92 protein-coding genes, 1 tRNA gene and 1 other RNA gene (1 of these 94 only partly in view) are annotated in these 115,343 nt (G+C 39.1%); 52 read left to right on the forward strand and 42 right to left on the reverse strand.

Features of this window, described 5'->3' with window-relative positions:
• From R2S10_RS02480 to R2S10_RS02505, 6 genes are all read right to left on the reverse strand, one after another.
• On the reverse strand, positions 1 to 805 hold the 5' portion of the coding sequence (locus R2S10_RS02480; protein ID WP_316838853.1) for a thioredoxin family protein. The gene continues 389 nt to the left of window position 1, outside the view; 805 of the gene's 1,194 nt are visible here — the first part of the coding sequence; the start codon lies at positions 803 to 805; the stop codon falls past the left edge of the window.
• Between the two features lie 12 nt (positions 806 to 817).
• Positions 818 to 2,338, reverse strand: a complete 1,521-nt coding sequence (locus tag R2S10_RS02485; protein WP_316838854.1) for a RagB/SusD family nutrient uptake outer membrane protein — start codon at positions 2,336 to 2,338, stop codon at positions 818 to 820.
• Between the two features lie 11 nt (positions 2,339 to 2,349).
• On the reverse strand, positions 2,350 to 5,739 hold the full coding sequence (locus R2S10_RS02490; RefSeq protein ID WP_316838855.1) for a SusC/RagA family TonB-linked outer membrane protein: 3,390 nt from the start codon (positions 5,737 to 5,739) through the stop codon (positions 2,350 to 2,352).
• Positions 5,740 to 5,916: 177 nt separating this feature from the next.
• On the reverse strand, positions 5,917 to 7,119 hold the full coding sequence (locus R2S10_RS02495) for a FecR family protein (protein WP_316838856.1): 1,203 nt from the start codon (positions 7,117 to 7,119) through the stop codon (positions 5,917 to 5,919).
• A gap of 81 nt (positions 7,120 to 7,200) precedes the next feature.
• On the reverse strand, positions 7,201 to 7,815 hold the full coding sequence (locus R2S10_RS02500; RefSeq protein WP_316838857.1) for an RNA polymerase sigma-70 factor: 615 nt from the start codon (positions 7,813 to 7,815) through the stop codon (positions 7,201 to 7,203).
• A gap of 224 nt (positions 7,816 to 8,039) precedes the next feature.
• A complete protein-coding gene (locus R2S10_RS02505) occupies positions 8,040 to 8,648 on the reverse strand; it encodes a hypothetical protein (protein ID WP_316838858.1) in 609 nt (202 codons plus the stop codon).
• A gap of 196 nt (positions 8,649 to 8,844) precedes the next feature.
• Between R2S10_RS02505 and R2S10_RS02510 the strand changes: the two genes are divergently transcribed.
• Positions 8,845 to 9,696, forward strand: coding sequence for a dienelactone hydrolase family protein (locus tag R2S10_RS02510; RefSeq protein WP_316838859.1), 852 nt, complete (start codon positions 8,845 to 8,847; stop codon positions 9,694 to 9,696).
• A 483-nt stretch (positions 9,697 to 10,179) separates the two neighbouring features.
• Entirely contained in the window at positions 10,180 to 10,488 is a 309-nt protein-coding gene (locus R2S10_RS02515) for an RNA recognition motif domain-containing protein (protein ID WP_062548794.1), read from the forward strand.
• Positions 10,489 to 10,564: 76 nt separating this feature from the next.
• On the opposite strand, the gene R2S10_RS02520 is transcribed toward R2S10_RS02515, so the two are convergent.
• Entirely contained in the window at positions 10,565 to 11,176 is a 612-nt protein-coding gene (locus tag R2S10_RS02520; protein ID WP_316838860.1) for a hypothetical protein, read from the reverse strand.
• Positions 11,177 to 11,303: 127 nt separating this feature from the next.
• On the opposite strand from R2S10_RS02520, the gene R2S10_RS02525 reads away from it, so the two are divergent.
• Positions 11,304 to 12,530, forward strand: a complete 1,227-nt coding sequence (locus R2S10_RS02525) for a sterol desaturase family protein (protein ID WP_316838861.1) — start codon at positions 11,304 to 11,306, stop codon at positions 12,528 to 12,530.
• Entirely contained in the window at positions 12,505 to 13,194 is a 690-nt protein-coding gene (locus R2S10_RS02530; RefSeq protein ID WP_316838862.1) for a lysoplasmalogenase, read from the forward strand. Before R2S10_RS02525 ends, R2S10_RS02530 begins: the two co-directional genes overlap by 26 nt.
• Before the next feature lie 100 nt (positions 13,195 to 13,294).
• Here the strand turns inward: R2S10_RS02530 and pbpC are convergent, their stop codons facing one another.
• The 4 genes from pbpC to topA all read right to left on the reverse strand — a co-directional run bounded on the left by pbpC (position 13,295) and on the right by topA (position 24,335).
• Positions 13,295 to 15,673 carry a penicillin-binding protein 1C gene (pbpC, locus tag R2S10_RS02535; RefSeq protein WP_316838863.1) on the reverse strand — a complete coding sequence of 793 codons (2,379 nt, stop codon included), beginning with the start codon at positions 15,671 to 15,673 and terminating at the stop codon, positions 13,295 to 13,297.
• A gap of 1 nt (position 15,674) precedes the next feature.
• Entirely contained in the window at positions 15,675 to 21,236 is a 5,562-nt protein-coding gene (locus tag R2S10_RS02540) for an alpha-2-macroglobulin family protein (protein WP_316838864.1), read from the reverse strand.
• Between the two features lie 83 nt (positions 21,237 to 21,319).
• The gene (locus R2S10_RS02545) at positions 21,320 to 21,724 is read right to left on the reverse strand and encodes a hypothetical protein (protein ID WP_316838865.1); all 405 of its coding nucleotides are present in this window, start codon (positions 21,722 to 21,724) and stop codon (positions 21,320 to 21,322) included.
• Between the two features lie 28 nt (positions 21,725 to 21,752).
• Positions 21,753 to 24,335 (reverse strand): type I DNA topoisomerase, encoded by a 2,583-nt coding sequence (gene topA, locus R2S10_RS02550; protein ID WP_316838866.1) that lies wholly within the window; start codon positions 24,333 to 24,335, stop codon positions 21,753 to 21,755.
• 302 nt (positions 24,336 to 24,637) lie between these two features.
• On the opposite strand from topA, the gene R2S10_RS02555 reads away from it, so the two are divergent.
• Entirely contained in the window at positions 24,638 to 25,150 is a 513-nt protein-coding gene (locus tag R2S10_RS02555) for a glutathione peroxidase (protein ID WP_316838867.1), read from the forward strand.
• Between the two features lie 71 nt (positions 25,151 to 25,221).
• Here R2S10_RS02555 and R2S10_RS02560 read toward each other — a convergent pair whose 3' ends face one another.
• Positions 25,222 to 25,566: a rhodanese-like domain-containing protein gene (locus R2S10_RS02560; RefSeq protein ID WP_316838868.1), complete on the reverse strand. Its 345-nt coding sequence runs from the start codon at positions 25,564 to 25,566 to the stop codon at positions 25,222 to 25,224.
• 142 nt (positions 25,567 to 25,708) lie between these two features.
• Positions 25,709 to 26,554, reverse strand: coding sequence for a DUF6266 family protein (locus R2S10_RS02565; protein WP_316838869.1), 846 nt, complete (start codon positions 26,552 to 26,554; stop codon positions 25,709 to 25,711).
• Between the two features lie 732 nt (positions 26,555 to 27,286).
• Here R2S10_RS02565 and R2S10_RS02570 point away from each other — a divergent pair.
• From R2S10_RS02570 to R2S10_RS02585, 4 genes are all read left to right on the forward strand, one after another.
• Entirely contained in the window at positions 27,287 to 27,547 is a 261-nt protein-coding gene (locus R2S10_RS02570; protein WP_316838870.1) for a hypothetical protein, read from the forward strand.
• A 55-nt stretch (positions 27,548 to 27,602) separates the two neighbouring features.
• The gene (locus R2S10_RS02575; protein ID WP_316838871.1) at positions 27,603 to 28,004 is read left to right on the forward strand and encodes a JAB domain-containing protein; all 402 of its coding nucleotides are present in this window, start codon (positions 27,603 to 27,605) and stop codon (positions 28,002 to 28,004) included.
• Between the two features lie 148 nt (positions 28,005 to 28,152).
• On the forward strand, positions 28,153 to 29,496 hold the full coding sequence (locus R2S10_RS02580) for an ATP-binding protein (protein WP_316838872.1): 1,344 nt from the start codon (positions 28,153 to 28,155) through the stop codon (positions 29,494 to 29,496).
• Positions 29,483 to 30,094, forward strand: a complete 612-nt coding sequence (locus R2S10_RS02585; RefSeq protein ID WP_316838873.1) for an RloB domain-containing protein — start codon at positions 29,483 to 29,485, stop codon at positions 30,092 to 30,094. Before R2S10_RS02580 ends, R2S10_RS02585 begins: the two co-directional genes overlap by 14 nt.
• A 311-nt stretch (positions 30,095 to 30,405) precedes the next feature.
• On the opposite strand, the gene R2S10_RS02590 is transcribed toward R2S10_RS02585, so the two are convergent.
• From R2S10_RS02590 to R2S10_RS02605, 4 genes are all read right to left on the reverse strand, one after another.
• Positions 30,406 to 31,941: a TROVE domain-containing protein gene (locus R2S10_RS02590; protein WP_316838874.1), complete on the reverse strand. Its 1,536-nt coding sequence runs from the start codon at positions 31,939 to 31,941 to the stop codon at positions 30,406 to 30,408.
• Between the two features lie 86 nt (positions 31,942 to 32,027).
• Entirely contained in the window at positions 32,028 to 33,476 is a 1,449-nt protein-coding gene (locus tag R2S10_RS02595; RefSeq protein WP_316838875.1) for an RtcB family protein, read from the reverse strand.
• Positions 33,477 to 33,687: 211 nt separating this feature from the next.
• Entirely contained in the window at positions 33,688 to 33,915 is a 228-nt protein-coding gene (locus tag R2S10_RS02600) for a hypothetical protein (RefSeq protein WP_316838876.1), read from the reverse strand.
• Positions 33,908 to 34,294: an RNA polymerase sigma factor gene (locus tag R2S10_RS02605; protein WP_316838877.1), complete on the reverse strand. Its 387-nt coding sequence runs from the start codon at positions 34,292 to 34,294 to the stop codon at positions 33,908 to 33,910. Before R2S10_RS02605 ends, R2S10_RS02600 begins: the two co-directional genes overlap by 8 nt.
• Positions 34,295 to 34,409: 115 nt before the next feature.
• Between R2S10_RS02605 and R2S10_RS02610 the strand changes: the two genes are divergently transcribed.
• Genes R2S10_RS02610 through R2S10_RS02620 form a run of 3 tightly spaced genes read left to right on the forward strand, consistent with a single transcriptional unit; the run spans position 34,410 to position 36,444 of the window.
• On the forward strand, positions 34,410 to 34,748 hold the full coding sequence (locus tag R2S10_RS02610) for a DUF6249 domain-containing protein (protein WP_316838878.1): 339 nt from the start codon (positions 34,410 to 34,412) through the stop codon (positions 34,746 to 34,748).
• Between the two features lie 52 nt (positions 34,749 to 34,800).
• Positions 34,801 to 36,033 (forward strand): serine hydrolase domain-containing protein, encoded by a 1,233-nt coding sequence (locus tag R2S10_RS02615; protein WP_316838879.1) that lies wholly within the window; start codon positions 34,801 to 34,803, stop codon positions 36,031 to 36,033.
• 18 nt (positions 36,034 to 36,051) lie between these two features.
• Positions 36,052 to 36,444: a DUF3471 domain-containing protein gene (locus R2S10_RS02620; RefSeq protein ID WP_316838880.1), complete on the forward strand. Its 393-nt coding sequence runs from the start codon at positions 36,052 to 36,054 to the stop codon at positions 36,442 to 36,444.
• 25 nt (positions 36,445 to 36,469) lie between these two features.
• Here R2S10_RS02620 and R2S10_RS02625 read toward each other — a convergent pair whose 3' ends face one another.
• Entirely contained in the window at positions 36,470 to 36,646 is a 177-nt protein-coding gene (locus R2S10_RS02625) for a hypothetical protein (protein WP_316838881.1), read from the reverse strand.
• Positions 36,647 to 36,802: 156 nt separating this feature from the next.
• Between R2S10_RS02625 and corA (R2S10_RS02630) the strand changes: the two genes are divergently transcribed.
• The 9 genes from corA (R2S10_RS02630) (at position 36,803) to R2S10_RS02670 (ending at position 48,385) form a co-directional block, all read left to right on the forward strand.
• Positions 36,803 to 37,693, forward strand: a complete 891-nt coding sequence (corA, locus tag R2S10_RS02630; protein ID WP_316838882.1) for a magnesium/cobalt transporter CorA — start codon at positions 36,803 to 36,805, stop codon at positions 37,691 to 37,693.
• Positions 37,694 to 38,169: 476 nt separating this feature from the next.
• Positions 38,170 to 39,582, forward strand: coding sequence for a LuxR C-terminal-related transcriptional regulator (locus R2S10_RS02635; protein ID WP_316838883.1), 1,413 nt, complete (start codon positions 38,170 to 38,172; stop codon positions 39,580 to 39,582).
• A gap of 89 nt (positions 39,583 to 39,671) precedes the next feature.
• Complete coding sequence (locus tag R2S10_RS02640; protein ID WP_316838884.1) at positions 39,672 to 40,220, forward strand: RNA polymerase sigma factor; 549 nt, start codon at positions 39,672 to 39,674, stop codon at positions 40,218 to 40,220.
• Between the two features lie 120 nt (positions 40,221 to 40,340).
• A complete protein-coding gene (locus R2S10_RS02645; RefSeq protein ID WP_316838885.1) occupies positions 40,341 to 41,375 on the forward strand; it encodes a FecR family protein in 1,035 nt (344 codons plus the stop codon).
• Positions 41,376 to 41,466: 91 nt separating this feature from the next.
• Positions 41,467 to 44,763: a TonB-dependent receptor gene (locus tag R2S10_RS02650; protein WP_316838886.1), complete on the forward strand. Its 3,297-nt coding sequence runs from the start codon at positions 41,467 to 41,469 to the stop codon at positions 44,761 to 44,763.
• A gap of 42 nt (positions 44,764 to 44,805) precedes the next feature.
• Complete coding sequence (locus R2S10_RS02655) at positions 44,806 to 46,134, forward strand: RagB/SusD family nutrient uptake outer membrane protein (protein ID WP_316838887.1); 1,329 nt, start codon at positions 44,806 to 44,808, stop codon at positions 46,132 to 46,134.
• 96 nt (positions 46,135 to 46,230) lie between these two features.
• Positions 46,231 to 47,487 (forward strand): YdcF family protein, encoded by a 1,257-nt coding sequence (locus R2S10_RS02660; RefSeq protein ID WP_316838888.1) that lies wholly within the window; start codon positions 46,231 to 46,233, stop codon positions 47,485 to 47,487.
• Between the two features lie 118 nt (positions 47,488 to 47,605).
• A complete protein-coding gene (locus R2S10_RS02665; protein ID WP_316838889.1) occupies positions 47,606 to 48,163 on the forward strand; it encodes a DUF6934 family protein in 558 nt (185 codons plus the stop codon).
• A gap of 27 nt (positions 48,164 to 48,190) precedes the next feature.
• The gene (locus tag R2S10_RS02670; RefSeq protein WP_316838890.1) at positions 48,191 to 48,385 is read left to right on the forward strand and encodes a hypothetical protein; all 195 of its coding nucleotides are present in this window, start codon (positions 48,191 to 48,193) and stop codon (positions 48,383 to 48,385) included.
• Between the two features lie 141 nt (positions 48,386 to 48,526).
• Here R2S10_RS02670 and R2S10_RS02675 read toward each other — a convergent pair whose 3' ends face one another.
• From R2S10_RS02675 to ribD, 3 genes are read right to left on the reverse strand one after another with little or no spacing between them, the layout of a single operon-like run.
• Positions 48,527 to 49,141, reverse strand: coding sequence for a YigZ family protein (locus tag R2S10_RS02675; protein WP_316838891.1), 615 nt, complete (start codon positions 49,139 to 49,141; stop codon positions 48,527 to 48,529).
• Positions 49,131 to 49,997 carry a DMT family transporter gene (locus tag R2S10_RS02680; protein ID WP_316838892.1) on the reverse strand — a complete coding sequence of 289 codons (867 nt, stop codon included), beginning with the start codon at positions 49,995 to 49,997 and terminating at the stop codon, positions 49,131 to 49,133. The genes R2S10_RS02675 and R2S10_RS02680 overlap by 11 nt, the downstream gene beginning before the upstream one ends.
• The gene (gene ribD, locus R2S10_RS02685) at positions 49,994 to 51,052 is read right to left on the reverse strand and encodes a bifunctional diaminohydroxyphosphoribosylaminopyrimidine deaminase/5-amino-6-(5-phosphoribosylamino)uracil reductase RibD (RefSeq protein ID WP_316838893.1); all 1,059 of its coding nucleotides are present in this window, start codon (positions 51,050 to 51,052) and stop codon (positions 49,994 to 49,996) included. The genes R2S10_RS02680 and ribD overlap by 4 nt, the downstream gene beginning before the upstream one ends.
• Before the next feature lie 48 nt (positions 51,053 to 51,100).
• Here ribD and prmC point away from each other — a divergent pair, with 48 nt between their 5' ends.
• The gene (gene prmC / locus R2S10_RS02690) at positions 51,101 to 51,952 is read left to right on the forward strand and encodes a peptide chain release factor N(5)-glutamine methyltransferase (RefSeq protein ID WP_316838894.1); all 852 of its coding nucleotides are present in this window, start codon (positions 51,101 to 51,103) and stop codon (positions 51,950 to 51,952) included.
• A gap of 59 nt (positions 51,953 to 52,011) precedes the next feature.
• Here the strand turns inward: prmC and xerD are convergent, their stop codons facing one another.
• The gene (xerD, locus tag R2S10_RS02695; RefSeq protein ID WP_316838895.1) at positions 52,012 to 52,911 is read right to left on the reverse strand and encodes a site-specific tyrosine recombinase XerD; all 900 of its coding nucleotides are present in this window, start codon (positions 52,909 to 52,911) and stop codon (positions 52,012 to 52,014) included.
• A gap of 44 nt (positions 52,912 to 52,955) precedes the next feature.
• Here xerD and aroQ point away from each other — a divergent pair, with 44 nt between their 5' ends.
• Both aroQ and R2S10_RS02705 read left to right on the forward strand, forming a co-directional pair.
• On the forward strand, positions 52,956 to 53,375 hold the full coding sequence (gene aroQ / locus R2S10_RS02700) for a type II 3-dehydroquinate dehydratase (RefSeq protein WP_316838896.1): 420 nt from the start codon (positions 52,956 to 52,958) through the stop codon (positions 53,373 to 53,375).
• A 5-nt stretch (positions 53,376 to 53,380) separates the two neighbouring features.
• Entirely contained in the window at positions 53,381 to 54,340 is a 960-nt protein-coding gene (locus tag R2S10_RS02705) for a M20/M25/M40 family metallo-hydrolase (RefSeq protein WP_316838898.1), read from the forward strand.
• Between the two features lie 91 nt (positions 54,341 to 54,431).
• On the opposite strand, the gene R2S10_RS02710 is transcribed toward R2S10_RS02705, so the two are convergent.
• Positions 54,432 to 55,457, reverse strand: a complete 1,026-nt coding sequence (locus tag R2S10_RS02710; RefSeq protein WP_316838899.1) for a glycosyltransferase family 2 protein — start codon at positions 55,455 to 55,457, stop codon at positions 54,432 to 54,434.
• On the reverse strand, positions 55,454 to 56,335 hold the full coding sequence (locus tag R2S10_RS02715; RefSeq protein WP_316838900.1) for a lysophospholipid acyltransferase family protein: 882 nt from the start codon (positions 56,333 to 56,335) through the stop codon (positions 55,454 to 55,456). Before R2S10_RS02715 ends, R2S10_RS02710 begins: the two co-directional genes overlap by 4 nt.
• A 38-nt stretch (positions 56,336 to 56,373) precedes the next feature.
• On the opposite strand from R2S10_RS02715, the gene R2S10_RS02720 reads away from it, so the two are divergent.
• From R2S10_RS02720 to mgtE, 3 genes are read left to right on the forward strand one after another with little or no spacing between them, the layout of a single operon-like run.
• A complete protein-coding gene (locus tag R2S10_RS02720; RefSeq protein ID WP_316838901.1) occupies positions 56,374 to 56,979 on the forward strand; it encodes a WbqC family protein in 606 nt (201 codons plus the stop codon).
• 1 nt (position 56,980) lies between these two features.
• Positions 56,981 to 58,099 (forward strand): magnesium/cobalt transporter CorA, encoded by a 1,119-nt coding sequence (gene corA, locus R2S10_RS02725; RefSeq protein ID WP_316838902.1) that lies wholly within the window; start codon positions 56,981 to 56,983, stop codon positions 58,097 to 58,099.
• Between the two features lie 27 nt (positions 58,100 to 58,126).
• On the forward strand, positions 58,127 to 59,476 hold the full coding sequence (mgtE, locus tag R2S10_RS02730; RefSeq protein ID WP_316838903.1) for a magnesium transporter: 1,350 nt from the start codon (positions 58,127 to 58,129) through the stop codon (positions 59,474 to 59,476).
• 78 nt (positions 59,477 to 59,554) lie between these two features.
• Here mgtE and R2S10_RS02735 read toward each other — a convergent pair whose 3' ends face one another.
• Genes R2S10_RS02735 through R2S10_RS02745 form a run of 3 tightly spaced genes read right to left on the reverse strand, consistent with a single transcriptional unit; the run spans position 59,555 to position 62,096 of the window.
• Complete coding sequence (locus R2S10_RS02735; RefSeq protein ID WP_316838904.1) at positions 59,555 to 60,934, reverse strand: MATE family efflux transporter; 1,380 nt, start codon at positions 60,932 to 60,934, stop codon at positions 59,555 to 59,557.
• 37 nt (positions 60,935 to 60,971) lie between these two features.
• A complete protein-coding gene (locus R2S10_RS02740; RefSeq protein ID WP_316838905.1) occupies positions 60,972 to 61,607 on the reverse strand; it encodes an ATP-binding protein in 636 nt (211 codons plus the stop codon).
• Positions 61,608 to 61,610: 3 nt separating this feature from the next.
• Entirely contained in the window at positions 61,611 to 62,096 is a 486-nt protein-coding gene (locus R2S10_RS02745) for a DUF4442 domain-containing protein (protein ID WP_316838906.1), read from the reverse strand.
• Positions 62,097 to 62,178: 82 nt separating this feature from the next.
• Between R2S10_RS02745 and R2S10_RS02750 the strand changes: the two genes are divergently transcribed.
• From R2S10_RS02750 to R2S10_RS02800, 11 genes are all read left to right on the forward strand, one after another.
• On the forward strand, positions 62,179 to 62,487 hold the full coding sequence (locus R2S10_RS02750; RefSeq protein WP_316838907.1) for a phosphoribosylpyrophosphate synthetase: 309 nt from the start codon (positions 62,179 to 62,181) through the stop codon (positions 62,485 to 62,487).
• Positions 62,488 to 62,593: 106 nt separating this feature from the next.
• Entirely contained in the window at positions 62,594 to 63,490 is an 897-nt protein-coding gene (gene hemF, locus R2S10_RS02755; protein ID WP_316838908.1) for an oxygen-dependent coproporphyrinogen oxidase, read from the forward strand.
• A gap of 131 nt (positions 63,491 to 63,621) precedes the next feature.
• A complete protein-coding gene (gyrA, locus tag R2S10_RS02760; RefSeq protein ID WP_316838909.1) occupies positions 63,622 to 66,231 on the forward strand; it encodes a DNA gyrase subunit A in 2,610 nt (869 codons plus the stop codon).
• Between the two features lie 24 nt (positions 66,232 to 66,255).
• A complete protein-coding gene (locus tag R2S10_RS02765; RefSeq protein ID WP_316838910.1) occupies positions 66,256 to 67,341 on the forward strand; it encodes a tetratricopeptide repeat protein in 1,086 nt (361 codons plus the stop codon).
• Between the two features lie 87 nt (positions 67,342 to 67,428).
• On the forward strand, positions 67,429 to 68,574 hold the full coding sequence (locus tag R2S10_RS02770; protein ID WP_316838911.1) for a tetratricopeptide repeat protein: 1,146 nt from the start codon (positions 67,429 to 67,431) through the stop codon (positions 68,572 to 68,574).
• 773 nt (positions 68,575 to 69,347) lie between these two features.
• Positions 69,348 to 71,378 carry an FUSC family protein gene (locus tag R2S10_RS02775; protein WP_316838912.1) on the forward strand — a complete coding sequence of 677 codons (2,031 nt, stop codon included), beginning with the start codon at positions 69,348 to 69,350 and terminating at the stop codon, positions 71,376 to 71,378.
• A gap of 51 nt (positions 71,379 to 71,429) precedes the next feature.
• Positions 71,430 to 71,840 (forward strand): organic hydroperoxide resistance protein, encoded by a 411-nt coding sequence (locus R2S10_RS02780; RefSeq protein ID WP_316838913.1) that lies wholly within the window; start codon positions 71,430 to 71,432, stop codon positions 71,838 to 71,840.
• Between the two features lie 291 nt (positions 71,841 to 72,131).
• Positions 72,132 to 73,073, forward strand: a complete 942-nt coding sequence (locus R2S10_RS02785; protein WP_316838914.1) for a sulfite exporter TauE/SafE family protein — start codon at positions 72,132 to 72,134, stop codon at positions 73,071 to 73,073.
• 235 nt (positions 73,074 to 73,308) lie between these two features.
• Positions 73,309 to 74,640 (forward strand): HAMP domain-containing sensor histidine kinase, encoded by a 1,332-nt coding sequence (locus tag R2S10_RS02790; RefSeq protein WP_316838915.1) that lies wholly within the window; start codon positions 73,309 to 73,311, stop codon positions 74,638 to 74,640.
• Positions 74,641 to 74,652: 12 nt separating this feature from the next.
• Positions 74,653 to 75,741 (forward strand): sensor histidine kinase, encoded by a 1,089-nt coding sequence (locus R2S10_RS02795; RefSeq protein WP_316838916.1) that lies wholly within the window; start codon positions 74,653 to 74,655, stop codon positions 75,739 to 75,741.
• Positions 75,742 to 75,743: 2 nt separating this feature from the next.
• Positions 75,744 to 76,832 (forward strand): histidine kinase, encoded by a 1,089-nt coding sequence (locus tag R2S10_RS02800; RefSeq protein ID WP_316838917.1) that lies wholly within the window; start codon positions 75,744 to 75,746, stop codon positions 76,830 to 76,832.
• A 140-nt stretch (positions 76,833 to 76,972) separates the two neighbouring features.
• On the opposite strand, the gene R2S10_RS02805 is transcribed toward R2S10_RS02800, so the two are convergent.
• Positions 76,973 to 77,608, reverse strand: coding sequence for a DsbA family oxidoreductase (locus tag R2S10_RS02805; RefSeq protein ID WP_316838918.1), 636 nt, complete (start codon positions 77,606 to 77,608; stop codon positions 76,973 to 76,975).
• A 1-nt stretch (position 77,609) separates the two neighbouring features.
• Entirely contained in the window at positions 77,610 to 78,647 is a 1,038-nt protein-coding gene (locus R2S10_RS02810; RefSeq protein WP_316838919.1) for an aldose epimerase family protein, read from the reverse strand.
• Between the two features lie 84 nt (positions 78,648 to 78,731).
• Between R2S10_RS02810 and R2S10_RS02815 the strand changes: the two genes are divergently transcribed.
• The 3 genes from R2S10_RS02815 to R2S10_RS02825 are packed head-to-tail and all read left to right on the forward strand — an operon-like array spanning position 78,732 to position 81,135.
• Positions 78,732 to 79,883, forward strand: coding sequence for a galactokinase (locus R2S10_RS02815; RefSeq protein ID WP_316838920.1), 1,152 nt, complete (start codon positions 78,732 to 78,734; stop codon positions 79,881 to 79,883).
• Between the two features lie 38 nt (positions 79,884 to 79,921).
• Positions 79,922 to 80,452 carry an RNA methyltransferase gene (locus tag R2S10_RS02820; RefSeq protein WP_316838921.1) on the forward strand — a complete coding sequence of 177 codons (531 nt, stop codon included), beginning with the start codon at positions 79,922 to 79,924 and terminating at the stop codon, positions 80,450 to 80,452.
• Between the two features lie 23 nt (positions 80,453 to 80,475).
• Positions 80,476 to 81,135 (forward strand): YdeI/OmpD-associated family protein, encoded by a 660-nt coding sequence (locus tag R2S10_RS02825; protein ID WP_316838922.1) that lies wholly within the window; start codon positions 80,476 to 80,478, stop codon positions 81,133 to 81,135.
• A gap of 81 nt (positions 81,136 to 81,216) precedes the next feature.
• On the opposite strand, the gene R2S10_RS02830 is transcribed toward R2S10_RS02825, so the two are convergent.
• Both R2S10_RS02830 and gltB read right to left on the reverse strand, forming a co-directional pair.
• Complete coding sequence (locus tag R2S10_RS02830; RefSeq protein WP_316838923.1) at positions 81,217 to 82,683, reverse strand: glutamate synthase subunit beta; 1,467 nt, start codon at positions 82,681 to 82,683, stop codon at positions 81,217 to 81,219.
• An 87-nt stretch (positions 82,684 to 82,770) separates the two neighbouring features.
• Positions 82,771 to 87,276 (reverse strand): glutamate synthase large subunit, encoded by a 4,506-nt coding sequence (gene gltB / locus R2S10_RS02835; protein ID WP_316838924.1) that lies wholly within the window; start codon positions 87,274 to 87,276, stop codon positions 82,771 to 82,773.
• Between the two features lie 378 nt (positions 87,277 to 87,654).
• Between gltB and ffs the strand changes: the two genes are divergently transcribed.
• Together ffs and fsa are read left to right on the forward strand one after the other, a co-directional pair.
• Positions 87,655 to 87,754: signal recognition particle sRNA small type (gene ffs, locus R2S10_RS02840), an RNA gene on the forward strand.
• Positions 87,755 to 87,852: 98 nt separating this feature from the next.
• Positions 87,853 to 88,512, forward strand: a complete 660-nt coding sequence (gene fsa / locus R2S10_RS02845; RefSeq protein ID WP_316838925.1) for a fructose-6-phosphate aldolase — start codon at positions 87,853 to 87,855, stop codon at positions 88,510 to 88,512.
• A 33-nt stretch (positions 88,513 to 88,545) separates the two neighbouring features.
• Here fsa and R2S10_RS02850 read toward each other — a convergent pair whose 3' ends face one another.
• Entirely contained in the window at positions 88,546 to 89,040 is a 495-nt protein-coding gene (locus R2S10_RS02850; RefSeq protein ID WP_316838926.1) for an HAD family hydrolase, read from the reverse strand.
• Positions 89,041 to 89,165: 125 nt separating this feature from the next.
• Here R2S10_RS02850 and R2S10_RS02855 point away from each other — a divergent pair, with 125 nt between their 5' ends.
• From R2S10_RS02855 to ltrA, 3 genes are all read left to right on the forward strand, one after another.
• Positions 89,166 to 89,999 (forward strand): alpha/beta hydrolase, encoded by an 834-nt coding sequence (locus R2S10_RS02855; protein WP_316838927.1) that lies wholly within the window; start codon positions 89,166 to 89,168, stop codon positions 89,997 to 89,999.
• Positions 90,000 to 90,268: 269 nt separating this feature from the next.
• A tRNA-Lys gene (locus R2S10_RS02860) sits at positions 90,269 to 90,341 on the forward strand.
• A 724-nt stretch (positions 90,342 to 91,065) separates the two neighbouring features.
• Positions 91,066 to 92,358: a group II intron reverse transcriptase/maturase gene (gene ltrA / locus R2S10_RS02865; RefSeq protein WP_316838928.1), complete on the forward strand. Its 1,293-nt coding sequence runs from the start codon at positions 91,066 to 91,068 to the stop codon at positions 92,356 to 92,358.
• Positions 92,359 to 92,664: 306 nt separating this feature from the next.
• On the opposite strand, the gene R2S10_RS02870 is transcribed toward ltrA, so the two are convergent.
• Positions 92,665 to 93,657: a hypothetical protein gene (locus tag R2S10_RS02870; protein WP_316838930.1), complete on the reverse strand. Its 993-nt coding sequence runs from the start codon at positions 93,655 to 93,657 to the stop codon at positions 92,665 to 92,667.
• 223 nt (positions 93,658 to 93,880) lie between these two features.
• On the opposite strand from R2S10_RS02870, the gene R2S10_RS02875 reads away from it, so the two are divergent.
• The 6 genes from R2S10_RS02875 (at position 93,881) to R2S10_RS02900 (ending at position 100,421) form a co-directional block, all read left to right on the forward strand.
• The gene (locus R2S10_RS02875) at positions 93,881 to 96,187 is read left to right on the forward strand and encodes an argonaute/piwi family protein (protein ID WP_316838931.1); all 2,307 of its coding nucleotides are present in this window, start codon (positions 93,881 to 93,883) and stop codon (positions 96,185 to 96,187) included.
• Positions 96,175 to 97,038, forward strand: coding sequence for a hypothetical protein (locus R2S10_RS02880; RefSeq protein WP_316838932.1), 864 nt, complete (start codon positions 96,175 to 96,177; stop codon positions 97,036 to 97,038). The genes R2S10_RS02875 and R2S10_RS02880 overlap by 13 nt, the downstream gene beginning before the upstream one ends.
• On the forward strand, positions 97,035 to 97,568 hold the full coding sequence (locus R2S10_RS02885) for a hypothetical protein (protein WP_316838933.1): 534 nt from the start codon (positions 97,035 to 97,037) through the stop codon (positions 97,566 to 97,568). Before R2S10_RS02880 ends, R2S10_RS02885 begins: the two co-directional genes overlap by 4 nt.
• Positions 97,569 to 97,679: 111 nt before the next feature.
• Positions 97,680 to 99,200, forward strand: a complete 1,521-nt coding sequence (locus R2S10_RS02890) for a hypothetical protein (protein WP_316838934.1) — start codon at positions 97,680 to 97,682, stop codon at positions 99,198 to 99,200.
• A gap of 106 nt (positions 99,201 to 99,306) precedes the next feature.
• Positions 99,307 to 100,260, forward strand: a complete 954-nt coding sequence (locus R2S10_RS02895) for a hypothetical protein (RefSeq protein ID WP_316838935.1) — start codon at positions 99,307 to 99,309, stop codon at positions 100,258 to 100,260.
• Between the two features lie 32 nt (positions 100,261 to 100,292).
• A complete protein-coding gene (locus tag R2S10_RS02900) occupies positions 100,293 to 100,421 on the forward strand; it encodes a hypothetical protein (protein WP_316838936.1) in 129 nt (42 codons plus the stop codon).
• Between the two features lie 189 nt (positions 100,422 to 100,610).
• On the opposite strand, the gene R2S10_RS02905 is transcribed toward R2S10_RS02900, so the two are convergent.
• The 9 genes from R2S10_RS02905 to R2S10_RS02945 form a co-directional block, all read right to left on the reverse strand.
• Positions 100,611 to 101,048 (reverse strand): GNAT family N-acetyltransferase, encoded by a 438-nt coding sequence (locus tag R2S10_RS02905; protein ID WP_316838937.1) that lies wholly within the window; start codon positions 101,046 to 101,048, stop codon positions 100,611 to 100,613.
• A gap of 23 nt (positions 101,049 to 101,071) precedes the next feature.
• Positions 101,072 to 103,759 carry an amino acid adenylation domain-containing protein gene (locus tag R2S10_RS02910; protein ID WP_316838938.1) on the reverse strand — a complete coding sequence of 896 codons (2,688 nt, stop codon included), beginning with the start codon at positions 103,757 to 103,759 and terminating at the stop codon, positions 101,072 to 101,074.
• 191 nt (positions 103,760 to 103,950) lie between these two features.
• Entirely contained in the window at positions 103,951 to 106,107 is a 2,157-nt protein-coding gene (locus R2S10_RS02915) for an alpha-N-acetylglucosaminidase (RefSeq protein ID WP_316838939.1), read from the reverse strand.
• Positions 106,091 to 107,236, reverse strand: a complete 1,146-nt coding sequence (locus R2S10_RS02920) for a family 20 glycosylhydrolase (RefSeq protein ID WP_316838940.1) — start codon at positions 107,234 to 107,236, stop codon at positions 106,091 to 106,093. Before R2S10_RS02920 ends, R2S10_RS02915 begins: the two co-directional genes overlap by 17 nt.
• A gap of 48 nt (positions 107,237 to 107,284) precedes the next feature.
• Complete coding sequence (locus R2S10_RS02925) at positions 107,285 to 108,187, reverse strand: DUF1735 domain-containing protein (protein WP_316838941.1); 903 nt, start codon at positions 108,185 to 108,187, stop codon at positions 107,285 to 107,287.
• Positions 108,188 to 108,202: 15 nt separating this feature from the next.
• Positions 108,203 to 109,852: a RagB/SusD family nutrient uptake outer membrane protein gene (locus R2S10_RS02930; RefSeq protein ID WP_316838942.1), complete on the reverse strand. Its 1,650-nt coding sequence runs from the start codon at positions 109,850 to 109,852 to the stop codon at positions 108,203 to 108,205.
• Between the two features lie 15 nt (positions 109,853 to 109,867).
• The gene (locus R2S10_RS02935) at positions 109,868 to 113,164 is read right to left on the reverse strand and encodes a TonB-dependent receptor (protein ID WP_316838943.1); all 3,297 of its coding nucleotides are present in this window, start codon (positions 113,162 to 113,164) and stop codon (positions 109,868 to 109,870) included.
• Positions 113,165 to 113,433: 269 nt separating this feature from the next.
• The gene (locus R2S10_RS02940) at positions 113,434 to 114,543 is read right to left on the reverse strand and encodes a FecR family protein (RefSeq protein WP_316838944.1); all 1,110 of its coding nucleotides are present in this window, start codon (positions 114,541 to 114,543) and stop codon (positions 113,434 to 113,436) included.
• 152 nt (positions 114,544 to 114,695) lie between these two features.
• Positions 114,696 to 115,259, reverse strand: a complete 564-nt coding sequence (locus R2S10_RS02945; RefSeq protein ID WP_316838945.1) for an RNA polymerase sigma factor — start codon at positions 115,257 to 115,259, stop codon at positions 114,696 to 114,698.
• Positions 115,260 to 115,343 lie beyond the last annotated feature (84 nt).

Here is a 115,343-nt window from a genome sequence, read left to right on the forward strand (position 1 = left end):
GCTTAGTTTGTATTTTTCTGATGGCCGCCATTATTTCTTTGGCTTCCTTAAGGTTGCTTTTTTTCTGAAATGCGCTCTTTACGCTAAACACGGAAGAGTTGAGCGTTCGGTCAAAATACATATCCACTTTATCAGCGCTATATTTCGTTGACAGCACTGTTTTATTCGCGTACAAATAAGCAAATGCCTGAGAAGAAGGATTGTGCAGGTATTTAATAGCAAGGTTCCAGTTATCCATCAGTGCTGATTTAGAAAGCCCATCAAAATATACTTTTGCTACAGCGCCCATCTTTTCCGCTTCATAAGCTTTTTCAAGCGCCTCCATATAAGCTATTGCTGTAGCCTCAGAATGATCACCATTGTTGAATTTTTTTGCCAGCCCATACGCGGTGCTTTCAGGTTTTAAAGCTTTAGCTGCCTCCGTCATAAAGTCGGTTGCCGGCATGCTGCCGACAATCTTATGCACTATTTCTCCATCCCCATTGATAAACAAATAGGTAGGGTAGGCAATGACTTCATATTTTGTTTTCAATGCCGGACCTTCGCCTTTTTCCATATCGTACTTCACGTTATGAAAGGTATTGTTAAACAGATCAGCCACGCTGTCTCTTGTAAACACATCTTTTGCCATCATTTTACATGGGCCACACCAGGAGGTGTAGGCATCAAAAAAGATGATCTTGTTTTCTTTTTTTGCTTCGGCCAACTCCGTCTTCCAATCTCTTTCCTTAAATAAAATCTCCCGGTTTTGTGCGGATGCAGAGAAGGTGGCCAGACAGCTCAGTCCGATTAATAATTTTCTCATGTTTTGTTGTTTCTAAAGTGGATTTTGTTCCAGATTGGGATTAAACTCAAGTTCGGGTTTCGGTAGAGGATACACCACACGCTTATCTAAAGCTTCAATAGTTAAAGCGCTGGTATTAAAGTAATCCGTATAATTTCTGGTCATGGCTAAACCATTCCTAAAATTGTCGTACGAAGAATGTCCTTCCCAGGCCAACTCCAGTCGACGTTCATTTAACACCGCTTGAAAAACAGTCATGTTTGCTGCTGCAAGACTTGTTGTGGTCCAAGCACCCGTTGAGATCGCTCTCGTTCTAACTAAGTTGAGGGCAATTAATGCATCTGTAGTATTCCCCAATTTGGCCAATGCTTCCGCTTTGTTTAGATACATCTCCGCAATGCGAAGGTATGGAGTGCCACTTCTGGTTTGTGAACTGAAGTCGAAGCCTCCTGGAGGCGCAATTTGCTGGTAGTTGAACTTGTTGATGGAGTTTCTGCTCTTATTCGTTCCTGTGATCCTGGAGTCGTTTTCTACAGTGATGAAGTTTTTTCTCAGGTCTGTTGGGTTTTGATTTAAGATCGCCATGTAATCAGGTGAGGCTGCATATTCACCTTGATAAGGAGTGCCAAATACATCTCTTAAGATTAAGAACTCATTGATTTTATTCGGACTCGCATCATCATGTCTGAAACTCAATATGCATTCTTTATTGTTTTTACTGTCAATCGCAAAAGAGTTACTGTACGCTGTACCCTGAAGTAAAGTGTATTTTTGCGAGGCAATTACTTTATCTGCATATTCAACCGCCTTGGTATTGTAGTCTGTATTTACTGCAGTAGCAGTACCACCCATGTAAAGGTATGCCCGGGACAATAATGCCCATGCCGTTTCTTTGCTGGCATAATTATTCGGTTTCACCTGAGTCATTAATACTGAAGCTTTTTCCAGATCGGCAATAATCTGCGCATAAACCTCTTTCACTGTGTTTCTTTTTGGCTGATAGCTTTTGTCAACCAACGAATTTAAAGACAGGGGAACGGCAAGTCCATCGCCATTGTTCTGATAATATGGACGTCCATATACTCTGGCCAGGTTAAAGTAAATCATCGCTCTCAGGAAGTAATTCTCTCCTTTAAGCTGATCAAAAGCTGCCCCTTGTCCATCCTGGATGGCATCAATAATTTTGTTTGCCCCAAAAATCACACGGTAAGACATTCTCCAGAAAGAGCTGGTTACCCCCTGACTAGGTGAGTTATTGAAGATATAGGCATCACTTCTAGCCTGAGGAAAAGCCTGGGTAACGGCCAGCATGTTATTTCCTTTTAACTCACTCAGGTTATACCAGTTTAAATCGTAAGGCGTATCACCAGTGGCTCCAGTAACGAGCAGTGCATAATTGCCGTTTGTTGCGGTCGTTAAGCCTTCAATGCTGGTTAGAAGTTCCTGATCAGACCTGTCATTATAAGGCCTGATATTTTCGTCAATTGCTTTTTTACAGCCAAATAATACAATTGCTGCAAAACATATATATGCGGATAGTATGTACTTTTTCATGCGCTGCTTTATTAGAATGATAATTGTAAACCCAATAGATATTTCCTGCTGGCGCCATAGCCTGCGCTCAATCCGTAGGTGTTGATGTCGCCGGCGCTTCCGCCTTCAGGATCAACTCCATAGAATGATTTTTTGGTGAAGATGAAGAGGTTGTCACCACTAATAAAAATGCTTGCGCGGTTTAGCTTAGCCTTGCTGATCAGCTGAGTAGGGAGGCTGTAGCTTAACCTTACGTTGCGTACTCTAATGTGACTGGCATCTTCCCAGAATCTGGAGGTTGACTGGTCAGCTCCATCTAATCGACCGCGATAAATCTTCGGTTCTGTAGCAATATCACCAGGTTTTTCCCATACCACTTGTCCTGTGGATGGTTTAATCTGGTTGTTTTTAAGCACGTTGTTACCTTCAGTAGAAAAATAGGTGCTTCTTGCAGCATTGTACACCACATAATCTGCTGCAAAGTTCAATAGGATAGAGAGTTCAAATCCACGGTAGCCAAATGTATTTAACATCCCTCCATAGTATTTTGGAACGGTATTACCAACACGTTGGTAATTCACAGCCAAAGCATCTCCGGTTAGGCCAGCCGTAACTGCATCATAAGTATTAACAATTTTTCTGACGTAAGCATTCGTCGCCGGATCAAACTCTAAACGTTCAAACTGAGGCGCGCCAGTTTCTGGGTCTACACCAAGCCATTTATAAGCATGTGCGGTATTGATGTCTTCACCTACTTTAATCGGACCTGCATAGCCATAACTCAAAGTACTGCTTTCCAGTTTAGTGATTTTGTTTTTGTTAAAGGTCAGGTTGAAACCAGTTTCCCAGGTAAATGGACCAGTAAGGTTTTTGCTCGAAAGCACAAGCTCCATACCACGGTTTACCATAGCTCCAATGTTCTGATACTGGCTTGGAACACCTAACAAAGCCGAGGTTGCTGCTTTTTGAAGCAGATCGGTATTGTTCTTTCTGTAAAAATCTGCAGATATGGAAATCCTGTTAAACAGGCTCAGGTCTATACCCAGGTTGCCAATGTAAGCACGTTCCCAGGTAATCTGTCTGTTGCCCAGTTGGTTGATGATGGCAGCAGGGTCGCCACCATATTGGAAACCAAAGTTGTAAAAGCTTTCCGTCAGGAAGTCCTCACCAGCGATTTTTCCGGTGGTTCCATAACTGGCACGTAATTTTAAATTGGTCAGGTATTTATTACCTTTCAAAAATTGCTCATTTGAGGCTAACCAGGCACCACTTACCGAATAAAAGTGACCAGCTCTGTTCTCTATACCAAAATTTGTAGAGTAGTCCATCCGGTAGGAGGCGTTGACAAAATACTTCTCATCATAATTGTAATTTCCTTCAGAAAATAGGGAATAGGCAGCTCTGGAAAATTTCTCTCCTCTAAAGGATTTACCAGAAAAAGTGTTCCATGGTTCAGCAGCAGCTGTTAGAACTTTAATTCCACTAGGTATGTTTTTTACCGCGACTGCACTGTATTCTGAATTGCTTCTGTTGTACTCAAATCCTGCCAGTCCGGATACCGAATGCAAAGCGAATTGCTTACGGGCGGAGATGAGGTTGGAGGTCACGAAGGAGTTTGAACTCGTTTTAGTCTGCGTCATTCTTCCTTTATCCGTAAGGCCGGTTAAGGAAGCACGGTCCTCATAATTCTCGTTATTTAAGAATGTGGTATTGTAGGAGTTGTTAGAGGATAGAGTTAACCAATCAAACACCTTGTATTTTGCAGAGAATACGCTAAGTAATTGTTGGGTTTTAGCTATACTGCTGTTATAAGGTAGGTCGTAAACAGGATTTTGATAAGTGTTGTTCAAAGCGTCCACACCTAATATTTTTTTAGGGCTGCCGTCTGCATTATTTAAGCTAAACCATGGCAACAGGTAAAGGGCATTGCTTCCGCTGATCGGACTCTTGTTTCCTCTGTCAAATATGGTGCTGATATTAGCGTTCACACTCAGTTTGTTAGTGAGGTTATGATCTAGGTTTAACTTAAAACTGTTTCTTAACAAATCATTCCCTTTTAAAGCACCTTGTTCATCGTAACGGTTGGCACCAAAATAATAGCGGGTTTTATCTGTTCCTCCAGACAAGTTCATGTCTATTGTTTTGTTTAGCGCATCACGGTAAAGCTGGTTGGTCCAATCTGTATTGGTACTCAGGACAGATGCCGCAGGCAGGTATTTGGCCAGGTAAGCTTCCTGTGTCAAACCTTCGTTTTTAAGCGCAAAGGAATTCAACAACATTTTATGCTGATAATCGTATAACTCCTGTGAGTTCATGAATTCAATTTTGCCTGCATAACGCTGACTTACGCCAAAACTACTGTTGATGTTGAGCTTTGATACGCCTGCAACACCTTTTTTAGTCGTGATCACCATTACGCCCTGACTGGCGCGAGAGCCATAAATAGCGGTAGATGCCGCATCTTTCAATAGGGTAACGCTTTCGATATCTGTAGTAGAAACAATATCGCCAGGGTAGGCCACATCAGGATAAATGATCCCATCTACTACAATTAAAGGATTGAAATTATTGGATACACGTAGGAGGGTAATAGGTGAGGTAATTGGCAGGGTACCTTGTCCACGTACCACAAACGAGCCTTTGCTATTTGGGTCGCCAGAAGGCTCTGTGATGTACATTCCGGCAACTTTCCCTTTCAGTTGTGAGATCAGGCTGTTGCTGGTTACACCTTCCAGCTGTTTAGCGCTGAAAGTTTGTATTGAACCTGTAATTTCACTGGCCTTTTTTGTGCTGTAACCAAGTACTACCGCTTCTTGTAATTGGGTCATAGCAGGGTTTAAAACCACGTTTATTTCTGGATTATCTCCATCGGTAATTACTTTTTGAATGCGAACGCTTTCATAGCCTACTGAACTGAAAACAATGCGGTAGCTGCCCGGAGTAAGGTTCAGTGTGAAGTTACCATTGCCGTCGGTAATGGTAACTGTGTTTGTTCCGTCCACTCTGACAGAAATACCTGGGAGTGGGCTCTTGCCGTCGGTGACTTTCCCGCGTACCGGTTTTCTGGCATCAGTGCCGTCTTTCCTGTCCGCAGCTTGTGCCTTTGCTTTGATAACAACGGTATTGTTGACAATTACAAATTCTAAAGGTTGGTTAACAAGCGTCTCCTTTAATGCCTGTTCAATACTGGCATTCTTTAAGGATAAATTAATCTTTGAAGGATTTTTCCTTAGCAGGTCTATATTGTAAAAAAGCGAATAGCCACTTTGTTTCGCTATTTTTTTAACTACGCTTTCAATGCTCGCATTTTTTTCGGTTAAATTAATAGTCTGGCTAAATGCAACTGCACTGGCCTGTAAACTGATGACAAGTAAGCATATAATTAATTTCATGACTCTAATCGTGTCTAGAATTTTATTCATATTTTTGGTCGGTTTAGTTGTACTACATCCTTGTTCCTTATTTAAGGAATTAAATATGTTGCACAATTTGGGTTGATAATGTTGGTCTGTTAGATTGATTTCTTTTTTTAACCCTGAAACTTTTACCGGAGGTGTATCGAGCACTTCCGGTATTTTTCTGGATTAAAATCATTTCGGTTATGATTTTACGATAAGCGTTCTCCCTTCTATTTTAAAGTTAATCCCATTGGTTTCTAGTATTTTTAATATTTCCGTCAGGCTCAGGCTTCGTGGAACTTTAAGAAGGAAAAGTGTTTCCCGTTGCTTGCCTTCAAATACAACATCTATGTCGTACCAGCGGGAAAGCTGTTTCATAATGTTCACTATGTTCTCTTCATTGAATTGAAAGAATCCATTTTTCCAGGCAATAGCCTCATCGAGGTCTACCGTTTTGGTGATGATCTGATTGTCTTTTAATAGCGATTGTTGTCCGGGGCTTAAGATTTGTGAGCCGGTATTTGCAAATCTCCCTTGCTTTAAGCCAGGGTCTTTAGCTAATGATACGCGAACAGATCCTTCCAAAAGCGTAGTTTTTGTTTCCTTATCATCGCCATAAGCACTGATGTTGAAATGAGTGCCTAAGACTGCAACTTCCTGGCTGCTCGTTTTCACGATAAAAGGAACTCTTTTTGATTTTAAACCATCTTTTACTGTTCTTTTTGCCACCTCAAAATAAGCCTCTCCAGACAATTCTACTTTGCGCTCATGGTTATCAAAAGCTGCAGGATATTTCAATGAGGATGCTGCATTTAACCATACTCTGGTGCCATCCGGAAGGTCTACCTGGTAATGCCCTCCGCGTGGGGTGCTGATGGAATTAAATCCTGTAACAGGTTTATTGGTTGCTGATAATTGATAGATCAGTTTCCCCTCAGCGGTTTTGGTAATGGCTATTCCCGACTGCTTTGCAATTTCTCCTGTTGTCGCATTATCCAGATTGATTGTTGATCCGTTGGAGAGGGTAAGGGTTGCTTTATTTCCTGCCGGAGAGATCGACTTCGAATAAGTGTCTTTCTGCTGTTTTAGGACTGATCGATTATTGAAAAAATAAAGTCCTGCTGAAAGTAGGATCAGTACCGCTGCAGCAACAGAAGCATACTTGTACCAGGAAAGTTTTTTGACTACCTGATTTTCAGGCTTTGTCAGGATCTGATTTAACATGACCTCAGCCTTTTCCTTACTCAGGTCATCGGCAACTTCAATTGTATTCCAGGTACCATCCAGCAAATCATTGATATCCTGATCCTCCTCAGAAATCAAAGAGAAAAATTCTTCCCTTTCCTCCGCGGTACAGGTTTCGTCAATAAATTGTTGGTATAAGAATTTTAGCCTTGCATTCATAGGGATCTATGTTTGTACTTCCTTTCTTATATAGACCCATGAGAAAGGAGCAAGGAGTAGTGACCAGGAAAAAAAAGTTAATTAATGTTTTTCGGCTAGTAAAGTCAAGAGGATAACGACTATAGCAATGTCGGTATGTGTGCTTACATAGTTGCGAAGAAAGCGCAAAGCATGTTGCATATGCGTTTTTACAGTAAGCTTAGAGATATTCAGTCTTTCGGCCACCTCTTCATATTTTAGTCCTTCCTGGTGACAAAGGCTGTAAACTAACTTCTGTTGAGCGGGTAATTTCTCAATAGCCTGATTCAGAATCTTTTCAGAGTCTTTGAAGATAATGTATTCTTCCGTTTCATTATGGTCTTCCTGATAGTCGTAGGCCATCAATCTGCTGGCTTTGATTTCCAGTGCCATTCTTCGTAAAACTTTTAAGGTGTGATTTCTGGTGAGGACACGGAGGTAAGCATCAAGGTTTGCAATCTCTGAAAGTTGAGCTTCCAGATTCCATATTTTTACAAATACTTCCTGTGCAATTTCTTCGGCAAGGGTAGCCGACTTTACTATTTTTAAAGCATAACTGTAAATTTTAGGACTATAGCGATGGAAAATAAGGCTGAAGGCCTTAGTATCTCCTGTTGAAGCTAATTGTAAAAGTTCTTTATCCTCATTAAAATCACTGTTGTGCCCTAATTGCTTCATTTTTTACCACAGAATGTTATTCTGTATATGTTCCCCAGGGTAAAATTAAGAATTACAAAGCTGATTGTTAAATAATTGTTTTGAAATTGTTATTTTTTTTTTGACGAATTATATCAAAATATTGAAAGGCCTGCCACCTTCGAATAATTCTTAAAAATCCTATCTAATAAAAAAGCGATCGCGTAAAAGATGATTTTTTACACGATCGCTTCGAATGGCACTAGTTAACCTTCTCTTTTTATATAGGTTTTATTACCGTTTTTGTTGATATAATATTTACCACCTCTAGGGCCTGTTAGAATCTCTTCTCCGTTTGGTCCTTTCAAACTTCTGTCTATTGTAGGTTTGTAATCTTTTACTGCTGCCGCAGGTTTCGCTGCACTTGCTTTTGTTGCAGCTTTAGTAGCCGCCGCTGTTGGTGCTGCAGTCGCTGCTGCTGTTCCTTTGTAACGCTTGTCAGGCGTACCATCTTTTTTAAGTCCAGGAGTGTTCGTTGGTACTGTTTTTACTGCCGCTTCTTTTTTAGTAACTGCTGCCGCTTTTGTTTCTGCTGCAGTTGTTTTGGCGGCTGCCGAATAACGCTTATCTGGTGTGCCATCCTTTTTCAATTTAGTCCCTGCAGCTGCTGCTGTAGCGGCCTCTGCTTTTGCTGCTTTCTTAGCTGCCGCAGCTTCCTTCTTAGCCGCTGCCGCTTCTTTTTTCGCATCAGTAGTCGTTTTGCTGACTTCTTTTTTAGCTTTTTGTTTAGCAGCAGTAGCAGGCACTGCAGTCTGAGCCATACTTAAACTCACAAAGAAGCTGAGCATGGTTAATAGTGAAAGTACTTTTTTCATGGTTTCTTTTTTTGATACGAGGTTAATAATCAAGATTGATCTACAGAGAGATACAAACATTAAACCAATTTAATAATTTTCTGACAATTTTCTTAGTGTCAGTAGGATAAGGCCTTTTTTAGCTATAGAATAGCGTTTTTTAACCAGGAAAATTCTTATATTGGAATCAGTTTCACTGTTTAAAAGAATTCTCATAATGGATCAAAGAATTATCAACCTTTACGATCAATACACGCATAGCAATATCAATAGGAAAGAGTTCCTCAAAAAACTGGCGCTTTTAACAGGGAGTACCGCCTTGGCATTAACCGTTCTTCCTTTGCTGGAAAACAATTATGCTGCTGCTGCTCCTGTAAATGAGGAGGAATTAAGCACCGAAAACATTACCTATAAAGGTGCTAAAGGAGATATGAAGGGCTTTTTGGCAAAACCAAAAGGAAAAAAGAACCTAGGAGCTGTGTTGGTTATTCATGAAAACCGTGGTCTTAACCCACATACCATTGCGGTCACTAAAAGAGTCGCTGCTGAAGGTTTTTTAGCACTAGGTGTAGACGGATTGTCTCCTTTTGGGGGCACCCCTGCAGATGAAGATAAAGCCAGAGAGCTGATTGGACAGTTAAATCCGGAAGATACCCTGCAAAATTACCTCAGCGGACTGGATTACTTAAGAAGGCATCCTGATGGAAATGGAAAAGTAGGTTGTGTAGGTTTTTGCTGGGGCGGAGGTATGGCCAATAAACTGGCTGTAAATGATCCTACGTTGCAGGCTGCCGTTGCTTATTATGGTGCGCAGGCAAAAACAGCAGATGTACCTTTGATTAAAGCAGACCTGATGCTCCATTACGCTGGTCTTGATGAAAGAATCAATGCGGGCATTCCTGAATTTGAAGCGGCATTGAAAGAAAACCACATCCCTTATCAGCTTTACATCTATGAAGGCGTAAATCATGCCTTTAACAATGACACCTCTCCTACACGATACAATGAGGCTGCAGCAAAGCTGGCATGGGAGCGAACAATAGGATTATTTAAAAAAGATTTAAGCTAAATTAACGTCCGGATTTAATGCTCAGAACTGCATTTAAATCCGGGCCTTTTCTGACGTAAATCTTCTCTTTTTACCTAGAAATCTCGATGTAAATAGCCACATAATGGTAGAAAACAGCTAAAATTAAGCGAAAACAAGCAATTCAATTGCCTCAAAATTCCAGGTCGTGGAAAAGAAATCAACTACAATTTAACCCATAAGATGAGCTAAAGTACTTGCTATTCAAAAAATCTTCTAATTTTTTTATACTTCATGCTAAAGCCTGTTCCTTACACATAATGAGTGGGTTGTCTTTTTGATAATCTCCATTTCTGTGTCATGAAGATAGAAAAAGTGTTTATTTCATTAAAATACAGCAGGCCTTTAAAACAAAAAATCCGCCTTGATTGTTTGAAAAGTAATTAGATAATTATACTTATAACTGACACTAGCATTGGAATTTAAGCTAAAAATGCTTAACTTTGTGCAAATTTTTAAACATTAATGAAGATATTTATTACAGGCCTTCCGTTAGAAGTAGGGGAAGATGAATTAACAGCCGTTTTTGGTGATTTCGGTCAAGTAAAATCACTTAGGATTATCAAAGATCGCGAAACTGGTCAGAGTCGTGGGTTTGGTTTTGTGGAAATGCCAGTAGAAGAAGAGGCAAAAGAAGCAATCAAACGCATGAACGGTGGCGATTATAACGGTAATCGAATTAAAGTTGCTGAAGCTCAAGAGAAACCAGGTACTGGTGGCGCTGGAGGCGGTGGTGGCTTTAAACGCAATAACCGTACAGAGAAAAGCTATTAATAGCTTTTTTCTTTTTATAGTCTATAAACTCTATTCGTAGAGATAAATCCATATAGGGCAGGAAATTTAATGCGAATTATATTTCCTGCTTTTTTGTGTCTAACAATCCGATAACCAGGCTCTTCCATTGTGGGTAAGAGAACCCGATTTTCGCCATCCAGCCTACCAATACATTTCTAACATTATTGATCAGTACGGCACTTTCCGAATTAGGAACCTCATTTCTGCCATGTACTTCCGCATGAACTTCCATGCCCTCCCTATAAACGGTAAAGGTTGAAGTCGCTTTGTCTTTGAAAAAATGAGCAGTTTCCGGATCTGGGTGTAAAGGATTTGCTGCTGGTCTAACCCTGAAAGCAATCTTTTGAAAAGTAGGGGATTGCTCTTCCAGAATCCATTCTACCTGCACCCAGTCGTAGCCATCGCCCTTAGTCCCTCCAGGCCCCGGGATATTGATCTTTACATAATCTCCTTCTGCAACTTGTCGCTGTATTTCTTTTCCAAAAGGATCAGTGAGGATAAAAGTCGCCGTAGGAAATCCACACCACTTATCCCAGTTATAAATCTCCAGCAATCGTTGTCGTACCACAGGGTAAAAAGCTTTTGCAGTTGCCTCATCTTTGAAGCTTACTTTCTCAAACACATCCATTTGGGCACCTTCGTCCTGTTTTGGGATCTCATTTTTCATAGCAATGGGTTATGATGAACACATTTAGCGATAATCTTAAACTAAATAACGCCCCAGTTTATAATTTGTTTCTCATATAATCCTTTAACGGTAAAGATTTTACCATGTATTTTATTAAATTAGGTATATGAAAGTCGATTATATAGCATTGTCTGTACCCGTTTTTTTCATCCTTATAGGGATTGAACTGGCTTGGTCTTTTTATAAAAAGTTAGACTATTACCGCTTCAATGATTCTATCGCCAATTTAAGTCAGGGGATAGGGCAACAGCTTACCGGCATCTTCATGAAAACTGCCTTGTTTTTCGGCTATATGTATATCTATGAACATTGGAGGTTATTTACGTTACCACAAAACATTTGGATCTGGCTTTTACTATTCCTGGGTGTCGACTTTTTCTACTATTGGTTTCACCGGATGAGCCACCAGGTAAATGCCTTATGGGCCGCACATATTGTACACCACCAGTCTGAAGAATACAACCTAACCGTAGCACTTAGGCAGTCCTGGTTCCAGGGTTGGTTCTCCTGGGTGTTTTATTTGCCATTGGCCTACTTAGGCTTTGATCCATTGATGTTCTTAACCTTAAGCGCTTTTAATACTTTGTACCAATTCTGGATTCATACCAGACTGATAAAAAACATGGGACCTTTGGAATATATTCTGAACACGCCATCACACCACAGAGTTCACCATGGCTCTAATCCTAAATACATTGATAAAAACCATGCAGGAACCCTGATCATCTGGGATAGGCTGTTTGGTACCTTCCAAAAGGAAGAAGAAGATGTGTATTATGGTATTACCACACCATTGGCCAGTTGGAACCCCTTATGGGCAAATGTTCATTACTGGGACGAGCTTTGGAACACGGCTAGGCAAAGCCCGCGCTGGATAGATAAAATCAATGTATTTATCAAACCACCGGGTTGGTTCCCAGCGCATCTTGGGGGCTTTAAAAATGCCCCTGAAATTGATGCCCTGAACTATCAGAAATACAATCCGGTTTACCAGAAGAAATTAGTCCCTTATGTAGTCATTCAGTTCGTAATCGGACTTATAGCGGCCATTGCGATCTTGTTTTTATACCCAACACTTCCTGTGGTCGCATTGGTTACCGGTGTGATCTACGTAATCCTGACCCTGGTAACTTGCTCGGCTTTGCTGGAAGAAAAGAAATGGCAGGTTAAATTCGAATATGCTCGTCTCGTATTAGGGATTTTAATAGTTTTGCTCCAGGATTTCCCGGTAGGCTATCAGGTCATATTTTCTGGCCTGAATATCTGCTCGGTAGTCTGGTTTTTTAACCTTCATAAAAAGAACAATAATGCTGAAGAAATACCTGAAGTTTAACCTCTTATTTGTCCTGATCTTTATCCTGCAACTCCTGGCAGAGTTCCAACAGAACAATACATTGACGTATTTTATCAAACCCTGTATCGTAATTTCCTTAATGGGAATGCTGTATGTTGGTACCGGTTTAAAAGGCCGTTTCCATAAACGCCTGTTTACAGGACTGTTTTTCTGCCTGCTTGGAGATGTACTATTGATGTTGGTTTGGCAAAATCCAAGCTACTTTATGTACGGTTTAGTGGCTTTTCTTCTAGGTCATATCTTTTATATCAGTGCATTTTACCTGGACTTCCGTTCTGCTCAGGAGCTGGATAAAAAAGGAGCGAGGCTGGCCATCATCTTATGTGCAGCATTTAGCATTGGCTTTTATTTCTATTTAAGACCGCATTTAGGCGATATGAAGCTACCTGTTATGGTTTACACCTTTGTGATCAGTCTGATGATGATGATGGCCGCATTTAGAAACAAAAGAGTCAATGTGCTTAGCTTCAACCTGATTTTATTCGGGGCCTTGTTTTTCCTGGTATCTGATGCCACACTTGCCTATAACAAATTTGTTAAAGGTTTTGACTTCGCAGGAGTCTTGATTATGGCGACCTATATGATTGCGCAATACCTGATCACGATGGGTGGTGTAGAAAGGAAGCTAATTAACCAGGACTAACCTTTTTACTTATCAGGATGCTGAAAGACTTCAGCAATCAAATGAGCATATACAAGAAAAGCACCATTAATGGTGCTTTTCTTGTATAATTAAGTTAATGCTATTTAAGGATAGTAAAGGATTGCACCAGTCTTTCTCCATCCTCATCAACCAGTGTAAGCGTATGCTTTCCAGGGCTTGGACTCAATGCCAACTGATGAAAGTTCTTAGTCGTTCCGATATATTCTTCATCAATATGCCAGTATATTTTTGCCTCAGTACTGCGGTGAGAAACATTAAACACCACTTTACCTCTGGCACCATCCAATTCCAGAGGAATGTAAATCTGTGCATTCGGCTTAGGATAAATCATTTCCATCACGAAATTACTACCCGCATCAGCACAACCAGGCATAAATGGAGGTAAGAGTTTATAATCACTATTCTTAATCTTGTAATAATACTCCATTGCCGGCGGTAGTACAAACCAGGGCTGGTGAATCATCATTCCAGTTGGCTCGCATTCATCTGTAGCACGGTAAGTAGCGGTTCTGTCCAGGTGAATCAGCTTATGATAAGGACAGATGTTTGTTTTCTCCGCTGCTGGTGGCACTAATTCCTCTACAACCTCTTTACAATACTCGCCAGCCTTATAGCCACTTTGCTTACATACCCGCATCTTTTTAAGGTGCTGTTTGGGTGTATTGAACCATTTCGCATTTGGAAGTTCCCTGAAAATGTCGAATAAGACCGGAGCAGCTACATCTACACCTGTTAAACCAGGCCGACCTTCGCCATCGGCATTACCTACCCATACACAAACCACAAATTCTGGCGTCAATCCAATGGCCCAGGCATCTCTGGAACCTACACTGGTACCCGTTTTCCAGGCCACCCTTTGCGAAGAGGAGAACTGCTCCCAAAGCCCTTCTTCACCGGGCCTCATTAATTCTTCCATGGCATTAAAAGTGTTCCAGATGGAACCATAATCTAATACGCTATTAATCTGACTATCTTCCTGTGCCAGGCGTGGTTTTGCTTTCTGCTCAATGTAAACAGGAGCATCGTAATCATGAGGGTTATAGCGTCCCTGGTACTCGTTAAAATGGTTTAAGGTGCGGGCCATGCCCATATAGGTTTTAGCAAGATCCCACATCGTTACCTCACTACCACCAAGGATAATGGAAAGACCATAATGATCTGCAGGCTTGTTCAAAGTGTTTATACCTAGTTTCTTTAGCTGATCATAAAAGCGCTGATACTTATAGTTTTGCAGCATCTTAACTGCAGGGATATTTAAGGAACGGCTTAAAGCACGATCTGCAGGAATTGCACCATCATAACCGAGGTCATAATTTTGTGGCGAATAACCATTGATCTGTGTTGGAATATCTGGAATCAATGTGCGGGGCAGGATAAAACCATCATTCAACATACTCGCGTATAACAAAGGTTTTAGCGTACTCCCCGGACTTCTGGCCGCCTTAATCATATCAACATGGCTTTGCATTTCCTTGTTATCCGGTTGATAGATATTGCCGACATAACTTTGCACAGTACCCATTTTGACATTCAATACCAATGCGGCGATGTTATTGATGTCATTGGCACGATACCTATTTTGATAGCGCTTCAATAAGCTACTCAGTTTGATCTGTAAGTTGTAATCCAGGGTAGAGGTGATCCTGGTAACCGGAATATCCAATTGGCTTCGTTCCATTTTAAAACGCTGCAACAAATGCGGTGCATTTTGCGGCAAAGGCAAAGGTTTCCCGGGAATCGGTTCTAGTTTAGAAAGGTTAGCTGTTTCCTGATCAATGATCTTTAACCGGGCCATCTTATCCAATAGATCGTTTCTCTTTTTAATCAATTTAACAGAATTCTTTCCTGGATGAACCAATGATGGACTATTAGGAAGCACAGCAAGAGTTGCCATTTCTCCCCATGATAAACTCTCCGGACTGCGTGCAAAGTAGCGCCAGGAAGCGGCATCTAATCCAACAACATTGCTCCCAAAAGGAGCGTTGGCGGTATATAGCTTCAAAATATCCTCTTTTGAATTACTGAGTTCTAATCGGATAGCTATCATCACCTCAACTAATTTCTGCCATACCGTTCTACTTTCCCTGCGGGATAAACGGATGACCTGCATAGTTAGCGTACTGCCACCACTCACTACCGATTTAGCTTTTAAATTCTGTTGCATTGCCCTCGCCATTGCCAGCACATCCACTCCGGGGTGCTGGTAAAACCGCTGGTCTTCAAAAGCCACAATACACTGCTGAAACTTGACAGGAATAGAATCGGTAACTGGAAATCGCCACTGACCATCCTTTGCAATAGCCGCACTCAACAACTCCCCGTTAGAAGCCTCCAGAACATAAGAAGTGGGGCTTAAAAATAACTTTGATGGTAAGAAGAACCAAAACCACAACAGTAAAAGCAAACAAAGCAAATCACTGATCAGTAGTTTCGGTTCTCCATATATTTTTTTTAACATTTTATTTAATTACCTGCACCCATTTCCCTGCTGTTGTAGCACTTATATTGTTATTGTACATCGCTTCACATTGTACTGCAGATAAATAATAACGGCCAATATAAGCCGCATTTAGCAATACTTTGTAAGTCACCGTTTCATTCTCCCTCAGGTTGAAATACGTAAACACACGGTCATCTCTGATGTCCCTGTAAATATAAGGGGATGAGGCAATCGCACTTTCGGTATCACTGATTCTCGTGTTGATGATCTCCCATCCGGAAGGGAAAATTTGCGTCAATGCCATTTGCTCATAATAGCCCATTTTACCAGGGTTCTTAATCGTCACCTCCGCATAGAAATCTGTACTTTGTTTTAACAGCGAAGGATCAATTGTTTTTCCATTTAACAATTTGTAGCTGATGTTCATATCCAAAGCTTCCAGGTTGTTTGGAAGGAAGGTATTCTGGTCTGCTGCAGGTTGTCCTTGCAGGATCAAACGCGCAAATAACACTCGGTTTCCAGTATTGGTGATGGACACTGTAGGGTTTTTAAAGGTTAAAGGAATGCTATTCAGGAAGTCTTTTGAATCCTTACTTCCTTTTCTTCCATCAATAAAATAACTGTATTTCATGTTGTTGGAACTGGTGTTGGCACCACAGAATTTTGCTATTGCCAATAAGCTATAAGCGGTTGTCTGCGTACTATACCATTCATTGGCTCCCAGCTTGGTGGCAACAGGTTGTAGTAACTTAGCTGCTTCTCCCTTGCGACCCAGTAAAGTCAGGGTTTCCAAAATCATCGCCTCGTCTCTTAATCCAGAACCATAAGTTCCGCCTAATTGCTGGTAAGGTTGTACTTCAATTGATAATCCTTTGATCAAACCATTAGCTGCTGCAGCTTGTCCGGCAAGCTGATAAGCCGCTGCTAAACGCCATTTTGCCGCTACCGACAAATATTGGAATCCCTTTAATCTATTCATTGCCGCCATTTCAGGCTTTTTAGCTAAGGCAAGGACATATAACCTATAGGCCTGGGTTAGATCAGCTCCATAGAAATTGCTGCTGTTAGGCGCCCAATTTGAAGCTTTACCTTTTAAGTAGCGTAATAGCTCATCCTGAATACCAACCGGCAACGTGTATCCTGCATTTTGTGCTTCGATCAGGAAGTGAGCCCCATAAATACTGCCCCATTCATCAGCGCTGGTTGCACCAGGCCAGTAGCCTAGTCCGCCATCACCGGTTTGGAAAGCACGTAATTTATTGATACCAGCCTTAATATTGCGCTCAGTAGTCGTTTTTTGTTGCTCGCTAAGTGGCGTTAATTTATTCAGAAACAGCTGTGGAAACACGCCAGAAGTTGTTTGTTCTACACAACCATGTGGGTATTGCATTAAATAGCCCAGTCGTTTTTTGAGGTCAATGGGAGGGATAGCCGATAATTCCAGACTTCCGGAATTGGTTCCTGCCATGCCTATTGGCGCATAGTTCATTCCCCAGTTTTTACCTGGTTCTACAATTGCCGAAACCACATTGCTCACATAAGGGTTCGGATTGCGAATATCCAGTTCCACATCGTAGGCTATTTTTTCGTTGCCACTTTGCGCGATCAGTTTCACTTTCGCAATTCCAGTGATTTCAGGAACTTTAATCTCAAAATAAGCCATTTGCTCTCCCGGTTGCTTAAACACGAGCTGTTGTGTTTTACTGCCCACAACCTCCAGATTGCTTGCCTGTAATTGCAGACTCACATTTTTCAGGTTTTTCTCTGTGGCAAATACCGTTGCAGGTAAGGTAAAGCTTTCACCCGGACCGATAACCCTTGGCAGGGTAGCCAACAGCATCAAAGGTTTTTTCACCTGTACGCTTTTCTCTGCATTACCATAAGCGCCATCCTGACCGGCAATTACCATTGCTCTTACTGCTCCAATGTATTGTGGTAATTTAAATTTATGGGTATTGCTGCCACCTTTCGATAAGCTAAATGGCCCCATATATTTAACAACCGGCACAAAGCGATTCGCTTTAGCAGGGTTCAGGTTTTTGTTGATGCTACCATCACCACCAATGCTCAGGATTCTTTCTAAGTTACCTCCCCATGCACCTAATACATAATCAAACAAATCAAATGTTTTTACTCCTAATCCTTCTCTGGCATAGAAAACAGCATGAGGATCTGGTGTTTTAAACCTGGTAAGGTCTAGTAAACCTTCATCTACAATAGCAATGGTATAGGTCATTGCTTTTCCGTTTTGCTCGCTGATACTGATGCTGCTCTCCGTTTCTGGCTTCAACTTATCCGCCATTTTGATCAACGGTTTTAGTATCGTTTCCGGATCTTCAATCAACAATGGGATCACACCATACATTCTGATCGGTAAGTCATTTACCGTTTGCGCATGAGGCTGTAAGAGGGTGATATTGGCAAACACGTTAGGTGTCATGCTTTTCTCTGCCTTGAATTTAAACTGCGTTTGTCCGGCTTTAGTATCCGTCCAGAAGGTTTTCAACACCTTGCTGCCATTTTCAATAGAGATCAGCGCTTTGCCATCTTTGCCCGAAGGGATGGTCAATACGATTTCTTCGCCCACCTTAAATTTGGTTTTATTGGCTGTAAAAGACAACATCGCTGCTTCCGTAGGATTTTGTCCTTGTTCACGCTGTGCCCATCCTGGCCAGTCAATATAGACCGATTTTCCGGTCACATGACCGGTGCTACGATCTCTGACTAAAATCAGGTAACGGCCCCATTCCGGTTCGTCAACTCTTAGCTTCCAGTTGCCTTTTCCATTGTTTAAGGATATGGTTTCCTTGGTAACCAGTTTATTGTAAGAGTTCTGTGTGAAATTCGCATAGGCATCTTCCTGTTCACGTTCCCACCACCAGCGCCATTGCACTTTATAAAGTTCTACATCTACATCTTTACTACCGGCAAGCAGTTTTCCATCCCTGTTTACATTGACAATGTCAATCTGATGGTCTTTGCCCGTTAGCAGCATTCCTGTTAAACGATCACCTTCCGGAGTTTTAATCCCGTAATAATCGGAATACACATGGTAGGGGATGCTAAAATTGTCGATACTGAAATTACCGCCGGCTTCAAATACCTTAATTGAGAAATTGGCCTTTAACATACCCGGTGCCGTGTTGTTCTCATTTAGATTTGTATTTACGGTAGCCGTTCCATTTTCATTTAATGTGCCTTCAAAAATGGTTTTTACCTGGGATTCAAAAACTACGGTAGGATTGTCAAAGCTATAAGCCTCATATCCTTTAAAGGTAGTCTTCATGGTATTGAGGCTCACATCTACTTTTGCTTTCAGGTGTTTCCCTGGCGCGCCAAACAACCAATTGGCCGATAAGGTAGCCGTTGATGGGCCACCGGAACCTAAATATGGACGATTGCCATAATTGAAATTGATTTTCAATCGATTCGGCATGACCGTTTCAATCTTAAGTGTTTTAGAGAATACCGCGCCTCCGGCTTTCACTTTTGCAAGCCAGTTACCCGTAGGAGCAGTACTTTCGGTAGCTGTTCTAAATGAATAAAATCCATTTAATGGTTTTCCATTTACTGCGCGCTTAACCAGCTGCCCTTTAGGGTTATATAACTCAAAGGTAACAGGGTATGCACCTGGTAGTTTTTTCAGTTTATCTTCTAAGATGAAGGATAAAAACAAAGAATCTCCTGGACGCCAAACGCCACGCTCCCCATAAATAAAGCCTTTTAAACCATGCTGAACCACATCACCAGCCACATCAAATCTGCTCAATGGCAATGCATTTTCATCATTTACCTTCAGGTAACCACGTTCTTCACCCATTTTGGCCACCAATAAAAATGGCTTTCTTTTCAGGTCAATAGTTACCATTCCATCACCATCAGTTTTAACGGTTTCAATCACCTGTCTCTGGTAATCCTGTAACTCTATAGACACGCCACTCAATGGCTTTGCGGTTAGCAGGTCTGTAGCAACAATAAGCATACTGCCGTCATTACCACTTTTCGCAATCAGGCCAATATTGGAAGCAATTAAATTGCGACTCGCAAACCTGTCACTTCTATAGTAGGATGGGGTACATGGGTTATCTCTATCTTCCCAGCTGTAATTACTTGGGTAGTAATTGTCGTACCTCAGCCAGAAATCGTCGAATTCATCCAGTTTTTCTATATTGTAATTTTCAAACTCGTCTTCATTCTCATTGCCTTCTGCTTCAGTAGCTTCTGCACAATTGAAAAGGTTGTAAGCACTTCTAAATCCAATCGTAACCCGGTACATGGCACCTGGTTCTGTACGGATGATTTTATCCAAGTCTAAGGTAAATCTGTTTTTCTTATGCAGATTAAGCGATTTATCCTCATCCAGGCGGACGGTTTTCTGAACGATCGGTCTACCTACACGGCGCAATTCCTGATTTCCATCAAATCCATTGCTCTGGAAAAACTGAGGGATATTATTTTCATAAATTTTAATCACCGTCACATCAACAGCTTTCAGATTCACCGCATCAAATGGCAATACCAATTTTCCTGAGTTCGGAAGAATTGTTCCTTTTCCAGAAATTTCTACCGATGGGAGTTTATTCTCAAATACAATGTTGGCAGTTTTTGCAGCAGCCAGCTTTTTGTTATTGATGTTTTCAATACCTTCATTGACTGTGAACTGGTAATTGCCTTCCAATTTATCCGGACTGTATACTTTCACCTGACTGGCATCAATTGTAAACCTAAGGTTTGCCAATTGCGACAAAGTAAGCAGGCCGTTTAAATCCTGACCTACATTAATCGGTTCAGAAAACTGTACCAATGCAAAATCCTCCATATCCTGAACCGCTTTCATATTCAGGATTTTGAAAACCCCTTTTGCAGGGACAGCCAGGATTTCTTGCCCTATTCTGCCCGCTTTAATCGGATCGCCATTCCAATCCAGGCTTAATCGTGTTTCCGATTTACCTTTAGGAATGCTATCTACTGTAAATTTTGAAGTGTTTTTTGCTGGGAAATGTTGCCATTTCACTTTTAAAGTACCTGGGAAATCAACTTTTAGACACTGCTCAATCAGTTTTGAATCTTCCTGATCGGCGGTGCTGATCTCTCCGTTCAACTTCATATAGTCCAGGGAAGTGTTATTTTGAGAAACTAAACCTTCCTGTGTCAGGTTCAATCCCGGGTTGATGACTTTAAAGTCAAAATCAAAATCACCCAATCCGTCCTCTGTTTCCGTAACCTTGTCCAGATGAAAAGTCACATCATAGGTTTCTCCGGATTCCAGTGCTTCATCTGGGCGGAATTCTAAGGTCTGCGCATCAATCCAGTAAGTTTTCCCTTTGATAGAAGGGGAGCTACTGAATAAATCTCTGGTATCAGCAACGCCAATATCGCCCATGGTTTTCACCTGACTGGCCAATCTGATCGTAATGTTACTCTTTTTGGATACCGTACCGGAGGTATAGGCTTCTATGTACTTTGCATAGGCCTGATTGTTGTCTTTTGAGGGTTTCTTCTTTAGTAAGAAGAAGGTGGCAAGGCCGATAATGACGAGCGAAACTGCGCCAATAAAAAATCCTTTTTGTGTAATTTTCATGTAATCTGTTCTTGTAGGTAGAAATAGACATGAAAATTAACAAAAAGGATTGATTCCGGAAACTAAACCGAAATTTAATGGGATTATTTTATCATAACTCCTGGTTTATTCACCAGAGGAATACGGATTAAATTCTCGTCAACGATGCTTTCAGGAAGGAAAATAAACTTCTTGTCGTACATCACACTATTTAGGTAATAGCTCAACCAGTATTCATTGGTTAGGCCTAGCACTTCAGGAGCGATCGCTTCCACACCTGCAAAAGATTGCGGAAGGACATTTCCCAGAGAATGACGCAACACAGAAGTCTGTACTTTTCTACCGTCTTTTTCTCCGTAACCTTTGGAGCTGATCATTACATTTTCTAAAACCTCATTTTTAAGGTTAACCAGGTATACGGTCCAGTTTTTAAACTCCGGGCTTTCGCTTGTCAATACCACTGCTATTGCGATATCTTCTACTATATTTTCTGGAAGATCTTTTTTCATAATTATACTCCTTAGGGGCTACCTAATTCTATTTCTTTGCTACTGTTTTCTTTTTTGCAGGTGCTTTGGCCGCTTTAGTAGTGGTTTTTGCTGCTGCTTTTTTCTTTGTTGCTTTAGGCTCAAATGCATTTGGAACCTGCTCAACGATTAGTTTTTTCACTTCTTCCAGAGAAACGGAAGCCAGATCCTCAGGTGTGTATTTTTCACCTGTAGCCGGGTTTTTACCCAATTTCAGCATGTCTTTACCGAAACGGATGAAAGGTCCCCATCTGCCGTTTTCAATGGCAATTTTCTCGTCATTCCATTGTTGGATGAACCTGTTTGCCTCTTTTTCTACCTTTTTACTGATCAGCTCATTGATGTCAGAAGTAGAAAGTTCGTCGAAGTTATAAGCCTTTGGTACATTGATAAACAAGTCGTTCCATTTGATGAAAGGACCGAAACGGCCTTTACCTTTAGTAACTGGTAAACCTTCGTAATGTGCAACAGGGGCATCAGCAGTGATTTTCTCCTGAATAATTTCTATTGCGCGGTCTCTATCTACTGATAAAGGCTCTTCATTTTTAGGGATAGAGATGTAAGTATCTCCCCATTTCACGTAAGGGCCAAAACGACCTACACCTACAGAAACTTCTTTACCCTCGTAGTCTTCCAGTTGGAACGGAAGCTTAAACTGCTCTAAAGCATCTTCAAGCGTTACTGTAGCCACCGATTGAGATTTAGCTAAACTTGCATAACGCGGTTTCTCTTCATCATCATTCTGACCGATTTGTACCAATGGGCCAAATTTACCCACTTTAGCATATACATTCTTTCCAGAAACAGGATCAACCCCTAATAAACGTTCTCCGTTTGCACGTTCTGCAGTTTCTAAAGTAGTTTCTACCTCCTGGTGGAAAGGGGTATAGAAGGAGTGGAGCATTTTAGTCCATTCTTGTAGACCTTGTGCGATCTCATCAAATTCCTTCTCTACATTTGCTGTAAAGTTGAAATCGACAATCCCTTTAAAGTGTTCTACCAGGAAGTCGTTTACAACCTCGCCTATATCTGTTGGGAAGAGTTTTGATTTCTCTGCACCTGTAATTTCTGTTTTAATTTGTTTGTTAACCGCTCCATTTGCCAATACAATTGATGTAAAGGAACGCTGACGACCATCACGATCTTCTTTGACCACATAACCACGGTTCTGAATCGTAGAAATGGTTGGTGCATAAGTAGAAGGACGACCGATACCCAGTTCTTCCAGTTTCTTGATCATGCTGGCCTCTGTATATCTTGCTGGTGGACGAGAGAAACGCTCTGTTGCATTCATTTCTCTAAGCGTCAATTCCTGACCTTTAGCCAATGGAGGCAACATTTTACTGTCTTCCGAATCTTCGATATCATCGTCATCGCTGGATTCCAGGTATACTTTTAGGAAACCATCAAATTTCAATACTTCACCTTCTGCAACTAAATGCTCTTTGCGGGTACTGATAGCAATCTGTGCAGTAGTTTTTTCAAACTGTGCCTCAGACATCTGAGAAGCGATGGCACGCTTCCAGATCAATTCATACAAACGTTGTTCTGAATTATCACCGGTAACAGTATGGTGGTTGAAATAAGTAGGGCGGATGGCCTCGTGAGCTTCCTGTGCGCCTGCAGATTTCGTTTTATATGTTCTTAAGTGATGGTATTTCTCGCCCCATGCAGAGTTAATTTCCGCTGCTGCTGCCTGTAATGCTGTTTCCGATAAATTCACGGAATCGGTACGCATATAGGTGATACGTCCACTTTCATACAGTTTTTGTGCGATTTGCATCGTTCTCGATACAGAATATCCCAGTTTACGGGAAGCTTCCTGTTGCAAGGTAGAGGTCGTAAAAGGAGGAGCAGGGTTTCTTTTTGCAGGTCTGGTTTCTAAACTAGCTACACTGAATCCCGCCTTTATACAGTCGTTAAGGAACTTTTCTGCATCTGCTTCTTGTTCAAAACGCTGTGGCAATTCTGCTTTAACCACTTCTTTACCTGTTCCGGTTCCGAATTGTGCAGATACCTTAAACGCAGCAGTTGCATTAAATTTATTGACTTCTCTTTCTCTGTCTACAATTAAGCGTACAGCCACAGACTGCACTCTACCTGCAGATAAAGATGGTTTGATTTTTTTCCATAATACCGGAGAAAGCTCAAAACCTACCAATCTATCTAATACACGACGTGCCTGTTGGGCATTTACCAGGTTATAATCGATTGTACGTGGATTTTCTATTGCCTTTAATATTGCAGGCTTAGTGATCTCGTGAAATACAATACGTTTAGTTTTATTTTCTTTTAGTCCTAATGTCTCAAATAAGTGCCAGGAAATCGCTTCCCCTTCACGGTCCTCATCGGACGCTAGCCATACCATTTCGGCTTCCTTGGCTAACTTCTTAAGCTCGGCTACTACATGCTTTTTATCGGCAGGGACCTCATAGGTCTGTGCGAAATTATTGGCCACATCGATGCCCATATCCCCCTTAACCAAATCCCGGATGTGTCCGTAACTTGATTTAACAAGGAAATCTTTTCCTAAATACCCTTCAATGGTTTTAGCTTTTGCAGGTGACTCAACTATTAATAAATTCTTCGCCATTCAGAACGTTTTTCTGCAAATAAAGCTATAAATAAGGCTAATTTCAAAATCCGATACGATTTTTATAGTAAATAAATTTGAAAAAGCCTCATTTTACCTGTTATAAAGTGGTGATATATAGCTTATTTATGGGGCTTATCCGTCGTAATGTGTTTTTTTTATAAAATTTAATAGCGTATGATTATGTGGTTCTTCAGTTGAATTGAAGAGTAAGAACTGATTTGTGTGAGTTTTAACGTTATTTTTGGTTCAAACAATCTTTTTGTGCTTAACTTCGTTTATACATTAAATAATATCAAACTATGAATACATTATTAATATTACTAAGTCTGATTTTTACCCCACCGGCAAAAAGCGTTTATGATTTCAGTTTTAAAACCATCGACGGGAAAGAAGTTAAGTTGTCGAAATTTAAGGGAAAGAAAATCCTGATTGTGAACACAGCTTCTAAATGTGGGTTTACTCCTCAATATGAAGAACTGGAAAAACTGAGCAAGCAATATGGGAAAAATGTTGTGTTAATCGGATTCCCTGCAGGAAACTTCAACGGACAAGAATTGGCAACCAATGCAGAGATCAAAGAGTTCTGTAAAAAGAATTTTGGCGTGACCTTTTTATTAAGTGAAAAAGTGAGTGTTAAGGGAGATGACATTGATCCACTGTTCAAATACCTGACGAGCGCTGCAAACCCTGATTTTACTGGTGACATCAACTGGAACTTCGAGAAGTTCTTAATCAATGAAAAAGGAGAGTTGGTACACCGTTTCCGCTCTAAAGTGAAACCACTAAGCGAAGAGCTAACTAAAAATCTTTAGTATTCGTTAGAATGCTTTAAAAACCTGTTTCAATCGAGACAGGTTTTTTTTTGAATAAACAGTATGGTGTTTTATAGAAAGTAGTTCCTCCATTTTACTACACCACCTTTTAGACTGTAAATCTGCTTTTCCTGTCCGTACTTTTCATAGAGTGCTTCTGCCGCAGCAACACTACGTATACCATGCTGACAAATAAATACAATGTTTTCCTCAAGAATGTCTGTAGCTAAAAAAGCAGCAAACTCAGACATTGGGGTTTTTATGAATATTTCCCCATTTAATATTGGGAATTCATGACGTTCTCTTACATCTATAATTAATGTTGATGTTTCTTTTTGAAGCACGCTCAATTGTGTAGCATCTATTTCTGTATATCCTTGCATTATTTCGCAAGAATCTGGGTGTTCCATTTCCATGATGCAAATTTACAGTTAAAATACCGTTTTTTGTGTAGGGAACATGAACAAGGGGATTTGTTGAAGAAAGCTTCGCCAAAGAGATAGAAAAATGAGTTCTCTATTCAGTCTCGTTTATGTTCTGAGTTTTGGTAAATTCTGATTAATTGGGCTTGTCTGGGATTTTGATCTTTGGAGCTGGCTGTAATTGAGCTTTTAACTTTAGGTTAAGCTTTCTGTTTCCAGCGGTTTTAGGCAGTGTTTTGGTGCTATTTAATGGTTTTATACTAGCAGGGGCCTGTTTGTTGCTAATATTCATTTCTTTTGCCTCTGAAATAGCATTCTCCATTTCTGGTTCAGCTATCTTTTCCATTTTAGCGATACTACCGGCATGAACACTGTCGGAAATTTCAGATCCATCGTCATTGATAAATGAAATATAAGCCTCCATTCTTTCATTCAGTAAATATAGGGGGATATACATTCTATATTTTCCATCCTCTCTACGGGATGCACTGAGGCAATGGCTTTCTTTGGAACGCTCAGGGAAACAAAGCAGTAACATCGCTCTGTCCATTCTATTTTGCCATGGAAGATCGGCAGGAACATCCCAGCTGAATTCAACTTCTGTTCCTATGACCTGGATTTGCGCATTTTCGGCTTTTAATAGGCTTCCCATGCTCAGCATTGCTTTGGAGTAATCCATGGATGCATTGGGATATTCACCGGTTATTGCATGTTTTTTATTATAGGAAACAGCTTCATTATAATAGTTTCTGTCGGTTCCCAGTACTTTTAGTTTGAAGCCAAGTTTTATAAATGGAATAAGTGGTCGAAGGAAATCGTTCACAATTTTCATCCTATTGCAATTGATCTTTCTGGCAGGGCTGAGGGGCTTGCCACTATGTCCAATGGTTCTAATCACGTTCTTCTCGTTCAGCATATAGCCTACCAAATTGCCTACCCGGCCAATAAATCCACCAAATAATCCGTTTTGTAAACTTCCCATAGCGTTATTGTTAGTTGGTAAACAGTGTGTTGTGAATGGTAAGGTAGTCAATTAGTTCGACATCCGCTATAGATGAGCTCGAGATCCCTTTAATATAAATAGGTATTAAATACATAGTCTACTTGTCTCTAAATAGTAGTTAAATGGTCTTTTAGACCTATTAAGGATTAATCAACCATTAATAAGAGATGAAGAGAAGACTTATAAGAATAAGGTTCAGTTCGAAAGCATATTAAAGACAGTATGGGATGGAGAGGAGCTTTGCAGATATTTTTAATTGTAAATTAATTAAATAGATTTGTTGTTGTTGAATTAATTAATAATATTAGTCTTGTGATTAAGTATTAGTAAGAGTCTTATCGGCAATAATTCTGACACCGCAGAATAAGACAGTAGAAAATACCCATATTTGTGCTATCAAGCACTTATACTTGTATATCCAAAATAATGGATGTGAGGGCTGCTGTTATTCCATTTTGCGTAAGGTGTCAGAAGCTTTTAGTCATGTCGGTGGTTTGCGGTCCTCACATTTATTTGTGATGATCTCCCAATAGGCTCGTTTAAAAACAATGAGCCATGAACACAAAAAAAAGACACTTATCTCTTTCAAATTTAATCTTACTTTTTAGCTGTCATCATCAGCCAAGTGCCAAAGCTCCGGCTCCGGTTTAGGGAATCGAAATTTTCCAGGTAGATAATTCCGAACATTTCATTCTTTAAAAACTAAGCGCTATGGTCCGAGTAGAAAACAATAAAATAATTATAGAAATAGATAAAATCGAGGATTACGATCATGATTTTATCCATGATCTACAGTTCGATTTAATTCAGTTGATGAATTGTGTACATGTTTTAAAGAATGTACATGATCCTGATCTGTTTTTGCCGAATTCTTTTTTAAGCATCATACAGTTGCAAAAGGCTTTGGTGCCTACTGTAGACCAGATGAAATTAATATACCCTATATCACCATTAACACAGAAGGAGGCCTGAAATGAATCACAGTTTATATAAAATATCAGAAATAGAATTACAATACAAGCCTAAAATGAAAGCGAATGAACGACCTGTATTAAAATGTACAGAAGATGTTTACCGAATGTTTAAGCAGCATTGGAATATGGATTTGATTGAACTTGTTGAAGAATTTAAAGTAATTCTTTTAAACAGGAGTAATGCGGTATTGGGAATCTTAAACGTTTCTACAGGTGGATTAACAGGAGTGATAGCGGATCCAAGGATCATATTTGGTGCAGCACTAAAAAGTGGAGCTACAGGCTTGCTTCTGGCGCATAATCATCCTACGATGACTTTAAAGCCTAGTAATGAGGATATCGCCTTGACGGAGAAATTAAAGGATGCAGGGAAGTTTTTAGATATTAATATTATAGATCATTTAATTATAAATGAGAAGGGATACTTCAGCTTCGCCTGTGCGAAGTTGTTATAGTTGGCATTATCCTCATCAGTCGATAGTCTAATTATTAGAATGCTTTGTTGTTGAACTCATTAAGAATTAAAATAATTTTCTAAAGCTCAGGAAAGCCAATGTTTTATGTTAATATTTGCAATAGACTTACATATTTAAAGGAAAAAACATGATAATTAACTTTTCTATTTCCAACTATAGAAGCGTAAAGGATAAAGTTACGCTATCTTTTGAGCCAGAGAATTCAACCGATTTAGGGGATTATTATTTTATAGAACCTTGTACCGGGCAAAAGTTATTGAAGCTTGCCCTTATTTATGGTTCGAATGGATCGGGTAAAACTACTCTTTTAAAGGGTTTATCGTTTTTAAGGGCTTTAATTCTAACTTCTACCCGAGATAAGCACGAGAAGTTAAACTTTTGGCCATTTTTGTTTGATGAAAAATCACCCAAAGACCCCTCGAAATTTGAACTTATGTTTATTGCAAACGGGGTTAAGTATTTTTATGAAATTTCCTTTACAACCGAGGCAATTATCTATGAAAGACTTGATTTTTATTCTCCAAATAAATCTTTAGTATTCGAAAGAACTACAGATCAGGAAAGGCAGCTTAGCTTTATAAAGTTTGGTGCTAAAGCTAAAATTAAGAAAAGCCAGGAAGCGATTTTGGAGGCAAACACCCTGTGGAATAGCCCAGTATTAAACGGTTTTTTGAAAACCAATGTAGATTCAAATGAACTAAGAAATGTAACAGATTGGTTTTTAAAGGTGCTTAAAAGTCTAATTTCTCCGAATACGAGCTTTGAACATATCATTAGCAAAGGATTGGAATCTAAGGAAATTAGTAAAAATCATGTTGTTCAATTCTTAAAAAAGGCAGATTTTAAAATCACTGATTTAACAGTAGAAAAAAAGGTTACTGAATATTCTGGAGATAATGAAGTTGTTGAGGAAATACTAAAAGTTCTTACTAAACGAATTGAATCTACACTTCCATCCAATGGAAGCATGTTCAGTGCAGTGGAGAGTGTAGAAACTATTGAAGTTGAATTTCAACATTCCGTATTAAACAATGGTATGGTTTCGAAATACAACTTACCCTATAAAGAGGAGTCTCAGGGAACCCAAAGGTATTTTCAATACAGTGGATTGTTGGATCAAATGCTAAGGAATCCGAGTGTAGTATTAATTGATGAATTAGAATCCTCTTTACATCCGGATTTGGTGAAGCATTTTCTATTATTATTTCTTGTTAATGTGAAACAATGTCAACTAATCGCTACTACACACTATAGGGAGTTATTGATGGAAAGGGAAATTCTTAGAGATGATGTGATCTGGTTTACTGAAAAAAAGGAGGATGGGAGTATGGAACTATTTGCTTTAAGTGATTTTGATTCGAGCATAGTGAGGGATACAACCTCTGTTTTTAACGCTTACAAATCAGGGAAATTAGGCGCAGTACCACAATTAAGTGATTACTATATAAATTTAGATAATGAGGCAGAATAAGGTCCCGAAAAGAAGGCCAGGAAGGAAAACATTTTCTATTGTAGTGGACGGGGAGACCGAATTCTGGTATTTGCAGAAGCTTAAAACAAATGAAGATTTAAAAGGGATCTCTATACAGCCAGAATTACCGAAAAGAAAGAAACTTGCTGATCAGTTTGAGATCGTTAAAGCAAATACGATTACTTATGATGTATCTATATGGATTGTTGATCTTGATGTTGTGATTGCACAAAACACACTAGCTGAATTGAATAAATTTATACTAGAGGTAAAGGGTAATGATAACATCAAGATCCTAATCAATGCCCCTTGTCTAGAATTTTGGTTTTTAATGCACGTAAGTGACCAGGGCAAATATTATTCGGAATGTGGTTCAGTTGGTAGGCAGTTTACTAATTTTTGTCTGTTAACAGATTATGCAAAATCAGAAAAGTACTTCATTAGAACGAATCCTGATATCTACAAAAGACTCCGTCCCAATTTGCAGATCGCCATCTCTAATGCAAAAAGAAGGGGAAGCTTTGATATAGATCAACCGAGACAGGCAAAAGCAGAGATATATAAAATATTTGAGATACTTGGAATTGACCTTAAATAGGTTAGTTGAAGCCAAGTATGTTGATACATAAGTGATTAAATATCAAAATTCTTGTAATCGGCATTACCGACTACAAGAATGAAATTATAAACAAAAAAGAAGAGTAACAAGCAGTAAGCGACTTATATGAGTGGATGGCGAAGTAACGCTTACTTACGGCATCTTCTTTTTTTTAATTTAAATAAGGAGCAAAATTCGATCAGGGCTAGGGGGACTGCATTAGGGACTCGAACCCTCAACACGGCTTACACCACATTGCCCACCCCCATGAATTGGCGCGAAGTATCCCTTTTCTACGGCATCCTTATATTTTATAATTCTATTTTATCTATGGCTTCTAAAGCGGAGCCTCCATGCTCCAATGCATCTAATACGTCAAAGATTTTATCACTCCAGCCTGCGATTAAGTACACCTCATTTTGCAAGAGCTGTAATGGTGCCTGACCATAACCGCCCAGATCAAAAAGGTATAGTCTAGCGTCAGTCACAACCTCTCTTTTATAGCGAAGCCACATAGATTGAATGTCTTTACCGCTAGCTGGGTCCGAATTCCATAACTGGCAATCCGTGAACAGCATTATTTTGTCCATCTTTTTTTTGCGCAGCAGTAAATCCTCGATCACTCGATAGCCATTTGTTGAGTAACCTACTTCACCTTCACGTTTATAAAACTCCTGAACATTAGCCAGTATGTTCCTTTTTGGTACAATTATGGTTTTCCAGATGTCGCCAAACATACCAACTCTTACGTTTTTACAGCGAGCTTGTAATAGCATAGCCAGCATCAAGCCTATGTCGTACAACAGGACTTTTGAGTTTTCGGAAACCGCTTTTTGCATAGAACCCGATACATCACAAGCTAATAACACATGAGTATCCTGATCAAAACCTTTGATGGTATTGGTGCTGATCTGGACGGCTATTTCTAGAGCATCAAGGAGCTCAGCAGTATAACCATCATTAAGGACATTTCTCGCTGTCAACAATTCCCGGTAAGCAGATAAATACCTGTAAGGGAATTGTTTTGCTTTTATAACCTTAGCCGGATCGGTCAGGGTATCGCATACCTGTTCTATGTGCGAATAGCTGACACCAGCTTCCAGGATGTTTCGCAAATTGCGCAGGACTGCCATATAACCCAATTTGTTGCTTTCTATTAGTTCTTCCCATTTGTGGCGAAATGCGATTGCTTTGGTCTCCGTACTATCAAAGCCAACTTTACCTAAGGCAGAAAGTTCTGTTTCCCAAGTGTAAGGCGTTTGCAGCGTATCTTTTGCGATCTTATCAAATAGATCTTGCTGCAATTCATTCTTTGCTTTTGGGTGAACCAGGAAGAGTGCATCACGGAACTTAATCGCACTGTCACGGTTGTATTTCGCAAACTGGTATTCATCGAACTTGTTAAATGCCATCATTAAGCCTTTTTGTAGCTGTTTAGACAATCTGTTCAACTTTTTCGTGCCCTGGCGCTCGTTCATCATTTCATAGCAGGCTAATAATTCTGTGATTTCATCTGCGCGACAAATTACGCCATTGGTAACCTGCGCAACTAAATTATCACCAGAGTGCATTTTAGCCAGTTCAGTAACCAGAACCAATGGCACAGAGCGCATATGCATTTTAGTGCGTGTATAAATGGCCAGTTTACCTACAAATACCGGGTCGCATTTCGCGATTAGACTGCGCAAACGTGTTAATCTATCCTCACTCTTTTCGTAGAATGAATTGTTGAGGTTCCAGGTTACTACAGTAGTATACAGCTCCATTTTAGGAGTCATCATAAATGCTTTTTCATTTTGATGATTTTTGAACTGTGTTTTAAATCTGCTGAGTATGTTAAATTTCATTGGAAACCTCCTTTTTTTGTTGTTGATACAAAGATTGTATACCTGTGCGCAGTCTATTTGCGCAGTAATAATTTATTTTAAATATTTTAATCTTCTGGTTTTTCTCTTGGATCTGCCATCCTCACTATTCTTGGTTCAAACTTAGCCAGAACCTCCACCAAATCGGTTTGTGCAGCCATTACCTTATGGATATCTTTGTAAGCCATTGGTGATTCATCGACATCGCTACCCATTAGTGTAATGCGTTTATCGATCAGATTGGCTGCAATTGCGGCTTTATCCAAAGTTTTAAAAGCGGCAGTTCTACTCATTAAGCGTCCAGCACCATGTGAGGCCGAATTCAGTGCTGTTTCATTACCTTTTCCTCGAACTACAAATCCTGGGGTACTCATGCTTCCCGGAATAATTCCTAAAACCCCTTTTCCTGCCGGAGTAGCTCCTTTGCGGTGAACCATGACCTCTGTACCATCCGCTAGTAGCTCTTTCCATGCAAAATTATGATGGTTTTCTATGCGCATCAGCGGTTTGTGGTTCATCGCTTTAGAGATTTTGTTGTGGATCTCATGGTGATTTGCACTTGCATACTCGCCAGCCAGGTTCATTGCAATCCAATATTCTTGTCCTTCCTCTTTGTCCAGATCCAACCAGGCGAGGTGTTTTGCTTCGTCAGGCAGTTTGGTCTTGGTCATCGCTATTTTTGAATAGTGGTTCGCAATGCTACCACCAAAACCACGGGAACCGGAATGGGATAGCAAAGCCAGATAGTTTCCTGCAGGAATGTCATTTAAAACGCCATCTGCAACCGTCAGCGCACCCCATTCCACAAAGTGGTTACCTGTACCAGAAGTTCCCAACTGCGTATAAGCTTTGTTTTTTAATGACCTGATCATTTTGGTTTCATTCCAACTATTGCTATCAAATAATGAGCTGTCGAAATACGTTTTTGTAACTCCACCTATTCCAAAATTGGTATGGTCAAGTAATAAATTTTGCAATTTAATCGTTTCGTTATCCAGCATTTGTGCAGGAAGATCAAAAATGCTCAGGCACATCCGACAAGCGATATCTACACCTACTGCGAATGGTATAATCGTATTGGCTGTTGTGGCCAACACACCACCGATAGGTAAACCATACCCTTGATGTGCATCGGGCATAAGTGCCCCTGCAACACTGATTGGTAGCTTTATTGCGGTTCTCATTTGGCTAAGCGCGCCCATTTCAATATGTTCGATTCCATAAATAGGGAAGTCCGTCGCGGCTTCTTTTAGCCTGAAGTTGCTACGTTCCTGTTTAATCATTTTACCTTCTTTTTGTTTGGAAATCACAAGCTCAGCAAGGTTTTTAAACTTGCCACCTTTTCTCAAAGCATATTCCATAGGGTCGTTTAACAAACTTTCCAGATTAGCCATGATATCGGCTTTATCCATAACATTGTGCTTCAATAAACCATTGGCAACGCGGCCAAAGCTGATCAATACTTCCAGTTCGTTAATTCCTAGTGTGCTTAAATCGTTGTTGTTGATCTTTTCCATTGTATTTTCTAATTGATGATACAAAGTAAATGCAGTGCTGCGCAGTCTATTTGCGTAGTAAAATTTTATTTACTACTTTCATTAAAATAATTCAATTAGCAGTATTCTTTAATCAAAAAAATGCCTGTAAACCCCTATGCCTTGATAAGTCACATGCTATTGGTCAAGCAGATTAGGGAACAGTTCCATAAGGCGCTACATTATTATGATGTTAAGGAAGGTTAGACAGTTCTTTTGCTACCCGTAAGTTCATTTTAACTAAAATACCCAATCCAACTGCAAACGGTAAAGAAATCAATAGCCATTTAGGGGTGATATCAAAAAGGTTCAAACGATAAAACATCATCACATTGAAAAATATCAATGTGCCTAGAATAACTTTCCCTAATCGTTCTTCTTTTCGATATTTTGTGCTGTAACTTATTCGGTAACTAGTCATAGCTGCATGCAATAATTTTTCGGAAAATTCCGCTGAAGGAACATTCATCTAATAAATATGCGCTTGCACCCGATTCTTCATTTAACTCTTCGCTATTCATGCGTCTGGCACTTTTTTTAGTTAAGGCCGTATGGTAAACAATCCGATATAGCCAGGTCGAAAATTTGGAGGCACTCCGGAAATTTGCCAATGCATTAAAAGCTTTCATAAAGGCATCCTGAATCACCTCTTCTGCATCCTCAGTATTCCCGCAGATTTTGATAGCCAGGGTATAAGCCAAGTTTTGATAGGTCTTCATTAAATACTCAAAACCCTCTCGCTCACCGAGAATGGCCTTCTTTAAAAAATAATCTTCGTTACGGTCGCGTCCGAACAGCATGCTTGTGGCTAAATTAATTTCATATCTACAATAGGTTAGACTACATTTCAGAAAAACAGGTCACATTGTGACCAATTATAAATATATACAGTCTTATCAGGAAATCAGCATAAACATGGAAACCACATCAGCAGCATTATTTATATCGATCTCCTTGGTTGTATTCGGCATTAGCTTTTACTATTTCACCACAAGGCACAAGGAACGAATGGAAATTATCGCTAAAGGGCTATCTCCTGATCACTTTAAAGGGCAGACCAACCTGCTGCCTTATCTGCTCATATTGGGAATGACCAGTATAGGCATTGCGCTTGGAATCGCTGCAGGCACTGTAGTTAGCAATATACTCCAACTGGAAAAACTCCTTACCATTACCTTTTTTGTGTTTATTGGCCTGGGTATAGCCTTGATTTCATCTTATGCCTTATTAAAAAGAATGCAAAAAGGGAATTAGCTTCTGGATCAACGATAAGTAGTCCTAATTATTTATCAATAACTTTTAACAAATGAAAACATCATTAATGGCAATGCTATGCCTTATCTTTTCTATGCTTGCTCCGTTGATAACCATGGGACAGAATGAAAATGAACTGTTTGACGCGCTGATCGGAAATGCCTATCCTAAAGATGGTCCGGGTGCAGTAATTTACCTATCCAAAGGAGGGGAGCTGATTTATAAAAAAGCTTTTGGCAAAGCCAATATAGAGCTTGATGTGGATATGAAATCAGATCATGTATTTCGACTGGGCTCGGTTACTAAACAGTTTACGGCTTGCGCTATCCTTACGCTTGAAGAGCAAGGGGAATTATCATTGAGCGATGATATTCGTAAATACATCCCGGATTTCCCCCAAAAGCAAAAAATGATATCTATTGAGGCCTTGCTGACCCATACCTCTGGGATCGTTAACTATAGCGGATTGCCAAGCTTCACAGCAGTACTCAAACGCAAGGATTTGACACCTAAACAACTGGTTGACCTTTTTAAAGATGAGCCACTGGAGTTTGAGCCGGGATCGAACTATAAATACTCCAATTCTGGTTATATCTTACTGGGATACATTATTGAAAAAATAACAGGTAAACCATATGGAACATATATCGAGGAGACCATTTTCAAACCTTTAGGGATGACAAATTCGTATTACGACAACCAGACTAAGCTAATCAGTGGCAGAGTATCAGGATACGTCCACAGGAATGGGCATTACCAAAATGCAGAGTACCTGAGCATGACTCTACCGTACGCCGCTGGTTCGCTGCTTTCTACTGCCGAAGACCTGCAAAAATGGTATGCCGCCTTGTATGATGGGAAATTCCTGAAAGCAGAGAGACTGCTCAAAGCACATACCTCTTATCAGCTTAACAAAGAAAGGCTGACCGGTTATGGTTATGGCTGGGAAATTGGCAATGTGCAGGGAATTCCCAGTGTCAAACACGTAGGGGTAGTTAACGGGTTTTTCTGCTACGTCGCTTATCTGCCGGAAAAAAAAATGTTCATATCTATTCTCAGGAACTGTGATAGCCCTGATAACCCAGATATCCTTGCCTCGAAAATGCTTGCCCTGGCTTTAGGAAAACCTTACGATTATAAAGCCTTTACCATGACAAGGTCTGAACTAGAGGCTTATCAGGGAATATATAAATCGGCAAATGGTCCTGATCATTATATCAGGTTGCAGGATGGGAACCTGATGTATTACTATCTGGGTGGCCCAAGAACTCGTTTGATTCCCTAGGAAAAAGATCATTTTATTTTGGAACACAGCCTGAGCAGCTTTAGTTTCGAAAAAAATAAAAGTGGAAAGGTAGAGGGTTTTACCATTGCTGATACGGGACTACCGAACGCCGGTGTTCGTAAAAATATCAGACTACAAGCTCAGAAAAAAATCAATGTCCCTGTTAAAATAATGGAAAGTTATCCGGGCAAGTATCAATTTAATCCGGGGCCGGTATTTGAGATAGTGTTGGAGAATAATACGCTGTACGGACAGGTAGGAAAGGATAGAAAAGAGCTGGTGCCATTTGCTAAACACAAGTTTTTTGCGCGTGATTTGGACGCATCCATTATTTTTAATCTGGATGCAAAAGGAAAGGTCATCAGCTTGACCAAGATCCAGAATAGCGAAATGGAAGCTAAGAAATTGTAATTTAAATATTGATTTATTAGCCCTTCTACTTATGAACTACAGGTCTTTCTGATTGAAGGGGATGTTGAGCAGCTCGGGTACCATTATTACATTTACCTAGCATCATATAGATCACAACGAATATAATAATCGTTGATAAACAGCCTCCGCCTAGTTTTTTTGCTCCCCAGGCAGCAATGATGGCTCTAAAAAACTTATTCATAGCTTTAAAATTAAGGTTATCGTTGGTTTTTTCTTGTTATGGCATTTCAATGGATACGGGTATAACACTTGTGGGGATCATAAGGTTTATCAAGATCAGAACAATGAGCATATGATGGGTGTTACAAATATCAATTAGTTAGCTATAAAGAAATATATGATCAATAACCTTGCTGAGCATCAAAAATTGGAATGGATTGATTTAACCGATCCAACAACTGAAGAGCTTTCCGTTATCGCTGAAAAATACAAATTACATCCCGCCCTGGTTAACGATTGTCTACAGCCGGATCATTTGCCAAAATATGAGAGGATGGAAGATTATGCTTTCATCATTTTCAGAATACATACACAGAACAATGTGGCTGAAGCGGACACGGTTCAGGAGCTGACTCATAAAATCGCCTTTTTCTATTCAGATCATTTTTTGATTACGGTTCATCGTAGAACTCATGATTTAATTGCCCCAATAGCGGAATTGATTAAAAATGAAAAATGCGGTAGCACTTTAGATTTATTAAATCTACTGATCAGTGCTTGTTTGAATACTTATACAGAGCCTTTAAATAAGTTGGCTAAATCAGTTGATTATTATGAAGAAATCGTTTTCTTAAGACCTAAGAAAGCGCCGTTATTGAAAGGGCTTTATTATTTGAAGCGGAAAATTGACCTCCTGAAAAGGATGTTGATTCTATCTTATGATATTATTGATGCTTTGGATGCCAAAGAAGGAAATGTGAACACGAGGGATACGCGGGATTTGTATGTTAAGCATCAAAGTATGCTGGATTCTCTTGCCGAAAACATCCACCAGTTGCTGGCGATCTATTTTTCTGCTTCTTCCCAGAAGACGAATGAAATTATGCGGGTGTTGACTATCTTTTCGGTATTCTTTATGCCCTTAACCTTTATCGTTGGGATATATGGGATGAACTTTGAATTTATGCCTGAGCTAAAGTGGAAGATGGGTTATCCTGGAGTAATGGGCTTGATGGTTGTGGTTACGGTGGCCATTTACTTTTGGTTTAAAAGAAAAGGATGGTTATAGATATCTTTTTAAATAAAAAATGCCGGCAGTAGTTACACTGCCGGCTTGAGAGGCTCCAATTTGTTTAGCAGTTAACTGCATTCATTGTCGCTATTTTTTATCTTTCAAACTAATGATGAAATGTGTGATCTGGATTTGTATGATGTTCTAATCTTGGACAAACATACAGGTCTGATGTACATTATTTCCCACCCCTAGGGGTAGGATTTAAACTTTTATAGCTAAAAACTGACCTACCCGAACGGGTAGGTTTAGTTGTAGTTTACTGAAAAATAACCACTTAGATTTTGGATTGGTTTTTTGCAGGTACAGCCCTCAATCTTTAATGGAAAAAGAAAATTGAAAAAGCACAAGGTTATTACAAGCAGCCTAATAGAAAAAGATTAGTTTTGAAGTTTATTATAGACGCTTTATCGTTAATGAACCACAATCAAATTACCCGATGCCCATTTTTTTATCGACAGACAATTGTTTTGTTGTTGCTTTTATCCCAGTTTTTTTATGCGAATGCTCAAACTACCGACACTACTAAATTTTTAGAAAAAGAGGTTTCAGCGCTTAAGTTTGAACCACTGGAAAAAGACCCTTCATTTAGTTTGGCTAAGCAGCAGGTTATGCAAGGAAATCAAACTGAAGGCTTAAATCAGGAGAAGGGTGAAACCTATTTTTGGTTGAAAGGTAGGCTACGTAAAGATCAGTTAAACCAAGCACTGACCTTGCAAATCTCTTCCTCACATCTTCATCAAACCAAGCTTTACAGTTATAACAATGGACAGCTTTATCCAGTAAAAGAAGAGTTGAATCTGGTGCGGTATGATCAGTTTAATTTCCAAACGGATAGCACTGTTTATTATATACGAAGTTCGGATGCTTTATTAAAACAATTGCCTTTAGTACTCATGGATACGCCATCTTTTAATGAAAAAGAGGGGAAACGTTTGCTTAGAATTGGCTTTTACTATGGATTGGGCATGATGTCGATCCTGTTTAATGTAGTTTTTTACCTCATCTTTAAGGATAAGCGTTTTATTGCCTATTGCTTTTTACAGATTGGGGTTTTTGTAGAGTTTTTCTATGAGGACGGGATGTTTTATTACTTATCCTCCGGACAATTGGTCTTAAACAACTTACTGGTATATACTGTGCCCATTACTGCTGGTTTTGCCTGTGTATTCGCTTACTATTTCTTAGACCTTAAAGATTCTCATAAAAATTACTGGCGGTATGTTGGTCCGGTGATGGGCTTGGCATTGCTAAGTTTAGTCTTATTTACCGTTTTTAAATGGAATGGTTTTCTGCCGATTATTGATCTACTTAGCTTTTTGAGTGCGGCAATTCCTATTGGCATCGCCATTTCCAGGTTTAAGAAGGATGTTTATGCCCGGTTTTTGGTCTTAACTTTTGGGGTGATTGTGATCTTTGGAGTTGGCTTTGTACTCAATATGCAATTTAATCTGCCATGGCTTTCTGCTTTTGATATGGATGCGTTAAGAATGGTGAGTGCTTTTGAAATTATTGCAATCGGCTTTGCTATTACTTTTAAAGTTAGGGCTTTACAAGAGGAGAACGAGCATTTTAGATTAGAAATCAACAAGTATCTTTTTACGATTAAACCCACCGTGGAGGTGATACCGGATATTTCCATCAATTCAAACCGCAATGATCTGTCTACTTTACAGATTTTAAAAGTTGATTTTCAACTTACTGAGCGCGAAACAGAGGTTTTAGAAGGGATTTGGGAGGGATTAACGAATCAGGAACTGGCTGATAAATTGTTTATTTCCTTAAATACGATCAAGTATCACATTAGTAATTTATATGTGAAATTGGATGTTAAAAACAGGACACAAGCGGTAAGGATCAAAGAGAAGGTGAATGTCCTGGCTTAAAACATAAGCATTTTAGAGGAGGCATTGTTTAATCAGAATTAACACTATATTTAGTTTTGGCTAATATCTAACTAATAGTTTTGCGCCTAATGTTAAGCTATATCTCTGATTTAAAAACGGGCAATCACGAATCCTTTGAAATGGTCTTCAGGCTATCTCATAAAAAGGTTTATGCCTATTTTTTTAAGAAGACGAATGATGAGGACATTGCGCAGGACTTGACCCAATTGGCCTTTATTAAGCTATGGAACTTTAAGCATACGCTTTCAGAAGATCATGAACTCGATGTTCAGTTGTTTCGCATTGCAAGAACGACCTTGTTAGATTATTTCAAAAAGCTGAGTAATGACGATCGGAACCTAAAACTTTATTACAATAGTGTTTCCGAAGAAGCTACAGATCAACATCAAAAATTTGAAATCAACCAGCAATTGGAAGTTGCACTGAGTGTATTGCCTCCAACACGCAAAAAGGTTTTCATTTTAAACAGATTACAAGGGTATTCTTATAAGGAGATTTCTGAGCAACTTTCCATTTCTCCCAGAACAGTAGAAAAACATATTTCTTTGGCCATGAAGCAGCTTGATAGTTATGCTTATGTTCCGGTCTTCATTTTACTGACTAAACTCCTTCCTTAGGTATCGACTTCGTTGCCTGTTTTTCGGCTTCTTATTCCCATCGATTTTGCCAAAACAAATTATTTTAAAAATATTTTAATTCGGTTACGGGTTTAGTCTCAATTGAATCGTATTAGTAGTATGAGCGTCTCTGAACAATTGTTGGACAAATATTTTAAAGGACAGTGCAGCCCGGAAGAAAAGCTTCAGGTGATGCACTATTTAAATGAAATGGAGGACTTGCCAGATCATTTATTGAGCAAAGCGGAATGGGATGAGATCCAGGATGCTGATCTGGACGAGCTAAAGTCTGAGGAGATGTTGAATGTGGTGAAAATACAGACTACTGGCAAAGCTTACCGCTTAAAATGGTTCAAAATCGTGTCTGCCGCTGCAATTGTATTAATCGCGCTTTCTGTTGGTCTCTTAAATGTTTTGAACTTAAATCAAGACAAAGCAGGTATAGAAATAGCCAACACAAAGGTTTTAAATATTGAAAAAAGCAATGCGATCAATTGGAAATCAATTGTGAATTATACTGATCATCAGCAATTGATGAATCTGCCAGATGGCTCCAGTGTTAAATTGTTTCCAGGGGCAGAATTGAGGTATGCGATTCCATTTGTAAGCAATAAACGGGAAGTATATTTAAATGGGAAAAGCTTTTTTGAAGTAGCGAAAGACAAAAACCATCCTTTTGTAGTGTATGCAAAAGGGATTTCGACTACCGCATTGGGAACTTCCTTTACTGTTACGGCCTTAAATAACAGTAAGTTTATCAAAGTACAGTTACATACGGGTAAGGTATTGGTGAAAAACATAGATTCAGTTCCTCGTATCTCGCCATTTAATGAGATTCTATTGCCTGGAAAAGAATTGGTTTACAATAGCCTGAAGAATAAAATCAAGGTGTCTGATACCAGAACTTTAGTCGCTAAAAGGGAGAGTCCGATTAAGGAGTTGAACTTCCAGCAGGCTTCTTTGGTGGATGTATTTGATCAGTTAGAAAAACATTATAAACTGAAGATTACCTACGACCGTGCTGAGCTGGCTGAAATGTCATTCACCGGAAAAATACAACTTACACAAACTATAACGACCATACTTGAAGAAATTGCCGAACTAAATAAACTAAACCAAATAAAAACAGCCGACGGTTACCTGATTAGAAAGTAAATCCAAAACAATATTATTTTAAACCACCTGAGCCGCTAAAAATAGCGGATATGGGATCCTTTTGCCTAAAAACCAATCAAATAAATAAATTATGCTTAAAAAATTTACCACACACTTGTTCTGTTGTCTGCTGATGATATCAGTATCGGCAAAGACCTGGGCTCAGACTTCGTCGGAGATTACAGGGGTTGTAAAAGATGAAACCGGGCAACCATTGCTCGGAGCTTCGGTGCTTTTACTGAATACAAAAACCAATGAAAAGAAGGGGATCATGGTGAACTCCGAGGGCAAATTCTCAGTAAAAGGGCTTACTGCAGGCGTACCTTACAGCATCAGCGCTTCCTATATTGGTTATGAGACAAAAACAATTAGCAATTATGTGCTGAAACCAGGCGAACAGGCCACACTTTTGATTCAATTGAACCCTAGCGCCAACAATTTGTCAGATGTGGTAGTGGTGGGTTATGGTAGTCAGAAGAAGAAGGATGTAACCACTTCTATTGCCAGTATTAAGGCTGCTGATCTTGAAAACCAGCCGATCAGTAATGCTGCTGAGGCGATGGTTGGAAAAATGGCAGGTGTACAGGTTTCGCAGGGTTCTGGCGCTCCAGGTGGGGCGTTGAACATCAAAGTGAGAGGGGTCGGCACAATTACCGCAGGCTCAAATCCATTGTATGTGATTGATGGTGTGCCTATTTCAAATGACAACATCAATACTTTAAATACGAATGATATTGCCTCTATTGAAGTATTGAAAGATGCATCATCTGCTGCTATTTATGGTTCAAGAGGTTCTAACGGGGTAGTATTGATCACTACTAAACAAGGAAAAGCCGGGATCACCACCATTAATGTGAACAGTTATACCGGCTGGCAATCTTTAGCTCATAAGATCAAGATGATGGATGCTTATCAGTATGCGCAAATGGTTTTGGAGTCGAGGAATAACTCTTATGTTGATGTGATGGAATCGAACAATAGAAAGTATGCGGATAAGGGATTACCGCAGGTTCCATTTAGTATAAATGACAACAATTCGATCCGTTTGTTCAATACGGGCAATAATACCAATACGGTAATGCCATCTGAGGTTTTACCTTATTTAACAGGTCAGCAGGGCCTAACCAATACCGATTGGCAGGATCAGATCTTTAGAACGGCTCCGATCCAAAACCACTCTATTTCGGCAGCTGGTGGCTCTGAGTTGATAAAGTATTACGGTTCCCTGGAATATTTTGATCAGGATGGGATCATTTTAAATAGTGGTTTCAAGCGTTATAGTGGAAGAATTAACCTGGAAGGGAAAAAAGGTAAAGTGAAATTCGGGGTTAATTTTAGTCCTTCGGTGATCAATGAAAAGAGAGTAAATGCCAATGGTGCTTACAACTCTAATGGTGGAGGTATTGTGGCTTCAGCCTTGCATTATGCGCCAATATTCCCGGTGTACAATGCTGATGGCAGTTATAATTTCGATCAGAATTCTTGGAGCGCAGGTACAAGAACCATTTTGCCAAATGGGAAACCTGCAGACGGTAACGGGGCAACTCAAGCCTGGAACCCTGTAGCACTGGCCATGCTTCAAAAAGACGATGTGGCGGCAAGTCGGATGACGGGAAGTGCATTTTTGGAAGCTGATCTGAGCAAAGATTTGAAATATAGAATTCAGCTGGGTGTTGATTTGTTTAACAGTTCGGAAGATGTATTCAGACCTTCAATATTTCCGCAATCCAATACTGCAGGAAATCCACTTTCTGACGCCACGGGTTCTTCACGTACGATCAAAGAAACCAACTGGTTGTTAGAGCAAACTTTAAATTACACGAAAATGATAGGTGACCATAGCATCAATGCGCTTGTGGGTTTCTCTACCCAAAAGGACGACTTAAGCGGTAATTATGCTTTTGCTTCCAAAGGGTTTATCAGTGATCAGGTGGAGTACATCAAGGCTGGTTTGGTAACAAATGGTACTGCAACCAGAACTCAATGGGCTTTAGCTTCAGGTATTGCGAGGTTACAGTACGGTTATAAAGGAAAGTATTTGTTTACAGGTTCGATCAGGGCAGATGGTTCTTCGAAATTCGGAAGAAACAACAAATGGGGATATTTCCCATCGGCTTCCTTAGGTTGGAGAGTATCCGAAGAGGATTTTCTTAAAGATTCAGAAACTATTTCAGATTTGAAATTAAGAGCTAGTTACGGTTTAACCGGTAATTTCAACATCCCGAATTATGCAGCTCAGGGTGCGATGAACAATTATGGTTATGTGTTTGGTGGTACGCCTCCGGCAGTGATCAATGGTGCAGCGCCTATTGCTAAGCCGAATGATGATTTACAATGGGAGAAAACTGCACAGTTAAATCTGGGTTTTGATGCTGCATTTTTCAAGAACCAGTTAACGCTTTCTGTGGATGTTTATAATAGTAATACGAACAACTTGTTATTGGATGTTCCAGTACCTATTTCTACTGGTTTTGCTACGGAATTGAAAAACATTGGAAAGGTAAATAATAAAGGAATTGACATCAATTTAGGAACACAGCAACAGTTTGGTAGCTTGAAATGGACGGCAAATGGAAACTTTTCTAAGAATATAAATAAGGTTGTTGAGCTAGGCCCAGGCAATGCCGATATTCTAAAAACAGGTTCTGTAGCTAATGCTTATTTTATCACAAGAGTTGGCGAGCCGATAGGTTCTTACTATTTGCCAGTAGTTCTGGGTGTATTCAAAAACCAGGCTGAAGTTGATGCTTATCCTCATTATACGGATACTCAGGGTAATTATGATGTGAACACTTCTAAACCGGGCGACTTTAAATTTAAAGATGTGGATGGTGATGGGGTAATTGATCTGACCAAAGACAGAGCGATTGTAGGGAATTACCTGCCTAAGTTTACATATGGTTTTTCGACTTCTTTTGAATATAAAGGAATAGATTTAAATGTGGCGATGCAAGGAGTTTATGGCAATGAGATTCTGAACCTTTCCCGCAGATATTTTGCGAATAAAGAAGGAAATATGAACAATATGATCAGCTCTTTAAATCGTTGGAAGTCTGACAGTGATCCAGGAAGTGGGATGGATGTGAGGGCCAATCGTGCGGCTAAGGGTAGCAACGGAACTACTTCCACCTGGCATATTGAAGATGGATCTTATCTACGTATTCGTAACATCGCTATGGGCTATACTTTACCTGAAAGTTTGGTTAAGAGGTTAACCTTATCCAAAGTTAGGGTGTATGTGGCAATGCAGAATCCTTTCACTTTCAGCAAATACACAGGGTATAATCCAGAGGTAACCAATAGGAGCGATGCCACTACAAATGGAGAGGATTATGGCGTTTATCCAACGGCAAAAACAACATCAATAGGCATTAACATTACTTTATAACATAGAAAGATGAAAAAATATATCATATTAATTTGTGGTTTAATGATTACAGCCACATCTTGCAAGAAATTCTTAGACCTGAAGCCATTGGATTCTTATGTTGAAAAGAGTTTTTATTTGGATGAGAAAGGATTACAAGGCGGACTTGTGACTTGCTATGACGCGTTGCAAAGCGATAGTTTGTATGGGAATAATTTATTGACCTTAGGTGAGCTTCGTGGAGATAACCTGATCGATAATGATCCAGGATCGGGCGCGGGTGTAAGGAACCAAATTGAAGTATTTTCAGAAACTTCAGCGAATAGCATCCTTTCCAGTACCTGGATGGGGAATTACAAGGCCATTTATCGTTGCAACATCATTTTAGATCGTGCGCCGGAAATCAGCATGAATGAGGACATCAAGAGCCAGATTATCGGGCAGGCGAAATTTATCAGGGCTTTAAGTTATTTTAATCTGGTAAGGATTTGGGGTAATGTTCCATTGGTACTTAAAGTTCAGAAAACCGAGGAGGCCAGACAAAATACACGCGCAACTACAGCACAAGTTTATCAGCAGGTGATTGATGATTTAAAGGATGCTGCAGTAAAGCTGCCTCCAACATGGGTTGCTGCACAACGTGGTAGGGCAACCAGTTTTGCTGCTAACTCGCTGTTGGGTAAGGTTTATCTTTATCAAAAGAAATTTGATTTGGTTGCGACCACTTTACAGCCGGTTGTAGCTGCGATATATAGCGGCACAACATTAGCTACTGTACCGCAAAATCAAACTTTCCCTGATAACTTAAAGACGAGTAAGGATATCATTTTTGCGGTTCAATACCTGATGGGTGGGGTTAAGGAGTTTGTAAACCAGGATAACCGATATAGAAATAACAACAATACCAATATCATTAATATCCCTCAATCTTTGTTTGAAACCGGTGATAACCGTCAGGCTTTGGTGGTTTCTACTGGAACTGGTGCCAGACCGGGCAAGTTTAACTCTCCGCAGTTGAACAATGAAACAAGTGGTGATTTTCCTGTGTTGCGTACTACAGATGTATTGTTGATGTATGCGGAAGCGCTGAATGAAACTGCTTATGGAGATGCTGAAGCTTTTAAAGCACTGAATGCGGTGCGTACAAATGCAAATGCCTCTGTAAAAACACCTGCTTTGCTAACGTCACAGTCGGCATTTAGAACTGCGGTATATTTAGAAAGACGTTTGGAATTGGCTTTAGAGGCAGATCGTTGGTTTGATATTGTGAGAACTAATCAAATGAGCGTTATTTTCCCAGGGATTCCGGCTTTCAGAAGTCTGTATCCAGTGCCACAGGTTGAGATTGACAACATTAATAACAAAAGTGGCTATCAGAATGATGGTTATTAATTAACATTAATTTTTGACCGGTATCTTTGATTTATTGAGCTTTTTAAGCTCAGCTATCTTAAAGATGCCGGTTTTTTATTTTAAATATTTTGCGTTATGAAAATGAGATTGTTTTTCTTTTTGTTATTGGGAAGCTTTTGTACTGCCAGTGTTTTTGCACAATCTAGCCAGGCAGATCCTAAGTATGTTTTTTCTGATGGACTAAACCCTGTTCAATATAAAAATTATTACCTGCTGACGTTGATGCAACAGGATCCATTGGTTAGGAAGTTAATTCAGCAGGATCCGGACTTGAGTGCTTTGTTTAAAGTAAAGGCTTCCAGGGCTTCAGATGCAGTTAAAAACTGTGCTAATGATATCGTTTGTCTGAGTGCCGCTTTTAAATTTAATGAGGAAGAGATTGCTACTGTAAGTAAACGTTTAACCGCACTTTTTAAGGGGAATGAGGTCTTGAATGGGATGCTGACTAAGCAATTGATACCTTCCGGTTGTTACCTGAGTTATGGTGATTTGAAGCCTTCGGAAATGCTGGTTAAAGCATGGGAACAAGATGCGAAAGCACTTAATTTTACGATAGGCGTATATGTGGAAGCCGCAAAACCGAATTATCCAAAAATCGATTCTATCTCATTCGATGTGAAGGAAAAAGGTTATTCGGAGTTGGTTCGTACCAATGCTGCACTGAGCTTGAATACTAAGCATTCGATGTTCTTTGAACCTACTTTGCAGTTTGCATTGATTGCATTGGATATTAATGATCGGAATGATGCTGGTGATTATGAACCTATGAAGACTACTGTGAATAAGGCTTGTCTGACTGCGATTGCGAAAACAAATTTTGATGCTTATAAGTATAGTTTAATCCTGGTTCCTGGAGAGGGACCGGAGGATACTGAAACAGAATTAAGCGCAGGTGGGAAGTTGAGATGTAGGCTCGCTGTAGCGGAGTACCACAAAGGCGTAGCTCCATTTATTATGGTTTCTGGTGGGAGAGTACATCCTTTTAAAACGAAATACAATGAGGCTTATGAAATGAAAAAGTACTTAATGAGTACTTTAAATATTCCGGAAAGTGTGATCATTATGGAACCTCATGCCAGACATACGACCACCAATATGCGAAATGCCGCGAGGTTAATGTTTAGATATGGGATGCCGATGGATAAGCTAGCACTTACGGTAACTGCGAAATCACAAAGTATGTATATCAGTGGTGCTTTGTTGGGTCGTTCTGTGCAGGAGCTGGGATATGAACCTTTTAAATTGGGGGCACGTTTGTCGGATTTCTCATTAGAATTTTATCCGAATGTGAGGTCTTTGCAGATTGATTTTGATGAACCTATGGATCCATAGTTTTATAGTGATCATTGCTTTGCTGGATGTTAATTTAATCATAAAGATATTAAATTAGTTTATAGTATTGTTTTAAGAGAATAAATCATTAAGTTGCCTTCGTAAATAAATTTCCTTTATGCAGGTAACAATCAATTTTGATGATATATATGAAACGGAGTCTATCGAAGATGGGTTAACTAAGGTAACATTCGACGCTCCACAAAAGGATGGTAGCATAATGAAGCTTCTTGTGGTACTGTCTAAACATTCTGATCCTAATTTGCCTAATGTCTTTAATATGGGATTCGGTCCGCCAGATGGAGCGGGAGGGTTTAAAGACAATGTTAGATTATGGCATCAGGATCTAAATAAAGTCTTTTCTACTATATTATTTATTTCACTCAGATTTTTGAATAAGTATCCTGGAATAGCCGTAGGAATTGATGGATCTGATGATTTGAGAGCAAGATTCTATCATCGTGCCTTTAAACATAACAGGGAATACCTTAAAGATTATTTTATGCCTATGGGAGTAGACTGGTATGTTAGAATTTTCAGGAATGGTAATTACGACCAAAATCCAGATGGGAGTTATATTGATAAGCCGAAACCAGAGCCTTTCAATTATAATAGAGAAAACAGAGATCTTTATAGATACTATGTGTTTCTATTAAATAGAAATATTAATCTTTAATTTAAAAATAATACTTATGTTTACAATATGGAAAAGCATATTCAAATAAAAATAGACCAATTAATTGAGAAGGCTGGTGTTGTTTCTTCTCCAACTGTATTTCGTCATAATGATAAATTTTCTAATGATAGCTTATTAAAAGTAATCCGTTCAAAAGAGGATGCAGATACTTTTATGGCTGAGCTTTACGCTGCAGCCTGGCGCTGTAAACAGCAAAAATAGAATTTTTGGTTGATGTGTCATTTAGCGCTTATAGCATTGCTGGTTGAGGAGGGTTTGTTTATGGATTAGTCCTTTATCAACCAGCAATGCTACAAATTGCATTTAGCAATTTTGAGTCAGCGTAAATAGTTCTAAAATGTGTTAAACGGTATGAAGGTAACTGAGTTTGATGCCGTCTATTTTTTCGATCTTCCCTAGAACCTGGTTGAGCTGAGCTTTTCTAACTTCAAATTTTATGTTGCAGGAATTATCAAATTCCTGGGAAAGGATAGTGAGTTGTTCTTCTTTAAACAAACGCATCACATCATTCATGCTGAGGTAATCAAAGCTGAGTTCGTAAACATCATTGACCGTCTTTTCTACAATCTCTGCGGCTTGAATAGCCTCAATTGCAGCTGATTTATAGGCATTGATTAAACCGGGAACACCAAGCAGGGTACCTCCAAAATAACGTACTACTACAATTAGAATATTTGTTAAATCAGCAGAAAGAAGTGCGTTTAAGATTGGCCGACCGGCAGTACCTGAAGGTTCTCCATCATCCTGGATTCTGAAAACAGACCGATCAGGACTTATTCGTAATGCCCAGCAGAAATGCCTGGCTTTACCATGTTCTGAACGCAATTGTGTAAGGATAGGTTTTACTTCCTCTTCAGAGCGAATGGGATAGGCAAAGGCAATAAATTTACTGCCACGGTCTTTGAATAATCCTTCTACAGGGGCAGTTATGGTTTTATAGGTATCGTCAAATAGCATGAAACTGTGATAAGGTAATGAAAATGATCGCGATTAAGGCGAGTGCTAGTCCGAGGTAGTTTAGCTTATTCAGCTTTTCTTTGAATAGGAATACCCCTACAATTGTGCCCAGGATAATCACACCTATATTCATTGCGGCAAATACGGTAGATGGATTTTCTGCCATGGCACGATGTGCTTTCAGGTAAAAAAGGATGTTTCCAAAATTGAATAGTCCAAGTACCGCTCCACAAGCAAAGTTGACCAGTTCTAGCTTTTGTTTTTTTACCAATGCAAGATAGAGGATGGCAACCAATGATAACACGAAGGAAATAGCGAAAGTCAGGATTAAAGAACTGGTATAAGTGAGGTCTTTAATTTGTGCGATCTGTTTAAACAGGATATCAATAAAGCCAAAACCAAAGAATACTAGTAGTGGATAAATCCAATTGCCTCCTGAGCTGGGTGTTTTTGATTTGCGATAAAGGGTGAAAATAATGGCAGCAAAACCAAAACAAAGGCCAAGAATCTTTAAGGTATTGAATTGGTCGCCAAATAGAAAATACGCGGCAAGAATAGAAATAAACAAAGATAATCGTTGTGCAATATCTGTTCTTGCGATTCCAATGCTCCTGATTGAGGCACCGAGAAACCAAAAGACAAGGGGTAATAAGACACCTAATCCGAGGTAAACGGGCGATATTTTTGCTGTTGTTATTTCAGAAATGCTTGGCTTGAAAAAGAAAAAACTGAGCGCAATTGCAAATAAGTAATTCCAGGTGATGGCCTGCAAAACATTGATTTTATATCTGCGCGCAAGTTTTAAAAGAACAGCAACGGTAACACTACAAAAAATACTGATGATTAGATAGATCATGCTTTGCTGTTATTTTGGTAAATGGACAATTGGTCATTGCCGACTTGATGTTGAGCAGTAATTGGTTTATTAATTTTGGGTGCGGGAACACCATCAGACCAGGACTTGGCAGAGGTAAACACGCGGGCTTCATCCCATAATCCTGCTTCAATAAACTGGTTGAGCAGCTGCGCTCCGCCATCTATAATAACTGATTGGATATCCATTAAGTACAATTGAAAAGCGATCTTTTGAGGAAGGTAAAAAGACATGTCTTCCATTTGAATGAAATGAGTATTTCCAATGACATCCGTTTTTACTTCGTTGAAAATAATGGTTTTAGTTTCGTTGTTGTAAATGTGATGTGTAGCTGGAATTTCCAGATTGCGGTCGATAATGATCCGAATTGGGTTTTTACCAGGCCATTCACGGGCATTCAGCTGAGGGTTGTCGACCATTGCCGTTCTTTTCCCCACAATAACAGCATCTTCTTCGGTTCTCCATTTATGAACCAGGCGCTTTGCCAATGGACCACTGATCCATTTTTGTTGATCATCTACTGGCGCAAAATAGCCATTGGCTGTATTGGCCCATTTTAAAATGATATATGGTCTTTGCTGACGGATTCTAGTAAAAAAACGGCGATTTAAATGCGCACATTCTTCATCGAGTACACCTGATACTACCGTTATTCCGGCGTTTTTTAACTTAGTGATGCCTTTGCCATCTACTGCATCAAAAGGGTCGTTGTTACCAATCACGACTCTTTTTAGTTGGTGTTTAATCAGCAGATCTGCACAGGGAGGTGTTTTTCCGAAATGGGCACAAGGTTCCAGGCTCACATAAGCGGTTGCCTTTTTGAGCAACAAGGCTGCCTCGGTTTCCCCATATTTGGCAAATACTGCTTTTATAGCATTTACTTCGGCATGTGCTTCGCCAATTTTCTCATGGTATCCTTCTCCAATGATGATTCCTTCAGATACGATCACACAACCTACCATTGGATTTGGACTCACGTTTCCAGCGCCAAGAATAGCTAGCTCCAAACATCTTTTAATATATAATTCGTCGGCCATTGTCGCAAAAGTAAGGTATATTGTTCGATTTACTTACTTTTGCAGGGCATGAATTTAAGCCAGTTATTAGCCCATTTTAAGACAGAATTAAAAGATGTTTATGAGGAAGAGGAAGTTAAGTCGATTTTTTCTATTTGCGTAGAACATTTGCTGAAACTCAAGAGGAGTTCCCTGATGATGAATTGGGACAAAGAAGTTAGTCCTGCAGAGGAACAACAGTTTTTGCTTGTTGCGCAAGGGTTGAAAGCACATAAACCTATTCAGTACCTGTTAGGGGAAGCTTATTTTTATGGTGCCTTTTTTAAAGTGAATGAAGCGGTATTGATTCCGAGGCCTGAAACAGAGGAACTGGTGGATTGGATTTTAGAAAATCGCCTCGATGATAAATCGGTAATTGACTTTGGGACAGGAAGTGGTTGTATAGCGATCAGTTTGAAAAAACATGGTAAAGCAGCGCAAGTAACTGCAGTAGATATATCTGAAGTTGCGCTACAGTTGGCTTCCGAAAATGCTTTAAGATTGGAAACGGAGGTGAATTTTATCCATGCTGATATATTAAATCTTGAGATCAAAGGACAGTTCGATGTCATCGTGAGTAATCCTCCTTATATCACGGGTACTGAAATGGAGGAAATGCATCAGAATGTTTTGGCACATGAACCGCATTTAGCGCTCTTTGTTCCGGACGAAAGACCCTTGTTGTTTTATGAAGCGATCGCTGATTTTGCAGTCGGACATTTGAAGGAAAAGGGCAAATTGTATTTTGAGATCAATGAGTATTTATCGGAAGAAATGATTCAGATGTTAAAAGATAAAGGCTTTATTCATATTGTTTTAAAGAAGGATATGCAAGGGAAACCGAGAATGATTCTTGCATTGAGAGATGAGATGATGGTTTAAACCTGAAGCTTCATTCTAGTCGAAAAAGATTGGCTTTGCTTGAGGGAAATAGCAAGTTTTTAACTTCTGGGATGAAATCCGGTAATGACCTCTTTTAGGTAGTTCCTGTCCAGATGTGTATAGATTTCGGTGGTGGTGATGCTGGAATGTCCTAGCATTTCCTGTACCGCACGAAGGTCTGCGCCACCTTCAATAAGATGGGTAGCAAAGGAATGTCGGAAAGTATGCGGACTAATGCTTTTCTTTAGGCCTGATGCCAATGCCAGGTCTTTAATAATTGTAAATACGGATATTCTAGACAGTCCGGTTCCTCTACGGTTTAGAAAAATATAATCTTCATAGCCTTTTTTGATGGGTACATGAACTCGACTCTGCTCCAGATAAATCCTTATATACTTTAATGCGGTAGCTCCAATTGGGATGATCCGTTCTTTATTTCCCTTTCCAATGATTTTAATGAACTCACTATCCGCAAAAATATTGGAGATTTTGATGTTGGTTAATTCTGAAACCCGTAATCCACAACCATACAATAGTTCAATGATGGCTTTGTTTCTCATACCTTCTGGTTTTGAGGCGTCGATTGCATTGAGTAGTCCGTTGATCTCTTCAATGTTCAATACATCAGGAAGTTTCTTTCCTAATCTGGGGGTTTCTAATAAGGCAGAAGGGTCTTCCATTATAATTTGCTCCAGCATTAGAAAGCTGAAAAATGATTTTAAGCCGGAGATTACCCTTGCTTGTGTACTTGGCAGCATACCTAGTTCGTTGATCCAGCTGATGAACTTTTTTAGATCAGCACTACTAATCTCTTTTACAGCAGGCGCTTGATCAATGGATTCAAAATATTGAAACAGTTTCTGAACATCATTGATATAGGCCGCAATGGAATTCCCGGAAAGAGAACGTTCCAGTTTCAAATAGGCTTTAAAAGAGGGTAGATAAGGGTTATTAATCACACAAAAATTTTCTACTGTAAGTTTTTAGCTTTAAGTTTGAGCTAATGAAGATACAAATTATTAATGGCCCAAATTTAAACCTTTTAGGCGTTCGCGAGCCAGGAATCTATGGAAATTTAGGTTTTGATGAATATATAGCGCAATTGAGAACCATGTATAGCATCCTTCAAATCGATTACTATCAGAGTAATGTGGAGGGTGAACTGATCAATAAATTGCATGAAGTTGGTTTTGAATATGATGGTATTGTGATCAATGCAGGAGGGTATACACATACTTCTGTGGCATTAGCAGATGCTATTGCCGCAATTAAGACTCCTGTAATCGAGGTTCATGTATCTAATATCTATGCTAGAGAAGAATATAGACACGTTTCATTGACCGGAAAAAACTGTAAAGGTGTGCTGACTGGCTTCGGTCTGGATGGTTACCGTTTAGCAATTGAGAGTCTTTTGAAAAGCTAAATATCATGAAGAAGATTCTTTTATCTGCGGCATGCGTAGCAATTTGCGCATCTGCATTCGCGCAGGCGGACATTACTGAAAAAGAAATTAAGGAACACATCTGGACATTGGCCTCTCCGCAAATGAAAGGGCGTTTTCCCGGCACTGCCGAAAACAAAAAAACTGTGAGTTACATAGTGAAGCAATTCAAAAAATCAGGAATTGCGCCTTATAAAGGAAGTTATATCCAGGAATTCACCGCCAAGATGAGGGTAAAAAAAGGAGTACAGGATACGCCGTATGTGAAAACTCAAAACGTGATCGGTTATATTGAAGGCTCTGACGCTGTTTTAAAGAACGAGTTTATTGTGATTGGTGCGCATTATGACCACCTTGGAATGGGAGGAGCATCTTCCAAAAAACCTGATACGGTAGGCATTCATTTAGGTGCAGACGACAATGCCAGTGGAACTGCTGCGCTCTTAGAAATTGCGGAAAAACTGGCTGCAAATAAAGCCTCGTTGAAGCGTAGTGTGATAGTGATTGCTTTTGGTGCAGAAGAGCAGGGATTATTAGGTTCTAAATATTTCACAGAAAACCCATTGGTCCCATTGTCTCAGATTAAACTGATGATCAATATGGATATGGTGGGTAGAATGAATGCTGAAAAGCACCTGTATATGGGTGGCGCTGCAACATTTGATGGTGGGGTAGAACTGCTGACCAGTTTGGGGCCAGAAATTGGTGTTCATCCATTCGTAAATCATTATGATGTTGGTGGCTCGGACCATGTATCGTTTTACAAGAAAAACATATCTGTATTGGGATTTCATACAGGCGGTCATCCACAATACCATACGCCAGAAGACGACAGAAGATTGATTAATGTTCCAGGAGAAAAATTGGTTTGTGATTATATTTATAAGGCTTTAACGACTGTGGCGAACAGACCGGGGCCGATTATTTTTGTTCCTGAAAAGAAGTAGCATAGACGTTCAAAATCTTGTATAAAAAGAAAGCCTGCACATTTATGATGCAGGCTTCCTTTTTATATCATCTTGCTATTGCAAAATGGGCTTAGTTTTTAATACCCAAATCACTAAAGCGCTTGATTTTTTTTATGAAGTAAGCGTATATAATACTGGAAGAGTAGTATCCGGCATGTTTATGGTAAGGGATCTGTTGTTTTGCTCTTTTCTTTCCATTGGCAGATAATTGTTGAAGGAAATGAAAATGTGCTTTACTAATCGACATTGCAGAATCTAGCTTCCCTTGTGCTACGAAATTAAGTAATGCTGCAAAATCTATAAAAAAGCGAATGAAGATCCTAAAATAAGCATCTGATAACGGCAGATTTTTCTGCATAATTATCAGGTTATTTCTGAAGTTCAAATAGGTTTTATAAGGGTTGTCGGCATTTAATGTTCCTCCACCAAGGTGATAAACTTCTGCATCCGGGCAATACATGATTTTGTAGCCCATATTCTTTAAACGCCAGCAAAGGTCTATTTCTTCCATATGTGCAAAAAAATCGGGGTCTAATCCACCAGATATTTTCCAGCATTCACTTTTAATGAATAAGGCTGCACCACTTGCCCAGAAGATCTCTTTTACATCATTATATTGACCATGATCGTCTTCTACAGTATCAAATACTCGTCCTCTGCAGAAGGGTAGGCAATGTAAATCAAGATAGCCACCGGCAGCTCCTGCGTATTCAAATTTACTTTTGTCTTGTTGCCATTTGATCTTTGGTTGTGCTGCTGCAATTTTAGGATCATTTTGCATCAGGTCAATGACTGGTTGAATCCAGTTTTCAGGAACTTCAACATCTGAGTTTAGCAACACATAATAATCTGCGTTTACCTGCTCTAATACTTTGTTATACCCTCCGGCAAAACCGTAATTCTTGTCGTTTTCAATAATGCGAATATTCGGATAGTTTTGGCGTACAAAAGCTACAGAATCATCTGTTGATGCATTATCACCTACTATAACTTGTAAATTGGCATAGGACGACTGTAGCACACTTGGCAGAAACCTTTCCAGCAGTGCTTTTCCATTCCAATTTAAAATTACTACTGCTACACTTGCTGTTGTCATGATGCGTTTTGTCGTTTTGTTTTCCATCGTCTATGGCTCCATAGCCAGTAAGACGGTTCTTCGTTAATAATTTGTTCCAGGAATTTGAAATGGATGTCGGTGATTTCGTGTTCCTTAGTTTCTTTTGGCACTGGACAAATAGGCACACATTCTACTTCATAATAACCTCTTTTTAGATAGGTTAATTTAAAATAGAAGATGGGTCTGTTGGTTTGCATTGCAATCTTTTCCAGGCCTAATAAGGCGGATGTATCTTGATTTAGAAAGTTTAACCAGTAATGTGCTTCTCCCTGAACCGGACTTTGGTCGCTGGCAAAACAGAACATACTTGCTTCATTTTTTTTACTGGTCAGCATGCGTAATGTTTGTCGCATGGGTACACAAACATTCCCATATTTGCTTCTCATTTTTAGAAACCAGTTGTCAAAAATCTTATTATTCAGGGGTTTGTAGATCACGTAAGCAGTTTTAGATAAATGGATACCTAATGCTAACATTCCCCATTCCCAATTTCCATAATGACCGGTACAGGCCAATACGCTTTCTCCTTTATTGAAATGTGCTTCTACCAGGTGTAGGTTTTTGAATTTGACACGTTTCAATACTTCTTTTTCAGAGATGGAGGACATTTTAATCACTTCCATCGTTAGATCTGCGAAGTATCGGAAAAACCGTTTTTCTATAATGATGATTTCTTCCAGGCTTTTCTCTGGAAAAGAATTAACTAGATTTTCACGAACAACTTTTTTTCTGTAACCTACTAAATAATATAGGATATAGTAACAGAATGCAGAGATTAAGTATAAAAACTGGGTAGGCAGAAGAGAGAAAAAGCTTAAAAAAACTACTCCTATATAAGAAAAGCTTTTTTTTATCATTATTTTGGCGGATTAAGAATGCAAACATAAAATAACAGATGCAAAGTTTAGCTATATTTCCCCTTTTTTATCTTCCACCAGTAAGTTATTTCAAAGAATTGAAACGTTTTGGAAACGAGTTTTTACTGGAAAAAGAGGAGCATTTTCCAAAACAGACCTTTAGAAACAGGGCTACAATTTACTCACCTAATGGGAGTTTGGACCTGATTGTTCCGGTTATTCGCGGCAAAAATTTACACACCAAAATGAAGGATGTTAAAATAAGTAATGATTTTAACTGGCAGCGCTTACATTGGAAGAGTTTGGAGAGTTGTTACCGTAATTCCGCATATTTCGAGTATTATGAGGATGAATTTGCTAGATTTTACCATGAGAAATTCGATTCTCTTTTTGATTACAATCAGGAAATTATGGAATGGTTATTCAAACAATTGAAGATCACCGCAAAGTTTGAGCTGACGGAAGAATACCATGATGATGTGCCTAAGGAGCTGGATTTCCGTTCCGGACCAGTGTTTAAGAAGCCAGAAGGGGAGTTTAAACCGTATTTCCAGGTCTTTGATGATAGAGAAGGTTTTAAGCCAAACTTAAGCATTGTGGACTTGTTGTTTAATCAGGGTCCACAATCGAAATCTTATATGTAAAATGGCTAAACCAGCAAAGCACAAAAAGAAACGTCAGCATTTAGCGCTACCACATGCCGGATCTAGTCCGGGGATGATTTACATTGATCCGAAGGCTTTAAAACCTATCGTCAACCTTTACCGTTATAATGCGGAAAGCTATGAGGTGAGGGAAATGAAGGATATCAGTATGTTGAAATCCATGTTGGAAGATAAAAGACATACGTTTTGGGTAGAGATTAAAGGCTTTAATTCTTTGGCTTTGTTTGAAACATTGAGCAGAGATTTTGATATCAATAAACTGATTCTCGAGGACATTACCAGGACTTACCAGCGACCAAAACAGGAGGAATACGATCATCATGTTTTTGCGGTGAGCAGGATGTTGCAATTGGATGAAAACCAAAACCTGGAGAATCAGCAATACTCTTTTTTGTTGCTGGACAATGCATTGATTACTTTTCAGGAAAGCTATGAGGATTGCCTGGAACCAGTGCGCTCGCGATTGAAGATAGGCAAGGGTAATATACGTTTAGGTGGCAGCAGTTATTTGATGTACGCCCTGATGGACATCATTATAGATACTTATTTTGAAATTTTGAGTGCCTGGGGTGATGAGTTAGATAATATTGAGGATCGCTTATTCGATAAACCGGATAAGTCGGTCATGTTTGATACCCAATTGATCAAAAGAAATCTGATTAATATCAGGAGGGTGGCCTGGCCCGAGCGTGATAAATTAAATGATATTCTTCGCAGTGACACCCATTTAATCACAGATCAAACGAAAATGTACATCCGCGATGCGTATGACCATTGCATTCAGATTATAGATATCGTAGAGTCGTTAAAAGAGATTTCGGCGAGTAATATAGACATGTATTTGTCGATTATCAGTAACCGGATGAATGAAATCATGAAGGTGCTGACCATCATTTCCTCTATTTTTATTCCGCTAACTTTCATTGCTGGAATCTACGGGATGAACTTTGCAAATGTGGATCCGATCAGTGGTAAACTGCTGCCTCAGAACATGCCCGAGCTTTATCAGGCTAATGGGTACGTTTATACCATGTTAGGTATGGCGGCCATTGCGGTGTTACAAATCATATATTTCTGGCGTAAGGGATGGTTTAAATAAGCATGATTATTGTAACTTTGGCAATAGATGCAATCCTTCGACCTGGACAAAACAGACGTTTCTAAGTTAAAAAACGCCTTAAATAGTGATGATGAACAACTTAAAGTTATTCTATCGGAGTATCATGCCTCAGAAATAGCCATCCTTTTTGAAAGCATCAACAAAGAAGACCAGGAAAGGATTATCAATCTTTTACCAGTAGAGATTGCTTCGGAAGTAATTTCCGAGATGCATGAGGAGTCTCACCCTGAGGAGTTGTTATTGCAATTACATCCGGATAAAAGAACGGAAATTGTAGAAGAGCTGGATTATGATGATGCTACGGACATTATTTCTCAGTTAGAAGAGCATGAACAAAAGGAGATTCTAGAGGATTTAAGTGAGGATGATGCCTCCAATATCAGGAATCTACTGAGTTATGACGAAAAGACTGCCGGTGGTTTAATGAACACCGAGTTTATCCGCGTCAATCTTAACCTGACTAAAAAGGATGCGATTGATGAGATTATTCGTCAGAGTGAAGAAATCGAAGAATTCTATACCATTTTTGTAATTGATGATGACAATGTTTTTCAGGGAATCGTTTCTTTGAAGGACATCATTAAGGCAAAAGGAAACGTACATATTACAGAATTAGTAAAGGCAGAAGTGGCCTGGGTAACGCCTGATACCGATCAGGAAGAGGTGGCCAGGTTAATTTCTCAATATAACATTACCAGTATTCCTGTTGTTGACAATGACATGAGGTTGTTGGGACGGGTAACTTTCGATGACGTTATTGACGTTTTGGAAGATGAGAATACTGAGGATATCTTAAAAATCTCCGGGGTTTCTGAAGATGAGGAACTGAGTGGTAACTGGGTGGAAGCGGTAAAATCTCGTTTACCCTGGTTGATCTTAAACTTAGGGACGGCATTTTTAGCTTCGGCAGTGGTTCGGCATTTCGGTTCTACAATAGAAAAAATCGCAGTGCTTTCTGCTTATATGACCATTATTGCGGGTATGGGTGGAAACGCAGCCACGCAGGCATTGGCGGTAACAGTAAGAAGGATTTCGCTATATGATTTGACCGATAACCAGGCTTATCGTACGGTATTGAAAGAATTTACTGTAGGATTGATCAATGGTGCAGTTACTGGTTTGATCGTTTTTATGTTTGCCATATTTTTCGATAGTAACCCTTTGTTAGGGGTTGTGATCTTTTTAGCGATGACTGGTAACCTGCTAATCGCGGGGGTTACTGGTGCAGGTATTCCGTTAATACTGAAAAGAGTGGGTATTGATCCGGCAATCGCTTCATCGATTATCATTACAACATTTACAGATGTTTTTGGATTTTTATTATTATTGGGATTAGCGAGCAAACTATTGCTGTAGACTAGTTTTCTTACACTATAAAAAAAGCCCAGTTAATTATAATAATTAACTGGGCTTTTTTGTTGATCAGGATTAGGACTATGCTGTTTTAATGAGTAGTCTGGTTTTATTCTGGAACCTAAAGAAGAGTAATATGGAAGCGGTGAGTAAGCCGAATGTTAGGCCATACCAAATTCCGTTTACTCCCATATCTAATTTAATTCCCAGTAAATATCCAAGTGGAATTCCAATGATCCAGTAGGCTACAAAGGTGATGAAGGTAGGGATATTGACATCGCCAATTCCTCTTAATACCCCTAAGCCGACAACTTGTGTACCATCAAACAATTGGAAAAATCCTGCTATAATCAATAGCTGAGCTGCAATATTAATTACCGCTGTATCTTCTGTATAGATGTAGGGAAGCAGGTTATTGGCTACGATAAACAGGATGGCAGTAATACTCATGAACAAGATAATGACATGGTAACTCGCAATTGCCGATTGTCGGAGGTCAAGGAAGTTTTTCTTGCCAAAGTTGTTTCCGGTTTTAATGGTTGCGGCTGAAGCAATACCACTGGCCATCATGTAAGTCACAGAAGCCAGATTGATTGCCACCTGGTGAGCTGCTTGTTCTACTGCACCGATGGTACCAATTAAAATCGCTGCACCACTGAATGCACTGATTTCAAAAGAATACTGTAAGGCTACCGGGGCGCCAATTTTGATGATTTTTAAGGCCCTTACTTTATCGAAGAAAGTGACTTTAAAGCTTTTGATATATTCCTTGAAATATTTAGACTTTAACACATAAATGGACATCACGATTGCCATTAGTGTACGGTCTACCAGGGTACTTATCCCAACACCTTTGACACCCATAGGCGTTATTCCGAACATTCCTTTGACCAGGATAATTCCTAGAATAATGTTGAGCAAGTTTCCCCAGATGGAGACAAACATGGCTTGCTTGGTGAAACCTAAACCTTCTGCAAATTGCTTAAAGGTTTGGAAGATCATCAATGGAATAATGGAAATGGCGAGATAGCCTAAATAAGGTTTGGCGTAGGCGACTACTTCAGGTGATTGTCCGAGGTGATCGATAACTAATAAAGTTCCAAGATGCACAAAACCGTATAGTAGAATAGAGGTGATGATGTTAATAATTAAGCTATTTGACAATAGCTTTCCACATTCATCGTAGTTTTTACGGCCATTTTCCTGAGCCATTAAAGGTGTTAGGCCATAAGAGATTCCCATTCCAATCACCAGGATGAGCATAAAAAGACTATTCACGAGGGAGACTGCGGCCAATTGAATGGTGCCGGCAAAATGCCCTACAATTACACTGTCGGCTAAATGAACAAGGGTATGCCCCAACTGAGACACTACAATTGGCATAGCCAGACGTAGGTTGTCGGAGTAATAAGGTTTATATTTTGAATAAAGTGTTTGTAGCATTGCTACAAAAGTCGACATTTCTATCCTCAATTTTTTGAGGTTGAAATTATTTTACCTAATGGTGTTGTGAAATTGTTGTAAAATATTCTTCTTTTTCAGAACTATGAGGCTCAATGGCTCCACTAAGAATCTGGCTGACCAATATCTTTTGCGCCTTCTTATATGAGGTTTTGATGATTTTACTGTACTGTTTTAAGGTAATACGCCCTTCTAATGTTAAGTAATCAAATAATAATTTTTCCTCTTTTCCATTAGACGTTTGTGGAGTATGAGTTTCCGAACTTTTCTTGATGACATCTACGAGAATTTTACTCGCCAGAAGGCTTTTGTCCTGGATTCTGAAATAAACCCACCATTTTTTGTTTTCATCCAATGCATAATGGGGTTTGGTTTCACTTGGGTTGATATTTACGACAAGGATGAGTTTATCTTCCACATATATTTCTTCAAAACTCAAATCTACTGCAGGTCTGCAAAATTGCTGAGCAGATTTGAGGAGCATATATTTCTCTTCATCTTCGGATTTGACGCCTTTAATCGTTCCGTCATCGGCTACACCAATGAGTAATTGTCCGCCTTTATGATTGGCAAATGCTACAATACTGCGGGCAATCTTTTCGTTGTTAGTAATGGTTTTCTTGAAATCAAGGGTGGTCCCTTCGCCTTGCAGGATGAGTTTCTTGATGTTCATAGCTTAATAGGCGATACGTGGTTTTTCTCCGTGGTGTAAATTGCGCACATAAATTTCATTCATCACTGTAGCGCATAATTCTCCCTGAGCATTGGTGATTTCCATCGGGTATGCTTTTACAAATTTCCCGACTGTATTCATCGCTTCTATGGCTTCGTTGAGCATTTCGTCGGTAACGGTGATGGTAAAAAATAAGTCTCCATGACCTGGCTTTAGGTATTGAATGGAAGCACTTTTTAGCCAGACCCTGATTTTATACCCTTCCCGTCTCAGAAGCTGATCAAACAGCAAGGCATAGAACGGATCGGTGGCGGCATAAATCGTTCCTCCGAATATAGATCCGTTATAATTTTTATTGAAAAGGCTCCTGTTGATCTTTACATCTACACCTCGAAAACCTTTATGGAATCTTTTTACCCAGATACGCTGGAATAATAAAGGTGGATACAAACAAAGTCCCCATTTAAGCGTTTTTTCTGATACTACCATGATGCTTAAATATCTGAAAGTTTATTGAACTATGAAATTTAAAACGGTCCATACTACAATTATTTTTTATTAAATTAGAGCTATGTATATTTATGACACCCTTACCGACGCTGTTTCTGACCTTGAGAAGAGAGGTTATGAATATGATTTCATCCTGGCACCTGATTGTATAGAGTGTAAAGCTATCGATCTGCAGCTGATGCCTGAAGAGTTTGAAATCGACGAAGTTTACCGTTTTGAAGGGATGACTGATCCCGGAGACAGTGCGGTAATTTATGCGATTTCCTCCCCGGTAGGGAATCTCAAAGGCGTATTAATCGATGCTTATGGTGTGTATGCGGAAAATGTCTCTCCGGAGTTGTTGGATAAGCTAAAAATGCACCACGATTAATGATCCTACTTGTTTTAGGGCCATTATGTCAAAAAAATGTACTATCTCAACTTTAGCTGAAAAGGGGCTTTTTTAAAAGTTAACTTTGAGGATAAGTTTTAGAGAAATGGTATTTAAAGATAAAGTAGTCGCAGCTTTCCAGAAAATTCAGGACTCCATTTGTCAGGGTTTAGAACAAACCGATGGCAAAGGAAAATTTGAAGAAGAAATTTGGAGCCGTGAAGGTGGCGGTGGCGGCAGAACGAGAATTCTGCAGAATGGAAATGTAATTGAAAAAGGTGGTGTAAACTTCTCTGCGGTATATGGCAAATTGCCAGAAGCGATTAAGAAGTCTTTTAAGCTCGATAACGATGATTTCTTTGCGACCGGGGTTTCTATCGTGATGCACCCTAATAATCCCTTCGTGCCTATTATACATATGAACATTCGTTATTTTGAGATGGATGATCAGACCAGATGGTTTGGTGGAGGGATAGACTTGACGCCGCATTATGTAATCGATACGGATGCACGTTTTTTTCATCACTTGCTGAAACAGACTTGTGATAAGTTTGATGCTTCTTTTTACCCGAAATTTAAAGCGCATGCAGATGATTATTTTTTCATCAAGCATAGAGAAGAGACTAGGGGTGTTGGCGGTATCTTTTATGATAAACTTAAGCCGGAAAATACAGGATTGGGTTTTGATCGTTTACTGGATTTTTCTACAGCAGTTGGCAATACCTTCCTTCCTGCCTATACGGAGCTGATCGACAGAAATCGTGATTCAGATTTTAGTACTGAAGAACAGGAATGGCAATACTTAAGAAGATCCCGTTATGCGGAGTTTAATTTGGTGTATGATGCAGGGACCAAATTTGGCCTGGAAACCAATGGGAGGATAGAATCTATCCTAATGAGCTTACCTCCAATGGCGAAATGGGTTTATAATTATCAGCCAATCCCGGATAGCCCGGAAGAGGATACCTTAAGTAAGCTAAAAAAAGGCATAGAGTGGGCTTAATCCCCATTTTTGGACCTAAAATATATACGATAAATTTTTTCCACAATGCGCCTTTATGGCGCATTTTTTATTAAATTCGCAAGGTTATAAGAATACCACGTTTAAATCGTTCTTAGGGAACATTACTATTTATGGCAGAAGATTTAGAAAATCAAGAAAACGACAAAATAATAAAAATCAATATTGACGAGCAGATGAAATCCGCTTACATCGATTATTCGATGTCGGTTATTGTATCAAGGGCTTTACCTGATGTTCGTGATGGATTAAAACCAGTTCACCGCCGTGTTTTATACGGGATGTTGGATCTGGGACTTGCAAACAACAAACCTTATAAAAAATCTGCCCGTATTGTTGGGGAGGTATTAGGTAAGTATCACCCACATGGTGATGCATCTGTTTACAATACCATGGTAAGGATGGCTCAGGAATGGAGTTTAAGGTACTTAATGGTAGAAGGACAGGGTAACTTTGGATCGATTGACGGTGACTCTCCTGCAGCAATGCGTTATACGGAGGCTCGTTTCCAAAAGATTGCTGAAGATATGCTTGCTGATATCAATAAAGATACAGTAGATTTCCAGCTTAACTTTGACGATTCCCTGCAGGAACCAACGGTTCTTCCAGCTAAAGTTCCAAACTTATTGATCAATGGTTCTTCCGGTATTGCGGTTGGTATGGCAACAAATATGCCACCACACAACATTACTGAGGTGATCAATGGAACCATTGCCTATATCGAAAATAATGAAATCACTATACCTGAGTTAATGAAGCATATAAAAGCACCTGATTTTCCTACAGGAGCTATTATTTATGGCTACACAGGTGTTCAGGAGGCTTTCGAAACTGGCAGAGGTCGTATTGTAATGCGTGCTAAAGCGGAGATTGAAACGAATAAAGATCGTGAAACGATTATCGTTACTGAAATCCCTTATCAGGTAAATAAAGCGATGATGATTGAGCGTACCGCTGAGCTGGTAGGTGAGAAAAAAATCGACGGTATTTCGAATATTAAAGATGAATCGAACAAGGATGGTATCCGTATCGTTTATGAAATTAAACGTGATGCGAATGCTGCAATTGTTTTAAATAACCTCTTCAAACAGACTGCTTTACAGACTTCTTTCAGTGTAAATAATATTGCGCTTGTGAATGGCAGACCGCAAATGTTGAACGTGAAAGATTTGATTCGTCATTTCGTTGATCACAGACATAATGTGGTGGTTAGAAGAACGAAATTTGAACTGGCAGAAGCTAAGAAAAGAGCGCATATTCTGGAAGGTTTATTAATTGCTTTAGATCATATTGAAGAAGTAATTAAATTAATTCGTGCTTCAAATACTCCAGAAGAAGCAAGAGTAGGATTAATGGAGAAATTTGGTTTGAGTGATATTCAAGCCAGAGCAATTCTTGACATGACCTTACGTAGGTTAACAGGTCTGGAACGTGATAAAATCAAAGAAGAATTCGATGAATTAATGAAAACTATTGAATACTTACAATCTATTCTGGATTCAGAAGATTTACGTATGCAAATCATTAAGGATGAATTGACTGAAATGATGGAGAAATATGGTGATGAGCGTAGAACTCAAATCGTACACTCTGCGGAAGACATGAGCATGGAAGATTTCATCGAGGATGAAGACGTTGTGATCACAATTTCACATGAAGGTTATATCAAACGTACTCCAGCAACTGAATACCGTACACAAGGTAGAGGTGGTAAAGGTTCTAAAGGTAGTGATTCAAGAAATGAAGATTTCATTGAACATTTATTGGTGGCTTCAAACCATAACTATATGTTGTTCTTTACAGAATCAGGACGTTGTTTCTGGTTGAGAGTTTATGAAATTCCTGAGGGATCAAGACTAAGTAAAGGTAGAGCAATTCAGAACATCATCAATATTCCTAAAGAGGAGAAAATCAAAGCATACATTAAGGTAAAGAACTTGAAGGACCAGGAATATCTGGAAAACAATTACATTATCATGTGTACTAAAAAGGGAACAATTAAGAAAACCTCTTTAGAAGCTTATTCAAGACCACGTGTTAATGGTATCAATGCAATTAACATTAATGAAGGTGATCAACTATTAGAAGCAAGTTTAACTACAGGAAAAAGCGAAATTGTAATGGCTTTACGTTCTGGAAGAGCAATTCGTTTCAATGAGGAGAAGGTTAGACCAATGGGTAGAACTGCAACTGGAGTAAGAGGAGTAACGCTTGCACACGACCAGGATGAGGTTGTTGGTATGATTGCTGTAGATGATCCAGGAGTAACTATTTTAGTGGTTTCAGAAAAAGGTTACGGTAAACGTACTGATATTGAAGATTACCGCGTTACTAACAGAGGTGGTAAAGGTGTTAAAACCATTAGTGTAACGGAAAAAACCGGTGCATTGGTAGCCATCAAAAACGTAACTGATGCGGATGATTTAATGATCATTAACAAATCAGGTATCGTGATCCGAATTGTTGTTAGTGAACTTAGGGTAATGGGAAGAGCAACACAAGGTGTGCGTTTGATCAACCTTAAAGGAAATGATGAAATTGCTTCTGTTGCTAAGATTGAACATGAAGATGAGGAAATCGAAGACGAAGAAGGTGTAGAAGGTGCTGTTGTAGTAAAGGATGCTCTTGTTGTTGATGGAGCAGAGGAATCAGAAGAAATCATTGAAGACGAATCGGAAGAGGAAGAAGAAGATGAAGACGAGGCTGAAGAAGAAGAAAATTAAATTTTTGACCCATAAATTAACAAGATGAAAAAAGTACTTTTTAGTATATTATTTGTAGGTGCTGCCACCTATGCAAATGCGCAAAAAAGTGAAGTAAACGAAGCTAAGAAAGCATGGACATTATTGGCTATTGCTAAAACAACTACATTAGCCGACAACTTGAAAACGCTAAACGAAGGTTTAGCGCATACTGATAAAGCGATTGTTCATGAGAAATCTAAGGCAATGCCAGAGGCTTGGTCTTACAGAGCTTTATTTGCATCTAGAATTGCATTGGTGGATTCATTAGATCTTAACAATGCTAAAGCAAACCAAAAGATCGCTGAAGAAGCGATTGTTCAGGCAAAAGCTTTAGATACAAAAGGTGCAGAAAAAGAAAACATTCAGCAAGCAGAAGTGAATGTAGACAATGCGATGAGAAATCGTGCGATTTTTGCTTACAATAAAAAGGATTTTGCGAGTGCATTAGCTGCTTTTAATGAAGTAACAGCTAAAAATCCAAATGATACTTCTACCTATGTGAATGCAGGTGTTACTGCAAAAGCAATTGAGAACTATCCTGAGGTAGTTAAGAACTTCAAGAAAGCTATTGATTTAGGTTACAAGGATTCAAAAGTTCTTTACTCTGAGATCGTAGGTGTTACTTTCGACAAGTTAAAGGATACAGCTGCTGGTTTAGTTATCCTAAAAGAAGCAAGTAGCAAATTTCCTGATGATTCTTATTTCATTGGTTTAGAAACTGATCTTTATATCAAATCTGGTAATATTGCTAAATCTCAGGAGATGTTGAATAAATTGATTGCTAAAGATCCAAAAAATGCAATCTATCAATATTTGTTAGGTGATACTTATTACAAACAAGCTTTAGCTTTACAAACGGAGAGAAATAAAATTGATCCTAAGAAAGTTAAGGAATTCAATGCAATTAGTAATAAGATGATCGCGTTTATCGATCAATCAACGCCTTACTATAAAGCAGCTTTAGAATTAGATCCTAAAAATGAAAATGCTTTAGAAAACTTGAAAATCATTTATTTATTTAAAGATGACAAGGTAAACTATGAAGCAACCAAGAAAAGACTTGACGATTTAAGAGCAGCAAAGCCTTAATCATCATTAATAATTCTATTAAAAAGGAGGGGTAATTTTTATCCCTCCTTTTTTTTTATAAGTTTGTAGCTAGAACACACCCTTAGTATGAAAAAGATCTATTTATTTAATGCTGCTTTCCTGGTTTTATTGAGTGCTGACCATGCTTTTTCCCAAACAAGTCAATTGCAAATTGCAAGAAACAGTGTGGGAAAGCTTCAAATGGCTATTGCTGGTAAACAGGATGAGAAAAAACAGCTAAGTATACTAGGAGAGGGGGTGAAGGCTGCTGAGGCTGCTCAGAACGATAAAAAGACGAAAAAATGGCCGGAAACCTGGGCTATTAAAGCTTATTTAAGTGCTTATGTGTCTATAATTGATACGGATCCGAACAATTCTGATCGTTATTACAATTTAGCAGTTGAAGCTATTGATTCCGCGAAGAGACTAGATAAATTCCAGGCAAATTCGCAATTGATTTCCGCTTCAGTCTATAATGTAAATATCAAAAAACAAGATAAAGCAAATGCTGCTTTTGCAAGCAATGATTTTAGTACGGCTTATGAATTATTAAAAGAGGTTAGTGATTTCTTTCCAAAAGATACAACCTTAGCAATTAATACTGCTTTGGCTGCACAGAATATGCAATCCTTGGATAAAGCATTGATCTATTATAAAAGGGCTAAAGACAATGGGATTAAAAATCCTGTCGTGTATCAAAAACTTAGCGGAATTTATTCTTCTAAATTTGAGCATGAATTGGCTTTGAAGTCGTTAGAAGATGGATTGAAAATGAATCCTTACAATGTATATCTTACCAATGACTATATCAATCTTTTATTGGATACTGAAAAGTATGATGATGCAATCCGTGTGATCGAATCGACCTTAAAGACAGAAACGAAAAATAAATTATTGTATTTTCTTTACGGATATCTACACCAGAATAAATCTAATAATAGCACAGCAATATTAGCTTACAATAAAGCATTGAGTTTGGATGAGAATTATTTTGATGCGTTGCATCAAATAGGGATAGCTTATATCAATGCTGCAAATGAATCGCTGAAATCAAAAAAGAATGACGGACCGTCATTTGCATCTTATATTAATCGTGCGGAAATTGCATTACTGCAAGCTCATGAAATCAATCAGAACGACAAATCTACAGTTCAGTTGCTGATAGACATTTACACCAGAAAAAACAGATTGGACAAAGTTCAGGAGTTAAAAGGAAAACTGGAAGAATTCTAAGCACTTAAGCAACAACAAGACAAAAGGATTATTGGATCATAATTTATAAAGAAACACCTATTGGGTAGGATGTTTCATAATACTACTTAACATAATATTAATTATGGGACTTTTATACTAAGTAAGAATAGCGTCAGGAGATTTGGCTATACGGATATTTACCAGGGCAAAATTGCTACAGCCGATTCTAAGGCGGTCTGTTTTTTCTGCAGGAATTAACTGGTACAAGATACATGCTAAGTTTAAATCAAGCAATCATCTGAAATTTGCTTTTATTGTGCAGATGGATTCAATTTTTTTATAAAGCCAGATATATTGAGAGTTTTCATTTGTTTGATTTAAAGCGTTTTAAGCTGCGTTCAACCTATACTACGCAGGTTAAAATTGCCTTGATCCTAGCTCAAATTCCATATACTAAGGATTTTACCGGAAAATGCTGATTATTAAGCGCTTTAAGATGAAAAATCTTTCAGAAATCTAAAATAGAGAAAAACCTTCACATAATTTGCAGTAAAATTTTCAAGATTAAAATTATTATTAGATATGAGGCAATATATCTTAATACTGTGGTATGATTTTGTTATTTTGCATAAAGCAGTTGTTAATGGCACAATTGATGATTGTAAATCTATTTTTACGCTATGTTCAATCGTCCAATCAGAAGTATCCAGGATTTTTTATTAAGCACATATTTCGCTGATGGCCTCAGGATTACTTTTGGTGTCTTGTGTCCCTCTCTTATTTTAGCTCAATTTGGTCTCCTTCAATATGGAATGACCTTATCCTTAGGGGCTTTGTGTGTCAGTGTTGTCGATACACCAGGACCAATTGTTCACCGCAGAAATGCGATGATGATTACGACTGGTTTGATCACCATCATTTCAATTGTTGTAGGATTGACGAATAGCAATGTCTATTTCATTGGCGCACTGCTTTTTATCTGCAGTTTCATTTTCTCCATGTTTTTTCTATATGGTTTAAGATCTGCGGCAATTGGTACTGCCTCCCTCCTTGTTATGGTGCTGAGTATTGACGATGTCAGGCCATGGAAAGAGGTCTTGGTGTTTGCATTACTGATATTTATAGGTAGTATTTGGTACACTTTATTGAGCTATTTTGTCTACAGAATCAGGCCATTCCGTTTGGTTCAACAAACATTAAGTGATTCAATTCATGAAATTTCTGAGTTTTTACGTGCTAAAGCGAGATTTTATCATCAGAATACTGATTACGACGAGAATTATGCAAAACTCCTTCAGTTACAGGTGCTTGTTCATGAAAAGCAAGATGCTGTGCGAGAAGTGCTGTTCAAAACACGGGAAATTATTCGTGAATCTACACCAGAAGGACGTTTTCTTTTGCTGGTATTTGTTGATATGGTGGATCTTTTTGAACAAGTCATGTCTACCTATTATAATTATGAACAGCTCCATGATCAATTTGATGAATCTGGTATTCTAGCACATTATGAATCTGTTATTATAAAGATTGCGCATGAATTGGATGAAATTGCTTTTGCTTTAAAAACCGGAGGTGTTCCTAATCTTCCTACTTCGTTAATTGAGGATGTAGAGACCCTTAGAAAGGAAATTACAGCCTTAGAAATCAACAATACTGATGGAAAATACAATACGCTAGGTATAATTGCGCTTAAAAATATAGAAGTAAATATTGAGAATATACTCTCCAGGGTAAAAACAATCAACGGTTATTTCAATAAAAAAGAAAAGAAAAACCTGAAACCCCGAGAAATCGATGTAGAGCGTTTTGTTACCAGACAACCTATAGATTTAAAGCTGTTGTTTGAGAATTTAACATTCACCTCCTCTACTTTCAGACATTCGCTGAGGGTGGCTATTGTGATGCTGATTGGATTTGTGGTGGCCAGACTTTTAAATTTTTCACACAGTTACTGGATTTTATTAACGATCCTGGTGATCTCCAAACCCGGTTTTAGTCTCACCAAAAAGCGTAACTATGAACGTTTGATTGGTACGGTTATCGGCGCATTTATAGGTATGGGCATCCTGGTATATGTACAGGATAAGCATACTTTGTTTATCATCCTTTTGTTCTGTATGATTGGCTGTTATAGCTTCCAGCGTAAAAATTATGTAGTGAGTGTTTTGTTTATGACGCCTTATATCCTGGTGCTTTTTGATTTCCTGGGAATGGGCGGATTGTCTGTCGCACGTGAACGTATTTATGATACCTTGATTGGTTCTGGAATTGCCTTGCTGGCCAGTTATTCTTTATTCCCAAATTGGGAGCATCAAAAGCTTAAAGAGGCCATGTTGGCGACTTTAAGGGCAAATATGAATTATTTTGAGCAGGTTACTTTCTTATATACTGATGACGCCCATAACATGACCAATTATAAGGTGGCCAGGAAAGAAGTTTACGTAACGACGGCAAATTTGGCTTCGCTGTTTCAGCGTATGTTCTCGGAACCCAAGAGTAAGCAATTGAGGATGAAAGAGCTTCACCAGTTTACGGCTTTAAACCATCTTTTGTCATCTTATGTAGCCACACTTTCCTTGTACAACAAAGAGCATTCTTTTAGAATTTCAAATTTTGATGACCTGAAACCTGTGGTAAATAACACCACCTATCTGATGAATTTATCTATTGAAGTATTGCATAGTCACAATAGCACATTGAGTAATGTGCCTTTAATCAGACAGCCAATAAAGACTGAAAATTCGACACAAGATCCCAATGATGACATCATTCATGAGCAGTTTGATCTCATCCAAAAAGTGGCTTACGATATCTTTAAACTCTGCGAAAAAATTAAAATATAAAACTTTAACCTGCTTGAAGCTGTTGTAGAGGTATAAAATTTAAATCAAATTATGGAAAAAATATATACAGCTTCCGTTACGGCAAAAGGTGGACGTGATGGGCATATCAAATCAAGCGATGGAACAATAGAATTTGACCTAAGAAAACCAAGAGAAATGGGTGGACAAGGTGGCGCTACTAATCCAGAACAATTATTCGCAGCTGCCTGGGGTCCATGTTATTTAGGCGCTTTAGGTGCTGTTGCAGCTCATGACGGTGTGGATGTTTCTGAAGCAAGTGTGGAAGTTCATGTATCCTTTAATAAAGATGACAATTCATTTGTTTTGTCTGCAGACCTTGATGTTCACATTCCCGGTATCACCACCGAAGAAGCACAGAAATTAGCAGACAAAGCACATCGTGCTTGTCCATATTCAAAAGCAACCCGAGGAAATATTGAAACCCGTGTTACTGCGATATAAATCATATTGATCAATGATGAACAAAAGATCCTGAATTCAGTTTTCAGGATCTTTTGTGTTTTAAGTCATATCACTCCCTTCCCTCCTTTTTCCAGTACCCATTTTACTCGGGATTTAGGCACTGGCAAATAAAAGAATCAAATTCTTCCTGGATTATTTTGTTTATTCAAAAAGTTACCATATCATTGTCTACTAATTCGATAGACTTTATGTATGGATAGAAAACGACCCCTACTGCGTTTATTCACCTTTTACAGATATTAACGATACCACATTTAGCGCAGGACACTCATGAGTTTACAAGAAAAAGAAATTGCCATCCCTTTTAAACAGGGTACTTCTCAGGAAAAGAAATGGAAGCGCGTTGCTTACCTATGCCTGTTGATTTTAGCTGCACTGTTTATAGGATATGCCACTTACTCCTATTTAAGTTACGAGTCGGTATTGGCTTTTGGCAAGGAAATTTACTTCCAAATGGATGAGAAATTCTTGTGGATGTTATTGGTTGGTTTTGTAGCGCAGATGGTAGATGGCGCTCTTGGAATGGGCTACGGAGTAGTTTCCACCACCCTATTACTTTCTGGCGGATTGAATCCAGCAGTAATTTCCGGGAGTATTCATACCGCTGAAATGTTTTCTAGTGGGGCTTCTGGATTTAGTCACTATCGCTTTGGAAACGTCAATAAGAAACTTTTTAAAACCTTGCTTATTCCAGGCGTTTTAGGGGCGATTGCCGGTGCAATTTTATTGGGATATGCCGGAGAGGCTTTTTCCGGGTATATACGTCCGGTTATTTCTGTGTATACTTTAGCATTGGGAATAAAAATATTGACCAATGCTTTTAAGGAAAAACCGAAACCGCAGAAAGTGAAGCGCGCAGGCTGGTTGGCAGGTGCCGGAGGATTTTTAGATTCTTTTGGTGGCGGTGGCTGGGGACCTTTGGTAACGTCTACACTGATTTCAAAAGGGCGTACGCCTAAATATGTAATTGGATCTGTGAGCTTAACAGAGTTCTTTGTCACAATGGCCAGTGCAGTCACTTTTTTCTTTATCCTCGGCGTTAGCCATTGGCAGTCCATCATAGGATTACTGATTGGGGGTGTGATTGCAGCTCCGATTGCTGCACGATTGGTAGGGAAACTTCCGATTAAAAAGATGTTTATTGGCGTTGCAGTAATTGTTATCCTTTCAAGTTTGAGAATTATTTGGATGGCTATTGATAAAGTTATTTAAAATACAAATACTCAAAAGAAATTGCTTTTAACCCCTACTTTTAAAAGCAATTTCCTTCCTTTAAATATTGGATTATGCCATACATAATCATAAACAAAAAACACAGGAGTAGTTCATTTTCAAAAGATTAGCTATTTATAAAATAAAAGAATAGATTTGTTCTATTATCAAAATGGCAAACGCTCTCAATCTATTTCTTAGGTTTTTCAAAAGACCCGCTCTAGACAAAATGATCATGGAGGATGAAGTTAGTTCTACTAACCTCAATAGGTGCATCACCATCACCAGCCTGTTTGTTCCCATTACCTTAATTATTCATTTGTATTTTAGGTTCGGGAATTTCAAGGTGGGTCCAGAAGAAACGAGCTGGTTAAACGATCTTTTCTTTATCAATATGATGATGGGACCGATATGCCTCTTTTTGAGTTTAATCGGACTCTTCCTGAGATTTACCAGAAGGGAATACTCTTTGTTAAGTAAATTATTACCCCACCTGGTGTTCTTTATATTTGCTGGCTGTGGTGCCTTATGTTCTATCTTCGGACAATCGTTAGACAATGCCATCATCACTTTTATGTTGGCATGTGTGCTAAATGCTGCAACTATTCTAATTAGGCCATTGTATGCTGCAATCTATTTTGTATTAATCTACTGCTTTTTCTGCTATGGGGTAACGTTAACCCAACCTAATCAAAACACAGTACTATTCAATGTTATAGATGGGCTTTGTGTGATAGCGGTTTCCTTTGTGATCTCCTGGGTATTATGGAACAATAACATGACTCGTTTTAAACAAGATCGTTTGATACAATCCCAAAAACAAATATTAGAGTTTCAGTATGAAAAATTGACCATTGCTAATGAGGAATTAGAGGGTATCAATGCGAGTAAAGATCAGTTTTTCTCTATACTGGCACATGACTTACGTGGGCCATTAAATTCGGCACTGGCACTTACGATGTTTTTGGAAGAAGGTGTTTTTGAGGAGGATATTGATGAACGCAGGAAAACCTACAATCTTTTACAGCATAGTTTAGGGAATAGCGCGAAACTGTTAGAAAACGTATTGCTATGGTCTACCAACCAAGCTGGCGTCATGAATTTTAAACCCAGAATTTTAGATGTACGGGAGACCTTGAACTCGAGTATAGAAGTCTTAAAGATTGTAGCTGCTCAAAAGAATATTGAAATCATTAACAACGTGCAAGGTCAAATCATGATTTCTGCTGACATAGATATGATTCATACGGTTTTTAGAAACCTACTGTCTAATGCGATTAAGTTCACGCCTAATTTTGGTAGTGTGGAAGTCCATGCGGAAATATTAAATAAAGCCGTTCGAATCTCAGTGATTGATTACGGTGTGGGTATGAATAGTAAAACGCTCAACAATTTATTTCGTATTGAAAAGAAAATGCCCAGCAGAGGAACAAATAATGAAAGTGGCACTGGCCTGGGACTAGTGTTGTGTAAAGATTTTATTGAAAAACATGAAGGAAGTATAGTTGTTGAAAGTAAGGAGAATGAGGGAAGTAAATTTATTATAACTTTACCCGGCCGAACCTAAAACTATTAATTGATGACTCCTGCTTTTAAGCAACATTTTTCTCAGACTTTTTCCAATTACCGATGGCTATTACACGTTTTATTTTGGGTGTTATTTATAGGATTTGTTTGCCTGGTTCTTAATAGAAGCGGACTGCTCAATAATCCGAAATTCCCTAAACCTTTTCCAGTACTTTCTGCCAGCTCCTTTTGTGTGGTCATGTTTTTGCAATCCTATACTTTTCTGCTTTTTATCATCCCTTTACACAAGAAAGAGAGGAAGTATTTTTTTTGGCTGAGTTTACCACTGCTTTTTTTATTCTGGTTTCTGGTCAATGTGGTCATTGTAAAAATGGTGATCAATATGATTCCCAGCATGAGTTTCAGACCGGAATTTGGTTGGTCGGTACTATTGGGGAATGGCATGATGCTCTATTTATTCATTTCCTCTATATTTATTGCCTTCTATTATTTTATTGACATCTACGATAGGCAAAAGGAAATACAACGCCTGGAAAGTTTCAAATCTGAAAAGATTGAATTAGAAAGCAGGTTTTTAAAGTCGCAGGTGAACCCTCACTTCCTATTTAATACGTTAAATAATATTTATGCACTCAGCTTAAAGAAATCGGAAAGAACGCCTATAATCATTGAAAAATTAGAATCTTTACTTCAGTATATGTTGTACGAATGTAAGGAGGACCTGGTGAAACTGGAAGATGAGTTTACATTTACCAATAGCTATATCGCATTGGAAAAGTTACGCCATAATGAAGAGCAATGTACCATCACCACTACCATTAAAGGAGTGACTACAGGGCGTAAAATTGCGCCTTTACTGTTAATTAACTTCCTGGAGAATGCTTTTAAACATGGCACCAAAACCAGCTTTGGCAAATCCTGGATCAATATGGAGATCGAGGTTTTGAAAAAAGAGCTTCATTTTAAATTGCAAAACAGTAAACCGGCAGTCGCTACCCATCAAACCTTCTCTGAATATCAAGGCGGTATTGGCTTAATCAACGTAAAAAGACGACTCAATATCCTATATCCAAAACGCCATAAATTAACGATCAACAATGCTCCTGATAAATTTGAAATCTACCTAATTCTTAATTTTTAAACATGAGCAATTTTGTACAACTAGAAATTAATGAGCGTAACCGATGGGTTTATTTTAATAATTACCGTTGGGTAGCTCATATAGTATATTGGGTTTGGGTATTGTTCATCAGTACGATTATGCGTGCCAAGGGACCGATTACCCCATCACTAATTTACAATCACTTTTTTCTCTCGAATTTATTGATTGCGACCTTTTTCTATCTCTATTGCTTATACTTTATCCCCTATTTTTTCAAAAGGAATAAGAATCTGCAATTTTGGGTATTGGTCATCATTTGTTATCTAAGTATTTCTGCCCTTGATGTAGTTTTTGGTAAAGCCTATATTCACCTGACTGATCCAATAGATAAAGACATTAATTTAAGCTTCTCCAAGATTTATTATAGTAAACTAACCAGTTATCTTCTGAACTTTTTGTTCTTTTCTATTATGCTGTTTTTTATGGAGAAAAACGAAGAGAACAGTATACTGTTAGAGGTGGAAAATGAAAAGAAGGAGATTGAACAAGTGAAACTGGATCTGTTAAAAAATAACATCAATCCGGATTTCCTGATGAGGTCTCTGCATCAATTAAAGGAGTCTGCCAAAATACCTGAAGAAACCACTCCTGAGGCTATTCTTACCTTTTCAGATCTTTTGAGGTATCGTTTGTATAGAGGTAGACAGCTATACAGTCCGTTAAAAGAAGAACTATCTGCTCTTCAATCTTTCGTTCATTTCATTGGTCTGGATCATTTACATCACCGACTTCATATTAAATTAGCGATTCAAGGAGAAGAAAATGAGAAATGTATTGCACCGCTTTCTATAGTTAATCTTTTAGAGCCTTTTTGTAAGATCGTACATGATCAAGCTGTTTTACTAGAGATTATCATACTAATTGAATCTGATGAATTACATATGGATATGCAGTATGAATCTGTCGCAACAGCAACACTTTTAGCAGATCTGGAAGAATATCAAAGCAATTATAGTCAGCTTTATGGGGATGCTATAAAACTCCAATATGAAAGTTTAGAAGCGGAGAAAAGCTTTTCCGTTCATTTGACACTACCGCTTGTGGAGCAGCAGGTACTGCAAAATACCTAGGATTAGAAAACAATAATTTTAAAGCTAAAAAAAGGCCTTGCAGGATTGATTTCCTGCAAGGCCTTTTTCATAAATATCGGCTATCCTATTCTTTTCAAGAGCTCATCGAGCTATTGGAAAGATGAGGTTAATGATTGATGTTAACGGGATTCCCAGGCTTGATTTAAGGCACCTAAAAATGTTTCAGGTGGTTGTGCCCCTGAGACTGCCAGTTTATCATTGAAAACAAAAAATGGTACACCACGAACGCCAATTGTTTCTGCAGTTTTCTCATCATATCTTACTTCATCAGTAAAAAGATCGCTATTTAGCATATCCTTGATCTCTTGCGCATCTAAACCAACAGACGTTCCAATTTCTTGTAATGCTTCATGGCTATCAATGTTTTTTCCATCAGTAAAGTGGGCTTTAAACATAGCCTCTTCTATTTCATCGCCAAGTCCTTTTGTTTTAGCCAGTTGAATTAACCGGTGTGCATCAAAAGAATTGGCCACAATTGCCTGATCAAAATTAAAGGTAAGGCCAACTTCGGCTGCTGCATTAGCTACGTTTTTATGCGTTTCTGCTGCCCATTCTTTCGACTTGCCATAACGTTCGGCCAGATACTCTTCAGAAGTTTTATCGAGAACAGTTGCCGCATTTGGATCCAGCTCAAAACTGTGCCATTCCACTTCTATTTCTCCCTTGTGTTCAAAATCTGCCAATGCAGTTTCAAACTTTCTCTTTCCTATGTAGCAAAACGGACACCTAACGTCCGACCAGATATCGACTTTCATATTAATTATGTTCTATTTTATAAACTGTAGTTTGTGTATATGTCTCTCCAGGTCTCAAAACTGTACTTGGAAAAGAAGGAATATTGATACCATTTGGATGGTGTTGCGTTTCCACGCAGAAAGCTTCGTATGGATGGTAAGTTGCGCCCCCTTTTCCTCCTTTTACGTGTAGGTATTTGGCGGTATAAAGGTGTGCAACAGGCTCAGTAGTATATACTGATAGCTTTAATCCGCTTTTCTCCTCAGAAGTCTCAGAAGCGAGTGTAAATTCTCCATAAGGTTTATCTAATACGTAGGTCTGATCATAGCCTTCTTCAGGATTCCAGTCATGGGCAAAGGTTTTTCCGCCCAGGAAGTCATGATTCGTGCCTTCTACAGGAATTAACTTACCGGTTACTACGTAGTTGTCGTCCTGCTCCAGATAATTGCTTGCAGGCATTCTATGGAAGTGCTGATCAATCACACCCAGATCCGGAGAAAGATTGAAATAACTGTGATGTGTTAAATTGATCGCTGTAGGTTCATCAGTAATCGCTTTATAGTCCAGTCTCAATTCGTTATCATCTGTTAGCTTAAACGTTAGCTGGATGGTCAGGTTGCCTGGGAAATTCTCTTCTCCAGCTGGACTGATGTATTGTAAAGTCAGACTCGGATCAATGGTAGGTAAAATCGTCCATACTTTTCTGTCGAAGCCGATGTCTCCACCGTGAAGGCAATCTCCACCTTTGGCCTGCGACAACTGATGTACTGTTCCATCTATCGTAAATCTTCCGTTTTTAATACGGTTGGCATAACGCCCGATTACCGCCCCCAGGTATGGGTAATCTGCTAAGTAATCTTCAGAGATATATCCTTCAAAATCATCAAAACCAAGTACAATATCTTGCTTTTCACCATGTTTATTAGTAACGATGAACTTATTTATGATTGCACCATAGTTGTATATTTTCACATATGTACCTTGCGTATTTGTTAACTCAATTCCGAAGACTTCTTTATCGTCAATAAATTTTCCGGTCTTGATTAGCTTTGTTTCCATAAATTGTATATTAGGGCGGTTGTTATTTATAACAATACTATCAATACTTTACTTAAAACAAAAACATTAATTTAAAAAATTACAATGAAAGCGGAATTGACCGAAAAATTCTCAGCGCTATATGGACAAGAACCAAAGGCGAACTACTTTACTCCTGGACGCGTGAATCTGATTGGCGAGCATATTGATTATAACGGTGGATTAGTGATGCCATGCGCGATTACACTAGGTACCTGGTTAAGTATTGCCCCTAATAACGACCAGGTGATTCGCTTTAAAAGTCTGAACTTTCCTGAAGAACAAGAGTTTCCATTGCAGGATACTTATACTAAAACAGGTTCTGAATGGTATAATTATCCATTGGGCGTATTTCATGAAATTCTGAAAAAACATAAAATTCCTACCGGACTAGACCTATTATTTTACGGGAATATTCCTATTGGATCTGGCTTGTCCTCTTCTGCTTCTATTGAAGTGATCATGACGTATGCTTTGAATGATTTCTTCGGCTTAGGCTATGAGAAAATTGAAATTCCTTTGCTGGCACAGAAAGTAGAGAATGAGTTTATCGGTGTAAATTGCGGCATAATGGACCAGTTTGCCGTTGCATTTGGAGAAGAACATAAAGCTTTAGTATTGAATTGTGATACTTTAAAATATAAATCAGTAGACTGTAACCTTGGAGATTACCGCTTAGCCATTATCAATACGAATAAGCCAAGAAAGCTTGCAGAGTCAAAATATAATGAACGGGTTGCGGAATGTCAAGCCGCATTAGCAGCACTGAATAAAGAGATTAAATTGAATAATCTGTGCGAATTGAATGCAGAGAAATTTGCTTTACACAGTCAATTGATCACTGATGAAACGGTATTAAAAAGAGCTACACACGTTATTAAAGAAAACGACCGTGTAAACCTGGCTGCAAAGGCATTAAACGAAGGTAATTTACAGGAATTTGGTCGTTTAATGTATGCTTCTCACGAATCCCTGAAAGATCTTTATGAGGTTACAGGTAAGGAACTGGATGCTGTGGTTGAGTTTTGCAAAGACTATGAACACGTAATTGGTGCAAGAATGACAGGTGCTGGTTTTGGTGGTTGTGCCATCGCTTTGCTTAAAAAAGGTCAGGAAGAAGATTTCAGTAAGCAATTGACAGATTTTTATGTAGCTCGTATTGGATATCCTGCGGCTATCTATATCAGTGAAATCGGTAATGGTGCTTCTGCAATTTAATCTTACTTTTGCTGCATAGAATAGAATAATAGTCCTTAATGAAGAAATTAAAAACAGACGAGCTAAACCGCGTAGGTGTAGAAGAGTTTAAAGAACAGGAAAAATTACCGGTTATTGTAGTATTGGATAATGTTCGAAGCATGCATAATATCGGATCTGTATTTAGAACTGCAGATGGTTTTGCTATAGAGAAATTATATCTATGTGGTATCACCGCGCAACCTCCACACCGTGAGATTGAGAAAACAGCATTAGGTGCTACTCAATCAGTAGCCTGGGCGCATTTTGAAACCACATTGGATGCTGTGGCCAGTTTACGGGAAGATGGTTATGAAATCATTGCGATTGAGCAGGCTTCGGGTAGTACTATGTTGAATACATTTCAACCGGATATGAAGAAAAAATACGCTTTGATCTTTGGAAACGAAGTGAATGGTGTGAGTGATGAGGTGATGACAAAAATTGATGAATGTATTGAAATTCCTCAGTTTGGTACCAAACACTCATTTAATATTGTGATCTCTGCAGGGATTGTCCTTTGGGATTTCTTTGCTAAGTTAAGGTTGTAAATAACGTATTAAAGCTAGCTGAGATGGAAAACACATTACTTAAAAAACTGCATATAAAACCTGGGTACAAAGTACTTATTGAAAATGCTCCGGATAATCTAGTAGAATTTCTGGGTGATTATGATGCGATTCAGCTCAGTTTTAATTCAGAAAAAGAGTTTGATGCGGTGATTCTATTTGTGGTCAATGGCTATGAATTGGAAGAAAATTTGAGTCAACTACATAAAAAGCTGCAACCAAATACTTTATTCTGGATCGCTTACCCGAAGAAAAGCTCAGGCATCCCTACTGATTTAAACATGATGGGCCCTTGGGATGAATTGAAGAACTATCAATTGACACCCTGTGCTTCTGCAGCTATATCAGAGATCTGGACAGGCATTCGCTTGAAGCCAATCGCATTGGTGAAAGCATCCGCTGTTAGAAATGAGAACATTCAAAAGAATGATTTTTCTAATTATATCGATGTACTGAATAAGCAGGTAAAAATGCCTGAGGATCTTGAATTCGCTTTAAAACAATATCCTAAAGCGATGGAGTATTTCCTGTCGCTGGCTTATTCTCATAAAAAGGAATATGTGCTTTGGATATTAACTGCGAAACAGGATAAAACCAGGTTGAGCAGAATAGAGAAAACCATTGAAATGTTATTGGCAGGAAAGAAAAATCCTACTGCAAAATAACGTACTGAAAACGGAACAAGAAATTACTGGTAAAAGAAAAGGCCCGGCAAATATGCCGGGCCTTTCTGTATTTTATCCTTTTTATGCGTAAGGAATACCGTCTTTTGAAGCCAGTCGGCTGTGTCCCATCAAGTATTCATCAACTTTACGGGCAGCTTCTCTACCTTCAGAAATCGCCCATACTACCAGCGATTGTCCACGGCGCATATCCCCTGCTGCAAAGATCTTTGCGATATTGGTTTGGTATTTACCTTCTTCGGCTTTCACATTGCCTCTATTGTCCAGCTCTACTCCTAATTTCTCAATTAAGCCTTCTTTTTGAGGGTGTAAGAAACCCATTGCCAATAATACCAGCTGACAAGGTAAATCTCTTTCCGTACCTGGTTTTTCTTTGAAGTTCAAAGGTCTGCCTGTAGGATCAATTTCCCATTCTACATCTACTACTTTTAAGGCTTTAAGGTTACCGTTCTCATCTTTGATGAACTCCTTAGTGTTTACGCCCCATGCTCTTTCGCAACCTTCTTCATGCGAAGAAGTCACCTTAAGTAACATTGGGAATGTTGGCCAAGGCATATTCGAAGTACGTTGAGCGGCAGGCATTGGCATGATCTCAAACTGCATCACAGATTTAGCACCCTGACGGTTAGAAGTTCCGATACAATCAGAACCAGTATCACCACCACCAATCACGATTACATCTTTTCCTGTAGCCAGGATCGCCTCTTCTTCAAAGCTGATATTCTTAACACGCTTATTCTGTTGTTTTAAGAAATCCATTGCGTAATGAACTCCTTTTGCCTCGCGACCAGTGATGTTCAAATCTCTTGGGATGGTAGAACCACCTGCCAAAACAATACTTTGGAACTCTCTAAGTAAAGTGTTCAACTCTACATTTACCCCAACATTGGAATTGCATTTGAAAACAATACCTTCTTTTTCCATCAGGTTGATACGTCTTGTAACGATATCTTTTTGAAGTTTAAAATCAGGAATACCATAATTCAACAAGCCTCCAGGAGCATCATCGCGTTCGTAAACCACCACCTCATGACCGGCTCTGTTCAGCTGCGCTGCTGCCGCAAGTCCCGCAGGACCCGAGCCAATAACTGCAACCTTTTTACCTGTACGGATTAGTGGTTCTTCCGCTTTGATATAACCTTTATTGAAGGCAATTTCGATTATATGTTTTTCAATCTCTTCGATAGATACCGGAGATTTGTTGATACCAAGCACACATGCAGATTCGCATGGTGCCGGACAAATCCTGCCTGTAAACTCAGGGAAGTTGTTCGTGCTTAGTAATATAGTGGAAGCTAATTGCCAATCACCTTTATATACTGCGTCATTAAATTCCGGGATCACATTTCCCAGTGGGCAGCCCGACTGGCAAAATGGAACACCGCAATCCATACACCTTGCGGCTTCACGGTTTACCTGTTCTAGTTCAAAATTCTCTACGAATTCGTTATAATGCTTTAAACGTTCTTTAGCATCTTCTTTTATAGGAGCAGTTCTCTCATACTCTAAAAATCCGGTTACTTTTCCCATAGTTAAGCTATATTTAGTTTAGTGGTTCTCGTCATTTTGTGTTTCAATTTTCTCTGGTGGCTCTTAATTGTGCTGTGTTTAAAATACTTAGACACTTACAGCAGCTCTTTTCATCATTACTGCTTTGTACTCCTTAGGGAATACTTTAATAAAGTGCGCAGATTGAGTCGCCCAATCGCTTAAGATAAACTTAGCTAAACTACTATCTGTAAGCTGGATGTGTTTTTTCAGCAACACATTGATGCGTAATTCATCCTGCTCATCTAGTGGATCAAGGTCTACCATTTCTCTGTTACATTTATTGGTAAATTCTTGTTTCACATCGTAGATCCAGGCTACACCACCGCTCATACCAGCAGCGAAATTACTACCTGTATCACCGATTACCAGCACTTCACCACCAGTCATATATTCACAACCATGATCACCTAAACCTTCTACTACAGCTGTAGCACCAGAGTTTCTTACTGCAAACCTTTCACCCGCCTGACCTCTAACAAATAACTCACCGGAAGTTGCGCCATATAAGGCTACGTTACCAATGATGATATTTTGCTCAGGCACATAGCTAATCGTACTAAAAGGATAGATCGATAATCTAGCACCAGAAAGACCTTTACCTACGTAATCATTGGCTTCACCTTCCAGTTGCAGAGAGATTCCTTTTGCTGCGAAAGCACCAAAACTTTGTCCGGCTGAACCTTTAAATTTGAAGTTGATCGTGTCTGCAGGTAATCCTTGCGATTTATAGATTTTAGAAACCTCATTTGAAAGCATCGTACCTAAAGCACGGTTGGTGTTTTTCACCTCAAACTCTCTGTAAATCGGCTCTTTATTTAACAATGCAGGCGCAGCAGCTTTGATCAATTGATGATCTAAAACATCTGTCAATCCATGGTCTTGTGTTTCTGTTTGGAACAAGCTCAAACCATTGTCTGGCGCTTTATATAATATTGCAGAAAGATCCAGGTCTTTTAATTTCCAGTCGCTAGGATCAATTTGACGTAAGCTTAGGGCATCTGCCTGACCTACCATCTCTTCTACCGTTCTAAAACCTAGTTCTGCCATTGTCTCTCTCAACTCTTCTGCTAAGAAATGGAACAAGTTCACAACGTGATCAGCTTCACCGGTAAACAACTTTCTCAAGTTAGGATCCTGTGTAGCCACACCCACCGGACAAGTATTCAAATGACATTTTCTCATCATGATACAACCAGAGGTTACCAGCGCAGCGGTAGCTACACCCCATTCTTCAGCACCTAAAAGGGCCGCAATGGCGATGTCTTTACCAGTTTTCAACTGACCATCTGTTTGTAGGACTACCCTGCTACGTAAGCGGTTTTTCACCAAAGTCTGGTGTGCTTCCGCTAAACCAAGTTCCCAAGGTAAACCAGCATGTTGAATAGAAGTTAATGGAGATGCACCTGTACCACCGTCAAATCCTGAAACCAGGATCACATCAGCATGCGCTTTCGCTACACCGGCAGCAATTGTACCTACACCAGCTTTAGAAACCAGTTTCACATTGATTCTAGCTTCACGGTTGGCATTTTTCAAGTCAAAGATCAGCTGTGCTAAATCTTCAATAGAATAGATATCATGGTGTGGCGGAGGCGAGATCAGACCAACTCCAGGTGTTGCGTGACGAACTTTTGCAATCCATTCATCAACTTTATCACCAGGTAATTGTCCACCTTCACCAGGTTTCGCACCTTGTGCCATTTTAATTTGCAACTCATCTGCATTACTCAGGTAATAACTCGTTACGCCGAAACGTGCAGAGGCAATCTGTTTAATTGCAGAGCGCATAGAATCACCGTTAGGTAAAGTCTCGTAACGCAATTCATCCTCACCACCTTCTCCTGTGTTACTCTTTCCGCCGATACGGTTCATGGCAATTGCCAAAGTAGAGTGTGCTTCATGAGAGATCGAACCGAAAGACATCGCGCCAGTAGCGAAACGTTTCAGGATCAGCTCAACTGGTTCTACCTCCGACAAAGGTACTGAAGGACGTTTGTAGTTAAATTCAAACAATCCACGGATGGTAAAGGCTTGATGCGTTTGCTCATTTACGAGCTTAGAATATTGTTTGTATACGCTGTAATCGTTCTTTCTGGTCGCATTTTGCAACAAGTGAATCGTTTGAGGATTGAACAAATGTTGCTCTCCTTTACGTTTCCATTTGTAATTACCACCTGTAGGCAGGATCATATCCGGACGAGTAGCCGAACCGAAAATCCTGTTGTGTTTGATCAGGGTTTCTCTGGCAATCTCATCCAATCCTAAACCGCCGATTCTTGAAACCGCACCGGTAAAGTAATTGTCGACCACCTGTTTGTTCAAACCAAGGATTTCAAAGATCTGCGCACCATGATAAGATTGTAGTGTAGAAATTCCCATTTTAGAGAAGATCTTCAACAACCCGTTATTTACAGCATATATATAGTTCTGTATAAGTTTAGCAGGTTTAACCTCCAATTCTGTTTCAAAACCAGTAATCGTTTCTTCTGCCAGGTAAGGATTTACGGCAGTTGCACCGAAACCGATTAGACAAGCAAAATGGTGAACTTCCCAAACATCACCAGCCTCAACTACTAGTCCAACATCACCTCTATAACCCTTGCGGATCAAATGATGGTGGACAGTAGAAACGGCTAGCAAAGAAGGAATTGCAGCATGTTCAGAGTCTAAAGCACGATCCGACAGGATAATCACCTGGAAACCGTCCTCTACAGCGTCTACCGCATAACGACATAACCTGTCCAATGCTTTGGCCATCGCGCCTGGTTTACCTGTAGCTCTGAAATAAGTTTGTAAAGTCTTAGATTGGAATACTCCGGTATCTATACTTCTAAGTTTTTCTAACTCTAAATTCGTTAATATCGGATGCTTGATGCCCACACAGTGACATTGCAAAGCATTTTCTTCCAGGATATTTCCGTTATTTCCCATGAATCCCGCAAGACTCATTACCACTTTTTCCCTGATCGGGTCGATTGGTGGATTGGTTACCTGGGCAAATAACTGTTTGAAATAAGATGAAAGGTGTTGTGGTTTTTGAGATAAAATCGCCAAAGGAATATCAGTTCCCATAGAACCGATCGGTTCTTTGGCATCCTTAGCCATTGGTTTCAGGATCAAATCGATATCCTCACGGCTATATCCAAACACCTGTTGGTATTTAAAGATAGACTCCTGAGAAAGACCGCTAAACACCACTCTTGGGTCAGAAAGCTCTTCTAATCTGATTTGGTATTGATTTAACCAATCAGCATATGGCCTGCGACTACATACTTGTTGTTTAATCTCCGTATCAGAAATGATTCTACCTTGCTCCATATCTACTACAAACATCTTTCCAGGGGTCAACCTACCCTTTTCAATGATTTTGCTTTGATCTAAAGCCAATGCACCAGCTTCCGATGCCATAATCACATGGTCATCTTCTGTAATGGCATATCTTTGCGGACGTAATCCGTTTCTATCCAAGGTTGCTCCAATCAGGTTACCATCTGTAAAGGAAACAGCCGCTGGTCCATCCCAAGGCTCCATTAAAGTAGCATGGAACTTATAGAATGCTTGTTTAAGCTCGTCCATGTCGTCATTTCCATCCCATGCCTCAGGAATTAACATCATCAAGACATGTGGCAGAGAACGACCTGCATGCACTAAAAGCTCTACTATATTGTCTAAACAACCTGAATCGGAATTGGATTCATCAATTACAGGAAGTAAAATATTCAGTTCTTCGGGTGTAAAGTGCGAGGAAGCCAAAGACTTCACGCTGGCTCTAAACCAGTTCAGGTTGCCCTGAAGGGTATTGATCTCTCCATTATGGGCGATATACCTAAAAGGTTGCGCCAATTTCCATGAAGGGAAAGTATTTGTTGCAAAGCGACTATGGATTAGGCCAAAAGCGGAAACAACGCGCTTATCACTTAGTTCAGTAAAATAGGATCTTACCTGCAAAGAGGTCAGCTGTCCTTTATATACTATAGTTCTTGAAGAGAAAGAGGCAATGTAAAAGTCGCCGTTAATCCCCTTAACCGTATTATTAATGGTCTTGGATAGGTAATTCTTGAAAACGTAAAGCTTGCGTTCAAAGTCGGCACCAGCAGCGATTGCATACGGGCGGGCGATAAATACTTGTTCCATTTCCGGCTCTACAGATAGCGCCATATCTCCAATCCCTGCTGTATTGGTTTGTACTTTTCTAAAGCCCAGAACTTCTAGTCCTAGCTTCTCTCCTGCACGATAAATGATTTCTCTGCACTCTTCTCTCGCCTTAACGTCTTTCGGTAAAAACAACATCCCTACCCCATAGTCTCCGGATTCATTTAGGCTGAATCCTATTTTAAGACATTCGTCATACAGAAATTCGTGAGGGATCTGTATCATGATACCTGCACCATCCCCGGTGTTAATTTCTGCGCCGCAAGCTCCGCGGTGATCAAGATTTTCAAGAATGGTTATTGCGTCGGAAATGATTTGTTGCGATTTTCTCCCCTTGATATGAGCAACGAAACCAATGCCACATGCGTCATGTTCAAAACGCTGGTCGTATAACCCTTGCTGATCTTGTGTTTGTTCCATAAGTTTAATTTATTGTTTGGTTGTGGTATAGTGTGATTCGAACACTAAGTTACGGAAAAAAATCAAGTAATTATAATATCGGCATCTTTTTTAGGAAAAATGCAGTACATTTCAAATATAAAGTCTTTATATTATAATATTGATACCTGCAATCGATGTAAAATGTGAAATTGGCAATGATGAATTGCAGATATAAGGGAGTTAGCAGTAAAAGTAGCTCCTATCCCGGTCAGGCCCTTTCAAGCCTTAAAAAAAAATTAAAATTATTTTCATGTTCAAGGGCTTTAATTTCAGTGTTTTAGCAAGAAAACCGCGAAAAAAGTAAAATAAAAGCACATTATACTTTGGTAGATTCAGATCTTTTCCTACTTTTGTGACGGGCAAGTATTACACGATCAGCTCCTTTTGAACTCCCCCAGGGCGGGAACGAAGCAAGGGTAGAAAGTTGTAGCGATGCGATGTAAAGTGCTTGCCCATTTTTATTTTTTAGATTGATATGCTCCTAACGCATCCTTTTCTTTCTAACCAGCAACTCGAGTTAAATAAAACCACATATTTTCTTAAACTATATATCTTATGAAATTTTTCATAGACACAGCTAATCTTGATCAAATCAGAGAAGCTCAAGACCTTGGCGTTCTAGACGGCGTAACTACCAACCCTAGCTTAATGGCTAAAGAAGGTATCACTGGGGAACAGAATGTAATTAACCACTACAAAGCAATCTGTGATATCGTAGATGCGAATGTAAGTGCGGAAGTTATTTCTACTGATTATGAGACAATGATTAAAGAAGGTGAAGCATTAGCTAAACTAGATCCGAAAATCGTTGTTAAAATTCCTATGATTAAAGATGGTGTTAAAGCGATTAAATACCTTTCTTCTAAAGGAATCAGAACAAACTGTACTTTGATTTTCTCTGCTGGACAAGCTTTAATTGCTGCTAAAGCGGGTGCATCATATGTATCTCCATTCTTAGGTCGTTTAGATGACATCTCTACAGATGGTTTTCAATTGATCGAAGACATCAGATTGATTTTTGATAACTACCAATACGAAACTGAAATTCTTGCAGCTTCAGTAAGAGGCCCAATGCACATTGTTAACTGCGCTAAATTAGGTGCTGATGTAATGACTGGTCCACTTTCTGCAATCCTTGCATTAATGAAACACCCATTAACCGATAGCGGTCTTGCTCAGTTCTTAGCTGATCATGCAAAAGCTGCAGGTAAATAGGCATTTCCTAATGATACAAAAAAGTCCTGTTGATTAATTCGACAGGACTTTTTTTATGGCTTCATAACTGATTTGTTCATCAGGCTCGATCAGGATACCCTTCACTCCTGCTCCATTAGCTGCTTCTACATCTCTTGGTTTATCACCAATCATCACAGATAAGGATGGATCAATATTATAGGTAGTAATCGCTTCTAACACCATTCCCGACAAAGGTTTTCTGCAGTTACAAGGTTCAGAAACCGTTGGGTGATGTGGACAATAGTAAGCATGTGTAATCTTTGCACCTTGTGCTTCAAACTTTTCTCCTAAAATGCGGTGCATTTCAGCCAGCGTTTCTTCAGTATAGCGTTTTAAAGCAATTCCACCCTGGTTGGTGATGATGATCAACATATAACCTTCGTCGTACAGCTTCTTTAATGGTGGAATCTGGTATTCCAGGACTTCAAAATCTTCTACTTTACAGATGTAATCATAGATTTCGTGATTTAGCACGCCATCACGATCCAGAAATATTGCTTTATTCATTTTAATGTTATTTTTTCTGCAAAGATGAGGATATTATAATTGTTTATTCCTCCTTCATGTCGTTTTTGTTAAACATAATCACGATATATGATGTTATTAACCGTTGAACCTTTAAAATTTATATTATGCCCTATATCAAAAGAAACCCTGAGAACAGTAAATCTGTCAATATATTCTACGAAGACCTTGGTTCAGGAAAACCGGTAATTTTAATCCATGGCTGGCCAGTATCTCACGAAATGTGGGAATATCAGGTCGCTTCTATTGTATACAGCGGTTACCGCTGCATTGCTTACGACAGGCGTGGTTTTGGCCAGTCTGACAAGCCATGGAGTGGTTATGACTACGACACCCTTGCTTCCGATCTAAATGAATTGATCCTTGCGCTGGACTTATCAGAAGTTACCCTGGTTGGTTTTTCTATGGGTGGTGGCGAAGTGGTTCGTTATTTAGGTAAATATGGCAGTGCAAAAGTGGAAAAAGCAGTGCTGATTAGCTCTGTCGTTCCTTTAATGCTAAAAACTGAAGACCATGAAGAAGGTGTTCCTCAGGAAGTTTTTGATGGAATGATTGCCAATATCCAAAAAGATCGCCCCGCTTTCTTATCTGCTTTCGGTAAAGACTTTTTTAGTGAGGGTGTATTGAATAAACCTGTAAGTCAGGAGATCCAGAATTGGATGCATCAGCTGGCCATTGTAGCTAGTCCAAAGGCAACTGTAGAGTGTGTCACTTCTTTCTCTGAAACTGATTTTAGAACGGACCTGAGTACGATTACCATTCCAGTAATGGTAATACATGGTGATGATGATAAGATTGTCCCTATTCAAGCAACAAGCGCAATTACGGCGACAACTCTTCCTAATGCTGATTATTATGTGATCGAAGGAGGATCTCATGGATTATTTATTACCCATAAAGAAGAAGTAAACCAATTGTTGGTGAACTTTCTAAAAAGATAGTAGTAAAATCAGGAGAATATGAGCGGAAATGAAAGAATAATTGGTTTATTTTCCGCTCCTACTCTCCTTTTTTAATCTGTTTTGAGGGCTGAATTGTGGTTTTTAGCCTAAAAATAAGGCTGAGAATTATGCTTAGAATAAATAATCTCGCTTAAAATCAGTACAGTATAGAATTAACATAGTTTTAATTTGCAGTATATATATCCTAACCCTATATTTGCATCACTTTAAATGGAAACGCTTAGAGTAAAGCTAAAAACAAAAGCTTTGATTCCGTAGCTCAGCTGGTAGAGCATTACACTTTTAATGTAGTGGTCCTGGGTTCGAATCCCAGCGGGATCACAAGATTCAAAATCAAAACGTACAAAAGGCTGTTAATCGCATGATTAACGGCCTTTTTACTTTTACGGGGGTACCAAAACTTGCACCGATTCTCATAAAAAAAGTGAGCGATTCGGTGTTGCGCTGTGAAAAGCTCGTGAGGTGGGGATTGCAAATGAAACACCTCTTTACAACCTGTCAGGTATCCAAACCTGACCGACAAGGACTAGTCATCCATCGGAAGCGAGTCTTGCGTAGTCATTAGAAATGATGGCACGAAGCGTAGACAGCGATTGCCTAAGGTATGCTATTGAGTCTCGAAACCGCTGAAATGTCGAAGCCTTGGTTATCACCGACACCAGGGCAATATCAAACCGGCGCTAATGACAAGGCGGCAAGATTCGACCGGGGTCTTAGAACATATCAAAAGCATAATGGGGTTGTACGGGAACACAGGAGAGCCTCCCGCTTCCATACGAAAAGCGGAAAATAAGGATGACCGCACCAGAAGCATCCGAACCTACAGGGTACATATTGCCACCCTGATAGGTACATAAGAAAAGGCGATATCGAATGGTATCCTGACCGAGGGAAACCGAAGGAATGGAAAAGAGCGAAGGCTTCTTAGCATCTTCATAGTACTGATAGAAAGGTGGAAAATCAGCTCCATGAAAGCCACTGAGTAAGGAAGGGAGATGCCTATATTACGGAGCTGCATTTCAGAAACAATCAGTGTACCAGAGACATGAAACAATTGTTAACAGTAGAAATGCAGATAGCGGAAAGGGCGAGGAAATATCCTAGCGAAGCCCTAACGAACCTGCATGAAATGGTAGATGTAGGACTATTGGAAGCTTGTTTTGCAACCCTGAATAAAAAGGGTGCAAGCGGTATCGATGGTCAGACATGGAAGGATTATCAGACACAAAAAGGAGAAAGAATACCTAAGTTACTGGCGGTCTTCAAGAGTGGCGAATACAGGGCACCCCATATCCGAAGGGTATATATACCTAAAGGGGATGGAAAATTACGCCCATTGGGTTTGACCACCATAGAAGACAAGCTATTGCAAACAGCAATAACCAGGATTCTAACCCCAGTTTATGAACAACTATTCCTCCCCTGCTCTTATGGATTCAGACCGGAAAAATCGCAGCATCAGGCATTGGAAGCTCTATTTAAAGAAGTAAGCTTTAAAGGGATGCGCTATGTAATAGATGCAGACCTCCAAAATTACTTCGGCAGTATAGATCACCAAAGCCTAAGGAATTTCCTTGACCGAAGGATAAAAGATGGAGTGATCAGAAAAATGATCGACAAATGGCTCAAAGCAGGCATAATGGACAAAGGACAGCTTAGCTATCCGCAGGAAGGAACGCCCCAAGGCGGATCAATTTCCCCGCTGATCAGCAACATCTTCCTACATTATGTATTAGACGAGTGGTTCAAAGAACAAATTCAACCTCTTCTCAAAGGAAAAAGCTTTATCATACGTTTTGCTGATGATTATCTGTTAGGTTTTACAAACAGAGAAGATGCAATGCGGATGATGGAAGTATTACCTAAGCGATTAGGTAAATTTGGATTGACATTACATCCTGAAAAGACCAGAGTAATAGATCTTGGCGCAGATACTCAAAAGGCGAAATCAAGCAGAACTTTTGATTTTCTAGGCTTTACCCATTACATGGCTAAAAGCAGAAAAGGAAATCTGGTGCTGATGCGCAAAACGAGCAGCAAAAAGCTAAATTTGGCGCTAATAAGGATGGATGACTGGATCAAAATGAACAGGGATAAGCTGTCCATAAAACATCTTATCCATGAAATCAACCTAAAGCTCCGAGGCTATTATGGGTACTATGGCATAACATTTAATCTCAGGAAAATCAGATCCTATTATCACGGTACTAAGCGCATACTTCAGAAATGGTTAAACCGTAGAGGGGGTAAACGAATATGGACATGGGAAAGGATCATCAAACTTGTAGAACAATGGGAGCCCTTATTAAGACCCAAGATCATTCACTCCTACTTATAGCAAAGCCGTAAATGGAGGAACCGTGTGCAAGAAAGATGCTCGCACGGGTCTGTGGGGGTGCGGGGAGGTAACGAACCGCTCTACCCGGAAGTAAATTGAAGTTCCCCCGACTCACCGAATGAACACGTAACTTTCTGATATACAGAAGGTTCATTCATTAAACGACTTGACGTCCATTAACTGCAAGGCTACATTTGTTTAACCTTAAATTGTCCATCATGATCTTTAGACCATTTCATTTATGTACATATCGAATTTTCTTCTTGAAAATTTGAATAAAACCTACTCAAATAGTTTCTATAAACCTCAAAATGGGAGATCATCATCATCACCATCTTCTTTGAGCAGTGCAAAAACAGGTAGAGGTAGGTTATTAACTATAAACAAGTTAAGAATGTCATCACGATCCATAAACATTACCTGACTTCGTTTAGAAGTGTCAAGTTTACCTGCAAGCCAGTTTTTGGCTGATTTAGTAATTTCTCCACCCGCTACAATGAAAGCATGATCCACCAAAACATTCTTCCCAATTTCTGGATCAAAAATTTCATGGCCAAGCATCATCAATACTTGATTGTATATTTCTGCAACGTTAGCATTTGTAGATTTAGACATTCCAGCCGCGTCTAATTTTCCCTTTTTGACTTGTATACCGAAGTAAAGCATGTGTAGGCTTGGCAACATAAACTTCATCCAAATATCCTTCCCATATTCTAATGACTTGTCTTTATGTCCTGCTGCAGTTATTCTATAATAACCAAGTTGCCGGAAAAGTGGTAACAATATTTCCTCAATGAGTTCGTCCTCAGAGCAACTATTTAAATATATACTAAGCATCCCTCTTCGTTTGGATTCTGCTGTGGTAAACGGTCGATGAGGATTAGCTGAAGGTTTAAGGATTTTCTGAGACGCAATATGCTTGAGATAACATTTTCTATCTTCTGCATAAAAAGCTTCAAATCCTTCTCTTAAAAGTACTGTATTCAACGTCCCTAGCGCTCCAGCCCTATTACTGTCTTCGTTATTAGCGTCAGATTGATCCATAAGAACCTGAATTACTTTAATAAAAGTATCTGAAGGCATTTTGTGTTCGCTACTTGGCTCCTGAAGGATAAGTTTTAGAGTGTCACCAACCCAAATCCCACGAGTCGATCCATCATGTTCATAATCAGTTTCCACGTCCCGAAAAAATTCGGTTAAAAACATACTGCTTCTATAACGAAAGAAACTCTCCTCCTTTATAAAATTACCACATATCAGATCTGCAATTTGGGAGAGTGTACGGTTTTTAAATTCCATTGGATTGATGATTAAATAGATTTTCTAAATATAAAACTATTTATGATCTATAAACCTTAGATGCTTTAATGAGTATGGGCTAAGGGCTTATATTTTGATTACATAAATAATCCATAACAGAACAAGAAGACGTAAATAAATTCAGTCCCACATTTCCGAATATTTAAACAAATTACATCTTGTGAAGAAAAAATTTTGGGAAAAGGTTTAAAATCAACTATTTTTGATAGAAACAGATCATAAATTAACGATGCAACTCAACTTTTTTCCAATCTTATTTGACTTTGACGAATTTCAAATCTCTAAGACTATCTATTCAGATGAGACTTTACAAGAACTCAGAAGGAATCATAATCGAACGCATTCATTTTTCCGCAATGGAGATGACATTTACATTTCAAATTCAGGAAGTGACGGTGTCATAGAAATTGGAGACAATATAACCAAAGGAGTTTTTTCTGATCACAGTATCACCGCCTCATTAATCAAACATATTTTCTTCAGGACTTTTAAGCAACGTTTTGTTTCCTATACCCCGGTCGATTTTTATCCATTTAGGTTCTTTTCCAAACAGGATAACGATGACTTAATACACGACCTACTGCCTAGCCACCTTCAAGGTAAGATTGCTTATAAAAAACTTATCGAAGTTCAGTTGAGATTGGCCAATATCAATGGCCAAAAGCAGTTTGGATTTGTGATCAACATCAAAAGAAATTGGATTTTTGAAAAAACTTGTTTAGACCTACATATTGAGGGGTACGATTTGGCAGGAGTGGAAGTACTACATTGTGAAGTGCTTCCTGGATTGAGTAATATTTTGGCACCGAATGAGGAATTTGTTGGAACCATAGCAGATATCAATGGCGAAATGGCTACTGTAGAAACTAATGAGGGTAGTGTAAACTTTCCGCTTCATGAACTTTTCATAAAAAAAACAAAGTTTAACATAGGTAAATATTTAGATTTTGCCATGAGCCCGGAAAAGACTACCTCCGTACTAAATAGAATAGAAAGTAAAAGAAGCGAAATTTACAATACAAAAAACCTCTACAAAGAAATAAATAGCACTGCAAAACATCTATTCACAGGTAGACTGGATGGGGCAAAAGTGCTATTTGAAAATAGCGATGGTTTCTGTTTTACTGTACAAGATGTACCAATGACTGTAAACAATACATTTGATTTAAAAACGCCGACATTTATTTTCGATCCTGCAGGCACAAAAACTAATAGCACCAGTCCTGACATGGGCTTAACGAATTTTGGACCTTATGATAGCATTAGCTTTGATACCAAGTCACCCTCAGTAATTTGCATTTGCCACAGAGAAAACAGAGGTTATTTCACAGATTTCCTGGGCAGTCTTAAAGACGGGATTAGTAATTCCAATTTCTTCAAAAAAGGTCTTCTGAAAAAATATGAACTTCAGGATCTAACCTATAACATTAACGAACTTAGTTCTTTTGAGCTTTCAGAATACCTGCGAATCATAAGGGAATGGGATGAATCAAAGCCCGATTTGGCCATTATTGAAATCCCATCTGAGTTTAAACGACTCCCAGATAATGATAACCCTTATTATAAATTAAAAGCGAAATTGCTTTCTCTAGAGATTCCCGTTCAATATGTGTCGACTGAGAAAGTGAAAGCGTATAATGAGTACATTCTTAATTCACTAGCATTGCAGATCTATGCAAAGCTAGGTGGGACACCGTGGGTATTACCCTCGCAAAAATCTGTTGACCGCGAAATTATTATTGGAATAGGTCACAGTTGGATGAGACAAAATCAGTATAAGGGTGCTGAACAATCAAAAGTAGTTGGCATTACTACTTTTTTATCCAGTGATGGTCAATACCTCCTAGGCGACAAGGTTAAAGATGTATCTTTTGAAAATTATTTTAATGAATTATTATCTAGCCTTACTTACTCATTCAATCGTTTAGAAAGGGAACAAGGATGGGCTGAAGGCGATACCGTCAGGTTGATTTTCCATATTTTTAAACCTATTAAGAATATGGAGTTTGATGTAATTAGCCAGTTCATCAAGAATAACACAAAATACAAAATCAAATTTGCCTTTGTCACAATCAGCAAATCTCATCCCCACTTGCTATTTGAACCAACCCAAGTAGGGATATCAGGTAAAGGAGCATACATTCCAAACAGAGCAAGTAATATTTTTTTGGATTCCGAGACATGTGTTGTCCAAATGTTCGGCCCGAAAGAACTTAAGACAACCAGACAAGGGATGAGCACACCTATTCAGATTAAAATTAGAACACCGCAAGGGAATTATGACAATAATGAATTAGGTGAACAGTTGTATTATGACTTGGCCTATATAGTTCAACAGATATTTTCATTTACATACCTATCTTGGAGAAGTTTTTTACCTGGTGAGCAACCGGCAACAATGCTATATTCAAACCTTATTTCAAAATTATTGAGTAAAATGAGAACTGTCAACGGATGGGATGCAGATCATTTGAATTACAGTTTAAAACGAAAAAAATGGTTCCTTTAGAAAATCGTTCCACCTATCTTCAAACGATTGTTGACAATGAATTATTAATGGCTTTCGACAATTTGTTGTCGAAACAAATGATCACCCAGCCTCGTGACTTGAATGAAATCAATACCATTTATTATGGTATCATCGAAGCGATAATAACAAACTCTGTCAATAATTTTGATATTCACTATAAAGCGATCAGCAGGCGAACACCAACTAGAGATTCGATTTCTCCGTTCGTCCATAACGATTATCTGATATTCACAGTTATAACCGGAATTGTCAAATTTAACTATAACAAAATATGGATAGAACAGATTATCAGTATAAGGACACGAAATAACACAACAATAACGTTTGAAAACATCATTAAAGAAAACTATTACAGTAAAAGCAATATTCCAGCGGTTGTCATCGCTTTCTTGAATTTGGTCGATCAAACCGCAGTTTCAAAACAACTGCAGGATGATGCTTATGAGGAAATTACCAAAAACATCTCTGTTTTTGATCAGGGTAACGACTTTATCGCCCTGTGCTTTCTAAAAACCTATGACTTTATCATCATTTCAAGGGAAATGGTTGATACTAGACACCATAAATGGCTCCTAAATTTCGAGGCAAAGTTTACGCAGAGGACGAAATTGATTTCTACTATAGTATATAACCTTCTACTCATTCTTTTGATTGTCAGCATCTACAAAATACTAAATCACTTCCCAGAAATTAAACAAGGATTTGCAGATGCTGTTACGATCATCGGACTAATCGGTGTTGCTATCACTAATTTCACTACAGGCATTAGGCCTGCGTTTGAAAGAATAATCCAAAAATTCTTCGGCTATTCTAATCCGTATAATTCATGATCGATCTATTTGAAAAAGGCGTTGAACTGGCAAATCATTATGGAATTTCACTATTATTGATATTAGTTATTGTATTTGGCTTGAGAATAGTTTTGTCGTCTACAGAAAAATGGAGTGAAAGGGAACATTACTACTATGAATTATTAAAAAATCTTGGAATCTGGAAAAACTCGTTGTCCGACCGACTGGACTATTTCCAACAATCTGATTCAGAATACGACGAATTACATACGAAAACTACTCATTTTCAAGAAAAAAGCGCCAAAGCAATTTTAGCCCTTCAGTCTATACGTGAGCAAATTAATGTTTCCAGAATTTTCCTATCAAAACAATCTATTCACATTATAGATGAACTCATAAGTGAACACTGGTTTATCAAAGAGCATGAGGCAATTAATACCAGTGATTATTTGAGATCAACATATGAAATTGTCGATAATGCGTATCAGTCTATACTTGCAGACGCTTCAAAAGATTTACGACGTAGTCGCTTTTTAGCTATTATCAAAAAGGTCCTATCAAAAGATTAACACGCCTATCATTAGAAAAACACTTAATGACTTCTATGGATACGTTTTTAGTTATCCTGAATATCGTTAACTATACATTTTCGAAGAACACTCATAAACTAACCAGACAACATGAATTTAAAACCCGAAACCGGTATTTACCGAGATAAAAGTAAAATTGAGGAGTTATTCAAGAACATCATAATATATCATTCTCAAATGTTTGATCAATTGATTGGGGAATTTTCAGCAGATTCATTGTTTGAAAATTGGAGGTCACTTATACGTAGTGTGGACGAAATTATCAATATTCCCATGGAATTAGATGATCGGGAACCATATCTTAAATTAAGATTTGAAATGATGTCTTCAAAAGGCAGACAGGATTTTGAAAAAGTGGTTGCCCTCGTTCACAGTAATTTTGGTGCTGAAGTAGCTAAACGTTTCAAGTTATTGGCTATTATGAGCTTATCGATCGACCATGCATATCATACCAAAAATATGTGGCCGATGATAGGATATGGTTTAGGTTTATCATCAGTTAGTCAATCAATAAACTATTTTCAATCCAGACGATTGGCCTTTGGAGCTATATTAAACCTAATCCCGCTGAAAGCAACAGGAAAAAAAAATGTACCGCAAATTGATTTAATGAACCAGTTTCTTTATACAATTGACACCTGCTTGGTTGGCTTTGCCGGAATATATTATCATTTGTTGATTAATGAGTGCATCGAGGATTATGAAGTAACTTTTGACGGAACGATGTTTAAGACTAATTTTACATACGAAAACCTAGAAGGATTTTTTTTTGAACCAGAACGCTTATCTCTCATAGATCAAATGGAATTGAGACCGGACATTGTAGAACCGGCAAAAACAATTACTACTCCTCAAGGCGTTGTATTTTCTTTCAATGAAATAGCGAATGCCATGGCGTTATTCGAAGGTGCCTTTAAAAAGTATAACGTTTCATTACTAGCGGAATACGATGAACTTAATATTCTTTTTATGCATATAGCTCGATTTTGTACAGATAATTACAATGTGATACTGGATGAAAGTGAGCTGGACCAGATTCAGAATAAACTAAAAAAACTAAAATTAACATCGACCGGACAGACTTACGTTGATGTAGTAAACGATTATGCACCCTTTCAAAAATTTGATGGTAGGTGTTACAGCACCGTTGTCCTTTTATCCAGGTTTGTGTATCGTACACTGACTGGCGCATTAAAGTGCAATAGAAGCTTTATGATAAATTCTGGGTTCATATTTGAAGATAAGGTACAAAGGCTATTAGAAGAAGCAGGGTATCACTGCACCGGAATTACAAGGATAAATAAAAAGGAATTTGATCTTATAACCACAAAAAACGGGAAGATTTATAATTTTCAATGTAAAAATAACCTTATCGATATTTCCAAGGTCGGAACAGATTATAAATTGATGGGAAGACATAACCGCAGATTGGTTAAATACTATAGAAAATCAATTACAAAAGAAATCAATAGAGAGCAATTAGTGACGGCGAAGGTAGGATTGACAGATATTGAGCATTTTATTATATCGCGATTTCCGGTTATTACAAGGGATAAAGACATCCTCAATTTCAATACCTTAGAAAATTGGATTTACAAACAAAAACACTAGTTATAAATTCAATTCCAGTCGAGTTTCTTTACATAATTAAAAGGAACCTATCGGCGTGAATTGTTCAATATTAAATAATCCTACCTTAGATTACTAACTTATAATTATGCCACTATGCTCAATTTGCCTAAATAGAGAAGCCACACAAACGGGTTCTCACCTTCTGTCAGCCTTCATGGTGGAAAGTACCATCGGGAAAAGAGGTGAAGAAGAAGGCTATCTTATAAATTCAGCCGCAAATTTCGACTATAGAAATAATACTGGAGCGGGATCTGTAATCGAAGATTATCTATTTTGCCGAGGTTGTGAGCAAAGAATGGCGTATGTCGAAAATTATGTTAGCACAGAGTACAGGGACAAATTTAAAAATCCAAGTTTCAAAAATAACTTTAGCGATATTGTTAAGGATCATTATATAATACAAGAAGCCCTAAACATAAACTACTATGCGTTTTTACTCTTTATTTGTACCGTGATATTTAGGATATCAATAACGAATAAAGAACTTTTTGCGCAATTTAGACTTACAGAAGACGAAGAAGAAAAACTTAGAAACATCATAAATGAAGCATTACCACTCTACCAAAATTTTAAAGTAAAAATAAAGCGTAGTCAATTTATACGGGAGATAAATAAAAAATCATCCATTTTTGAAGGGCTATATTTCGTAATATGCTCCTATCAAGATTTAGAAGATGAAACTAAAAGCTTTAACATGGCTTATCCAATTTACAGACAGCCATACAATTTCATCTTTGGGCAGTCACTTCTTTACTTTTTCTTTATCAGACCGAGAAAAAATGTTGCGTATTTAGACTTTTTTCAATTATTGCCTGAGCTCGATATTGAGCTCATGTACAACGGAGAAGGTGCGAATGTTAAAACAGTTATCTTGAAAGAAGAGCGTTGGAAAGAAATTTTAGAGATTCCAAAGAAACAACTAGTACGAGAAAAAATACCTGGTCTAATGAGCAATTTCTTAAGCCTATTTAGGAAGGCAAATAAGAGGGAACCCAACAATGCAGACTGGGAGAAATATGTTGATGAAAACTTTAAATAAGATAAGCATACCTCATTACTTATTCGAACTAAATGAAATATTACCTGGAAACAAATGCAATCTATGAACTGAGAAATATCCCAAAGAAGATTATCGACAAATCTTTTACTTCTGCATTTGTCTTAGTTTTTCTACATGTGAAATCAGAAGAAAGTATCTAAATTATGAATTGCTTACATTTTATTTGTGCGATGATACAAAAATCGAACTAGAGGATTTTGCTTATTTTAATTATTCAGAAATACCATTCGAACTATATGAAAGAGGTTATGTTTATTTTGGAGAGGAATATTATATTTCCAAAATTTTCGGTCGAGAATATCAATTCTAAAAATCAATAAATTACTCCCTTATGGTTGTTTGAATAAAATCACAAAGGGCTGAGCATGTACAAAGTTTATACCCTCATAGAATTTCATCGATGGCATAAACTTGTGGGTCATTAACGTAATCGTTCCTAAACCATTATCCCGCGCATACCGCTCAGCATAATTCATTAAAGCTTTTCCGTATCCTTTTTTTTGGGAATTCGGAGCAATAAACAACTCATCAATATATAATTGATCCCCTGTCCACCAGGTCTTAGTATGGGCAAACATCGCCCCTGCAAAGACCTCATGATCATATAAAATAAAGCCTTTAAATTGCGCTGAAGAATAGTATTCTGCTAAATAATTTACAGCATCATTAATCTTCCATTGATAATTCCATGGTGCCTGATTGTAGGTCTGTACAAATACTTTAGCACAATCTTCAAGGTCATTTTCGGTTAATGGTTGGATAGTCATAGCGTTCTGTTTTATAGCCTCTATTAACAACTGTTTAAAGCTTCCTGTAATTTTATTCCAAATTCCTGGGCATTAGGATCATGTAGCATCGTCGCATGGTCTCCGGGGACATCAAAAACTTTCACCCCTTTTAGGGCATACTTGTTCCAGCTCAAAGATTTAATATCATCTACATAATAGACCCGCTTTTTAGCCTTAAAAAGATAAACAATATTATTAAATGGCTCGATATGATAGGCTTTAAAAGCTTCATGCTGTTTTTGATTGATCATATTAATCTGACTGAAAACCCCTTCTTTTTTGGGATCTTTCCGTAAACCAAACTTATACATCAAATTATTCGTCCTTCTTAAGAACAAGTTGAATTGATAATTTAAAGTACTTAAGGGATCTTTAATAAAAGACTTAAAGATCCAGATCATTTTAGGAAATTGTCGCTTAATTTTCCTTGGTAAATTTACCCGCCATGACTTGGCATAAAAGACATTTTCTGCATCTGTATCAAAAATCCCGAGCATCTTCAGCTCTTTGCCAAGTGAAGCGAATTGTCTGGCCATTTCTATAGCCACATATCCTCCAAAGGAATAACCTGCAATAGCATATGGGCCATTAGGATTGTGTTCTATAATTTCATTTACATAATGACCGGCGATATCACTCAATGTTTCTACCTGCTGATCAGCCCCATTCAGATCCGCTGGTTGCAGGCCGTACAAAGGCTGCTCGGCATCAACATATTTGGCCAGATCTTTAAAACTTAATACATATAAACCATCCCCATGTATGATATACAAAGGCATATTACTACCGGAAGTTTTGATAGGAATCAACGATTGTGATTTCTTCAGTTCATCTTTATCACTAACAGAGGCCAATAATGACGAAATGGTAGAATGTTTAAATAACCTTTCCAGAGGAAGTTTGATGCCGGTTTTACACTCAAAATGAGAGATAATATGAAGCGCAATAAGAGAGTGCCCTCCCAGTTCAAAAAAATCATCCTCAACACCAATATTTTCAATACTAAAAACCTCCCGCCAAATGTCGGCCATTATCTTCTCATGGGGAGTAACCGCCTTTTTATGCGATTTAGAGGGCTCCTCTGGAACTTCCATTTCCAACAAAGCTCTTCTATCAATCTTACCATTAATATTTAGCGGGAAATTTTGTACCTCCAGCCATATCGAAGGAATCATATAATCAGGTAATCGGAGCTTTAAATCATCAATGACGGCATTCTTATCGAATTTCCCCAGCGGATCTACATAACAAATCAGATCCTTCTGCCCCATTCTATTCAACTTTGCAAGTACTACAGCACCTTTTAAATGAACCGACTGACTCAATAAATGTTCAATTTCACCCAGCTCTACTCTGAATCCGTGAATTTTAACCTGATTATCCTTTCTACCGATAAACTCCATGTTCATCCCCGGCAACATTCGTCCATGATCCCCGGTCCGATACATGATCCCCCCATAATTCTGATTAAAGGGATCCGGCACAAAAGTATCTTTTGTTTTTTCCGGACTATTTGCATAGCCTCGTGCTACACCTACACCGCCAATAAACAATTCCCCTATCGCACCAAATGGCACAGGCTGTAGCTGTTCATCAAGAATATAAAAGAAGTTATTTGCAATAGGCTTACCATAAGGAATACTATTCCAACTTTTATCTATCTCTTCGATGGGAAAATAGTTCGACCAAATTGTTCCTTCTGTGGCCCCACCAAGACTGATGACACTAGCGGAAGGAAAAAACCGCTTAATTCTATCCGGCAAGCTTAATGGAATCCAATCGCCACTTAAAAACACCAATCTTAAATGATCTTGTACATAGCTATTATTGGTTGTCTCCAGCTCCCTGATCAGGTAATCAAGAGTGGTCGGTACCGAATCCCAAAAAGTAATCTGATAATGCTGAAGCATGTGCAGCAATTCATTAAAATCATTGACCTGTTTCTGTTCTGCAATCACCAATGATCCACCGCTAGATAAAATACCAAATATATCATACACTGAAAGGTCAAAACACATGGAGGTGATGAAAAGCAATCGATCATTTGAACCAACATTAAAGCGATTGTTCACCCATAGAATGAGGTTTACAACAGAATGATGCTCGATCATTACTCCTTTAGGCTTACCGGTAGAGCCTGAGGTATAAATCGTATAAGCCAATTGCCGACTATCAATATGGAGATTCAGATTATGCGCACTGTACCCATTTAAATCTAATCCAGCAACAATTAATGTTGTTAAATCTGGCATCAGTACATGGATCGGATGGGCAACATCAGACAGTAATAAACTTACTGCAGAGTTTGAAAGAATGTATTCCTGTCTATCGATCGGATAATGGGGATCAACAGGTACGTAGGCTCCTCCTGCTTTAAGAATGGCATACATCCCTATAACCATTTCAAAGTTTCGTTCGATCAGCAGGCCTATATTATCACCGGGTCGTACACCCAATTCGATAATTTTCCTTGCCAGTTGATTGGCCCTGTCATTTAACTCTTTATAAGTTAACAACTGATCTCCACACAATAGAGCTACCTGATCCGGAGTTTTCAATACTTGTTCTTCGAATAGGACATGAAGAGTTTTATAATCAGGATAAGGCGTTTCTGTACTATTAAATAGTGTTAGAGCACGTAATTCTGCTTCAGTAACTACGGGTGCTGTTTGAAATAATTTTTCAGACATATGTGCAATAGTTAATGATGATTAAGGCTCAAATAACCGACCACCTTTAACTAACCACTATCAATAGTACAAAAACCCTTCTTTTACTATTGTTTTATCCTCGGTAGTCATTTTAACGGCCATAAAAACAAATCCCGTATCGAGGAATTCCTTCACATTGTTACTCAGACCGAGAAAAAGAAACCTCAAAATCATTGAATCATCCGCTGAATAAGTGCATCCAGTTCTTTTTTCTTCATCGGCTTAACAGGATGCAAATCAGGCCTTTTAGCCCATTCAGTTTCCATTTTAAAGTAATCTGGTTCTGGCCTGTTTTCGGAGCGCATCAATGCCAACTGCCAATCTATGAACTGATCCCATCGGGATAGATAAATGGTACCTAATACTCCAGACCATTCCTTATGCGCATAATCATGCAGTTCTGTTTTCGGATGATCATCAGGGCCCCAGAAAATAATCTGTGCTTTCGCATTCCACAGTGCATTAACCTTATCCGCGGGACTACCTCCAAAAGCATTTGCCTGTTTTAGCCATCGGTTTACAGAAAAGTACTTATTGGTACTCAACAATGAATCCTGCTGCAAAATCATTTGTCTGAACTTATTGCTGCTCGATTTAAAACTTCCAATATCCTTCTTCTTTATGGCTTCCATCATAGCCGCATACACCACATCAGCCTTATTAGCTTGTACCTGACGTACAAAATCAATCAGATCGGTCTGATAAGTCTCCACACCTTCAAATTCTTTTCCTGCCAAAGCAAACATCCTGACTGCATCTTCAAACTTTGCTACATCATAATTTTTTTTCCTGGTCCCCCAGGTGGAAACGGTGCTGATGTCCATACCAGGTCTGGCACAAAAAATAGATTCGGAAGGCCCCTCCTGATTTACTTTAGGACTACTGTAAGCCGTTTCCAACAGCAATGCCCAGGCCTTGTATACCTTTGAATTCTCTTTTCCATAACGGTATTTTGTATACCCGCCAATCCAGTCTTTAAGCGCCACATGATCCTGATGCCAACCCAGTTCCAGCATCAAATCATAAGTTACAGGGTTATTGTAAATACCTTCAGGAATGATCCCAATACCCTTCAAAAATGAGCCGTAAGTACCATTCTTTGCGCGATAAACCTCATCAGAAAAACGTTGTAATTTGCCGTAAATTCCATTCTTCTCGCCAAAATTGCTAACGTTACTCCAAACAAATGGCGTATTCTCATAACCATGGCGTTTTTCCCAATTGTTCGTATTCTCCCCAAATAATTCAATCACCAGAGTTTTGTCTTTATCTAATCCTGCCAACAATGCATCTGCAGGATTTTGCTGCCAACCCTGTAGTACCCAGGTGGCATCAGGAAAGTTTTGCTGCATCATTTGTTGAATGTGTTTCGCAGAAGCGCCAAGATCAGCTCCTTTTGAAGTCCCCCCTTCATGAAAAGGATCCCCGCCAAAGAAATGCAAATCCTCTCCATACAATTTCTTCATTTCTGAATAATAAATATCAGCTGCTTTAGCAAAATAAGGATCTTCAGGTAAGAGGAAGTCCGGGCGCTTGAAACCTCCAGCCCATAAACCCTGATCAATGACTTTAACCGAGTGTTTATTCTTTAAAGTTGAAGGAACCATCCCATAAAAGCCATGCATTACCGGCTCGATCCCCAATTGCTTCATGCGTTTTAGGATATTCTGCTGAAGCAACACCTGTTGATCTATTAGCCCCTGACTAACGGGGCCGCCCCATCCTTCCAGATTCCCCATTAACCACCAGGCACCAAAAGCAGGGCCTGCGATAAAGTCGGCAATTTCCTTTTCATTGAAGCCTAGCCTGCGTAAGCTGCCTTGCCATACACCTTCCATCCCCACAGGAGCCAACATCAGATTTACCCCGTTTAAAGCCATCCAATCTAACTCTCTTTCCCAATCTTTCCAGGTGTAAAAACTCATGGAATAGCTAATGGTACAATAATTTAAAGCATATCGATACCGATAAGGAGAAGTGATCCTTGCTTTATTCTTCAGCTCAGGGAGTTTACTTAATGCAGTTAGCTGATCGCCAAAATGAGACATACTCCTATGGCAATAATATTTAACATACCAGTTCAATCCCTCTGCAGCAGCACTTGCTGAACTGGCAGCAATCCTCACTTTCCCTTTGCTGGTCGACAATTCAAAAACTTCATTTCCATCAACGGCAGGGATCAGCTCTAAAACCAAGGCCTTTGCCAACCAGGGAAATCTTCTTGCAGCAATATCCTTAACCCCTACATAAGGTTCAGTATGGGCAGAAATCCCCGCAAGCAGCAGTGAAATCAGCATCAATATCCTATAGCTAATCATTTTTTTCATTTGACTTATCATCATTTTTTATTCTTCTAATTTCAGCAAAAAGCTTTTTAAAAGTTTCCACTGTTCTGTCCTTATCTGCCTGTTTACCATGATAGGCTAATATAAAATCCCTGGAATTCCCCCACATGGTGTGCATCATCCCTTGCATTCTATTGGATATGGTGCTGGAAAAGGCTGCCCTCTTTCCGTTCTTTCTAATTGCCTCCACCATTTCCAGCTGTGCAAGCGCAACATCAGGTTTATAACAAGGTGCAGCCAGTACATTAAAGCCTTTAATCGCAAAATAAGCAGGTGTTGGCGCCGCATCCTCATACTTCCAGTCACAAATCATGATGTCTTTGGGGATCAGATCAATTGCCCTGTGGGTATTATTCATACTGGCTTGCCAGGCGGATAGGCCAGTCGTTTTGCCGTCAATTAAACGATCGCTCCACATCCACATTTCACATCCTTTTGCTTTTAGATGATTATTTAGCGCGGTAACGTAAGCCGCAAAAATTTCAGCTTTATCCAGTCCCCCACAACGCGGGCATTGCTCATCCCCAATGATCCACACTTCATCCAGCCCAACATGGAACGCGTCTGCATCACAAACCTCAATCAGTTCATCGATGACCGGAAAGATCAGTTTAAACAGGTCCGGGTGTTTAGGACATAAGCTTTTACTGTAAAAATCGAACATGGTATTGGCTGGCTTCCAGGGATTCGGCGGATTCAGCTGCGGAGATTCATCAAACTGAGGATATGCTTTTAATAAGGGCAATATGTTGATGTCTTCTGACTGATGACCAAGAAGATTCATTTTGGGAATAAACCTGATCCCTGCAGTACGACAAGCCTTAAGAATTTTCTGCAGGTTTTCTTTTGACAAAGCATGATGTCCAGCCAGTTCAGGATGGCTTTCAAATTGATATTTATAGTTAATCCGCAGAACCAGGGTATTCACTCCTTCTTTAGGTAATACCTCTCTGATAAAATCGCAAAACATAGGCACATCCTGAGGATCCGGCGTCGACAATAACAAAGCACTTACAGGGAAAACTGCAGGTGTTGACTCTTTTTTTTGAGCATGAGTATCTATTGACCCTCCAATAAGGAAGGCGAACAAAATGAGGTATATTTTATTCATGATATGGCTTTAAAATGGAGGCCCCGGAACCGGGACCTCCTATACATCCTAATTAATTTTCTTTAAGGTTTCTGTCATCTCTGCTCCGTATCCGTAATAATTGTAGTTATAATACAATACGAAGGTATTTGTTAGCGGATCAAAAGTACTGCTGGTTCCCGGCCTGTTGGTTAACAGATTACCCGGGTCTTCGAGATGCCCGGACACGATAACGGTATAGTTCGCAGGATTCACTTTGAGTACAAACTTATTGCTACAGCACCAGGGTCCCAGATTTGCGATCAAATTAACCTCATAGGTGTGATTTGCAATCTTAGTGATCGTTTTCCTAACCTTCGTCGGATCAGTCCCGTATCCATCTCCATTTCTTATTCCAGTTGCCATATAGGTGCCACTTACAAAGTCAGGGACAGTCAGGTTAACCTGATAGTAGGCCGTTTTTAATGTCGATTTAACTGTCAAAGCGGGCTTTGCACTTTTAATAGAAATGGGGATCAGGTATCTTTTTTCTTCTATCAAAAGTTTAGGATTAATCCCGAATTGCTGAATAGAACTGATGCGCTCATTTTTTTTGATGCTTGCTTTCATGCTCCCTGCGGTGAATGCTCCCGAAGGGGGAAGTTCATAAGCGATTCTTCCGGCAGTAGTTTCTATCTCATTTAAGGAGTCCAGTTTTTGCTGATCAATCATAAATTCGACTTCTATATCTTGTTCTGCCGGGTCTTTCCCTTCTAAATACACGCTATATGGACGGTAGTAAAGCGTATCCTCCTGCCCGGATGCCCTACTCCTCATTTCAATGATATTAAAAGGATTTCCACGTGGAGATTGTGGCATGTATAACATCGGCTGATTGGCAATACCCGGCAAATTAATTTCTTTCTGACATGCGCTGAACGTGAAGAGCAGCACAAGGAATAATAAACTCAGTTTATGATTTATATTTTTCATCGTTTTAAAGCTTAGTTAATAACCTGGATTTTGACTAAAGCCCGAACTTACTCCGCCCAGTTTGTCTATTTCCGACTGTGGAATTGGCAGAAAATACTGCTTCATTTTATCAAAGGTTCGTTTCTCAATGATCGGATAAGTGTAGGTAGTATCCGTTCCGGACACACGAATGGAAACTCCACGCACTACTTTATTATCTACCGTTTCTGCAATTTTCCACCTGCGGACATCCCAAAACCGTTGTCCTTCAAAAGCCAGTTCAATCCTTCTTTCATGCCTGATTTTCTCACGCATTTCTTCCCTTCCTAAACCTGTAGGCAAAGGAGGCATACCCACTCTTGCACGAACCGCATTTACGGCATCATATACCTGTTGATCAGGACCAATCGCTTCGTTATAAGCCTCAGCATAATTCAGGTAAACTTCTGCAGTCCGCATTAATACCCACCTGCGTGGTGAATCTCCGGAAGAGTTGATCAGGTTTACCGATTCCAGAAGATATTTTCGCTGCCAGTAGTTGGTTGCCGTTTTTCCAGGTTCCGCTGCATCAATACCCAAAGGATCGGTTTTTCTACCTTTCCAGGTACTTCCCGGATACAACACCGACTGATAAAAACGGGGATCACGTCCAGCATAAGGGTGATTCGCGTCATAGCCAGAGCCAGGCTCTGCAGGACGTTTTCCTGTGGCTTTAAGCTCATAATCGTCCACCAATTCCTGTAGAACAGTTACCCTGGCATAGCCGATATACCCTGTTGGATTCAATTCCCGGTCAATACCTGCATCTCCAAATGCACCTGGTGCAGGGCGTCCCCAGATGACTTCCTGATTGGTAAATTGTGTAAAGATCTCCGAGTATTTAGGATGCAACAGATAACCTGCAGCCAAAGCCGACTCCAGGGCAATCTTATTCGCATCCATCGCATCTTTCCATCTTGTACTTAGGCTATTTGGATTGAACAGCGGACTGGCGTAATACAATAACAGGCGACCTCTCAATGCCATTACAATAGTCTTTGAGGCCCTGCCAATTTCCGCTTGCCTGTCCGCATAATTAGCTGGCAGCAAAGTCTCGGCTTCCGAAAGGTCCTTTAAAATAGCTGCAACCACCTCATCAACGGAGTTCCTTTTAAAGAACACCGGCTCATCTCCCAATGGGTTCTGAATGGATTCAAATAGCGGCACTCCTCCCCAACCACGAAGCAACTCAAAATAATAGTAAGCCCGCATGGTCAGCACTTCTCCTCTCAATCGTTTTTTACGATCTGGATAGTTATTGTCTTCAGGTATTTTACTATAATTTGCCAGCACAATATTACAGCGTCTGATCTGGGTAAAATAATCTTTCCAGCGTCCCCTTAGAGGAAATGCTGAAGGCGTAAAAAAGCCGCTGTTAAAATTACCGGCATCTGCACCATCGCCTGTGATGGTTGCCTGATCCTGACTTTGATCGGTTTCATCCGTTGCACTGGACATTGGCCAGAATGTCCTGAACATGTTGGGCACGGAATTATAAATATTGTTCACAAACAGCTCCGAGTTCCCAATATCAGAAAACACCTCTTCCTCCGATATTTTCGCATTTGGCAAGCGATCCAGGTAATCTTTCTTACAAGCCGCAAGTCCAATTACGACTGAAAAGAGTAGTATATATAGTTTTTTCATGGTCTTAATTTAAAATTAGAAGTTAACGGTTAACCCAAGATTGTAAATGCTCTGAATGGGATAGGAAAGTCCGGAGAACGAACCTCCAACATTAGATTCAGGATCAACATTAATATCCTTCAGGTGATCCCAGGAATAAAGATTCATCGCATTGACAAATACCCTGGCGGTCTTGGTTCCTACTTTTCGTGTCCAGGCAGAAGGCAGTCGGTAGCCCAGTTCCAGGTTCTTTATTTTCAGATAGTCCGTTTTACGAACCCAAAAAGTAGAATTGATGAAGTTGTTCCCGTTCTTACTTTCATTTCCATGTAGCACAGGAAATTTCGCATTTACAGCGTTCTCCGGTGTCCATCTTTCTAAATGATGAGGTCTGATTCCATCTCTATAGGTGTACACAATCTGGTCCGAGTAAATTTGTCGGCCGCCCATTGCACCTTGCAACAATACGCTCAGGTCAAAACCTTTGTAGCTTAGGCCAAAGGAAGCGCCAAACACCTGATTAGGTACGTTTAATGTAGGAATTGGAATCCTGTCTTCCGGCCCAATAGTTCCATTTCCATTAATGTCTCTATATTTTAAATCACCAGGAATTACAGCTGTAAAACTCTGTACAGGGCTATTGTTGATCTCCGTCTGGTTCTGGAAAAAACCTAGAGCCTGATATCCTAAAGAATAACCAACAGGTAATCCAATCTGACTTTGCCAGGGGTACTGTAATTTAGGCTCATCAATTTCAAGGATTTTATTCTTGGTGAAGGTATAATTCAGATTTGAAAACAGGTAAACTTCGCCAATAGTAGTATTCAGTTTCATTTCAATTTCAAATCCCCTGTTCAATACGGCACCTTTATTTAAACTGAGTTCCGCATCAATTCCATAGTATTCAGGAATCAAATTTGGCCCGGTCAGGATATCCTTTCTATGCTCGCGAAATACATCTACCGTTAGGCGGATCTGATCCTTTAAAAATCCGGCTTCCAGTCCGATATTACTCTTCGTTGCCTTTTCCCAGGTGATATTGGTATTCCCTACTCTACTCTCATAATACCCTCCAACACCTGTTGGATTGTTCCCGAAAGTATAGCCACCACCACGTGCAAATTCAGATACGAAAAGGTAGCGGCCATTTCCAATATTATCATTTCCTACCAATCCATGCGAGCCCCTTAATTTCAAATAGCTAAACACCTTGTTTTCTTTCATAAAAGGCTCGGCAGACATCAGCCAACCGGCAGATAATGCAGGGAAAAACCCATACCTTTTGCCTTTAGGGAAGTTTTCAGAACCATTATATCCCGCATTAAACTCGAAGAAATAACGCTGATCAAAATTGTATTTCAGCTGTCCTACTAAACCTTGATAAACTCTGGGCAGATCTCCGGTGATGGTTCTGTAATTCCTGTTAAACAGTGCTAAACCACTTACATTATGATTTTTAAAACTTCGGTCGTACAGCAACTTTACATCAAAGTAATTGTATCTGGTGGCATTGGTTGCGCCATCCTGGTTTAATGATGTTTTGGCATAATGCTGCACATAAATTGGCTTGCCAGTGTTTTCATCAATCCCTCTATAGCGATAAGATGCTGGCATCTGGTATTGTGAAAAATCAATACTACCAAAGGTTTCAAAAGAGAACAAACTCTTGATCTTTAGTCCGGGGGTAATAAAATCGAGCTTTCTAGTGGCTGCTATATTCCCAAAAGTATTGGAGAAATTAGTATCGGAATATCCGTTTCGGGTCACAATCCCATAGGGATTAATAAAATCAGCGCGTAGGTTTCCTGAAGCCAATGAACCATCCGGGTTAAACACTGGGGTTAAAGCATTGTGCATTTGTGATAAAACCACGAAGAAATAACCGTTGTCATTGCGATCGGCATGAGGCATTGTTCTATTTTCCAATCTCGAAGCAAGATCCAACTGTAGATCTGTATTTTTATCGAGTGTCACATCTATATTCGAACGGAAGTTGTAACGGTCGTATTTATACTTAACACCATATACATTTTCATCAGCTGCTTTAAAGTTGGTCTCCTGACGAAGGTATGATCCCGATACAAAATACTTCACAAATTTAGTCCCACCGTTCACATTTAAATTCACTTGTCTTTGTGGGGTATATTCTCTGATCATTTCTTTATACCAATCTATGTTTGGATATAAATAAGGGCTGGTTTGATTTTTAAACAAATCCAGTTCTTCTTTGGTATAGATTGGCGCCATCCCATCGTTTTTTGCGGCTTCATTTCTCAGTAATCCTGAGTTATAACTATCCAGAAACTTTGGAAAACGCCCAGGTTTCATCAAGGCAGTCTGTGCATTTACCTGTATCGTTGGAGGTCCATCTTCTCCTCTTTTAGTGGTCACCAAAATCACACCGTTGGCACCCTGGATGCCGTACAAAGAGGTAGACGATGCATCTTTCAGGATGGAAATAGATTCAATTTCATTAGGGTCTATATCTCCGAAATTCTGGTCTCCTCTTGGTAAACCATCGATGACTACCAAAGGCGCTGTGTTTCCGGTATAAGTACTAATCCCTCTAATGAAAAGTGAGGAAGCATCACTACCTGGTCTGCCTGAACGTTGCGCGGTTACCAAACCTGGTATCCTACCTGCCAGGGCATTCGTAATATTTGCCACCGGACTTTGTTTCAGCTCTTTTGTAGAGATGCTGGATATCGCTCCTGTAAGACTGACTTTCGTTTGCTTTTGGCCATAACCTACCACTACTACTTCAGAAAGGCCGGAAGTTTCCTGTTCCATAGATACGTCAATTGCAGTTCGTCCATTCACAGCGACTTCCATTGGTTTGAAGCCAATACTGGTGAAAATAAGAATCCCATCTTTAGGGGAAGTAATTTTAAAGCTCCCTGAAGCATCTGTAACGACGGCTCTTTGTTTATCCGATTTTAGGCTAACCGTAACTCCGGGCAGCAGGCCACCTTTATCGGTTACGGTACCTCTTACGGTGATTTCCTCCTGCGTGTTTTGGGGTATTAATTTGGGTGTACTTTTGTTTTCTTTGATCAGTACAATTTTACCTTGAATCTTGTAGCTCAGCCTTTGATTGCTAAAGCATAGTTTGAGTGCTTCTTCGAGGCTCACTTCGTGAACAACAATACTGACCCGATTACTTTTTTCAATTAATCTGGTACTCGCAACAAAGTCATAACCACTTTGAAGCCGGATCTTTTCCAGGACTTCCACCAGCGGTGTATTCCGTTCAGATAAAGATATTTTCTGCGCAAAGGTGTTCGCGCTGGCGGATAGGACAAAAAAGAACATTAGGGCAATAGTTATTTTCATAACCAATAGGAGTTTTTGGGGACGCCATTTCCCCGGCTTGCCTGGGTTAAAAGCAATTAAATTCATACATTTGAATGAGTTTGGGTTAACGATTGATTTATCTGTCGGTATTTTTTATCCGGTCTTACCGGATGGGGTTAGCTCAAATGATTAGACGTATTCCGACTGGTACTCGGAATGCGTTTTTTTTTAGCTCCCTGCTTAGGCTTTAACAGCGTAGAATTCTCTTCATCTTTGGTTAGGTTTGGTTAGGTGGTTTTCTGATTTATTTATGGTTTCTTTTTAAAAATGGTCACGTTTGTACCGCTGATCGTATAATCCAGGTCCTCTGTTTCTTTCAAATAATTAAGGATCGAAGAGAGCGTGTTATTTCGTGAGACAGCTCCCCAGAATTGCAAATCGGCGATATCTCCTTTCAATTGAACATCTACGCCGTACCATCTGGAAACTTTACGCATGATGCTTTTAAGACTTTCGTTTTTGAAAACGATCTTACCATTCATCCAGTCGAGCGCTGCTGATTCATCAGCTTTTTGGATTTTTAGCTGCTGATCTTTTAAGACAGCTTGTTCTCCTGGCCGAAGCATTGATCCGGCGCCTCCATTTATCGGATGTACCCGAACGGAACCTTCTAATAAAGTGGTCGTGGTAGCCTGCTCGTCTGCATAATTATTGATGTTAAAATGAGTACCCAAAACTTCTGTTTCTTGTCCAGAGGTTTTCACTACAAAAGGGTGGTTCTTATCTTTTGCAATTTCAAAATAAGCCTCTCCTTTTAACTCTACCACACGTTTACCCTTCCCAAATGAGCTAGGAAACTTCAGTTCAGAAGAAGCATTTAGCCATACTTTACTTCCATCCGGTGTCACGAGTTGATAAACACCTCCTTTTGGGGTGCTGATCGTGTTATAGGCCGTGTCTTTATTTTCAACCGACTGCAGCAGGCAGGTTAATTTCCCTCCAATAATTTTAGCATAACTGGCTCCATCCTTATTCAGGACTAAGCCCTCAGTAGCATTTTCGAGATCGATAGACTCCCCATTACTGAGCGTAAGTGTTGCCCTGTTACTTCCGGCAGTAATGTCGCCTGAAGCCAGTATTTGATTCCCTGAGCGTTTATGATCTGCATTCGACCTAAAGAAATACCAGGAAAATGCCGTAATGAAAGTAAGCACAGCTGCAGCTTTAAGGTATACGCTCCAGGAAGTTGTTTTTACATGAAGTTCCTGATTGATTTTATGATGGATCGATTCCCGATTCTTATGCAATACCGCCGAGACTTCTTCGGTATCCAGCACCTCATCATTCTCAGCGGCTAATTCAGCCAGGATTAGCTCTTTCAACTCCGTTTCCTCTCCTTTTAAAAGAAAATGGTTCATTAAACACCTGATTTCTTCTGGTGTGCATTGACGGGAAAGGAACTTTTGGTATAGTAGTTTTAAATCCTGCATAGTATATTTAGCTTAGCTCTATATACCTATACGCTGCTAAAAGGAGAAGTCTATGCTCGGGGGTATTTATTTTTTTAGATTTAAAACAGAAGCTTGATATTAGTAATCTCTCTTCGTAGGAAAAGTAAGGCTTTAGCCATGTGATCTTTGATTGTTCCTTTGGAAACGCCAAAGTATCCGGCCGCATTCTCATAACTCTGATCCTCCATTTTTACGCGACGAAATACGAGTCCCCTTTGTGGAGGAAGTTTGTTAATTGCATCTTCTAATGCCTGATTCGTCTCTTTTAAGGCAATGCTATCAGCAATCGGATCATGGACCTCTGTCATTTGTAAAGCCAATTGATCTGTCAGTTTCTTATCTCTTGCTGCTTTGCGATAAAAATCGATCGCGCAATTTCTGGCAATACAGACTAAAAAACCTTCAAATGGCATATCCGGATTCAGCTCTTCTCTTTTATTCCATACTTTAAGAAAAACATCCTGATGAAGTTCCCCAACGACTTCGGGAATATGAACTAGTTTTCTGAGGTTATAATAAATCTTCCTTTCGTAAGCTTGATATAATACGTTAAATGCCTTCTGATCTCCAGATTTCAGCTTTACAAGCAGTTCTTTCTCTACCTCAGGAAGGATTTTAGGCATAGATAATTATAAATTAGATGGTTAGAAGACCATGCAATATAAAATAAATTTCAAGCCGATTTCTGATTTTTCTACATCTTTAAA

It is taken from the genome of Pedobacter gandavensis (assembly GCF_032678745.1).
Taxonomy (GTDB): domain Bacteria; phylum Bacteroidota; class Bacteroidia; order Sphingobacteriales; family Sphingobacteriaceae; genus Pedobacter; species Pedobacter gandavensis_C.

Excerpts from the sequence above, each read along its gene's own strand:
- R2S10_RS02485 (WP_316838854.1), bottom strand. The coding sequence starts at position 2,338 with ATGAAAAAGTACATACTATCCGCATATATATGTTTTGCAGCAATTGTA.
- R2S10_RS02490 (WP_316838855.1), bottom strand. The coding sequence starts at position 5,739 with ATGAATAAAATTCTAGACACGATTAGAGTCATGAAATTAATTATATGC.
- R2S10_RS02495 (WP_316838856.1), bottom strand. The coding sequence starts at position 7,119 with ATGAATGCAAGGCTAAAATTCTTATACCAACAATTTATTGACGAAACC.
- R2S10_RS02500 (WP_316838857.1), bottom strand. The coding sequence starts at position 7,815 with ATGAAGCAATTAGGGCACAACAGTGATTTTAATGAGGATAAAGAACTT.
- R2S10_RS02505 (WP_316838858.1), bottom strand. The coding sequence starts at position 8,648 with ATGAAAAAAGTACTTTCACTATTAACCATGCTCAGCTTCTTTGTGAGT.
- R2S10_RS02510 (WP_316838859.1), top strand. The coding sequence starts at position 8,845 with ATGGATCAAAGAATTATCAACCTTTACGATCAATACACGCATAGCAAT.
- R2S10_RS02515 (WP_062548794.1), top strand. The coding sequence starts at position 10,180 with ATGAAGATATTTATTACAGGCCTTCCGTTAGAAGTAGGGGAAGATGAA.
- R2S10_RS02520 (WP_316838860.1), bottom strand. The coding sequence starts at position 11,176 with ATGAAAAATGAGATCCCAAAACAGGACGAAGGTGCCCAAATGGATGTG.
- R2S10_RS02525 (WP_316838861.1), top strand. The coding sequence starts at position 11,304 with ATGAAAGTCGATTATATAGCATTGTCTGTACCCGTTTTTTTCATCCTT.
- R2S10_RS02530 (WP_316838862.1), top strand. The coding sequence starts at position 12,505 with ATGCTGAAGAAATACCTGAAGTTTAACCTCTTATTTGTCCTGATCTTT.
- pbpC (WP_316838863.1), bottom strand. The coding sequence starts at position 15,673 with ATGTTAAAAAAAATATATGGAGAACCGAAACTACTGATCAGTGATTTG.
- R2S10_RS02540 (WP_316838864.1), bottom strand. The coding sequence starts at position 21,236 with ATGAAAATTACACAAAAAGGATTTTTTATTGGCGCAGTTTCGCTCGTC.
- R2S10_RS02545 (WP_316838865.1), bottom strand. The coding sequence starts at position 21,724 with ATGAAAAAAGATCTTCCAGAAAATATAGTAGAAGATATCGCAATAGCA.
- topA (WP_316838866.1), bottom strand. The coding sequence starts at position 24,335 with ATGGCGAAGAATTTATTAATAGTTGAGTCACCTGCAAAAGCTAAAACC.
- R2S10_RS02555 (WP_316838867.1), top strand. The coding sequence starts at position 24,638 with ATGAATACATTATTAATATTACTAAGTCTGATTTTTACCCCACCGGCA.
- R2S10_RS02560 (WP_316838868.1), bottom strand. The coding sequence starts at position 25,566 with ATGGAAATGGAACACCCAGATTCTTGCGAAATAATGCAAGGATATACA.
- R2S10_RS02565 (WP_316838869.1), bottom strand. The coding sequence starts at position 26,554 with ATGGGAAGTTTACAAAACGGATTATTTGGTGGATTTATTGGCCGGGTA.
- R2S10_RS02570 (WP_316838870.1), top strand. The coding sequence starts at position 27,287 with ATGGTCCGAGTAGAAAACAATAAAATAATTATAGAAATAGATAAAATC.
- R2S10_RS02575 (WP_316838871.1), top strand. The coding sequence starts at position 27,603 with ATGAAAGCGAATGAACGACCTGTATTAAAATGTACAGAAGATGTTTAC.
- R2S10_RS02580 (WP_316838872.1), top strand. The coding sequence starts at position 28,153 with ATGATAATTAACTTTTCTATTTCCAACTATAGAAGCGTAAAGGATAAA.
- R2S10_RS02585 (WP_316838873.1), top strand. The coding sequence starts at position 29,483 with ATGAGGCAGAATAAGGTCCCGAAAAGAAGGCCAGGAAGGAAAACATTT.
- R2S10_RS02590 (WP_316838874.1), bottom strand. The coding sequence starts at position 31,941 with ATGAAATTTAACATACTCAGCAGATTTAAAACACAGTTCAAAAATCAT.
- R2S10_RS02595 (WP_316838875.1), bottom strand. The coding sequence starts at position 33,476 with ATGGAAAAGATCAACAACAACGATTTAAGCACACTAGGAATTAACGAA.
- R2S10_RS02600 (WP_316838876.1), bottom strand. The coding sequence starts at position 33,915 with ATGACTAGTTACCGAATAAGTTACAGCACAAAATATCGAAAAGAAGAA.
- R2S10_RS02605 (WP_316838877.1), bottom strand. The coding sequence starts at position 34,294 with ATGCTGTTCGGACGCGACCGTAACGAAGATTATTTTTTAAAGAAGGCC.
- R2S10_RS02610 (WP_316838878.1), top strand. The coding sequence starts at position 34,410 with ATGGAAACCACATCAGCAGCATTATTTATATCGATCTCCTTGGTTGTA.
- R2S10_RS02615 (WP_316838879.1), top strand. The coding sequence starts at position 34,801 with ATGAAAACATCATTAATGGCAATGCTATGCCTTATCTTTTCTATGCTT.
- R2S10_RS02625 (WP_316838881.1), bottom strand. The coding sequence starts at position 36,646 with ATGAATAAGTTTTTTAGAGCCATCATTGCTGCCTGGGGAGCAAAAAAA.
- corA (WP_316838882.1), top strand. The coding sequence starts at position 36,803 with ATGATCAATAACCTTGCTGAGCATCAAAAATTGGAATGGATTGATTTA.
- R2S10_RS02640 (WP_316838884.1), top strand. The coding sequence starts at position 39,672 with ATGTTAAGCTATATCTCTGATTTAAAAACGGGCAATCACGAATCCTTT.
- R2S10_RS02645 (WP_316838885.1), top strand. The coding sequence starts at position 40,341 with ATGAGCGTCTCTGAACAATTGTTGGACAAATATTTTAAAGGACAGTGC.
- R2S10_RS02650 (WP_316838886.1), top strand. The coding sequence starts at position 41,467 with ATGCTTAAAAAATTTACCACACACTTGTTCTGTTGTCTGCTGATGATA.
- R2S10_RS02655 (WP_316838887.1), top strand. The coding sequence starts at position 44,806 with ATGATTACAGCCACATCTTGCAAGAAATTCTTAGACCTGAAGCCATTG.
- R2S10_RS02660 (WP_316838888.1), top strand. The coding sequence starts at position 46,231 with ATGAAAATGAGATTGTTTTTCTTTTTGTTATTGGGAAGCTTTTGTACT.
- R2S10_RS02665 (WP_316838889.1), top strand. The coding sequence starts at position 47,606 with ATGCAGGTAACAATCAATTTTGATGATATATATGAAACGGAGTCTATC.
- R2S10_RS02670 (WP_316838890.1), top strand. The coding sequence starts at position 48,191 with ATGGAAAAGCATATTCAAATAAAAATAGACCAATTAATTGAGAAGGCT.
- R2S10_RS02675 (WP_316838891.1), bottom strand. The coding sequence starts at position 49,141 with ATGCTATTTGACGATACCTATAAAACCATAACTGCCCCTGTAGAAGGA.
- R2S10_RS02680 (WP_316838892.1), bottom strand. The coding sequence starts at position 49,997 with ATGATCTATCTAATCATCAGTATTTTTTGTAGTGTTACCGTTGCTGTT.
- ribD (WP_316838893.1), bottom strand. The coding sequence starts at position 51,052 with ATGGCCGACGAATTATATATTAAAAGATGTTTGGAGCTAGCTATTCTT.
- prmC (WP_316838894.1), top strand. The coding sequence starts at position 51,101 with ATGAATTTAAGCCAGTTATTAGCCCATTTTAAGACAGAATTAAAAGAT.
- aroQ (WP_316838896.1), top strand. The coding sequence starts at position 52,956 with ATGAAGATACAAATTATTAATGGCCCAAATTTAAACCTTTTAGGCGTT.
- R2S10_RS02705 (WP_316838898.1), top strand. The coding sequence starts at position 53,381 with ATGAAGAAGATTCTTTTATCTGCGGCATGCGTAGCAATTTGCGCATCT.
- R2S10_RS02710 (WP_316838899.1), bottom strand. The coding sequence starts at position 55,457 with ATGACAACAGCAAGTGTAGCAGTAGTAATTTTAAATTGGAATGGAAAA.
- R2S10_RS02715 (WP_316838900.1), bottom strand. The coding sequence starts at position 56,335 with ATGATAAAAAAAAGCTTTTCTTATATAGGAGTAGTTTTTTTAAGCTTT.
- R2S10_RS02720 (WP_316838901.1), top strand. The coding sequence starts at position 56,374 with ATGCAAAGTTTAGCTATATTTCCCCTTTTTTATCTTCCACCAGTAAGT.
- corA (WP_316838902.1), top strand. The coding sequence starts at position 56,981 with ATGGCTAAACCAGCAAAGCACAAAAAGAAACGTCAGCATTTAGCGCTA.
- mgtE (WP_316838903.1), top strand. The coding sequence starts at position 58,127 with ATGCAATCCTTCGACCTGGACAAAACAGACGTTTCTAAGTTAAAAAAC.
- R2S10_RS02735 (WP_316838904.1), bottom strand. The coding sequence starts at position 60,934 with ATGTCGACTTTTGTAGCAATGCTACAAACACTTTATTCAAAATATAAA.
- R2S10_RS02740 (WP_316838905.1), bottom strand. The coding sequence starts at position 61,607 with ATGAACATCAAGAAACTCATCCTGCAAGGCGAAGGGACCACCCTTGAT.
- R2S10_RS02745 (WP_316838906.1), bottom strand. The coding sequence starts at position 62,096 with ATGGTAGTATCAGAAAAAACGCTTAAATGGGGACTTTGTTTGTATCCA.
- R2S10_RS02750 (WP_316838907.1), top strand. The coding sequence starts at position 62,179 with ATGTATATTTATGACACCCTTACCGACGCTGTTTCTGACCTTGAGAAG.
- hemF (WP_316838908.1), top strand. The coding sequence starts at position 62,594 with ATGGTATTTAAAGATAAAGTAGTCGCAGCTTTCCAGAAAATTCAGGAC.
- gyrA (WP_316838909.1), top strand. The coding sequence starts at position 63,622 with ATGGCAGAAGATTTAGAAAATCAAGAAAACGACAAAATAATAAAAATC.
- R2S10_RS02765 (WP_316838910.1), top strand. The coding sequence starts at position 66,256 with ATGAAAAAAGTACTTTTTAGTATATTATTTGTAGGTGCTGCCACCTAT.
- R2S10_RS02770 (WP_316838911.1), top strand. The coding sequence starts at position 67,429 with ATGAAAAAGATCTATTTATTTAATGCTGCTTTCCTGGTTTTATTGAGT.
- R2S10_RS02775 (WP_316838912.1), top strand. The coding sequence starts at position 69,348 with ATGACCTTATCCTTAGGGGCTTTGTGTGTCAGTGTTGTCGATACACCA.
- R2S10_RS02780 (WP_316838913.1), top strand. The coding sequence starts at position 71,430 with ATGGAAAAAATATATACAGCTTCCGTTACGGCAAAAGGTGGACGTGAT.
- R2S10_RS02785 (WP_316838914.1), top strand. The coding sequence starts at position 72,132 with ATGAGTTTACAAGAAAAAGAAATTGCCATCCCTTTTAAACAGGGTACT.
- R2S10_RS02790 (WP_316838915.1), top strand. The coding sequence starts at position 73,309 with ATGGAGGATGAAGTTAGTTCTACTAACCTCAATAGGTGCATCACCATC.
- R2S10_RS02795 (WP_316838916.1), top strand. The coding sequence starts at position 74,653 with ATGACTCCTGCTTTTAAGCAACATTTTTCTCAGACTTTTTCCAATTAC.
- R2S10_RS02800 (WP_316838917.1), top strand. The coding sequence starts at position 75,744 with ATGAGCAATTTTGTACAACTAGAAATTAATGAGCGTAACCGATGGGTT.
- R2S10_RS02805 (WP_316838918.1), bottom strand. The coding sequence starts at position 77,608 with ATGAAAGTCGATATCTGGTCGGACGTTAGGTGTCCGTTTTGCTACATA.
- R2S10_RS02810 (WP_316838919.1), bottom strand. The coding sequence starts at position 78,647 with ATGGAAACAAAGCTAATCAAGACCGGAAAATTTATTGACGATAAAGAA.
- R2S10_RS02815 (WP_316838920.1), top strand. The coding sequence starts at position 78,732 with ATGAAAGCGGAATTGACCGAAAAATTCTCAGCGCTATATGGACAAGAA.
- R2S10_RS02820 (WP_316838921.1), top strand. The coding sequence starts at position 79,922 with ATGAAGAAATTAAAAACAGACGAGCTAAACCGCGTAGGTGTAGAAGAG.
- R2S10_RS02825 (WP_316838922.1), top strand. The coding sequence starts at position 80,476 with ATGGAAAACACATTACTTAAAAAACTGCATATAAAACCTGGGTACAAA.
- R2S10_RS02830 (WP_316838923.1), bottom strand. The coding sequence starts at position 82,683 with ATGGGAAAAGTAACCGGATTTTTAGAGTATGAGAGAACTGCTCCTATA.
- gltB (WP_316838924.1), bottom strand. The coding sequence starts at position 87,276 with ATGGAACAAACACAAGATCAGCAAGGGTTATACGACCAGCGTTTTGAA.
- fsa (WP_316838925.1), top strand. The coding sequence starts at position 87,853 with ATGAAATTTTTCATAGACACAGCTAATCTTGATCAAATCAGAGAAGCT.
- R2S10_RS02850 (WP_316838926.1), bottom strand. The coding sequence starts at position 89,040 with ATGAATAAAGCAATATTTCTGGATCGTGATGGCGTGCTAAATCACGAA.
- R2S10_RS02855 (WP_316838927.1), top strand. The coding sequence starts at position 89,166 with ATGCCCTATATCAAAAGAAACCCTGAGAACAGTAAATCTGTCAATATA.
- ltrA (WP_316838928.1), top strand. The coding sequence starts at position 91,066 with ATGAAACAATTGTTAACAGTAGAAATGCAGATAGCGGAAAGGGCGAGG.
- R2S10_RS02870 (WP_316838930.1), bottom strand. The coding sequence starts at position 93,657 with ATGGAATTTAAAAACCGTACACTCTCCCAAATTGCAGATCTGATATGT.
- R2S10_RS02880 (WP_316838932.1), top strand. The coding sequence starts at position 96,175 with ATGGTTCCTTTAGAAAATCGTTCCACCTATCTTCAAACGATTGTTGAC.
- R2S10_RS02885 (WP_316838933.1), top strand. The coding sequence starts at position 97,035 with ATGATCGATCTATTTGAAAAAGGCGTTGAACTGGCAAATCATTATGGA.
- R2S10_RS02890 (WP_316838934.1), top strand. The coding sequence starts at position 97,680 with ATGAATTTAAAACCCGAAACCGGTATTTACCGAGATAAAAGTAAAATT.
- R2S10_RS02895 (WP_316838935.1), top strand. The coding sequence starts at position 99,307 with ATGCCACTATGCTCAATTTGCCTAAATAGAGAAGCCACACAAACGGGT.
- R2S10_RS02900 (WP_316838936.1), top strand. The coding sequence starts at position 100,293 with ATGAAATATTACCTGGAAACAAATGCAATCTATGAACTGAGAAATATC.
- R2S10_RS02905 (WP_316838937.1), bottom strand. The coding sequence starts at position 101,048 with ATGACTATCCAACCATTAACCGAAAATGACCTTGAAGATTGTGCTAAA.
- R2S10_RS02910 (WP_316838938.1), bottom strand. The coding sequence starts at position 103,759 with ATGTCTGAAAAATTATTTCAAACAGCACCCGTAGTTACTGAAGCAGAA.
- R2S10_RS02915 (WP_316838939.1), bottom strand. The coding sequence starts at position 106,107 with ATGAAAAAAATGATTAGCTATAGGATATTGATGCTGATTTCACTGCTG.
- R2S10_RS02920 (WP_316838940.1), bottom strand. The coding sequence starts at position 107,236 with ATGAATAAAATATACCTCATTTTGTTCGCCTTCCTTATTGGAGGGTCA.
- R2S10_RS02925 (WP_316838941.1), bottom strand. The coding sequence starts at position 108,187 with ATGAAAAATATAAATCATAAACTGAGTTTATTATTCCTTGTGCTGCTC.
- R2S10_RS02930 (WP_316838942.1), bottom strand. The coding sequence starts at position 109,852 with ATGAAAAAACTATATATACTACTCTTTTCAGTCGTAATTGGACTTGCG.
- R2S10_RS02935 (WP_316838943.1), bottom strand. The coding sequence starts at position 113,164 with ATGAAAATAACTATTGCCCTAATGTTCTTTTTTGTCCTATCCGCCAGC.
- R2S10_RS02940 (WP_316838944.1), bottom strand. The coding sequence starts at position 114,543 with ATGAACCATTTTCTTTTAAAAGGAGAGGAAACGGAGTTGAAAGAGCTA.
- R2S10_RS02945 (WP_316838945.1), bottom strand. The coding sequence starts at position 115,259 with ATGCCTAAAATCCTTCCTGAGGTAGAGAAAGAACTGCTTGTAAAGCTG.